Genomic DNA, 115,343 nt, shown 5'->3' with positions numbered 1-115,343 from the left:
CAGAGTATCCGTTCGTTGCTGTTATGGCGTACTGTTTAGGCATGATGCTATTTACAGTCGTAATGGGAAATGCATTCGCAGCGTTTGCTGTTATTACTGGCGGAATTGGCTTACCTTTAATAGTTCAAATGCACGGCGGAAACCCAGCAATTATGGCAGCACTCGGTATGTTTGCTGGATATTGCGGAACGCTGCTTACACCAATGGCAGCAAACTTTAATATCGTACCTGCGATGCTTTTAGAGCTAAAGGATAAAAATGCGGTTATTAAAGCGCAAGTACCAATTGCTCTTTCCATTTTCATTATTAATATGTTTATTATGTACGGCCTTGTATATCGTTTCTAATTAGGAGGATAAAACTATGAAAACAGTATTATTAACAGGATTCGATCCGTTCGGCGGAGAAAGCATCAATCCAGCTTGGGAAGTCGCAAAAAGTTTGCATGAAAAAACAATTGGAGAATACAAGATAATAAGCAAACAAATACCAACTGTATTTCATAAATCAATAAGCGTATTAAAAGAGTATATAGAACAACTAGGGCCGGAAATTATTATATGTATCGGACAAGCTGGGGGCAGACCAGATATTACGATAGAACGTGTCGCAATTAATATTGATGATGCAAGAATTGCTGATAATGATGGGAATCAGCCAGTAGATGTACCGGTTGTAGAAGAAGGAGCGATTGCGTATTGGTCTACACTTCCGATGAAAGCAATCGTAAAAAAACTTCGCGAAGAGGGCATACCGTCATCTGTTTCACAGACGGCAGGCACATTCGTTTGTAATCACTTATTCTATGGACTTATGCATGAACTAGAGAAACATGATAAGAAAATAAAAGGCGGATTCATTCATATTCCGTTTTTACCAGAACAAGCGAGTAACTATCCAGGGCAACCGAGTATGTCACTTTCTACTATTCGTAAGGGGATAGAATTGGCAATCGAAGTAACGATGACAGTTGAAGGAGATATTGTAGAGGTTGGCGGCGCAACGCATTAAGTAAAATGAATTGTACAACACCTCCTGTAAACAACTGGTATAATAAGAATAGGAAAATACATAGAGGTGATTTTTGTGCAACAATTTGAAGAAGTTCGTTCAATTTTAGAAAAAGCGAAGAAAATTACAGTATTAACAGGCGCTGGTGCAAGTACGGAAAGTGGTATCCCAGATTTTCGTTCAGCAAATGGATTGTATGCTGATGCGAATGTGGAGATGTACTTATCAAGAGGGTACTATAACCGAAGTCCGAAAGAATTTTGGAAGCATTATAAAGAAATCTTTCAAATTAATACGTTCCATCAATATAAACCAAATCGTGGACATCGTTTTTTAGCTGAGCTAGAAGAACAAGGGAAAGATATTACGATTTTAACGCAAAATATTGACGGTTTACATCAATTAGGTGGCAGTAAACATGTCATTGATTTACATGGAACACTTCAAACAGCACATTGTCCGAAGTGTAAAGCGGGATATGATTTACAGTATATGATTGATCATGAAGTGCCGCGTTGTCAGAAGTGTAATTTCATTTTAAATCCAGACGTTGTTTTATACGGAGATACACTGCCTCAATATCAAAATGCGATGAAACGTTTATATGAAACAGATGTACTTATCGTTTTAGGAACGTCGTTAAAAGTACAACCTGTCGCTTCATTCCCACAAATCGCAAAGAGGGAAATCGGGGCAACGACAATTTTAGTAAATGAAGAGTTAACAGGACAAGAATATAACTTTGATTTTGTTTTTCAAAATAAGATTGGTGAGTTTGTTGAAGGGTTATCTTCAATAAAATAAATTATCGAAAAAACTGAGGTATCCACCTCAGTTTTTTATTTGGGTAATCGCTGTATTAAGCAACATGAAAACAGGTCGATAATGTAGTAACCACATCTCTATAATTTATAAAAAAGGTTTTAGTCGGCAAAATAGCAGAATAGGAAGAAATGTTGTCTTTAACCAATAAACAATCGTCATAAAGTAAGCTAATATGTAGCTGTTGTAAAGGCTCTATTTCGTTTTGCTTTAAGTATAAAACTAAGTCATTATAAAGTTGTTCACTATAATTACTTACGGAACATTCTATTGAAAGCTGACCTACTATGCTAGTCCACCATACTTTAAAGCTACATATTAATTCTTTAAATGATTCCTCATCACATAAATTAGCGTCAAAAAGTTTCTTATAAAATATATGATTCTCCTCGTGGAAAATTTGTAAATCATATCTGTCGTTAGCAGTTTGCTTACGAAGAGTCAGCCATAATTCTTTGAAATTTGTTTTAAAGTCAGTGGAGAAATGTAATGTTTTTGCTATGTAAGGAAAACGTAAATTTCCTTTTTTCTCTTTTTGGTTGAGATACATATTTTGAATGTAGATCATAAAGTTTAAACAATGTGGCGTTTTAGTATGTATGATAAACGAATCTGTCATTTTCGTTCTCTCCTTAAGTAATGTCTTTTATAAATTTATTTCTTTAGTATACAAAGAAATGTAAACTAATGGTATAAAAATAAATTTGCCCCATTTTTCTTTTAGAATAATATTCATGTTATTTTGCATTCAGGGAATGGTAATAAATAGGATATAAAAATAAAAAACTGAAAATTAAATCTTTTATTTCTTTTATAATTAATATAAAATTCTATATATATCATATAAATAAATTTGATACATAATGACTTTGCGTAGAAATGTTAATAGAATGAAGCGAGGGAGCGAAATGAGACAGAAAAAGGAGCAGAAAAAACTATCGAAAAAGAAAAAGACTCATATTCCATTTCGGTTAAATGTACTATTTTTTATTGTCTTTCTTTTATTTTCAGCTATTATAATTCAATTAGGTAAAGTACAAATCATTGATGGAGAAACGTATAGAAATGAAGTAAATAAAAAGGAAGATGTAACGGTAAGCACTCCCGTTCCTAGAGGGAAAATGTTTGATCGGCAAGGTCACGTTATTGTAAATAATAAACCATTGCGAACCGTTACATATACGAAAATGAGAGGAGTAGACTCGAAAGAAGTTTTACAAGTAGCAAGAGATTTAGCTAAGCTAATTGAAATGTCGCAAGAGGACATAGACAAGTTAACAGAAACAGATAAAAAGGATTTTTGGATGCAGTTAAATGAAAAGCGGGCAGCAGCGAAAGTAACGAAAGAAGATGAGAGTAAATTTAGAAAGCAGGAGATAGAAGGGAAAGAATTAGATAAAAAAGTTGAAGAGTTACGTAGGGAAAGAATTACACAAGAAGAATTAAGTGAACTTTCAAAAGAAGACCTAGAAGTACTAGCCATTAAAAGCAAAATGAATGCGGGATATAAAATGACGCCGCAAATCGTTAAAAAAGATGTAAGTCAAAATGAATATGCTGTCGTTAGTGAAAGGTTGGCAAGTTTACCGGGGGTAGATACAACAGTAGATTGGGAACGTGAATACCCAAATGATAAAATACTGCGCTCTATACTAGGTAGCGTTTCTAATGAAAATGAAGGGTTGCCAAGAGAACAATTAGATTATTATTTAGTTCGTGATTATAATCGAAACGACCGTATTGGTAAAAGTTACATCGAAAAACAATACGAAGATGCACTACACGGAACGAAAGAACAGTCTAAAAATATTACGGATAAAGCAGGGAAGATTGTTCGAACAGAAAAAGTGACTGAAGGAAAAAGTGGAAATAACTTGATGTTAACAGTCGATATGGATTTACAGAAAAGAGTAGAGGGAAGCCTTGAAAAGAATTTACGAGCCTTTCATGCTGCAGAGCCGATGATGGATCGTGCGTTCGTAGTAATGATGAATCCGAAAAACGGTCAAATTTTATCAATGGCAGGAAAGAAAATTGTAAATAAAGATGGCGGTATGCAAATAGAAGATTATGCATTAGGAACGATGACAAGTTCTTATGAGTTAGGGTCAACTGTAAAAGGTGCTACTTTATTAACTGGATATCAAACAGAAGCGATTAAGCCGTATACACATTTCTTTGATGCACCAATGTATTTTAAAGGAAGTTCTAAGCCGAAGAAATCGTGGAAAGAATTTGGGGATATTGATGATTTAAGAGCTTTGCAAGTGTCATCGAACGTTTATATGTTTAATACGGCTTTAAAAATGGCAGGCATTAATTATGTCCCAAACAATCCATTAGACATTAAACAAGAAACATTTAATAAAATGCGCTACTATTTTAGACAATTTGGCCTAGGTGTGTCGACTGGTATTGACCTGCCAAATGAATCAATTGGTCAAGTAGGTAGAACTGATAACATACCCGGATTTTTACTTGATTACGCGATTGGACAGTATGATACATATACGCCGCTTCAGCTTGCACAATATATTTCAACCATTGCAAATGGCGGTTACCGAATGAAACCACAAATTGTACAAGAAGTTAGAGAGCAACCGAATAGACCAGAGGATGTAGGAAAAGTCGTTCGGTCGATTGAACCAGTTGTATTAAATCGAGTGGATATGGACACTTCGTACATTAATCATGTAAAAGAAGGATTTAGAAGAGTTTTTCAAGAAGCTGACGGAACAGGTACCGGAACGTTTAAAGGTCTACCATATAAACCAGCGGGAAAAACAGGAACAGCTGAGACAGTATATGGTGGAGAAAGTGATATTGGAAGAGATGAGAACAACAACCGAAAAAAATGTTATAATTTAACTCTTGCCGGTTATGCACCATATGATGCTGATCCGGAAGTAGCTTTTTCAGTTGTTGTACCATGGGTGAATGATGATAAATCAGGAATTAATTCTGCGATTGGTAAAGAAATTTTGGATGCGTATTTTGAGTTAAAAACAAATAGATCAAATGCAAATTCAATTCCAGTAGAACAACCGAACAAGGCACAGTAAAAATAGTATCACTGCATGGAAACATATTGTGCAGTGATATATTTTTTGAGTTAAAAAGCGCTTTATAAGGTGGGAATGGATATGAAAAAGGAGATTAAGAGAGGCTGGGGCAAGTACATACTATTTATATTGGTGATAGTCATAGGCTACCATTCTTTTACTTTATGTAAGGTGGAAGGGGAATCGATGCAGCCGACTTTATATGAAGAAGATTACGTATTTGTAAATAAAGCAGTAGTACGTCTTTCTAATTTACAACACGGAGAAATTGTCATTATAAAGGAAGCGGATGAATCGAAATATTATGTGAAACGTGTAATAGGGCTTCCTGGTGATGTAATTAACATAACGAACGGAAAGGTATATGTGAACGATAAAAAGCAAGAAGAACCATATACAAACAAAGATTTATTTAACAACACACAAGTGTTTTATAACTTTCAAAAGACAAAAATTCCGCCAAATAAGTTATTTGTAATGGGAGATAACCGCGAAGTAAGTAGAGATAGTCGAAATGGCTTAGGATATATTGAAGAAGATAACATAATTGGCAAGGTGGAATTTGTATATTATCCTTTTTCAAAAATGAAAATAATAGAATAAGTGGGAGAGGAGCAAAACCCCACTTATTAAAGTTTCACTTTATTTTCTTTAAAAAACCTTTTGGATTAAATGATATGAAAAATTTATGTTTAGACTCGTCGATTATGAAGTTATTATTTTTAGTTAAAAACTCATCCACAGCCTCCATCGGGCCAGGACCCCAATCGGGAAGAAGCGGATGTCCATTAATGGAGGTATCTTCTACAATCATATAACTGCCAGTAGTGACGATAGATTTATATAGTAATAGTTCTTTGGATACATGCTCTTTACTATGATCAGAATCTAAAATAACTAAAACCACATCATCAGGTTTGCGCATGCTTACTATTGTTTGGATGGCCTGCACAGAAACAGAAGATGCTGTTAAATACGTAATCCGATTATGTGATGGTCGATTTGGCTGCGGAGTTATATCGATAGTAAGTACGTGACCTTTTCCAATTAAATCTAACATAGAAGCTAAATACAGTGCACTACCACCGTGAAAAGTCCCGCATTCAATAATTAAATCGGGCTTTAATTCATAAATGATTTCTTGATACAAAAAGAGATCAGAGGGAAGTTTACAGATTGGAACCCCGAACCAGTGTGTATCGTTTAACCATACGAGGCTGTTGTAATATTGGTTTAGAAATTCATTGTTTATATTATCGATTTTAAATTCTCCTTTCTAAAAAGGATTCTCTCGTTTGACGTAAAGTGTTTACGCATGAAAGTTGTACTATATATTATGTAGTAAGGAATTGTAAGGCGAGTGTTTTTACTTGAAAATAAGCCAAATAACTCATGTGGAAAATGAAAGGAAATGATCGTATGTACAAATACACAATTTGCTTTATTAGAAAAAGCGATAAAATACTGCTATTAAATAGAAATAAAAAGCCGAATATGGGGATGTGGAATGGTGTTGGAGGAAAAATAGAAGATAATGAAACGCCATACGAAGGAATAATTAGAGAAACATTTGAGGAAACGGGCATAGAACTTTCAAGTGTAACGTATAAAGGGACTGTTGATTTTAAAGGTAAAGATGAGCCCAAGGCTAGTGAAGGAATGTATGTGTTCGTTGCTGATTTGCCAGATGGAATGCAAATGAATACACCATTACGTACGGCTGAAGGTCTATTAGAATGGAAAGAAATTGATTGGATATTAGATGGTGATAATAGAGGAGTAGTTAGCAATTTACCAAAATACTTACCGACAGTATTAACAGAAGAAAATAAGTTAGAACATATGTTTACGTATGATAACCGGAATATTATTCATTACACAACTGCATGTTTGACAGAAGATGATGCGAACAAGCGATATGAAAAACAACTCATTTCTCAATAGAAGAGGAAAGTGAAAAATCACGTTTTTGCTCTTATCATATATGCGAGGTGATTATATGTTTCAGAAATACAATTCATTGGTCATAATTGTAATATGCATGATATAACTTTTCTTATTATGAAAGAGTAGAGAACATATGTAAACGGAGCAAAAAGGAGGTGGCTTTGCCACCTCTTTTTGTTAGCTACAAATCGCCTTAATCATAAAACGATGTTGCTTCACATCAAAATAACCATTTTGCAAAATAATCTCATGTATACGATATAACTCCTCAAAGTACCTTTCGACAGTAAAATCAGGAACTTGCCACGGAATTGCTTTTAAATAATAGACGATAGCGCCAATATCATAAAAGCGTTGGAAAGGGAATTCCTCTTTTGCATCTAAGATAGTAAATCCATTTTGCTTTAACTCACTGCATGCGGTTTCGAGAGACCAACTTGCAAATTCGCTATTTAGTGGTGAGCCAAACTGCTCATTAAGTTCCGCGCAATCAAGACCGCCAACTTGTTGTGTAAGAAAAACGCCACTTGGAGAAAGAATTCTGTTTACCTCAGAAGCAGCATACGATTCATGTTGATTTATAATTAAATTAAATTGACCATCTTGAAATGGCAAAGCAGTATCATCGGTCACTTCTACAACGGTAACCCCTAAAGGCTCTAATTTCTTTCGAGCAATTGGCACATTTGGAGCGTAGCCCTCAGTAGCGAATATAGTTGACGGGAACGGTTGTAACATAGATAAAAACTCTCCGTCGCCAGTACCCATATCGAGCATTGATTCTGCACGTTGCATAAGCTGAAAAGCAGTACTGCCGTATGACCACGATAAAGGCTCGCTCTTCATTCGACCTGTTTCTGAAATGAAAGAAAAATCCCAGCCGCTAAAATGTGTATTTGCACTTTCTAATAAAGTTAAAAATAATGGATCACGTTTCATAATTATGTCCTCCTATTTTTTTAATGGATGATATGATGAGAAAAGAAAAAGGGAGGACCTCTTATTAAAGTGGAACGGTTTTATGTTTCGTGTTCAAATAGATTCATATAAAGTTACTCCTTGTGAGAATTGTTATTTATATATTCGGGTTAATTGAGTGAAAATCCTTTGAGGGTATAAAAGAAGGCAGTTGTTTAATGAAAAAATAAATTGAGTTATCTAATTTTATAGTGTAATTGTTCATCCATACGCATAAAAAAATTATTCTCTCCATAAAATAGTAAAATTATATTGGAGGTTGAATTATGAAAAAATTTAGTGTATTTTCAATAACATTGATGACTTTTGGAATGTTATTATTTGGATTAAATAGGATAATAGATAGCTATTCTGAGCCTATTATCCTATTAGGGTATATTTCTTTTTTAATTGGAGTGGTTCTGAGTATTATAGCGATTGCTACACGTGAAGATGGAAGATTAAAATTCATATCACTTATCTCTTTCTTTGTTCTCCTGTTTTTCATTACTTGGTTTGAGTCGTTTCAGGTACTACAAATTATTACTTGGCTAAAAAATATCTATTAAAATTTAAATTGTTGGTAAAAATGGGAAACCTTAAATTTAGGTTTCTTTTTATTATATTCGATTATCAATATTAAAACTTATTAGAGCCATTAATAAAAGAAATAGATATATAAACCGAGTGTAAAAATATTTTAATTCTTTGAAAACATTCAGCGATTTAGTATTCTTTATATATGGAATATTTTGTTTATGCGAAAAGAGGGCAAGGTGCTATATGAAAAGAATGAAAAATGTAATGTTAGTATTGTTATGTTTCTTATGTTTAAGTGGGTGTAATTATAAAGATGACGATCAGGTGAAAAAATATGTGAAAAAAAAGCACGGAATTGATGTGATTGTAACACATTGGGGTGCTATAAACGAAGGGAATATGGGGCATACATATCATACTGTTCAAGCAAAAAATAACAAAAATATTCAATTTAGAGTAGAGGTAGATGGCTTTTTATATTCAAGAATAAAAGGTGATGAATATCAATACGGAAAAAAAACATATGAGGAATATAAGAAATTTAAACCAATGCTAGAAGAAATTAAAAAATTAGGTTACGTGGAACCTGAAAATAAAAATGTTTTTCAATATATAGTGGATGATGATATAGAGGAGAAACCAACGGATAAGTTATTATTAACTTTAAAAACGAGTGACAAGATTGATTACAGTCAATTTGAATCAAAAGAATTAGAACGTTTATATGCTCTAATTCAATTCATTCAGAAGAGTAATAGAAAGATAACAACACTTGAAATTGAGGATTATAATGGTGAATCTATAGGTTTCCCTTTTCAAAATGTGCAAAAAGCTATAACGAAAGAAGAACTGCTTTTAACAATGAAAAACACAGTAAGCGGTTATTGGACATATTTGATTCAAACTGAAACAAAAGTAGGCGTAAGGTTAAATGAAATTCAAAATGATCGTTTTGTAATTGAGGATATTACTTGTCCACACCCGAAAGACGGCAATTGTCTAGAGTATGAATTGACTTTAGTTTTCAATGACAGTGAGATAAAATATAGAAATGATCCATATGTAATAGATGATTTGAGAAAGGTAGTCACTATTCTTAAAGAAGAACTATATAATAAGGAATTTAACATATATTTAAGGAACAAGGATGGAACAAGTTATTCACTCTGGCTATCATCCGAAAAAATTAAGGAAAGTAATAACATAGAAGAGTTAGTAAAATAATGATATAAAGAAGAAATTTAAAGTACTTTTTATGTTTGTTATTTCTGTATTCAAAAGGAAAACCGCTTATGCTTCATTTTTGAAGCATAAGCAGTTTTGTTTAAAATACTTAAAAAGAAAAATTTTTTGGTAAAGTACCACTTTTTATCACTGTTCTTAACCCATGTTTTATAATCCAAGGGTTAATAGGATGTTGTTTATCACGTAATTGCTGTAACCACTGAAAAACGAGTTCTTTATCTTCTTTCGTAATATCGTTAATATGATTGGCTACAGATTTTTGAACATATTTAGAAGGGTCATTCATTAATGGTTCAAGAAGCTGTAAATTGTACTTAAAATCATCTTTTAGAGCTCCTATTTTTTTAGCCCAAGGAAGCCTTGGTCTTGTACCTTCAGAAACTAATCTTCTAATGTGGCTGTTTTCGTCATGAATCCACTGTTGCAATATGTCTAGTGTGTCTTCATGGTATGTTTGAAGAAAAGGCCGAATGGCATATTCAGCAGTATTTCTTTTCGTTATTTCATACATGGCGTTGAATGAGGTTTCAAAGTCGTTAAGTCCATATTTTTCAACGTATTTTGCAAGAGGCATGTACATATATCCGTTTGTAAATGTGCCTACTTCTGTTGTATTTTCTGGGCCTAATGTTTTTAGTAATATATGTATTGCTTCATTAAAATCTTTTTGTAATGCATTATGTAATTCATCTGCTATTACTTCAATACGCTGCTTTAACTCTAAATTTTCAACTTTACATGTTACGGAAGATATAAAGTTTCTTTTAGAGAAAGTAGGATCGTGTTTACAAATAGAATCAGCCATTTTTTCTGCTAATTCTTCGTTAAATAAAAATTTTAACGGAACATATTTACTCATTTTTTCACCTCAGTGGTCAAATGAAAACAATTTTTATTTTTTAATCGACAATCCATAAACTAACGTCTCACTCGGAGTCGTAATACTAAAACCTGTCGTCTTATAATCAAGTTTCACCGTATCACCAGTGTAGTCTTTCGTGAATGAATCTATTTGTACGATAAGATCTGCATCTTCATATACAACATCATCTGCGTTATATGTATCCCAAATTAAATCGACATCAACGAAAATACTACAAGAGTTTGTCATTGTCCCTCTAATGCGAATGATCTTTTTGTCTTCACGTTCTAATCTATGTATAGCTGCTTTTGCTTCATCAGTAATGCGAATGTTCATTGTATCCCAACCTTTATTTATATTTCCTTTATTATTGCAAAAACAGGAGCAATAGGGAAGCAAAGAGGTTTGCAACAAAAAACGAGCAAACAAATTTGTTTGCTCGTTTCACTTTATTTTAGTTCACATTTATCGAGTGGAATCACTTTTGTTTTTTTCGTAAATTTATATCCTAACCATAGTACTAAGAAGAGTGGTAAACCGATGTAAGAAACAAGTACGCCGTTCCAATCGATTGATTCACCCATAAATGCGCCATAGTTTTGTCCTAAAATTACGATAATACAAAGAGTAAATGCGAAGAGTGGACCGAATGGGAACCATTTTGCTCTATATGGTAAGTCATTTAAATCTTTTCCTTGTGCGATATATGCTTTACGGAAACGGTAATGACTAATTGCAATGCCAACCCATGCGATAAAACCAGACATTCCGGATGCGTTTAATAACCAAATGTATACAACTCCGTCACCGAATAAAGAAGCAATGAAAGCAATACTACCAACAATTGACGTTACGATTAACGCGTTAACAGGTACACCGCGGCTATCTAATTTACCAAGAAACTTTGGTGCTTTTCCTTGGCGAGCTAAATCCCAAAGCATACGAGTTGATGCATACATACCAGAGTTACCAGCAGATAGTACAGCAGTTAAAATAACAGCGTTCATAACAGAAGCAGCAAAGGCAACGCCCGCTTTTTCAAAAATAAGTGTAAACGGACTTACTGTAACATCACTTGCAGCAAGGCTTTCAGTTGTATAAGGAATTAGTAAACCGATAACGAGAATCGCAAGGATATAGAATAAAAGAATACGCCAAAAGATTGAACGAATTGCTTTTGGGATATTACGTTCTGGATCAGACGTTTCACCAGCAGCTACCCCAAGTAATTCAGTTCCTTGGAAGGAGAAACCAGCTGCCATAAATACACCGATAATTGCCATGATACCACCGTTAAATGGTGCATCAGCAACAGTGAAGTTTTTGAAGCCAACAGTTTCGCCCCCCATAATTCCGAAAATCATCATAAAGCCGACAATTAAAAAGATAATAATTGTAACTACTTTAATAAGTGCGAACCAATATTCAGATTCACCAAACCCTTTAACAGATAAATAGTTTAAAAGGAAAATAATAGCTAAACATAATCCGCTCCAAATAAGAGAAGGGGTATCTGGGAACCAAAATTTCATAATTAATGTTACGGCCGCTAGTTCTGCCGCAATTGTAATCGCCCAGTTATACCAATAGTTCCATCCAAGTGCAAAACCAAGTGATGGATCAACAAATTTTGTTGCATACGTACTAAAAGATCCAGTAACAGGCATGTAAGCTGCAAGTTCAGCTAAGCTTGTCATTAAGAAATATACCATAATTCCAATTGCGGCGTATGCAATTAATGCGCCGCCAGGACCAGCTGAATGAATGACACCACCGCTGGCAAGAAATAGTCCGGTACCGATTGTACCGCCGAGAGAAATCATCGTAAGGTGCCGCGATTTTAATCCGCGTTTTAATTCACCTTGTCCTTGTGTAGTTTGCGTTTTAGAGGTAGATTGATTTGTTGCGCTATTCATGTTCAACACTCCTTTTCTTGTAGGTTAGGAAGGAGCGGGGGAGAAAAATACAAAAAACCGCCAAAGGAATTTGGCGGAACGTTTCACAAATAACCACCCCATCATACCCTTCCGTTAAGATAGCACCCCACGTTTACACGGTAATTTTGTAAACGTGACAGTTCTGTTCCTTTCGGAGACAGCCCCAGCTCATATTTCCAGAGAAGAAATATAAACTTCGGCAACTTTTCCTTTCAAACGGAGTCAGTGACATTCTCTGTGTCTCGTCCGTTTTACTATTAAAAGTCGCAACCTCTACCTCATCGGATTGATGAGGATTTATATATTGCTAAGATTTTTAATATATGGCAATTGTAATGACTTTCTGAATATATTGCAAGATATTTTGTTAGGAAAAGTCAAAAAATATCGGTTATTGTATAGGAAACGCTTGCAAAACTCCACCCGAACCTACTATTATGTAGCAATAAGCAAAGAAAAAATTGTTATACAAATGTTTCGCAAAAAATATTGAAAAACCCTCTAAATAAAAAGAAAATTCAGAAAAATATAATTCGACATTCATGATAAAGTCATATTATTTGTTATAATTAGAGTAACGTAACGTTTAAGCAAAAAGGGGAAATCAAAATGAAATTAGAAACAGAAAGGCTCTATATAGTGCCGTGTACAGAAGAGAGGATTCAAGTTGCTAACGAGCAAGGATATAATAGCGGTCCGCATATTGTAGGGCATGTAGAGAATGTAAAACAAGATGCGGCTTTATTACCATGGGGGGCGTGGTATGTTTTTCGGAAAGAAGATGATAGCGTTTTAGGAGATATTGGATTTAAAGGGAAACCAAACGAGGATCAAACAGTAGAAATTGGCTATGGATTTATTGAGAAATATTGGAATCAGGGCTATGCAACAGAAGCTGTAAAAGAACTAATCGATTGGGCTTTCAAAACAGGAGAGGTAGAAACAATAATTGCAGAGACACTCATAGATAACTATAGTTCAATGCGTGTTTTAGAAAAGTTACATATGAAGAGAGTAAATGCTACAGAAACGATGATTAATTGGAAAATAGAAAAATAAAAAATACCGCTCTAAATTGAGCGGTATTTTTTTATAGTTATGGTAGCATTTGCTTCTGATCATTTGGATACTCAGCCGTTGATGCGTGAGGGCGATTGGAATGATTTCGAACAGCAATGAAAATAGAAATAATAACGACAAGACCAACTGCAACGTAAGAAAGTGAAATAACAGTTGGATCCACTTTAAATGTAGTAAGCAGTGTACGAATATTTGTAAAGATAATAAGACCACCAACTAATACGCCAAGTAAATGGGGTGGAACGATGCGGACTAACCATGCAGCAATTGGAGCTGCGACAATACCGCCAAGCATTAACGCAAATACCCAAACCCAGCTTACTTGTTCCCAGCCAAGTGAGATGAAGAAGCCGATTGTTGCAGCGAGTGAAACAGGAAATTCACTCGTATCTACAGATCCAATAACTTTTCTAGCTTCATTTCCTCTTGCTAGAAGAACAGGTGTCGTAATGGGCCCCCAACCACCGCCACCAGTTGAATCAACGAATCCAGCGAATAAACCAAGTGGCACAAGTTGTTTTGCAGACATACGCTTATTTGAAGTGACAATTTGTTTTTGGATGATGAATCGTAATAAAATATAAACCCCTAAAGTAAATAAAAATATGGAAATGTATGGTTTGATTACATCTCCGGGCAAATTACTTAAAAAACATGCCCCAACAAATGCGCCGATTGCCCCAGGTAATGTAAGCCTGGAAACTGTATATTTATCAACGTTTCCAAATTTGATATGAGATGCGCCGGAAGCTGCAGTTGTAACGACTTCAGCTAAATGAACTGATGCAGATGCAACAGCTGGTGCAATACCAAACATTAATAATAAAGAGGAAGACGTTACTCCATACGCCATTCCAAGTGCTCCATCGATCAATTGAGCGAAAAATCCAATAATAGCAAAGACAATTAATTTCTGCATAAATAATCCCCCTGTAATAATAAATGAAAAAGACACTTTTCCCGTATGAGAAAAGTGCCTTTGGTTTTTCCAATCAGCAATAATTAAATTTGTTTCATTATAATACATATTAATCGTATAAATCAACTAGGTTTTAAAGTTTTTGAATTGAATGAAAGAAAAATAAAATATACAATAAAAGGATGGAGAGAAAGGGGAGAAAGACATGTTACGATTTGATCATCTCGTTCACGCAGTTCATGGTACACCGGAGGAAGCGGCAAAACAAATGCAGGAACTTGGATTTCATACTGTATTAGGCGGAGAGCATACGAATTGGGGTACTTGGAATAGTTTAAGTTATTTTGATTTATCATATATTGAATTTTTAGCAGTTCAACATGAAGAAAAAGCGAAAGAAGCAGAAAATCCATTAGTACAAGAAACAGTGGTGAAACTACAAAATGGAGAAGGAATGCTACAAATCGCGATCCGAACAGATGCAATTGAGGAGCTAGCAGTTAACTTTAATAAGTACGGCTTACATACGATAGGGCCATTTGAAGGGAAACGTATGAGAAAAGATGGCCGACTTTTAGAATGGAAAATGTTATTCGTTAAGCAAGAAGAGAACGGACCGAAATTACCTTTCTTTATACAGTGGAATGAAACGGACGAAGAAAGAAGAAACGATTTACGTAACAGTGGGACGATTACTGAACATAAAAACAAAGTGCAACAAATTGAAACGATTCATTACGCAGTAAAAAATGTTCGAGAAACAGTACGGAAATGGAAAGAAGTAATGGAGCTATCTACAAGCTTAGTTGTGAAAAATGAAAAATGGAATGCTGAGTGTCAAAGTGTAGTATTTGGAGATATTCATGTGCAGTTTTGTGAACCGATTGGAGAAGGGCTAGTACTAGAACATTTGAATAAGAATGGCGAAAATCCATTTGCAGTAGAGTTTAAAGGTGGAAATAAACGAGAACATGAAGTGCTAGGTAGTTTGTACATATATTAATAGAGGTGAACGTTGTGGAAGAAATACTTAGAGAGATAGAGAGAATACTAGAATGGCCTCGTATTGCAACGTGTACAGCTATTTCAAAAGGTTTTTCACATGAAGAGAAGTATAAAATTGAATTAAAGAATCAAGAAACCTATTTTGTAAAAGTATGTGATGCTGTTCATTTTGAACGTAAACAAGAAGAATATACGTATATGAAACAATTAGAGTCATTACATATTCCAACACCCAAGTTAATTCATTTCATAATAATTGAGAAATTAAATAAATGTGTTCAAGTATTTGAATGGACCCGAGGTATAAATGGTGAAGAAGGTTTAACGAAGTTATCGGTGGAAGAACAGTATATGGCAGGAAGAAAAGCAGGGGAAGTATTAAAGAGGATTCACTCAATTGAAAGAGAAAGTGCAAGTAATAAATGGGAAACATCTAGATGGAATAAATACGAAAGATACATAGAGGCACTAACAGATTACGAGGTGAATTTTCTGGATTTGAAGCCAGTATTAACCTTTGTAGAAAATCATAAAGATTTATTGGAAAATCGTCCAATAAGATTTTTACATGATGACTTCCATCCAGCAAATAGCATGATTCATAATAAGGAATTTATCGTTATCGATTTTGGTGGATATGATTTTGGTGATCCAATACACGATTTTTATAACGTAGCGATTTTTACTATAAGAATAAGTAAACCATTTGCGGTTGGACAAGTTCACGGTTATTTCGGAGGCGAACCATCGCTTCATTTTTGGAAACTGTATACATTGTACGTCGCGATGACATTCCCAGCGGATATCGTTTGGACGAATCGAAGTACACCGCATTTAGTAGATGATATGAAGGAAAGATTAAATGGAATTTTAGAAGATCATAATCATTTTTCATCTTATATTCCAAAATGGTATCAATCAAGCGAATTTAATAAATAAAGGAGTAATTTATATGGATAAAATAGCAGTAATTTCAGATATTCACGGTAATATTCAAGCATTAGAATCCGTGTTGAATGATATTAAATTAAGAGGGATCGAGCGCATTATTTGCCTTGGAGATTTAGTAGGAAAAGGACCTCATTCCAGTGAAGCAATTGAAATCATTCGTAAAGAATGTGAAGTAGTCGTAATGGGAAACTGGGATGATTTTATTACAAAGCCGACTGAATTTGAAGCATTGAAATGGCATCAAAAACAATTATCGGAAGAACAAAATGACTATTTAAGAAACTTACCATTTTCAATCGAGTTTTATATGAGTGGGAAATTCATTCGTATGTTTCACGCTTCACCGAGAAGTTTATATGAAAGAATTCAACCACACGCTTCAAGAGAAGAACGTATTAGTATGTTCGAAAATAGTGATCTGACGGAAAATATAGAAGGGGAAAGAAAACCAGATGTCGTTTGTTACGGTGACGTTCACCAAGCGTTCGTTCAAAATTTCAGAGGGAAAACGTTATGTAATGCCGGTAGCGTAGGAAACCCGCTTGAAATAACGCAAGCTTCCTATTTAATATTTGAAGGGACTTACAATGAAAAAGAAGCAGCGAGCTTTTCTATTCAACTTGTACGAGTACCGTATGATATTGAATTAGCTATCAGACTAGCAGAAGAACTCGAAATGCCAGAAATTGAAGAATACAAACAAGAATTACGGACTGCTTTATATCGAGGGTTTAAGGGAAAGTAAGCTAATAATATATCAACGATTTTTCAAATATATCTATCATAACTTAAAATATATCAATGATTTTTTCGAGATATCAGCGATTCGAGAAAGGATATCAATTTACTGACAAATAGTGACATGAATTATTATCTATAATTATATTATGTCAACTAATTATAAAGGGAGATATCATGAACCGAAAACAACGAATCAAAGAAATTGCAGATCATATTGTAAAGCTAAACTTAACCCATCCAATAAGAGTTGGAGTAAGCGGTATTACAGCCTCAGGAAAAACAACATTTGCAAACGAACTAGCGGAAGAAATAAAAAAACGAGGATTACCAGTAACACGCGCCAGCATTGATGATTTTCATAATCCAAGAGTGATTCGCTATGCAAAAGGAAAAGAATCTGCAAGAGGGTATTATGAAGATGCACACGATTATACAGCTTTCAAAGAAAGATTATTAATGCCTTTAGGACCTAACGGGAATTTACAATATGAAACGATTTCTCATAACTTAATAACGGATATGCCTGTACATAATGAGCCGCTATTGGCCACGAAAAATATGATATTAATAGTAGATGGAACGTTTCTATTGAAAAAAGACGTTGCGCATTTATTTGATTACAAAATCTTTGTAGATACAAATTTTGAAATTGCGAGAAAACGTGGTGCTAAGCGGGAAACTGAAGCTTTTGGAAGTTATGAAGAAGCAGAGAAGATGTTTTTAAACAGGTATCACGCGGCTTGTAAAATGTATATAGATGAGCATAATCCGAAAGAACTTGCAGATGTTTTATTTGAAAATAGTAAATTTGATGATCCAGTAGTTCTATTTAAAAGACATTAATACAGTTTATATAGGGGGAATGAACATTTGTTTAGATGGTTTCAAAAAAATAATAAAGTGAATGAAGAGAAGGATGAACAATATTTAGAAATCAAAAATGAACAGATAAATGAACAGTTAAAACAAAAAATAATGGAACTAGAGAGTATAAGTGAAGACATTTGCAGTAAGTATCAAAAAATATATGAAGAACGTTTTGCGCAAAAGGGTAAATTAAATTTGAAGCTGTCAATTAAAAGAGATATAGACGGTGATGAATTAGAAGAACTAACATCTAAGAATTGTTTAGAGTATGAATATAGATCAGAAATTAATTTTGAATATGATGCTTCAAAATCATGGGAAGTCTGTACTATTTCGCTTTGGTATTATTACCAAGGATATCGAAAAAGTAGTAGCATAGGAACACTTTATAGCGGAACGATTAATGAATTAGAAGAAGAAGTTAAAGCAACATTGGAAGAACTGTTACATAGTGAAGATAATTAATGATTCCATTTTATATTGCGTTAAGAATGGGTTTAATTTTATGATACTAATAGGGAATAATTTAGGAAGAGAAATTTAAAGGGGATAAAAAAATGACAGAAGTACTAGAACTAAAAGAAGAACTATTACAAATTAAAAATAATAATTATGCTGTACCAGAAGACGTAGATGCATATCCATATGCGCAGTGGATGCTAGATTATATCGGATCACCTGATGCTGAATTACGTGATGATTTAATTTATAGTACGCTTCACACATGGATTACAAATGATGTATTTAGACAAAAAGAGTTAAGAGGATTAATGTTACAAGCAATTAGTCCTGATTATTTATTTTATAAAATTGGTGAAAAGGGAACAGACTCTGTATTTAAACGTGCATTCTCCGTATTAATTCCACCACTTATTTTATCTGTTCATGAAAGAGAACCGTTGTTATCCGAAGAACAACTGTACAGTGTAGCAGAACAAGTGCTGGAATATGTATATTTAGAAGAAGATGTAAGGGGCTATGTAGAAGGGAAAGGCTGGGCGCACTCTACTGCACATGCAGCAGATGCACTCGATGCTTTAGCACGTACAATCCAAAATCGTGAGTTCTCATATGCAATACTAGCTGCCGTTCGTCAGAAGGTCCGCTTACATGACTACGTATACATTCACTTTGAGGATGAGAGATTAGTAGCACCAATTATGTCGTTACGTAACCAAAATCTTTTAACTGAAGAAGAGTGGAGCAATTGGTTACATAGTATAGCAATTGTTGAAGACATCCCGCATCCTCAATATGATATTTTAGTACAAAATATTAGAGCTTTCTTAAGAAGTTTATATTTCAGAGCTTTAGAGACAGAGGGTAGTACAGCCTTTACAGATGATATATTGGAGACTTTAAAGGGTTTGCGTAGGTATTAAAAATTCGTTTTTCTAACAGAAAAGTACATAAAACCAACACCTCCCAACCATACTAATAAAATGTTTTGGAGGTGAGTTTAATGGACAAAAAAGACTTTGAAAAAGTATATAATGATTATTTACATCAAGGGGAAGAGCAAGCTCAATTTGAAATAGCTCAGGAAGTTACTTCAGGAGCAGAACAAATTGTTGCTGTTCGTAAAAATGATGAAGGTGATTTGATTGCTTTTAAAACAAGTAGCGGGAGAGAGTTAGATTATATGACTGCTCTTAGTGAAGCAAAATCAGGGAAGTTAGCTCATGTGGACGTATTTCATAAGTATGGCAGAGATATTATACGTAGTGAACCGGATGGAATAAAAGAAAATAACTTTGATAATTTACCTTCATTTTAAACAGGTAAACCTCAAGAAGAGAATGTTCATTACGATATTCTCTTCTTTGTTTTGCGAAGTTTTCCTTGCAAATAGACGATTCATTTTTAAAGTGCGATCATACTTTTAAAGAGCTCTCTAAATTTCTCTTTATCTTCTGCTGTAAATGGTTTCGGTCCCTTTGTACGTTTACCACTTTTTCGAACCATTGCACTTAAATATCGTGTTTGTAACAATTGTTCAATGTTATCATTCGTATACTTATAGCCTTTATGGTGTAGAACGATACAGCCTTTTGCTAATGCAAGCGAAGCAAGACCGTAATCTTGCGTTACGATTAAATCTTCTTTTTTTGCTAATTGCATAATTCGGTAATCGGCAGCATCTGCTCCGGAATCAACATAAATTGTTTCCACACCTTTAGGTTGCTGAGCATTAGAATAATGAGAAAAGCTAGTAACGAGGGTTACAGGGATTTCTGCATTCGTAGCTTCAAAAATAATTACATCTTTTACAGGACAAGCATCTGCATCAACGTAAATTTTCATTTTTACCACTCCTATAAAGTGAAACTTTAATCAGTGGGGGGTTCATCCTCCACTGATTATTAGTTGAACCAATCGGGCATTTACGGGCAGTTAATCTCCCACCTAACTTCTTTGTTACAGCTGAATTTTGAGCTGGGAGTTTTATTGCCCGTTAATGCGGGGTAACTAGGTTCGTGTTGATAATAATGGTAGATTTTTCTTTTGTCAAACGATAGGGCTTTATGTAAAGTTATTTTTCACAAACCAAAATAGCCTCCCGCAAACGAGAAATACCTTCCTCAATTTGATCAATATCCACTTTTCCATAAGATAAACGAATATAACCATCTTTCGCGCCGAAAATACTACCAGGCATAAAAGCAATTTCTTGTTTTAAGCTTTGCATAATGAGTTGTTTTTCGTTTATCGGTTCTTTTAATTTTCCCCATATGTAAATACCACCAGTAGGGTTTGAAAAAGAGATTTTATCATGAAGTTGCTCGTTTAGAGCACGAACAATAACGTCTCTTTTTTCTGCTAGTTGTTTTCGTAACGGTACGATATGCGACTGAAATGGTACAGTTTCGAAAAACTGCTGCATAAGCCACTGCGGGAATATGCTCATACCTAATTCCATTTGGTGCCGTGCGTCGGATAATCTTTCTACTACAGATTGCGGAGCAACGAGCCAGCCGACTCGTAATCCTGGCGCAATCATTTTTGATAAAGAATGTACATAAATAACTGTTCCATTTTCATCAATTGATTTTAAAGTAGGGCAAGGTTGTTTCTTTTCTAGCGTAAGTAAACTGGACGGATCATCTTCAACGATCGCAATTCGTAAGTCTGCACAAAGTGATAATAGTTTTTTTCTACGGTTTGGATGCAGCATCGTTCCCGTAGGATTTTGGAAATTTGGATTTAAAAAGATCATTTTAATACGGTGTTTTCTATATAATTCTTGCACATCATCCGGATTAATACCATGTTCATCGACAGGTAACGGGAAAATACGAATACCTGCTGATTGGAATAGCGGTAAGGAATAACAGTGCGATGGACTTTCGAAAGCGACGGCATCACCGGGATTTAATAAACATTGTACGATAAGGTGAAGTGCTTGCTGTGCGCCAGATGTAATCATAATGGATTGTTCAGTTGCCTCAACTTTTAAATATTCTTTCATATATTTTACGATCGCTTGTCTTAGCGGGAGATAGCCTTGCGGATGATCATAACTTAATGAATGCGTTAACGGTTGTTCTCGTAAAATCGTTTGTAGTTGATCATGAGGATAGAGATTACAACCGAGCTCTCCGTTTGCAAAATCAATAATGTTTTCATTTTGTTGTACTTCTGCCCGAATATGGCGAAGTAACGGTAAGTTTGGTAAAAACGTACCACCTTCTACGAAATTTCTCCAGTTCGGCGTTAATGTTGGAGAAACGCCCCACATATGTGTACTTACACGTGTACCTTTACCAGTCGTACTTTCTACAATTCCCATAGCACGTAACTCATTATAAGCAGTCGTTACTGTACTACGGTTTACATTTAACTGCGTAGCTAATTTCCGTTCGGAAGGTAGGAAGCTTCCTGGAGGAAGTTCTCCGTATGTAATACGTTTCTCAATAAAGTCAACAACTTGCTGATAAATAGGGATTTTACTGTCATTATCTAGCTTCCATTCCATAAAAAACGCCTCCGTATCTCTTATATAAATCCAGTATAGCAAATTGGCTGGGTAAAAAAACAGCCAATTGGACGGTGTTATATCCAGCCAATTTTACTATGCTAAATAGGGAAGGGGAGATTCGGATGAAACGATGGCAAATGGAATGGCTCCTAGTATCAGTTGCGTTAGTATGGGGAGCAAATTATACAATAGGAAAGTATGGCGTGGCATTTATGTCATCCATTCAATTTAATAGTTTACGATTTTTAGTAGCATCACCGGTATTATTACTTATTACTTTTATGATGGAACGCTCATTACGTATTGAAAGAAAAGATTGGTTACGATTAGTAGCAGTCGGCATCGTTGGTACGACAATGTATCAAACGATGTTTATGCTATCCGTGAAATATACTTCAGCAACGAACGCCTCATTATTAATTGCGATGTCCCCTATTTTTACAGGGATATTAGCAGTATTGCACAAACAAGAACGTTTTTCGATGAAAGTACAAATTGGTTCAATAGTAGCGTTTATTGGTGCAGCATTCGTTTTATTAACAGGGCATACAGGAGGAGCTACTTACGAGTATGCGTGGCTCGGAAATGTAATTGGATTAGTCGCAGCAATTGCGTGGGGATGGTATCCAATATTAGCGCAACCTCTTATTACAAAATACTCCGCAATGAGAGTCACATCATGGTCTACTTTAATTGGAATTGTACCGCTAGTTATATACTGTTTATTCAACGTAAATTCTTTAACGTGGCCAGTAGATACGCCAAGCTGGGGATCGCTTGCATATTCAATCATCTTTGCGACCATCTTTGGACTAGCAATGTGGTATGTCGGTATTAGTCAAATAGGCTCAACAAAAGTAATGGTTTATATGTATCTCGTACCATTATTTGCAGTTATCTTTGCGGCTGTAACAATAGGGGAGCAAATTAATATGATGCAACTAGTTGGCGGGCTTATTATCTTCATCGGTTTATATGTTGTAAAAAAAGGTGGAATCAAAAAGCCAGCTCTCAATTTGAAAAAAGTAAGTTAACAGTAAAAATGATCTCTTTCATATAGAAGGAGATCATTTTTGTATTTGTAATAAAAGCGCTTGTTCAACGGCCCATTTTTGATGATCGTGTATGAGAAGCTCTATAGCATGCAATGGAGACATCCACCTTAGAACATGATCCTCCTCACAGTTTTCAGTTTGTTTCTGCACCATATTCGCAATATAAAAAAATCCATCGTTTAAATAATATATATCTTCCTTTTCTGCATAAAAATATCGAGCCGCATTACCGATATACTGATCAATTTTAATTGCCCATCCTAATTCCTCTAGTAGTTCACGGTGCAAACATTCTTCTTTTGTTTCATTACCTTCCATACCGCCACCAGGTAAAAAGTAACGGTCACCTTTTTGGATAACAGCAATCTTTGAAGAAGTTGAGTTGAAAATAATTGCATAACAACTAGGTCGTAATACATATTGCTCAGTAGGCTTTTTATAGCCAAAAGTAAGTTTAGATATCATAAAACACATCACCTCTCTATAAAATACATAAAAGGAATAATAAGGTAAAAACAAAATTGTATAAGTATAATCTTACGAGATTGGAGTGATAACAAAATGATAAATCGAAAGTGTACGCGCTGTAAAGAAATTACAGGTACATTGCACGGTGGTAAAAAAATTAAGGGAGAATTTCTATGTGAGGACTGTTTGCAAAAAGGAATTAAAAGCGGGGAAATCGAATTATCACAAGTGGAGCAAGAACAAACTTCGTATCTTTCTATAAAAATATTAAAAATAATGAGTGTGATTTATTTAATAGTATCTATTATAACCGCTATTTCTGCTGGAGCATTTATACAGGATCCAGGGTTTGGTGGAATATCCTTTTCAATAACAGGTGCAGTTGGTGTTATGATAATTGGATCGATATTCCAGTCTGTTCTCGTATTTTGCGGGATATGGGTATTTATCCTTTTAGTAGAAACAGTCATTAAAATTTATGAAAAAATGAAGTGAGTGAGAGGGAGAAACATATGCGAGTAAGAAACATCCAAGGGGAAGATTATGTAAAGATTCATTCTGTTTTAAATGATTGGTGGGGCGGGAGAGACATGGCTGCCATGTTGCCAAAATTGTTTTTCGTTCACTTTCAAGAAACGAGTTTTATCATTGAAGAAGAAGGAGAAACGTTAGGTTTCTTATGTGGATTTTTTTCACAAACATATAAAGATGAAGCATACGTTCATTTTATCGGTGTAAATCCGAAGTATAGAAGAAGAGGAATCGCATCGACATTGTATTCTTATTTCTTTGATGTCGCTCGTGCAAATAATCGTAAAGTTGTAAAAGCAATTACGTCACCAACTAATAAAAAGTCGATACAGTTTCATCAAGAAATCGGTTTTCGAATTGAGGCTGGGGATGATGAGGTAGAGGGTGTATCGGTACATACAAATTATGATGGGAATGGCGGGAGTAGAGTTTTATTTTTGAAACATGTGTAGTGAAATAAGCTTTACCTAAACGCACTGAGTTAAATGTATATCAAAACGTTATCCGTTGCATAAAGAATGACTGATTTTGTTAGCTTGATAGAGGGTAGTATGATAGTCGAAATGAATTTCCGTAACAAAATTTCATCTAAAAAAGAGGGATCTATATGAAATTTGAAAGAGATAGATATTTTTTACAGATGGCATTGGAAGAAGCTGAAATGGCATTAAAAGAAAATACATATCCAGTAGGAGCAGTTATTGTTGATGGAAATAATAATGTCATTGCAAGAGGAAGAAATAGAGTGCATCCACAAAAAGACATAACAGCTCACGCAGAGATAGACGCTATTCGCAATGCAGGGGAAGCAATGTTTGATGCAAAAATAAAAAATGAGAAGTTTACTATTTATAGCACGTTGGAACCGTGTCCAATGTGTACAGGGGGTATTTTATTCGCAAAAATACAGAGAGTAGTCTGGTTACTAAATGATGACTTAGGTTTTGGTGGATATAAAAAGATAAAAAATGCTTTAGTTTTCGAAGGGAAATTTAATAAAATCGACATAGTGGAAGAACCATTTGAAGACTTAAAAACAAGACAAAAAGAACTTATGAGACAATGGGAGCTAAATCCCAATAATATTATTAATTTGCGTAGGGCTATAAAAAAATAGTTGTTTCTTTCAATTAAATCGGGATGCTGCCACATTACCATCAATTTAAAAAATATAGTGAAATTATATCGATTTAACAATAGAATATGGAAGAATCTATTACGAATAGAAAGCCGTCCTAAAAGTATTCTAGGATGGTTCTTTTTGTTGTGAGGAGATAAAGAGTATGGAGAATAAACAGAGTAGAAATGAGTATGTAAGACGCATACATAAGGTTCAAGATTATATAGAATCAAACATAGACAGTTCACTATCCATTGAAGAGCTAGCTGATATAGCAGGATTTTCGAAGTATCATTTTCATCGGATTTTTAAAGGAATAGTTGATGAGCCATTATCTCGGTATGTGAATCGCTTGAAACTAGAAAGGGCAACACATCTACTTACATATCGCGCAGACATGACGATTACAGATATTGCGTATCACTTCGGATTCACAGATTCAGCAGTTTTCTCCCGAACATTTAAAAATTATTACGGCGTAAGTCCGTCTCAATATCGAAACGATAATAGCAAGAATTGCAAAGACGTAAGGGGAATTCCTCAATACAATGAATGTAAGAAGGTTCGAGGAAATGTTGAAATTGTAACAGCGGATAATATAAACGTCGCATACATAAGACATACAGGTACATATGAAGAGTTAGCTATAGCTTTTCCAAAAATGATAGAGAAATTATTTCATTACGCAGCGGGGGAAAACTATCATGTATTTGAGGATACGAAAGTATTAACCATTTACCACGATCATCATGAATTTACGGAGGACAATCATTTAAGAACTAGTTTATGTATAACAATTCCGAATGAGCCTGCAGTAGAAACGAACGACATTGGAATAATGGTAATACCTTCTGGAAAGTATGCGGTAGGTCATTTTGAAATATTCCAAGATGAATATAAAGGAGCGTGGGATTTCTTATATGGTGAGTGGCTTCCAAATAGCGGATATAAACCGAGAGATTCCTATCCTTTTGAAATGTATAAAAATGACCCAAGGCAGCACCAGGAAAATAAACATATAGTTGATATATATGTACCTATCGAACCTTTTTAATCATAGGTTAAAGGGGAATGAATAATGAAAACTGCTGAAAAGTTAGATCTAATTATAAAAGAAGAATACAAAAATATTAATGGTATGTTAGTAGTACAGAGAGGTAATATTGTTTTTGAAAAATATTATAACGGCCAAGGTCCAGATAATGCATTTCATGTAGCATCTGTCACAAAAACGATTATTTCTGCGTTAATTGGGATATGTGTAGATAAAGGCTATATAAAAAGTGTAGATCAAAAAGTAATAGAGTTTTTCCCTGAATATAAACGTACGGCATCTGCAGTAACAGTGAGACACTTACTTACAATGACAGCTCCATACCCTTTTGTAGACTGGCAGGAACCGTTAGAAGAATTATGTACACAACCAGACTGGGTACAGTATACACTTCATAGAATGGGGAACGGTGGAGAGATTGGATCTTTTAAATATTCATCTGCAGGAGCGCATGTACTATCAGCAATGATTACGAATGCAACAGGGAAAAGTGCACGTGAATTTGCGAATGAGTACTTATTTCAACCACTCGGCATGAGCGAAATTCCAAACTACAATATGAAAGCATTTGGATTCGATGACTTATTCGGAAAAGATGTGAAAGGATGGGTTCACGATCCAAACGGTATTTCGACGGGCGGCTGGGGACTAACGTTAACGGTTAGGGATATAGCTAAGTTTGGACAGCTGTATTTGAATGAAGGTATTCATAATGGAAAACAAATACTATCAAAATCATGGATAAAAGAATCAACAGAAATGAACCAAAATCAATATGGTTACTTATGGTGGTTTCGAGAAGAAGATGGAATCTTTTCATACTGTGCTATGGGTGACGGTGGGAATATGATTTGTTGTATTCCAGAGAAGGATTTGGTTGTAGTAATTGCTTCTGAAGCTATGCCGAATGCACGGGATAGATGGGAATTGATTGTGAAATATATTCTTCCTGGCATACAGTCAAATCAATAATGGTAGTAAAAAGATGGGGTGAATTTTGGTTTTATACCATCTTTTTGTTTTGTGACGTAAAGTTCATGGGAATGTAAGGGTTTTGTTAAAAGTGTAAATATTAGGGTTTTTTAATATAAAAAGTCTTTCTTTATGTATAATGGGGACAAGGCCTAAAAATACTTAAATATTTAAGTGAATATTTTAAAAAGGGAGATTAAGGATATATGAAAAGCTTACTTCCAAAAACTTTAGCTGTTACAGGATTAATTGCTTCTTTATTAGGTATGGTTTCTTCCGTTTCATTTGCTTCGATTAGTTGGGATAATAATGCAACGTGGACAGGAAGCGGAGCAAAAGCTAAGGCAACTGCCTATACTGCAAAAAAGGACGAACCTCATTTTTACAAGATGACTGTAAGAGCTAGCTTTGATGATGGGACTTCTAAAGAGTTAGCATTGTATGATGCTAAAATTTCAGATCGTATAAACGTTAGCGTTGCATCCAAAGGGCCGGTGACCAGAGGTTATTCGGGTCATGAATGGATAATGGTAGGGGATAGTGCGTACACTTCTAAGGAAATGGTAATTAAATAAAAATCAACAAAAACCGTGAAAAAGGATACATACCTTTTTCACGGTTTTTAAAATGAGGAGGATATATGAATCTAGTATTAAAAGAAATAGTGGTGAAAAAAACAATATTCATTATGCTATTTATTGGATTTGTATTGACAATATGGCCAATCCTGATTGCAATGTCGACGCGAGATTATTATGATGAGAAATTTTATGATAGTAAAAATGGTTATTTTAATTATTACTATTCAGTTCAACTTACTAATATGGGGGAAATCAATTTCGAACAATTTCAGACGTTAATAGAATCTGATTTTAAAAACGCTAGTGTTATTACAAATGATATTCGTATTACTATTCCGGATATCGGCCACGTAATAATGAATGGTCTCCTTAATAAAAATTGGTCTCCACCTTTGCTAAAAGGTTCTCAGATGGGACAAGATGAAAAAAATAGTGTAATAGTGGGGAAGAAAATTTATAAGGATATGGCAACAATAAAATTATTTAATAAGGAATATACAGTTAAAGGCGTAGCTGGAGAAAATACTGGATATGAGTATAATATTAAAATTTTCGTCTCTCTAAATGACATGCCAGATGAGGTGAAACAGATGATACAAAAAGATAATACATTCCAAATGATTGTTCGTTCTAATGAAAACCCTATCAAGGAAATAGAAACTTTCATACAGCATATGAAACAGAACAATAAAGATATAAATGCCAAAGTGATTAGTGAAAAAGAGAACTATGAAAAGGAAAAAAACTCAAGTGAAGCCGTAGAAGAGTTACTCAGTTTTCCATATAGGCTTTTATGTATAGCTTTCATTACCAATATAATAGTAAGTTATTATTGGATTTATACGAAGAAAAAAAGTTTGTCGTTAAGGAAAGCTTTGGGAGCAAGTAATATAAATCTTTTTATTTTTATATTTAGTCAATTATTTTTATGTGCAATCACTGCATCAGCCTGTGCAATATGCATACAATGGATTTTTAGCATTTTGAGTGAAAATATTATAGAGTTTACAAGTTATAGTATTAGTTTACAGTCTACTCATATTGTAATGTGTGTATTTCTTTCACTTACTATAGCTTTCATCCTCTCTGTAATACCATTTGTATATGTGCTTAAAAGTGAACCTGCTAAAGCATTAAAGGAGTAAAAATGATGAGAATAAAAAGTGCGTTCATAGCATTAAAAAAGAGATTTCTATTTTCCGTACTTCTTCTAATACAGATTACATTTGGATTAGCAACTCTAACGAGTTCAATTAATGTATTTTATAATTTACACCATCTAAACGATAAATCCAGCTCGGTATTAAATGTGGATAAAACATATTTAGTTACTTTTGAAATGACGACAGATAGATTACAAAGCAATCAATTTAATAAAGAGAAAATTCAAGCGGTTTATAATACAATTCATCAAAATAAAGATGTGATTTCGTATGGTACATACGAGGAGCGAGTTATTGAAATAGAGTCAAGTAATAGACCATTTCAAAACAGTATGATTACTGATTTGAAACATAAAACGTTTCACGATGAAAGACCTACTATTAAAACAATTTTTGTAGATGAAAATTACTATAAAATGTTACGTTTACCTTTAAAACCTGAAGAAGGTTTCTCGCATGATGACTTTCAAAAAAATAGTGAAGAAAAAACAAAAGTTTTAATGGGTTCTTACTTTAAGAAATATTTTCAAGTTGGAGATACAATTAATGATCGATATACAATTATAGGGTTTTTGCCAGAAAATAAATTTATCGTAAATAATAATACGACGAACACATATTTGAAGTTGGATTACGCAATGATAATGCCTATGTCATTTGATAGATTTGAAAAATATGAAGCAATGTTTTTAAGACTACATCAAAGTACAGTTTTATATTTACAAAAAGGTGCAGATGTAAAGAAACTAGAAGAATCAATTCAACTTAAAGGAAACGGCGGTACGTTTCATTTAAAAAGTTTAGGTGATGAAATAAATGAAGATGTTACTCTTAACGGCTATTCGGAAATACCTCAACTTATAGTAGGAATCTTATTCGTTGTATTCTCGATCGTCGGAATTGTAGTAACGACCATTGTTTCTATCTTGATGAGAAAGCGGGAATTTGGTATAAAAATAGCTTTTGGCGAAAGTAAATTTGGTATGTTTATTCAAATTGTTTTAGAGAACATTATTGTAGCAATAACTGGCTTAGGAATGTCGATAACTTACTTTTCATGGAGGTATGGGGTTCTATTACAAATGTCGAAGGATTTAAAGGAAGCAACGGTATTAGACTTTAAATTGGATATGCCTATATTGTTTTTAGTATTTCTATTCTTATTATTAATCATCGTTGTCTCGAATGTAATTGTCTTCTTATTTATTAGAAAGCTTGAACCGAAAACATTAATAGGTGGATGGAATAATGGGGTTAATTGAACTAAAAGATATTAAGAAGGTGTATAGTAATAAGAATCATAATACGTTCGCGTTAAACGGTATAAATTTAACGATAAATAAGGGCGAAATTATAGCGGTAATGGGGCGATCAGGCTCAGGGAAGAGTACATTACTAAATGTTATAGGGTTAATTGATATGCCAAATGAGGGTGAATATATGTTAAATGGAAAATCATTAACTGAAATTAGAGCAAATAAAGTTCATAAAACAAGAAATGAAATGATTGGATTTATATTTCAATATTTTGCATTGTTAAAAGAACATACTGTACTAGATAATGTAGTGCTACCACTCACATATAGAAAGCTAAAGCAACGAGAAAGAGAAAATAAGGCGAAGTTCTATTTAGAAAAAGTAGGTTTAAAAGAACATATGCATCAAACACCGGACGAGCTATCAGGTGGACAACAGCAGCGCGTCGCAATTGCAAGAGCGTTAGTAGGTGAACCAGAATTAATATTGGCTGACGAACCGACAGGGAATTTAGATAGAAAAACAGGAGAAGAAATTATGAATTTGCTATTACAACTGAATGAAGAAGGACGAACGATTATTATTGTAACCCATGATATAGAAGTAGCGAATAAGTGTACTAGAATTATTGAGTTAGTTGATGGGGAAGTTGTGCGGAGTTAGTAATTCAACAATTATATCTAATTTAAGAATCCGTATTGATTAATTTTTCAAGATGGATTCTTTTTATTTGTAGGATTAAAGTAAAACAACAAATCCCCCGTAACTTTTTATGATAGAAATTCGTTTAACAAAAGAAACGATTTTTAATGAGGAATGGGGGAGAACAATGAAAATTTTAATACTAGGTGGTACACGATTTTTGGGAAGAGCTGTTGTAGAAGAGGCTTTGAACAGAGGGCATGAAGTTACATTATTTAACCGCGGAACAAACAAAGAAGTTTTTCCTGAAGTGGAGCAGCTGATCGGTGACAGAAATGGTGATGTATCAAGTTTAGAAAATCGAAAATGGGATGTTGTTGTGGATACATGTGGGTTTTCTCCGCATCACATTAGAAATGTTGGAGAAGTACTTAAAGATAATATTGAACACTATATATTCATCTCAAGCCTTTCCGTATATAAAGATTGGATTCCGCATGACATAAAAGAAGACTATATATTACAACCTGAACCGACGGAAGAGCAAATAAAGGCTGTAGAGAATGGTGAAATATCTCCTTATGAGCATTATGGTGCGCTGAAAGTATTATGCGAAAAAGAAGCAGAGAAGTATTGGCCGGGGCGTGTTTTACACGTAAGAGCAGGACTTCTTTCAGGAATGTTCGATTATACAGATCGACTTCCATACTGGATCGGGCGTGTAGCAAAAGGAGGTAACGTGTTAGTTCCAGGAAGAAAAAATCGTCCAGTGCAGATAGTTGATATAAAAGATGTCGCGAGATTTGGACTCAACATGGCAGAAAATAATAAAGCAGGTACATTCAATATAACAGGTCCGAATGATGAATTGACGATGGAAGAGCTGTTAAATACGTGTAAAAAAGTTACGAATAGCGATGCTGAATTTGTTTGGGTAGACGAATCGTTTATGAGTGAACACAATGTGCAGCCTTGGACAGAAATGCCTTTGTGGATTCCAGAAACTTTCCCATTAGATGGTGAGACGAAGCCGTGGAGAGGCGGGTTTTCTATTTGTATCGAAAGTGCGGTTAATGAAGGGCTTACTTTTAGAAGAATAGACGAGACAGTTACAGATGTGTATGAGTGGATGGAGAGTACGGAAGAATGGGAATTAAAAGCAGGTATTTCAGGCGAGAGGGAGAAGGAATTGTTAGAAAGATGGTATCAATAAATTTAGCGGAGTTCTTTGAATATGCTTGATTGCACATAAGGAGGAAAAGGTGATGTGGAAAGACACCATTCACAGTATCTCATCAAATTTAAGCTTGAAAAACCCAGCTACGAAGGATGAACTTACTGATATACAAAAATGTTTACATGTGGAGTTACCGAATGATTTATATCAATTATTACAGGAAACAAACGGTATAGAAGGTGAATATGGTGACTTTATATGGTCTGCTTCAAAAATTAAAACTGAAAATATGAGTATGAGAAATATAGTTGATTTTAAGGATTTATACATGCCTTTTGACTGTTTATTATTTTTTGCTGATGGGGGAAATGGTGATTTGTTTGGCTATTCCATTTTGAATGGAAAAGTACAAAGAGATGATATATATGTATGGAACCATGAAAATGATAGTAGAACGTGGGTTGCTCCTTCTTTAAAGACTTTTATGGAGTGGTGGGAGAGTGGAAAGATGATAATTTAAATATAGTATCAAAAAAAGTGCCTTGTTACTAAAGAAACAAGGCACTTTTTCACGAATAATTAATCTACCACTCAATCGGTTCTTCTCCGTACATCTCCCATAGCTTAGGAAACATCTTTTTTAAACCTTCTTCATCGTCTTCATTCCAGTCAAATTCAAAATCTACATCGTCGAATTTTTCATTAGATAAGACATGGTAAAGTGTAAAGTAAGTATCATCTTCGTCACCAGTTTTTTCTGCATATACAGTGAAACCGAAATATAAAGAAAGTTCTTCTATTTCTGGGACGTCATACTCACTCAAATTTTCTAATACAGGAATTAATCGTTCTGGATCTTCAATACAAGCTTCGTATGTCTCTTTTCCTTGATATAATAACCATCCGCGGAAGTAATCGAAAGTATCATCTGAACAACCACCCATAATAATATAGGCTGCTGCCCATAAACGGGAGGTATAGGAATCTTTCAAAAGACGATGCATATGCGTATCAAAAGCTACAATTTCATGTACTGTACGTTTAGCAAGGTGGGAAGTAAGCCATTCTATTTGTTCTTCTTGGTCTTCACCTTTCGTTTTTGCACGATTAAGTAGTTCCCAAAATTCTTCTTCTGTTATCGTTTTTTCTTTTATGTAATCTTCCCCAGGCAACGGGTCTGTATATCCCTTTTTACGTTTGGAAGCAATTAGTTTGTTAGCTTCTTTCATACATTCTTCTTCTGTTTCAAACTCTTTCGCTTTCACACTGCCAGCTGTGCCGATTTTTCCGTAAAACACAACATAGTCTTTTTCTTTCACAACGATTTTCCAAAACTTATTTGATTTCTCAGTTTGCTGGATTAATAACGTTTCCATCCGTACCCCCATAATGTTTTCTAGTGTGCAATATGATTGTAACATATGTATATACACTTGTAACGATGAAAAGTAATGGTTCAGAAAATTAGGAAATGATTGAATGAAGTGAATAAATTTAGTAACCTTATTTGTACAGCAATTACATAATTGTTTTGTAATAATTCAATATTTGTATAAGGGGGGCGTTAAGGTTGGATCTTACGTTTAAAGTAGAGGAAACATGTTTTAATTACCGCGTCGGAGCAATTTGTAAACTGGATAATAAAATACTTATTCTTCAAAACAAAGGGGAACATTATTGGTATGTACCAGGCGGAAGAGTGAAAATGCTAGAAAATAGTGAGGATGCGTTACAACGAGAACTTGCAGAAGAACTAGGTGTTCCTATTAAAGGGAAGAGATTAATATGGTCAGTAGAAAATTTCTTTACACTTTCTGAGCGAAAGTTTCATGAAATTAGTTTTTATTATGAAGTAGAGCTACATGAGTTACCTGCGAGTGGAGCGGATCAATATATTTTGGAAGAAGAGGGTAGAACGTATTTGTTTAGATGGGTGCCAGTAGAAGAACTGCATACATATAACTTACAGCCTGCATTTATAAAAGAGAAAGTAAAGGATGTATCAGTTCACACAGAACATATCGTATTACAAAAGTAAACGTATTCGGAGGAGAAAACGGTGAAGGGGACTAAAAAAGAGGTACATATAAATGACAAAGTAATTCGTTACACACATATCGAAAAAGGTTCTAGTACGGTTTGTTTTATGTTTTCAGGTTCAGGATACAATTATGATAAGCCGTTATTTTATTACGCAACGATGTTAATGCTTGAACATAAAATAGATGTTGTACATATTCATTATTCTTATGATGGACAATTAATGAATAAACCAATGGAAGAAGTAACGAAAGTAATGATGGATGATATTAATCCTGTAATAAATGAAGTATTAAAAGATGAGCAATACAACGAGACTATGTTTTTAGGGAAGTCACTCGGAACAATTCCGATTGCAAATGATTTAATGAAGAGAGAAGAATTCGCGCAGTCAAAAATGATACTACTTACACCTTTACTGACGTTTGATACAATTTTTGATTCTATCTTACATAGTCGACACGAAGGGTTTTTAGTTATTGGGGATAAAGATCACCAATACAATGCAGATCAAATTGATCAGTTATATAAAACGAATTTACAGATTGAAGTTGTCAAAAATGCAAATCATTCTGTAAATGTTGGGGGATATGAAACGGAAAATTCAATTGAGGCTATAGCGAAAATAATAGGAAAACTTAAAGAAGTTGTTAGGACAAACTAACCTATTAATACATGCAAAAGAGGTGCGAATTGCACCTCTTTTACTTTAATAAGCCTTCAAAACATGAAGTAAATAATCCTTACGATTCAGCGGATTATAATCAACACGTTTTCGAGTAGGGAAGGGAGCCATAAGTTTTGTGAAACCAGCTGGCTTCGTTGTAAATATGCCTTCTCCTTCTGTAAATGAATGTAGTATTCGTTTGAAACTCTCTGTTTTCGCAACAGGTAATGATCCTGTTAACTGATAAGAATTGTTATTGAATATAGGCTCTGCAAAAGTTGCTGGAACGGCAGCGAGCTTATACATTGCGGTACTAATTGCTTGCTCCGGTACAGTTAATTCAAACGCATTAACTGGTTCATATACATATGTTGCAGCTTGTTTTAAAGCATCCATTAAAACGAGCGGTGTTAAGTTTCTAAAGTCACTCGCTGTTGTAACAGGACTAGCATAACCAGTATGTGTTAACGTGACGATAATATCTGTAACTTCCCACCCATATAATCCTTGTTTTAACGTTTGAAATACCGTATCTTCAATCGCTTTATGAAATGCTAAAGGTAGTGAGCCGAGCTCAACACCTAATTTATATGTTATACCGCAATTAAGTTCACCACGTTCAACTTTGAATCCGATTGTTGCGTAAAATGGATTCTCTTTTTCACCCATTACTTCAACAGAATTGCCTACGCCAATTGGTTTCTCGATACATACAACTCGCGTATTTGAAAAAATAACCTGCAAATTATATTTCTCATAAAGTGTTGTTTCAATTACTTCTTTTTGTACCTCACCGAAAAGGCGAATATATAGTTCATTATGAACATCGTCTTTCCAAACTTTAATGAGCGGATCTTCTTCACAGAGTTCCATAAGAACAGCGTATAAATTATGAATTTGCTCTTTAGGTACCGCATCAATGGCAGCTTCCATTTGTGGTTCGGCAAAGTGAATATCTTTTATATAATCCGTACGTTCACCGATAATATCACCAATTTTAATATCATTCAGCCCCCACACTTTACCAAACTCACCGCTAGGAACGGTAGAAGTTTGAACGGTATCTCCATTATGAAATAGGCACATTTTTTTTATCTTTTCTTTATGGAATAGAGACTTACTGCGCTGTATATTAACATATTTTCTAACATGTAAGCTACCTGAAAAAACTCTTATATAAGCAACCTTTTCTCCAGAAGGTTCACGTTCAATTTTAAAAACAACACCGGATAATGGTTCCTCTTGTGCCGATGTAAGAGCTGGAATGAGAGCCGGAAGTTTTTCAAGAAGTTCTGTTACGCTCATACCAGTCATTGCTGAACCGAAAAAGATTGGATACACATTCGCTTGCTGTATTTGCTGTTCTAGTTTTTCTCTTAATAGTGCGTCCGGTATTATTTCGTTATTTACATATGATTCAAGTAACGATTCATTAAATGGTGCTAACAGTTCCATACAATCGTCATATGATTTGTATTCAATGATCCGGGCTTCTTTCGTTCCTTCGTTTAGAACAGAGTAGAAGGGGAATGCTTCATTTGAAAGAACCTCTTTTATTTGTTCCATAACTTTTTCAGTGTTTGCGCCACTACGATCAATTTTATTAACGAATAAAATAGTCGGTATGTTTAGTTTCTGTAATGTTCGCATTAAAATTTTTGTTTGTGCTTGCACACCTTCAACGGCAGAGATAACTAAAATCGCACCGTCTAGAACGCGGAATGATCGCTCCACTTCAGCGATAAAATCAGCGTGTCCAGGTGTATCAATGACATTTACTTTTACAGCATCAATAAAGAAAGAAACGACAGATGCTTTAATCGTAATTCCGCGTTGTCTTTCTAATTCCATTGAGTCAGTTTGTGTATTACCACTATCTACTCGGCCAATTTCTTTAATCACATTCGTTTCATAAAGAATACGCTCAGTCAAACTCGTCTTGCCAGCGTCTACGTGCGCGACAATCCCTATATTTATTGTTGTCATTTGTGAATATCCTCATTTCATTTTCCATTTTCAATTCCTCATTTCTATTTGTATATTGCCGCATTATCAATCACTCTCCAGTTCTTTAAATTAGTATTATTATAGTGCAATTAACATTATTTGTAACGCTACAAAGCGCCTTAATTTGGAAAAAATAAAATGAAAACAAAATGCTTGCATTCTAAATCGATATAGATTATATTAATTGACATATCAACTATTGATACATCAAATGTTTTTATTTTGATTGTAAAGGAGGGTTAATTTGACAAGTTCATGCTCAAAAGAAGCGATTATTTTATATAAATTACACTTTCTAAATAAAGAAGTAAGTTCGAAATTTGAAGGGTGTACGGGTATGAGCCAGTCTCGATTAGAGCTTATACTTCAGTTATATGAAGTAGGTGAAATTAGTCAAAAAGCACTTCAACAAGAAGTGAATATTGATAATGCTGCGATAACAAGGCATTTAAAGCAGCTTGAGGCCAATGAAATGATTGTAAGACGTAAAAATCCAGATGATAACAGAATTACGTTAGTTTCTCTTACTGAAGAGGGACGAAATAAAATTCAAGCATTTCAAGAGGAAAAAGAACGTTTTGCAGCATCTGCATTTAAAGGATTAAGTGAGGAAGAACGCGATAATCTTTTAAATATGTTAAATCACATTCAAGAAAATATAAAAGAATTATAAAAAAGGGAGAATACAACTATGACTAACTCAGTAAAAACAAATGATTTTAACGAAATTTTAACAGGACGTCGTTCAATTCGTAAGTACGACCCTTCAGTGAAAATTAGCAAAGAAGAAATGACAGAAATTCTTACAGAAGCAACACTTGCACCATCTTCAGTAAACATGCAACCATGGAGATTCGTAGTGATTGAAAGTGACGAAGCGAAAGCAACACTTGCGCCACTTGCGAAATTCAACCAATCACAAGTAGAAACATCTTCAGCGATGATCGCTTTATTTGGTGATTTAAATAACTTTGATAACGCAGAAGAAATTTACGGTACAGCAGTAGAGCGCGGTTTAATGCCAGCAGAAGTAAAAGAAGATCAAATGAAAAAACTTTCAGCTTACTTCTCAATGGTTACACCAGAAGTCATGAAAGATACAGTGCTAATTGACGGTGGTCTTGTAGCAATGCAATTTATGCTAGCAGCTCGTGCTCACGGTTACGATACTTGTCCAATTGGTGGATTTGAAAAAGACCAAATCGCAGAAGCATTTGGACTAGATAAAGAACGTTACGTACCAGTAATGTTAATTTCAATCGGAAAAGCTGCTGATAGTGGTTACCAATCAGTACGTCTTCCAATTGACAAAGTTGCTGAGTGGAAGTAATCTAATTAGGTCATAGAAATATATGGAATATGAAAGGGGAAACACCATGATTATTATTCACGCAATATTTCAAGTAGACCCAGCAAAACAACAATCATTTTTAGAAGAAATTCAGCCACTCATTCACGGTTCAAGAGAAGAAAGTGGAAATGTATCTTATGATTTATATAAAGATACAGAAAAAGAAAGTGTTTATACGATGGTAGAAGTATGGAAAGATGAAGCAGCAGTTGCGAGCCATAATACGAGTGAACACTTCACATCTTTCGTTAGTAAAGCAGCACAGTATTTAACTGCTCCATTAGATATAAAAGCTTATAATGGAGAGTTAGTGAAATAATAAGGTAGAAAAGATGACTTTAGCGTATAGCTGAGGTCATCTTTTTTTGTATAAGTAGAACCTACTTTCGACACAGTTATGTTGAAAGATAAGTATTGCTTTCATATTCAGTAATAGCAGTGAATTACGTGTTAAATTCGAACATTCGGTTTATTAGAATATTTTTCCATGTTATAATTTTCTTGTAAATAAAAGGTAGAGGGGAGTAAGTGATGGGAGAATTTCAAAGTAATTTGCATAGGGCAACGCAACTTGCAACGAAAATGAGAAATGCTTCAGATCGAATGCAAAGTGCTACTAGTCGCTCTATAAATAAGGCAACGCGTACGACACTATCTGTGAACTTTAAAGCGCAAGAAGCAAATCAACAAAATTTACAGATCACGACACAATTTTGCGCTGCTTTTCAACAAACGATTGATAATATCCATTCCGTAGCAAATGAATTTGAGAAAATGGATACCGGACTTCAAAAGACTTTTCAATAATGTAACAACCTACGTAAAGGGGAAAAGGTAGGGAGAAAAGATGAGTCAAGAAATTGAAACGAGAATCAGTCAATGTAATCAAAAATTACGAATTATATTTGAAGAACAAAATGAAAACCGAATCGCGCTGCAAAATCAAGAACGAGCTGAGGCTAGTTTTCATGAATGGAAAAATAGAAATAATCGTTTATTTAATCGAATACTAGAAACTTGGTATGGTGACAAAGAAGCATTTCACCTTTTTACGAATATGCGGCAAGAGATCGGGCAGTACGAAAGAAAACTTACATTCGAATTAGAAAACGAAAAAGAGACGTTGCTTAAAGAAAAACGGCATCTCAGCGAGAAAGAAAATGACCTTTCCTATGAACAGCAGCAACTACAAAGGGAGGCCAATACATGAGTTTAAACATGTATTTGGGAGAAGTACAAAGTCAAACGCAAAGTATGAACGCTATATGTAATGCTACGATTCAAAGTATGGAACAAGCCATTCAATCTATTGATGCCTTTGCGATAGACACAGTATTACAAGGACAAACATATAGTAGTGCAAAAGCCTACCTTGTCCAAACATTTCGGCCATTAGCGCAAGGAATCATATGCTTATGTGAAGAATTAATTCGCCAAAATGAAGCATTTCCAAATGAGTTCCAAGCGAAAGTTGCTTCGACAGATGTGATTGAACAAGAAATAAGAGAATAAATAAGGGGAATTAATCAATCGATTACAAGTATAGAAGCAATAGAAGTACTTACACCAATGCCCGGAGTAGGTGCAATTGTAACGGTATTAGGTGCAATGAGAAAAAAACTGGAAGAAAAACTAGAGCATTTATATGAATTCAATCATTCATCCAGCAACAACTACAGCACCGCTCTCCAATTAGCAGCTAGCATCACAGCCGGACTCGCTGAAGTGCAAAGTGGGAAAGGATTTAGTCCTGTGAGTGGTACGTTTAGTACACAAGGGTTGAATATGGATTGGGTGAGTTCGATTCAGGGGATTATAGAAGAAACAGCTCGAAAAAATGATCAGTCAATTAAAGATATAGAAACAAATAACATAATTGAGAAGAAATCTCCGGTTAGAAATGCTTGTGACGATGCGACAGACAGTATAGTTGGCACGTTTGAAACAGCGAAAAAGATGTGGGAAGCTATTCAAAGAGGATCGGGGAAAGCTATTGGTGATGAAATCGAGTCCGCAATAGCTTTAAGTAATATGGACATAGGAACTTTTATTAATGTAACCTATGCACTTTTCCATTTGGATGAAACTGCAAAAAATATGTGGCATGCATTTTCAAATAAAATAAAACGAGATATGATAGAGGGAGATGCAGAGAGTCGTACAGAATTGACTACCTATGGATTAACACAAATAGCTACCACAATATTAGGCGATAGGGCACTAAATAAAGTAGGCCATATCACAAAAGGAGCAAAAGCATCAAGTGGAGTAAGTACATTTGCTAATGCAGTAAAATTAGCAAAAGAATTGAAGCCTACGCTTGAAATGTTACAATCATTTAAGAGAAATGCTTCCTATGCATTCTCTAGTGTTGGTGGAACTATTATAACCAAAATACCACACGGTGAATTGATAGAAGCTTATTATAAGTTTGCGAAGTCTAAAGATGGTGGTAAGGGTACGGGTAAAACTGTAAGCAATTATCTTGATGATATAGTCGAGGCTGGTGGTACCAGAAGAGAAATAAATTCTAAACTTCGAAATCCATTAGATAATCCTAAGATAGCAAAGGAGATTGAGGGAAATACTGAAGCTGTATATGGATATTCACCTAAGAAGGAATCTGCCTTAAATAAGTTTGGGGTAGACTGGACAAATGGTGATGAAGTTGCTTATGCAAGAAGCGAAAGAATAAAGTATCATGAAAAAATACAACAAAAAAGAATACAACTAGAACAAGATATTAAAAATCTTCAAAATGATGGGCTATCTATGGAGGAAATTGCTAGATTGAAAGTCGAAGAGCGAAATCAAGGAAGAATGGAAACGTATATAAAATCTAATAATTTAGATGGATTGAATGCAATGAAAGAAAGAAATATTCTTGAATATGGCAGGGCAGAAGGACCTACACCTGAACAACTTTATAAAAAGTATGGTTCATGGGAAGATGTGATATATGGCAGTTTAAAAACAAATCCAGCAATGGATGTCTTGACAGGATTATTTCATAGTATGGGAGGAAAATAATTATGAAAGAAGAAAAAATACAAGGTAATATAAAGTGGATTGCATACAATAATTTAAGATTTAGAATAGAGAAGGTTAATGATGATTCATCCGTAATTTGGGTTTCTGATAATTTTGTAAATTTATGTTTTACCTTAGTAATGAATGACTTTTTAAGTAAATGTGAGGATGAGTTGAATATAAATATCGAAATTGATTTGACTTGGAATAATCATAGAGGTTTGATTATAAAAAATCATGATATAAATCTAATTTTAGGAGAAATAATTAATTTTATTAGCGAATGGGAGTTAGAAGGAAATTCAAATGCTGATAATTTTTCTACGGAAGAGTGGTATTCAGCATAAGCTTGCAGGGTATGCTAGCTTTCCATCATTTTTAGGAATTTAAAAATATGGAGGGAAATTTAAATTTAATGTATGTTTAGGGGACATTGAATGTGAATTGAAACTAAAGAGTTAGATAAATATTTTAAGCAACTAGTGAGGAATGAATTCTGTATAGTAAAGAATTCATTCCTTTTAAGTTTGTTTTAATTTACTTGTAATTATAGTAGTTAATATTTGAAGAGGCAATCACCCTAAGTCGTAAAGACACGAAAGCCTATACTCAAAGTAAGATTTCAAAGCTTTAGGAAGAAATTGGTTGAGTTAAAGGGGCTAAGGATGATACTTAGGATACGGCTAACGGTAAACCTAGCAGTAGCAAAAACACAAATGTAGATAATTTTGATGCAAAAACAGCTACAAATAAGCAAAAAGGTAATTATGGTGAAATAAAATCTAGTGACAATTTATTGAATAATCAAAGTTTAAAAGAAGCTGGATTTGATTTAAAGCCAGTCGGAAAAAGTGCACCATCAGGCATAAATGATAAAATAGTAAAAGGAATTGATGGATTATACGAAAATGCAAATGCAGAGTCAAAGATCAAATACGTTATAGATGAAGCTAAGTTTGGTAGTTCACAATTGGGGAAAACTAAAGATGGACGACAAATGTCAAATGATTGGTTGAATGGTGCGAAGACCAAAAAAAGTAGAATATTTAAAGCTGTTGATGGAGATAAGAAATTGGCAGATAAGATTAAAAGAGCGCTGGAAAGAAATCAAGTAGAAAGAGTACTATCACAAGTCGATAGTACCGGAAAAGTAAAAACATATAGATTAGATGCAAAGGGAAATATTATTGGAGAATGGCCATAATTTAGAAGCTAGGAGGAATCAAATAGAATGAGAGATTATTTAATTATAGAAGAAAAATGTAGAGAAGGAATTGAATATAATAAAGAGTTTATTCAAGAAAATAAAGAGGATATTAAAAGTTTAGAAGAAGATGAGAAAAAGGGAATTCAAAGATATTCTAAGGATAATAATAGTATTATAGAAGGAACCTACTTATCAAGCTTTAATTATGAGTTAGAGGATATTAACGCAAAATATTCCCTAGGAGAAGCTATCCATACAATAGAAGGAGATTTTGACAACGCTCTTATTGATTTGGGGCATATAGGGGAAAGAGAAGTTGGATATTTAAATCTAATTTGGATGATATCTCTAGGGATTTTATTAGAAACGGATAAAAAGAATCTTGTAAGTTTAGCCAAGCTAGTTGAGAAGGAAAATATGAACGACGCAGTAATCGATTTCCTCTTATGCGCTAGTGATATCGGATACACAAAAATGACGAACAGATATTATAAAGAAAATCCATATGCAAAAACGAAAGAGATTATAGAACTTGCACAAACAGATAAAAGAGAAGCATCTAAAAGATTACAAACGTACATGGAGAAAGAATGGTTTAAAGGTCATTATGATTATGAATGGAAAAATGCCCATAAAGAACCTGGATATGTGGGGTATTGGAGCTTTGAGACAGCTGCAATAGTAAAGATACTCGGACTTGATGATACAAGTTTAAAAGGTAATAACCATTATCCATATGATTTGGCACATTATAAAAATGAAATGAAATTTAAGCATATAGACCTAAGTGAATATCACTATGAAGATGAGACAGAAGAAATCGAGGATATAGTAGAAGGAATTGAACATAATCCTACATTGGAAAATATTATTCCGCCAAGATGGCATTCATTGGTCAATGAATTAATACATGATTATGAGAATATGGATGATAGTAGTTTTTATGAAAAATACAAAAAAACGATAGGAATAGGTCAAGTATGGTTTTTACCACAAGAGTATGAAGAAGAGAATGAGCAAAAAAATCTATTAGGAAGTTTAATTGTGTTTGCCCTGACGGTAAGAGATTATATATTACAATTGGATTATAAAGAGGATTTAGAGGACTACATTGATAATCTTAAAAATTTCTGGAATGGATCAGAAACAAAGTTAATTCAATTTATTTTAGAGAATGATCAAAATTATTATGCATGGGTACCAAAAGAAGCAAACATCCCAAATATGTATGAAGTGAAGATAGAGAGTGTCGATGTAGAGGAAGTTCTATAACGAGCAAATCGAAATGGTTTTTATTATATGTAATATTAGAATGCATTTTACTAGTTAATTGAAAACAATGCATGCGTGGCAGAAAAAAGGATGTATTGTTACTAAAAATTAGAGGGAAAGAAGGCTGTTGGATTGAGTTAAGCACCTCATTGTCAATATACGACAATAGGTGCTTTTTTGCGTGCAATGAAGAAAAAATAAAAGATTTATTTTCACTCTATTTCATCTTCGAATTACATGTTATAATTTGGAAAAAATATATTCTTAATTTTTAGATAATTAAAAGGTGGTAGATTACTATATGAGTACATTAAAGAAAATTACTAATAATATTTCGAAGGTTATTATAGGTAAGGATGAAGCGATTGAACTTGCAGCTATAGCTCTTATAGCAAGAGGACACATTTTATTAGAGGATGTACCTGGGACAGGAAAAACAACATTAGCGAAAAGTTTGGCTAAAAGTGTGGACGCTAAATTTCAAAGAATACAATTTACAGCGGATACTTTGCCTGGAGATGTTATTGGTCTTGAATATTTTCATGTAAAGGAATCGGATTTTAAAACAAGGTTAGGACCGATTTTTGCAAATATCGTATTAGTGGATGAAATTAATCGAGCTGTACCGAGAACACAATCTTCGTTACTTGAGGTTATGGAAGAGCGTACTGTTACAATTGCGAAACAGACACATTCATTACCAGAACCTTTTTTAGTTATAGCAACGCAAAATCCACTCGAATCAGCGGGCACATTTCCGTTACCAGATGCTCAGTTAGACCGGTTTTTACTCACAATACGCCAAGGTTATCCTACGAGAGAAGCTGAAAAGGAAATGATGAATCGGTTTCAAATGAATGATCCATTAGAAACGTTACATTCTATTATTTCAAGTGAAGAAATTATTACGATGCAAAAGCGTGCAAGAGAAGTGTTAGTAGGGAATGATGTGCAAGATTATCTCCTTGAAATTATTGAAGCAACTCGTAACCATGAGTTAATTGAAATTGGTGTAAGCCCTCGGGGAACGTTGGCATTTATGAGAGCAATTCAAGCACGGGCAATATTAAATGAAAGAGATTACTGTACGCCAGATGATATTAAGACGCTCGCTGCATCAGTTTGTGCTCATCGTTTAACGTTAACGATTGAGGGAGAGATGAAAACGACGAAAGAACAAATTATGAAAGAAATTCTTCATACGATTAGTGTGCCAGTGGAGAATGTACGATGAATCAACAGCTTGCGTATACATCTTTAGCGGAGCCTTTCGTAATGGGGGTTATGTCAGTTGTAGCCGTTATTTTAAGTGTATTTTCAAGTAATCTACTGTTTTTATCTCTCGTATTTTTATATGTAATTTTAATAGGTGCTATGCATGTATATATACGTAAAGTATCTCGTGTTGAATGGGAATACAGTCAAGGGAATTCGAATGTTTTTATAGGTGAAACGAATATGTGCAAAATGAAAATTTCAAACAAGTCGATATTTCCTATTCTTAATATCGTATTTCGATTTAAATGTGAAAATAAGCTAACTTGGAATCATGATGAAATAAACAAAAATCATAGTACAGGTTCAAATTATTATATGAATTTTAATTTAAAAGGAAGGGAGTCAGTTTCATTTGATTTGCAAGCTGTAGCGTTAAAAAGAGGCATCGCGAAATGGGAAGAAGTTGAAATTGTTATTACTGATCTCTTTGGATTTATAACGAACCATATAACATATAAACAAGTTGATACGCCCTCTTATTTAGTCTTACCAGCTGTTCCGAAAATACAAGTTCCTGAATTACAAGAATGGTCACGAGGATTTCGAAAAGCGATGTCTTCACCCTTATATGATGAAACGAAAGTAATGGGAGTAAAGTCTTATGAAAATGAAGATTTTCGTTCCATCCACTGGAGTGCAACAGCGAAAACAGGGACGCTAATTGCGAAAAAGTATGAGCGAACACAATGTGATAAATACGCGATTTATCTCAACTTGCAAAATAAAAGTGGTGTTTCTTTGCGAAATGATATAGAGGAACTAATTGAATTAACAGCAGGTATATGCAAACAACTTCTTATGCAAAACTGTTCGTTTGAAGTATGGATCAATAGTGTAAAAGATAACGGTTTGCTACATATAAAAAATGGGGATAATCGGAAACATTTGCAAAATGTATTAAAGGTACTTGCCTCGATATCAGACCAAGATACGCCTATATCTTCTTCTTACTTTTACACAGCAGGCTTTCGTCGAAAGGAACTGGATGCGGTTCCTTTAATTATCGGTACTTCACCAAAGAAATACAGTAGAACGAATAAATGGATTGTAATGAAAGAATAAGAAGGGGCTTATGTCATGGTGAATAAGAAGCGGCATATGAAAGTGAAGTTATGGAGTGTAAGAACTTTAATCATACTTTTCTTTGCGATTAGTGCGATAACGTTATCACAAGGTGTTGTGTATGTACAAGACATAGTAAAAGAGTGTTTTTTCAGTAAGACTAAGACAATATCGGAAAGAAATTATGATTTTACTAGTATAGGTGAAAATTTCGATGATTCCAAAATAGATGAAGATGAATATGAAGAAGTAGAAGATACAGGTATAAGAACGAAAACGGGTAAAAAATTTCAACCTTTCGAAAGAGAAAGTCTATGGAGTGACGTGCTTTCTGTTCTTTCAAATATATGGATTACTATAGCTTTTTATGTGATAATTGCAATATCAATTATATATGCCATCTACAAGTATATTAGGAAAAAATTGACGAAAACAGAAATAGTACAGGAGAAAGAATTGGTTACAAAGCACACTGCGGTAAGAAGCATAAAGAATGAAAAAGTCATTCATCAGTTAGAACAGCCGTTACCGACAGATAAGATAAGAAAAACGTTAGTTGAATGGGAAAGAACATTACCATTTCATGAACAGAGAAGATCTTATGAAACGATGCAACAATGGTTAAAAAGAATTTGTAGAACAAGGGATATTATCTCGTTATATGAGTCTGTTCGTTATGGTGAAAAGACGTATACGGATTTAGATGTGGAAGAAATAATGAAGTGGGTAGAGGGAGATGGGAAGGTGGATACATAAATATTCACCTTTTCTTTTTTATATGGAAATTTGATTAACATGAATTATTTTCTTATATGAAACCGTATTTAAATAGATAAACAAAATTAACTTTATTTACTTATACTTCATTACATGTTAACCTATACTTAATTTTTATAAATTATAATTAATTTTTGATTTTTTAAGGGTGTGAAAATGTAATGAAATCGGTATTAAAAAGCATACTTATTTCCTTTGTTTTTTCAGCAGTAGGTATGTGTTGGTTACTGTACGTATTATTCAAAGGGGACGGAGACTGGTTATTGTCTTGGATAGGTGTATTAATGGCATATTTATCTTTATATACTTTAATAGATTTATATTGTAAAAATACATACGATAAAAAAATAAATAAATGGCTTATAAAAACAGCGGTGACTAGTTTTAGTTTTTCTGTATTAGGAATCTCATTTTGTATCATACATGAGCTATTAACACCATGGAGTCTTAGTTTAATGGTGTGGTATTGGTTGCTAATGTTAGTATTATTTTTAACAACTATAATATCATTAATCAGTTTAGTATTTGTTAATCGTAAAAATCACAATTTCACCGTTGGATATAGAATGCTCATACTTCTAAATGTATTTCTTACACTAGGACCAGTATTATGGCCGCTATTACTTTCTATTATTGGAAATGGTATGAATGCTAGTGCGGGCTGGTAAAAAGGAATATAAATTAGTTGTGTAAAGAATAGGATGAAAAGTTGATATAGAATTTTAAATGTTTAAGAGAACATGTTTACATAAAAAATAAAAACATGTTCTCTTTTTATTTGCATGCATAACTCTTCCTCAGTTTACCGTATTTAAATTTAAACGTAAGTATTTCGTAAGGAATGGATAAGAAAAAAGAGAGATTTATCATATAGGATGAAAGTATAGCTTGAATCAATCCGATATTAATGGAGGAGAGAAAGCCTTATGAAAAAATGTAATTCAATTAAGTTAGCAAGTTTTGCAGTTTTATTAGCGGGTACTGCTCTATTCACACCTGGCTTTACTGTGACTGCAGAGTCAACTCAAAATATTTCTAGTTCGTCACAAGTACATGATCAAAAGAATCGTAATGGCTGGAAACAAGTAATGCAGGAAACAGTACAGCTTGGTGCTGTAGGAATATTAGCTAAGGCGTCTAATAATGGAAAAACTAGTAGTTTTACTGCTGGCGTGGCGGACTTAAGTACAAAGAAACCGGTGAATTCGGATTATCGCTTTCGGATTGGCAGTGTGACGAAGTCGTTTACTGCCACGACTATTCTTCAATTAGTAGGAGAAAAGCGCTTACAACTTGACGATCCAATTGAAAAGTGGCTACCGGGTCTCGTGCAAGGAAATGGGTATGATGGTAATCAAATTACGATACGACAACTTTTGAATCATACAAGTGGTATCGCTGAATATTTAAAGTCAAAAGACGCGGACATAATGAATTCGAAAAAAACGTATACAGCAGAAGAAATAGTGAAAATAGGCCTTTCGCTGCCTCCAGATTTCTCGCCGGGTAAAGACTGGTTGTATTCAAACACAGGATACGTAATACTAGGAATGCTTATTGAAAAAATAACTGGAAATAGTTATGCGGAAGAAATCGAAAAGCGAATTATTGAACCTTTGGACCTATCAAATACGTTTTTACCAGGAAATTCACCCGTCATCCCAGGAAAGAATCATGCTCGTGGATATGTGAAAATGGAAGGAACAGGCGAGTTGAAAGATATTACGTATTATAATCCAAGTTTAGCTAATGCAGCTGGAGATATGATTTCTAATGCGGATGATTTAAATAAGTTCTTTTCATCTTTACTCGGTGGTAAGTTACTGAAGGAACGCGAGCTAAAAGAAATGCTTACTACAGTTCCTATAGAAGGAAAAGGGGTTGGTGACGCATACGGTCTTGGAATCTATGAGACTAAACTTCCAAACGGTGTTTCAGTTTGGGGGCATGGAGGAGGAATTCCTGGATTTACAACTTTTGCTGGGGGAGTAATTGGAGGCAAACATACATTGGCTATCAGTCTCAACTCTATAGGTGGGGTCGATATTGTTCCGCAGTTTAATAAAATGATGCAAATTGAATTTAATAAATAGATGAAAAGAAAGTGAATGGAATTTTGTTATAGTTATATTTAAAAGAGGTGCTTTTTTAAGTTCGCAACTATGGACAGTAGTTGCATTTATGATATGGCATCAAGTGTATTTCAAAGTGAAAATCAATCTTAATGCTTACGATAAAAATAAAAAGGATGTCAGTTACATGACATTCTTTTTATTTTGGATAAAAAAGGTATATAGTTCTGAAAATTGTTGTTTTTTAAATTATTAAATATAATAAAGGATATAGGGGCGCCAATAGGGGAGTTATGAATGGAAAATACTTTAGTTAGTTAATTATTTCTCGTTTTAATCAAAATGATTATGAGTTGATTTGGAGTTGAATACAATGGGAGAAAATCATTATAAATGGAGTAATAAACAATTACGAGAGCATGTTGAAGTAATAGATGGTAAAAGAAGTCCGCACATTTTATGTAAGAACGCAACTTATTTAAATTCCTATATGCGCGAGTGGATGCAAGCAAATATTTGGATCTATGATGACCGGATTGTTTATGTAGGGGAAAAGCTGCCAGTGCAACTGCATGAATGTGAAGTCATTGATTGTGATGGAAAGTATGTAGTTCCAAGTTACATAGAACCTCATGCACATCCATATCAATTATATAATCCTGAAACTTTAGCGAATCATGCGATGCAGTTTGGGACAACAACTTTTATTAATGATAATTTAACTTTATTTTTCACATTACAACGTGAAGAAGCATTTCGTTTATTAGATGAATTTGAAAAGATTCCAGCAAGTATGTATTGGTGGTGCCGTTTTGATGGACAGACTGAATTGCAAAACGGGGAAACTTTATTTAATCGTGAAGAAATAATAGAATGGCTTAAGCATAAAGCAGTTCTTCAAGGCGGCGAGCTAACAGCATGGCCAAAACTATTACATGGCGATGATGAAATGTTAACTTGGATGCAGGAAACGAAGCGATTGCAGAAGAAAGTAGAAGGACATTTTCCAGGTGCATCTGAAACGACTTTAGCGAAGTTAAAACTGTTAGGTACAGATTGTGATCATGAAGCGATGACAGGGCAGGAAGCTTTCACTCGTCTTATGCAAGGTTACACTGTTTCCCTAAGAAATTCTTCAATCCGCCCAGATTTAGAAGTTTTACTGAAAGAATTGTTGGAACTAGGCGTAAAGCAGTTTGATAGATTTATTCTTACGACAGACGGCTCACATCCTTCGTTTTATGAGAATGGAATGACAAACGTTATGATTTCTACCGCGATAAAACAAGGAGTGCCAGTAATAGATGCATACGATATGGCAAGTTATAATATTGCTCGCTATTATAATATGGAACATGTACATGGTTCGATTGCGACAGGTAGAATTGCTAATATCAATATTTTAGAAAGTAAAGAAAACCCAGTACCAATTAGTGTCCTTGCAAAGGGGAAATGGGTGAAGCGTGACGGTGTAAATACACATGAGGCATTACATATAGACTGGAGTAAACATAAAGTAACTCCATTATCATTAGATTGGTCAATAGAAAAAGAGGATATGATTTTCTCTAATAAAACGGGGATACACTTATTAAATAACGTTATTACAAAACCATACACTAGTGAAATCAATATAGACTGTGATGAATTGTCCACAGATCATGATGAATGTTTCCTTATGATGATTGCTCGTGATGGCAGTTGGCAAGTGAATATAGCTGTCAAAGGTTTTGCAAAAGAACTAGGTGGGCTTGCTAGCTCTTATTCTGGTACAGGTGACATCATTCTTATCGGAAAAAGAAAAGAAGATATGCTTACAGCTTTTCGTAGAGTAAAAGAGCTCGGTGGTGGAATGGTCATAGTAGAAAACAATGAAGTGTTACACGAAATAGCATTACCATTGCTCGGGATTATGTCTAATTTAAAAATGAGAGAATTAATACAGGAAGAGAAACAGATGGTGAAATTACTACAAGAGCGTGGCTACGCGTATGATGATCCAGCATTTACAATTTTATTCTTTTCTGCGACGCACTTGCCTTTTATACGAGTAACACCTATAGGATTATATGATGTGAAAAGTAGTAAGGTAGTTGCCCCGCCCGTAAATTTGATAAAGCAATATTAAAAAGAAAGATCCTATAAAAATTTTATTTTATAGGATCTTTCTTATTATTAGCATAAGAATATTGTAAGCCTCAAATGATATAGTATCTAAATCATTTGAGGTGATATGTAAATATGAAAAAAATATTTTACATTTTAAGCGTATTTATTCTGTGTGTATCGATACAACACGTTGTACATTCCCAATCAGATGCACCAGAGTTACCTTCGGATTGTCTCGAAGAAAGAAAAGTTAGAGATGAAAAGTATGTGAAGAATATAATACAGGACATTAAATCCACATTTAATTTAAATATTGATGAACATAGTTTTTGGGAAGTAAGTAAAAGAGATCTGGAGGCTGCTCATTTGATGTATGGTGGAAAGGAAAATGATTCTTATTATACTTCGCTAACTAAAATTTATGACAGTGGTGGATTTAGCGAACAGCCCAGCCTATTTGTGAGGGCGCAAGAAGCATTTTTACTTTATAAAGAAAAAGATAATATCAATGTAATGAAACGCCTAAAACTAGACGTTGAAAAAGGGGAATGGCTCGTTATAAAAACGAAAAAGAAGAAAGGGAAAAAAGTGAAATTTAAGCCGTTGCAATGTGAAAAAGATTATATGAAAAAGAGAAATGAATAACAAAATACTTATTCATGCTGTTTTTATTCAACGATATTTTGCTGTTGATTTGAAATAGAAAAAGGTAAACAAACATATTAGCTTTATGGAATATGTTTATTTACCTTTTTTTGAGAGATTTAATAATTGGGGATTATTTACTGCCTAATGAATTTATAACATTCAATGAATTTGTTCTTCATAAACATTAGATTTTGTGTCAAATGATTTATACATTGCCGAAACACCTATGTATATTTTATTCTACAGTATTTATAAAAGAATGTTGGCTATTCATAAGAAATATGATTGGCACGGTTTTTGCTTGTATTACATGTAAGGAAGGGAGATTGTATGTAAGGAATCTGTACTCGTAATAGTATAAAACAAGCTACTATTGCATTATTAATCATAGTTGTATTTATAGGGGAACTGTAAATACATACAAATAAGTGGTTTTTTTAATTTTAAAATTCTGAATTTTCATTTAAATTATTAGGGGGCAATGGTATGGTTAAATATTCGAAAATTTCTAAGTGGATTCTTGGTGTTGGACTAGTGACAATAACATGTAATGGTTTGCAAATTCAAGCAGAGACAAAAGAGAAAAACGTGAAGAACGTATTACAAATGGAGCCGGTAGGAATACAGAAATCTGTTAATGAATTGGCGCACCCTTCAAAAGTACAAGAAAATGCATCTTTTACAAAACGGTTAAAATTAGCGGATTTATCGCAGCGTCCACTAGCACCAACCGATAATATTAAACCGTTAGCTGAAGAAAAAAAGTATTCAATGGCTGAGTTAAATCAATTAAATAACAAACAATTAACTGATCTTCTTGTGACAATTAAATGGTATCAAATTCCGGAATTATTTCAGTTTAATAGTGATAGTCTTAAATTCTATCAAGATGATAGTCGAATGCAAGCAATTATTAATAAACTAGAAGAACAAGGACAAACTTATACGAAAGATGATTCAAAAGGAATTGAAACATTAGTAGAAGCTCTACGTGCAGCATTTTATTTAGGTTTTTACCATGATGAATTAAGCAAACTAAATGAGCGTAGCTACCATGATAAATGTTTACCAGCTTTAAAAACAATTGCAAAAAATCCAAATTTCAAACTTGGTACATCAGAACAAAATAAAGTAATTGCATCATATGGAAAATTAATTGGAAATGCATCAGCAGATGTTGAAACGGTTTTATATGCAGGTGAAATTTTTAAACAATATAACGATAATCTTGCAACTTTCATTGAAGACCGAACAAAAGGAGACGCTATATATGAGTTGATGAAGGGAATTGACTTTGATATTCAGACGGATATGTACACGACTGGAAAAGAGCCAAAAGATACGATGTGGTTTCGAAATATTGATAACTTTATTAATGAAATAAATCGTTTTGCACTACTTGGTACAGTAACAAATAAAAACGGATGGTTAATTAATAATGGAATTTACTATGCTGGCCGATTGGGCAAGCTTCATAGCACGCCCACAAAAGGACAACAAGTTGTTACAGATGCAATGCGAATTTATCCATATTTAGGAGAGCAATACTTTGTTGCGGCAGAACAAATTACTACAAATTATGGAGGAATAGATGCGAACGGCAAAACTGTAAATTTAGATCAAATTCGAGAAGAGGGTAAAAAGAAATATTTACCGAAAACGTATACGTTTGATGATGGTGCAATTGTCTTTAAAGCTGGGGATAAAGTTAGCGAAGAGAAAATTAAACGTCTATACTGGGCGGCAAAAGAGGTGCGTTCTCAATTTTATCGTACAGTTGGTAGCGATAAACCACTTGAAAGTGGACATGCTGATGATGTGTTAACGATGGTTATTTATAATAGCCCAGATGAGTATCAATTTAATCGTCAACTGTACGGATATGAAACGAATAATGGTGGGATTTATATTGAAGGGACAGGGACTTTCTTTACATATGAACGTACACCAGAGCAAAGTATTTATAGTCTGGAAGAATTGTTCCGCCATGAATTTACGCACTACTTACAGGGAAGGTACGAAGTTCAGGGATTATGGGGCCAAGGGGAAATGTATCAAAATGAACGTTTAACATGGTTTGAAGAAGGGAATGCAGAGTTCTTTGCAGGTGCAACGCGATTAGATAGTGTAGTACCACGAAAAAGTATAATTGGTGGGTTATCTAATGATCCTGCAAAACGTTATACAGCATCACAAACATTAAATGCGAAATATGGAACGTGGGATTTTTATAATTATTCGTTTGCACTGCAATCATATATGTATAATAAGCGCCCAGAAATGTTCGATAAAGTACATGATTTAATTCGCGCAAATGATGTTTCAAGTTACGATGAATACCGTGCTACATTAAGCAAAGATAATAAGTTAAATGAAGAATATCAATCTTATATGCAAATGCTTATTGATAATCGTGATAAGTATACAATTCCACAAGTATCAGATGAGTATTTAACTCAGCATGATCCAAAATCGCTTTCGGACGTTACGTCAGATATTACGAATGAAGCGAAATTAAAAGATGTGAAAGTAACAAAGAATAAATCACAATTCTTTAATACATTTACACTACAGGGGACATATACAGGAAGTGCGGCTAAAGGAGAAGTTGAGGACTGGAAAGTGATGAATGAAGCAACGAATGATATGTTGAAACGTCTTTCAGGAAAAGAGTGGACTGGATATAAAACATTGACTGCTTATTTTGTAAATTACCGTGTAAATAATGCTGGGCAATTTGAATATGATGTTGTGTTTAGCGGAGTGAATACGGAAGAAGGTACGGCTGTAGAAAAAGAACCGAATAATTCATTTGAAACAGCAAACCCACTATCTTTGAATATTTTGTTAAGAGGAACCTTGAGCGATCAAGATCAGGGGGATAAATTTGTTATTGATGTAAAGGATCAAAAAGATTTACAAATTTCTGTTACGAACGAACAAAATCTTGGATTGAACTGGGTATTATATTCTGAATCAGATTTAAATAATTATGTAGCTTATGCAACAAAACGTGATGGGAACAAATTGCTTGGAAATTATAATGCAAAGCCAGGGAAATATTACTTAAGTGTATATAAGTATGGTGGTGGAACAGGGAATTATACGGTACAAGTAAAATAGTTTACTATAGTTTGTTTTGAAAGGCTACTTATTACATTTTTTAGCGAAATAAAGTATGTAATGTTAAACATTAAACTAATTCAACATATCCCTGTTCTAATTATAGAACAGGGATATGTTGGCTTTATATTTTTAAATTAAATAACCTCATTGGATTTTGATAAGAAAATAATTAATATAGATCTGAATTCTCATTCGTAAAGCATGTTTTAATCTTCTTAATGCTCTTTCATTTTTGTCTCAATGCTTGTTTTCAAATCAGTTGATACTTGATTGAAATACCCCAAAACGATCTCCCTAATATCATCGGATATAACTTTCAAATCACTAGCTAAGTTTTCGGCGAGATGTTCTTTTTCTATTGGCTGTAACTTCGTATAAAATTCACCAGCTTGTGTAAAGTCATCCTGTTTCGTTATAGAAGCTCTTTCAAGTTTACCTTCAACGTACCTTCCTTCACCGGTTGTAATTTGATTAGCAGGTGTCCAATCTTGCTGCTGGTTAATCGTTAATTTGCGAAATTCTGGACCAATTCTTCTTCTTTGTGAATCACTGTAAATGTTAGCGCGCCCTTGCAGCATTTTATCATCTGATAGTTCTGCACCATCCAGTAAATTAGAAGGAGAGAATGCGACTTTTTCTACTTGTTCCATAAAATTTTCAGGATTTTTATTTAATACCATTTTCCCGACTGGTATGAGAGGATACGTTTGTTCATCCCATACTTTTGTGTCATCTAAAGGATCATAAGAAAGGTGCGCTTCATCTTTCGGATCCATGAGCTGGACGTATAAACCATACTCCACTGGTTTACCATTTTCAATAGCATCATATAAATCTTTCCCGCTATAATCAGGATTTTCGGCAGCTAGTTTAATTGCTTCTTTACTAGTAATGTACTGTACACCTTCAAACGGGTACCAATGATACTTTACATACTTTCGATTACCTTCCGCATTTCTCCATACATATGTATTAACACTATGTCCTGGAATGTGGCGAAGACTTTTGGCCGTACCATTATTAGAGTATAAACGGACAACAAAATGAATAGATTCAGGTGCTTTAGCGACAAAACTCCAAAATCTATTAGGGTCTATTAAGTTATTTTTAGGTGAAGGCAATAATGCTTGAATCGTTTCAGGGAAACGCATCGGATCACGGACAGAAAAAACAGGAATGTGATTACATAAAAGGTCAAAAATGCCTTCTTTTGTATAAAATTTTGTAGAAAAACCGCGTACATTTCTAGCAGTATCCGGTGTTCCTTTCGTACTAACAGCTAACGAAAATCGCACCATAACAGGAACTTTCTCATTAGAATTTTGTAAAAAACTTAATTTAGTATGTTCAGACATCGAATATATCGTTTGAAAATAACCGAACGCACCAAATCCTTTTACATGAACAGGTCTTTCTAAAATTTTTTCATGAATAAATTCTTGTAACGTCTCGTGAAGTACACTATCTTGCTCTAGAACAGGTCCACGTGAACCAACTGTTTGTGAGTGAAGGGTAGCTTGTTCATTACGTTCGCCTTTTTCATTAAAGTGATTCCCTAGTAAAGATTGCCCCTGTTTATCATAGTTTTCATTCATCGATATAGCCTCCAAATTTATTTCGTCTATTGTTACTAAATATGATTTTATAATCTTGATTATGTATGATATGCAAAGTAGTAACAGACCGCTAGATGAAAAAAACGTGTATGTAGTGGACCTGTTGAAATAGAAGAAATTATGGAAAAATGAATATCGTGAAGAAAATTACTATTAAAATTTTAATCTGAAAAATGAATTTATACATGAGTTTATAGAGAATGAACAGAAATAAACAGGGAAAATAAATAGGAGGAATTTAACATGTCGGATTGGTTTCAATTAGATAAAGAATATATGATGTCTACATATTGTCGTACAGAGGTTGCAATGGAAAGAGGAGAAGGATGTAAACTATATGATGTAGATGGTAAAGAGTATTTAGATTTATTTTCTGGCGTAGGAGTAAATGTATTAGGATACAATCATCCTAAAATTGTACAAACGACAATGGAGCAAGTTACAAAATCGTTGCATCTGCCGTTTCATTTTTTAAACCCAGTTGCGATTGAGTATGCAAAGAAATTAGTGGATTGCTCATTAAAAAACGGAAAGGTCTTTTTTACAAACTCTGGTACGGAAGCGACAGAAACAACTTTGAAATTAATTGATAAATATAGAGCTAATACGAATGAAGAACGTGAAGGAATTGTAGTGCTGAAGAATAGTTTCCATGGGCGTACGTTAGGGGCACTTCATTTTACGAGACAAGAAAGTGTATATCAAAATTTCCCTAAAACATCGATTCCTGTATATGAAGTAGAGCGCGAAAATATAGAGCAATTAGAAGAAACAATTATTCATGAAAATCCAATTGCGATTATGCTAGAGCCGGTTTTAGGAAGCGGGGGGATTTATCCTTTATCGCGTGAATATTTACATGGCGTTCAAAACTTATGTGAGAAATACAATCTACTACTTATCGTTGATGAAATTCAAAGTGGTATGGGGAGAACCGGGAAACTGTTTGCGTATCAAAATTTTAATATCACACCGGACATTATTCAAATTGGTAAAGGAGCAGGAGGCGGGATACCGCTAGGAGGAATTATTGTAGGTGAAAAGCTATGTGATGTATTTGCACCTGGAGATCATGGAACAACATTTGCTCATTCATCAATGGGAACGGCTTTAGGGTTAACGGTATTAAACACATTGATTGAAGATGGTTTAATGCACGAAGCGTATGAAACGTCACTATATTTAAATGATAAATTACAAGAAATTCAGAAAGAAAATTCTTATTATATTCAGGAAGTACGTCATGCTGGTATGATGTTTGGAATTAGTTTAAATGATACAAATGAAAATGTGAAAAAATTACAGGTAGAGCTAATGGAGAAAGGGATATTAGTTGACGTAACACAAGGGAATATCATCCGTTTACTTCCTCCATATATAATTACAAAAGAAGAAATTGATACATTTATTACTCAATTTATTACTTGTATGGATAAGGTTGCTACTGTAGTAAGTGCTTAAAAATTAAAAGCTATATTTTATATAAAGTGCACTCTAATTGTTGGGGATAGTTTACAATTGGGGTGCATTTTTTATAGTTGAATTTTGTAAAATACAGTCGTTTGTATATGATAACGGAAAAATAGAAGGAATTTCGTTATATTTGAGTGGTGAAGAAAAGGGAAAGTAAGTATAAAGATAGTAGATAAAGCGGGTGGTTTAAATAACTAATGATAGAACGTTTTGAAAATAATAGCATACGAATATATAAATAATAAGAATGAGGTGATATATTGGAAAATAATGATATTCAATTTACTTCTTTACAAATGAGAACGGATAAATATGGTTGGGCTAGTATTCAATATACAAATAAAAAGCAGGCTATCTTATATACTCGAAACGGAGGAGTAGAATGGGATGTTGTCAATCCTCTTAATTCAATTGTATTATTTGGGTATCCAATAAACGCTCGAAGCTCTTGGGCATATGGTTTAACAAAAAAGAATGACGATTTATTGCCAGCTATATTTTATACAGTTAATAGAGGAGAAAGATGGAGTGAGTTTATTTTACCGGTTGAAGAAGATTGGGAGAAATCGACTGATGTTCAAGTTCAATTGCATGCTACGAATATGGATAGTATATGGATTGTATTATCTAGAAAGCTTGCATCAAATAAATTTGAACATAATTTATACTATTTGAAAACTAAAGGGAAATTATGGAAAATAATAAAAAATATAAGTATTAGTGATAGTATTTCAGGGATAACATTTATAAACGATCTAATTGGGTTTATTTCACTACAAAAACATTATGAAACATCAACGGTATTTAAAACAATAAATGGTGGGGAAAGTTGGCATCCTATAAAAGATATTCCAAGTCTTGAAGGAATTAATAATGGGACTGCTATGGCTTATAAAGCAATCTATAAAAATAAATTATTAGTAATACCAACTAAAATGAATGATGATGTATTTTTAATGAATTACTCATTTGATAAGGGGAATTCGTGGCATATTTCAAATAAAACAATAAATACTAGTAAAGTGGCTGTTTCGTTTTTTAGTTCCTATTATGGCTGGGTTATAAATAGTGAAAATGGAAGTGTATATCAAATAATAAAAAAAGGATCAAAATGGATCAAAGTATCAAGTAATCCATTATTAAAAAATGTATTTTGTTTGCATTTTTTTAATCGGCGTAAAGGTTGGGCGTGTAATAAAAAAGAAATATTTACTACAAAAGATCGCGGTATAACATGGAAAAAGGTAGTATATAAAATTAATAATATTGATAAGTTTATTTAAAAGAGTCCTAAAGAAATTAGGACTTTTTTTATTTTTAAATGGTGAGAGTTGTAACAAACAATGATAAGAGAAAAGAGGTAAGTGCAGAACTTATATTTTCAAAAATAGACGGTTGTTTTTACACAGTATAATTCATTTTTGAATATGTTAATAAAGTAGCGAATTCACAGGAAATGGTAATACTTAATATTTTATGTCACATGATGTGTAAAGGGGGCGTGTAATGAAATCGTTAACGGTTATTATTTTGTATAGTGAAAGAGAGCAAATATTAGAAGAGTCAATTCAATCTATATGGAAGCTAAATCCTCTTGAAATTATAATTTTCGTTCCTAACGATAGAAGTAATTTGTATGAAATAGCAAAGAAACATAAATGCCATATTGTTTTGATGGATAAATATAGTACGTATTATGATGGGTATGAAGCTTCTGTAAAGGCAGCAAAAGGAGATGTATTGTTATTTGTAGATAGTAATTTTTTATTATCTTCAAATGAAATGAAGAATTTTATTGAGCCAGTCGTTACAAATCAGGCTGATGTAGTATTAAACAAAATAGATAAATTTATAGAAGTTGATAAATGTCCAAATATGGATATTGTATGGAGAAAAATGTTAAATGAAATTTTAAGTCGACCAGATTTAAAAAGCAATTCAATACTTTCGTTACCATATGCGCTTACGAAGGAAGTAGTGGGAAACATCGGCTTTAATTATATGGAAGATATCGTTCTATCTTATATGAAGATTGTGAATCAGGGGTGGCGGATTAACGATCAATGTGCAATAAGAACGTTATCTAAAGATGAAATGTTCGAAGAAGAAGGGTATTTATTTAAAAAAGAATTATTAGAAAATGAAAAAGAGAAAGTGGAAAAATATTTAATTGGTATATCCAAATGGATAGAGAAAAAGGGAAGAAGAGTAGGTTTTACTGATGCAGGAAAAAGAAGAGATATTATTCAAAGATTAGGTGAAAGCAAGCAGTATCCTTCGTATCATCGAGGCTGGGGAATGCATTCTTCAATTTATAACGGGAAACAACTTTCTGTCATTATACCAGTACAAAATGAAGAAGAGACTATAGAACAAGTAATACTTGAGGCGAGAAAAATAGAACCACTAGAAATAATTGTCGTTGTAAATGGTTCGACAGATCAAACGGCTAATATTGCTAAAAGACTTGGTGTTACTATTATTGAATATAACGAACGACTTGGTCATAATGTTGGACGTGCTATTGGAGCGCTTGAAGCTACAGGAGATATTCTTTTATTTATTGATGGTGATTTTAGTGTTTCAGGAAGTAATTTGCATCATTTTACAAAAGCAGTTTCAGCTGGTGTAGACATAGCATTAAATGATTTGAATCCGATGTTACATCCTCCGTTTTATGTTGTAGACGTCGTAAAATATATGCTTAATTTAGCATATAATCGTCCAGAATTAAGCAATGGCTCATTAGTAGCAATTCCACATGCTATGAGTAGATCATGTTTAGATGCAATAGGCTGGGAAAGCTTACTATGCCCTAGTCTTGCACAAGTAAAAGCTATATTACAAGGGTATAGAGTAGAATGTGTACATTACGTTGATGTTGTAAAACCGAATAGAATTCGTTTAATGGAGAATGTAAGTCACAATGGACATCCTCCAGCAGTATTAAGAATAATTGGTGATCACGTTGAAGCTCTCTCTTACTTAATAGAACATCTTGAAATAGATGGAAAGGGTGATTAAACTGTTAGACCAGTACAAAAAAATTAACATTTCATATGAACAATTATGGCAAATGGATTTTCAAATTACAGAACCATTTATACTCAAGGTTGATTGGGATAAAGTAACGTATGAATTTTTAATTCGTATTAAGCCCGATGCTTCTAACACTATTGTTTTTGGATCCGGAGCAGGTGGGTTTCAAGAACAGCCAATTGGTCCACCTATTTTTCATCGACATTCTTGGATGGATGAATTTGAAGATACTGTTATATATTATAATGACCCTACGTTATATCTTGGAAAATTATCTTTAGGCTGGGGACAGGGAGAGTTAAATAGATTTTATTTACAAGATATAGCAAATATTTTAGAAATAGTATTTGTAAAGTTAAAAGTTGATTCGAAAAATGTGTTGTTTTATGGCAGTTCCGGGGGAGGATTTATGTCTTTAATTTTAGCTGGATTCGTTAAGGGCTCCACAGCTTTAATTAATAATCCTCAAACAAATTTATTAAAATGGATACCTGTACCAATAAATCTAGTTTTCGATTTGTCTTATCCAAATTTATCAAGAGAAGAAGTTGAGGAGAAATTTGGCGAAAGAATTAATGTTGTGAAATTTTTTAATCACATTAAATATGTACCGAATATTTATTTTTTGCAAAATTTCGCGTGTGAATTTGATGTGCAAAATCATTTGCTACCATTTATTTCCGAATTAGAGCAACTTGATAAAGACACGGAAGTAAATCAAATTATAATTGACTTATATTTTGATAAAAAAGCAGGACATGCAGCTGTAGGGAAGAGTGAAACAATTGAATATATAAAAAAAGTAAAACCTAATCAGACTGTAAAAGAAGAACAAAAAGAAGTGGACCTATCAGTCGTTATAGTTTTAGGAGAAGAAAAATCAAAATTGAATCAAATTTTAAATAAAGTGCAGCATATAAAACCAATAGAAATTATTATTGTAGCTGATGATAGAATGAGTGCGATACAATCTATACCAACATTTGTTGAAAGTAACGTTGTTGTGATTGAGGAGAAAAGTAAACGGAAAGCACCAGTTCATGGGGCAAAAATCGCCAATGGTGATGTAGTCTTATTTTTAGATGGGGAAGATGTTATTTTTTCGGTAGAATTAGAGCGATTTATAGAACCGATACTGAAAAAGGAACAGGATGTAATCTTAAATAACATAGACTCCGTATGTTTTGAAAAGATGAGAGTAGAATGGCCAAGTATTGCTATGGTGTATAGAAAAATAGTAAACGATGTATTGGGGCGTATGGATTTAAAATATGATTCGATGTTATCTATGCCATATGCTATTACTAAAAAAGCAATTGAAGACATTGGATATGATATCTTGCAGAACCCTATTCTGTCCCAAGTCACTCTTATTGAGAAAGGGTGGCGACTACAATCCTCGTCAGCCATCACTAACACCTCCTTGAATAATATGCCCGCAAACGAAACCTCTTTCTATAAAAATGAATTAACTAAATTAGAAGTATATGAGATTAAAGAAAATATAAAAGCTTTGGAGAGTTGGTTACAACGAAAAGATGATAGAGGTAACTATACAGATGGAGGAAGAAAAAGAGAAATTATAGAGCAGTTAAAAAAACAAAAGAATTATTCACGTTTCCATAAAGGATGGGGAATGAATTCATCAATTTATAATGGAAAACAGTTATCAATTATTATACCAGCACAAAATGAAGAAGCAACGATTAAAGAAGTTATTCTTGAGGCAAGAAAAATTGAACCGAAAGAAATAATTGTTGTCATTAATGGGTCAACAGATCAGACAGAAGTAATCGCTAAGCAATCAGGGGCAACAGTAATTGTTTATGAAGAAAGATTAGGGCATGATGTAGGACGGGCAATTGGTGCACAAGAAGCCACAGGGGATATACTTCTCTTTATTGATGCTGATTTTGCTATTCCAGCAAAAGATCTTCATCCGTTAACGCAAGCTGTTGCGGATGGTGTTGATATGGTTTTAAATGATTTAAATTTAAATCTTAGATTTCCTCTATATATTGTAAGTTTATATAAATATATTTTGAATATTGCTTGTAACCGTAAAGATTTAGGGGTAGGATCTACAATTGCTGTTCCCCATGCTATTAGTAGAAAATGTTTAGAGGGAATTGGCTGGGACACTCTTCACACAGCGTGTGTTGCACAAGTAAAGGCAATATTAGAAGGGTATAAAGTCGGATGTGTCCATTTTGTAGATGTAATGAAACCAAATCGTATTCGGCCACAAGAGCATTTTGCGACGATAGGACATCCACCAGCTGTATTGAGAATTACTGGGGATCATTTAGAAGGACTTTCATATTTATTGAAGAATAAGGATTTTAAAGATTTATTTTAAAAGGTAAATTTGTCTATTGAATGAGTAACTTAAACATTTCATTTATGCAACTTGACGATATTTAGTATTGCAATGAAACTAAAATCAAAAATTTTTATTATTTTTAGCTCAGGTACAAGTGAAGAGCATGTTTCACTGACTGATAGTAAATGAACAAGTAACTAAAAGGTAAAGGCTTCTTTATATATGAAGAAGCTTTTATCTTTTTTATTTTAAGTATGGAAGGTAAAGGGTAAATAAAGTTGTATTTTTATTTTTGGATAAATAGACATTAGATATAAGAAAAAAGGGAATATTTTGTCTTGCATCAATAAAAGTTGTTTTAATATTTCTTTAGAAACTAAAGTCAATCCAAATGGTGGGGCAGAAATATTCGTAAGGTGCAATGATGAATGTTTATCTAATTTTAATGTAATACCGTTTATTATATGTGTTTCTATTTCAGTAAAGGATGATTTGAGTTTTTTAGTTGATTTAGATAGTTTAATAAAACGTTAATTGCCTATAAAACGAATAGTAAAATAGCATCTAATTTACAAGACTTAGTAAGAGAGTCGTGTCCGAATTTGATTAACTGCATATATTGTTAAAAGAAAGGAGGGAGAGTTATGGCATGTACTACGAATAATGTTTGTTTAGATGTGTGTCTTAAAATTACAATTACCCCTGGTAGTGGAATTGATGCAGTAGTCGATTGTGGAGGCACATGTGGGACAAGTCCTACTATTGTAATTAGTCCTAGTGGATCAATTGTTATTACTTTACCATTAGTTGCATGTTTCTCAATTGCACTAAAAGATGATTTAAGTGTTGACTCTTCATTAACAAGCCTCTATTTTCAAACTTCTTAAGAAAGATACAGAAATGAAAAGCCTGCCTGCTACTTTTCTTTTGATCTAATGTGAAAATAAAAAAGATGGTTACAACCATCTTTTTTATTTTGCTATATATTTAAAATAAATTCATATATTATTTGGTGGTAAGAATATACAATTAAAAGCATTCAGTGTTTCTTTTTTGTTCGATGAGGTAAGAAATTGCTTCTATATGATCACCAATGATTTGTTGCGTTGCTAATGAAAGGTAGCCTTCCTGCGAGAAGTGTTTTTCTGGTCGAACTCGATTTATCTTGTCAACGTCGATAGAATGAACATTTTGTACATGCAATCCTGCTAAAATTGTTTTAACTTGACTTAAGGTTGGTGAAAGAAGAGAAGCAAACCCAATTGTATCAATGCATTTTCGACTAAAAGCATGAGGGACAGCAGTTGTGGAGCCCATACCTAAATCTTTTCGATTACATGCTAAATTAACAACATGCTTACATGCAGTTACGATAGTATAAGGAACACGATACATGTAGTAGTGCTCTAATTTATTTAAAGCTAAATCGGTTCCATTTTGAACAGATTGTACAAATGGTAATAAATCAGAACTAGGAATTAAGAAATCACCATCAATAAATAATAATATATCACCTTTTGCAAAATATGCACCAACGGCACGTCCGGTATCAATGCCGAGTGCTTCTTCGTAGCTTATAACTGTTGCACCGCAACCCTTCGCCAATTCCTCTGTTTTATCTGTTGATCCATTAACAATAACAATAATTTCAAAAGGTTTTAATTTTTGTACCTCAAAAATGACAGATTCTATCGTTTTTTCTTCATTTTGAACAGGGATGATAACTGATAATTGTTGATCTCCATAAGTATTTGAATAAAACTCTTTACCTGTAATTATTTTTGGAATGGATTTTTGTTCTCCGTTTTGAAGCCCTAAAATAATATCTCGCTTTCGATTATTATCGGTATAGTTTCCTCTTGGATCTTGCATTTTACTTATCCAATTTGCAATGGCTTCAAGATGATAATGAATGAGTTGAGTTGAAGGAAAAGGGAGAACTTGAGGGATAGGAATGTTTAATTGATCGCAAATCCGAAATTTATGTTCAATAATTTTCATTTGTGCCAATATGGGATTTGATAAATTATCTGGATTAATTACCTCAAGTACTTCTTTTGTCATTGCATAGGGAGGAAATAATAAGGAGTTAATATTTAAATCTGGGCGATAAAAAAAGTGATTTGTAACTTGCTGCCAAATCATTGCTAAATTGGGCTGTTGTTTTTGATAAAAAAAATCATCTAAATTATTTAATACGACGTCAGCACATCCATTTAGTAATGGTTGAAGAAATTGTATAAGTAAGGAGGGGGGGACCATGTAATTTTCATCTAAAAATAAGAGATACTGCCCCTTTGCTTTTTTTGCACCAATTACATAAAGATTAGGAGATTCTATCGGTTCTTCTAGTGTAATAATTTCACAATTGTAGGAATCTGCACTCCCAATTGAATCCTGGGTATATCCGTTAATAGTAAGGATAATTTCTAAAGGCTGTAGTTGTTCACATGCTTTCAAAATTCCAGTTAAATTTTTTATTTTATGTTGTATGGGGATAATAATAGAAATTGAATTTTTACACATAAGCAGTCTCCTTTTTAATCAGAGGTAGTTGTTAATAAGATTAGATAAAATAGGAGATATATTTTCCTTTTGTTATAAGCATAACAATCATTTGTTTTTATCAGACTCACAATTTTCATTACTTGAATTAGAGTTTTTATTTATTCCAGAAGCGAGCAAATTATTGAGAACACTAAGATCTAATTGCAACGGGACGGAGTTCTCAGATGAAGTTTTCTCATTTTCTTTTTTTGTAGTTAATATAGTCTTTATATTTTTTATTTCTTTATATTGTTTTAAGGTAATGAAAAATCCAGAAATAATGAAGAGAAAAGAAACAGTAGTAAGTAAAAGTATTATTTCCAACATAAAAGAGCCTCCTTTAAAACTATAATAATATTATAGTTAAATGTAATAAAACAGAATTCGAGTTAATGAGTTCACTTTTTAAATATATGCAAATCTTAAGTAAAAGTTACTGATTTCTAAGTTAGAGGAAGCAATTATAGAAACGTTATAAATATAAATAAATGAAAGTTTCATTTGTAGTGTAAAGGTATATATTATATAAGCTAAACGTCATTTTATAACAAGTTAAACAGGGTTTAATTTTATATAAAAAGAGCATTTAATTGGACAAATAATTAATTATGTGAAATAATAATAACAGATAAGGAGACGTTGTTTTTCCTTAAGTGCTTCGAATTAATTTTATTCAATAAGAGAAGGTGTGCTTAAAGAAGTTAAATTAAATAAGGAGCTGTTTTATTATATGCAACAAAATAATGATTTAAATTTTGAACCTCAAGACGTTAATATTGTCAATCCTAAACAAGCCAGGAAAGCAGTAATTGCTACTGGTATAGGGAACGCAATGGAGTGGTTTGACTTCGGATTATACGCGTATTTAGCGGTAATTTTAAGTCAATTATTCTTCTCAGGTGTTGATAATAGTGGATTGCAACTTGTACTTACATTCGGTACATTTGCAGCAGCCTTTCTCGTTCGACCAATCGGAGGTGTATTCTTTGGTAGAATAGGAGATAAGTACGGCCGAAAAATCGTGTTAAGTACTACTATTATTTTAATGGCACTTTCTACATTATTCATCGCATTACTACCAACCTATGAACAAATTGGTGTATGGGCACCAATACTACTTTTAGTTGCCCGAATGATTCAAGGCTTCTCTACAGGCGGCGAATATTCAGGAGCAATGGTTTATATCGCAGAATCTTCTCCAGATAAAAAGCGTGGTATACTCGGTAGTGGTCTTGAAATTGGAACACTCTCAGGTTACATTGCTGCATCGGTAATTGTTACCATTTTGACGTTATTGTTAACAGATGAGCAAATGCTCAGCTGGGGATGGCGTATTCCGTTCTTAATAGCTGCACCAATTGGTTTGGTCGGTTTATACTTACGCCGTCATCTAGATGAATCTCCAATCTTTGAAGAGATGGAAAAAGCACAAGAGGAATCTGAAGACAATGAACAATTTTCATTTATGGATATTATTAAATATCACAAAAAAGACTTCTTATTAAGCACAGTAATTGTCGCCTTCTTTAATATTACAAATTATATGATTCTTTCGTATATTCCTTCTTATCTAACTCAAGTACTTAAAGTCGAAGAAACAACAGGCTTATTAATTATTTCTATTACGATGGCACTTATGATTCCACTAGCACTATATTTCGGTAAATTAAGTGATAAAATTGGTAATAAACGCGTTGTGCAAATTGGTTTACTTGGTTTAACTGTATTTGCAATTCCAGCATTTTTACTAATAGGTAACGGACATATTGCAGCTATATTTGCAGGTATTTTCGTACTAGGTTTCTTCTTAAGTGTATATGAAGGAACATTACCTTCATTATTACCATCACTCTTTTTCACTGATGTACGTTATCGAGCACTTTCGATCTCATTTAATATTTCTGTATCGATATTCGGTGGAACAACACCGCTCGTATGTTCATACTTAGTTCATGCAACTGGTAACCCGCTCGCACCGGCATTTTATTTAGCAGGTGTAAGTATTATTGGATTAGTTGTATTTAGTGTACTATTCGTTACGACTTCAGGGCGTGCGCTAAAAGGTTCATATCCTACAGTAGAAACGAAAAAAGAAGCACACCAAATCGCTAAAGAAGATCCTGAAGAAACACTTTGGTGGCATGAAGAGTCATTAGAAATTGAAGCAGGGAAGAATGCTTCCATTTAAAAAGCAACGTAGAAGTATAAAAAGACTCCTATGAATATAGGAGTCTTTTTGTTACGTTATTTCTTTCGTTTCTTCAAACTTTTCTGATAGGCATAAAGCTTATGAACCTCTTCCTTAAATTCATGCAGAAGTACAATGCTTTTACCATTTGAATAACGCACCGTATTATAAGCATCTATAATAATATCACTTTGAATATTTACATCTTCTTTATCATTTATTCTTTCTAGCCAAGCCTCAACAGTTTCTCCCCGTTTTCTATTTAAAGGAGGGGTTAACTTACTCTCTAGCTTGAAAATTTCCTTCCGAATTTCGTTATGCGGCGGTTTATTTCGTTTAAAACGATTTTGGCTCATTCCTTCTTTATCAGTAATGATAGTAGATTCGAAGGCGGGCATATTTGGTAAACTTAAATGTTTTCGTTTTTTTACTATTTTCCAAACGACGTAAATAGCGATAGCTGTACAGACTATTATTGTAGCGCTATTTATGAGTATTGGATCAAAATCAGGAAATTTTTTTCCGTCTTCAATTTTGGGTTTTAAGAGATGTCCTTTATTTGCCCAAACATCTTCAGTATCTTTTAATTCCGCTGCTTTAATTAATGGCATTAAAGCATAGCCGACGCCTAATGCGACTACTTCCGTTATAAAACCAAAAATAAGTCGAATGAAAGGAAATACTTGAACAATTAATATACTCATTAAGCCAATCGTAATGATAGAAGCAAAACGTAATAGTTGTTGTTTGCGATTTGCCCCGGTTAACCAAAATGTAATCATAAGATGCAAGGCTAACATTAATAGTTTCCACAACGGTGGAAAGGGTGCATAAAATATAGCTGAAACGACAAACCATACAATACCACCTAAAGATTTTTGAACTGGATATCCAGATCCGACCACATGTACGATAAAGAAAAATAGTGGTAATATGATTGTGCCAAAAAGAGAAAAAGGTAAAAATAAAGAGAAAAGAACGATTTGAAGAACTAAAAGTATTACAAATCCTGTTGTTTTTTTCTGCATAAATTTATGAATAAGAAATACTCCAATATAGCCTGTTGTTAAAAATATTGCAATACTAATTAGTTCATCTCTTTCTGTTAATAATGAAAGCAGGAGGAGCAGAATGAAATCATGAATGTGATATAGCCAAGTTTTCAACTGGTTCCACCATCCCTTCACTAGTAATGAGAAACGTTGGCTGCGAGAGAAGAGGGAGTTCATTTCTTTGTAAACCAATGTATATCATTGTAGACGATCGTTCTCTCTTTCTCTTTACATAATGAAGGAATCCTTGTTTCGGAAGTAACGTACTATCATCTGAAATACGGGCTAATTCTTCTAAAGCTTTTGCATATTGTGTTTGTCCTTCATTTAACGGTACATGTAATGCACCGCCTTCTGCTAATACACTAATAAACAATTCAAACGGAATGTGGTGCTTCGTTGTGTACTGGAAAATGTATGTTGCATATGAAATAAGTTCTTCTACATTATCTTTCCAACCAAATCCACGATCGGCAGCTAAAGAAAGACAAATCGTCCAACTATAATTTTTTACAGGTTCATATTGCTTCGCTTGTAATTGTTGCATTTTAGCAGATGCCTTCCAATGAATAGAGCGGAAAGACTCACGCTCATATCGCTTTACACCGATAATAGATGTTTCATCATTGTAAAAAGAAAAATTCGTTCGATAAAATCCATTCAAAAGTTGCTGAAGTTCTTGCAAACCTGCTACTTCTTTAGGAGAAGGATACACAATAATTTCAGTCCTTAATTTATCAAAAACAGGTAAATGTACAGTTAATAGATGAAATGGATCTTTTAATACACATTCAAACTGTTCAATTTGAAACACACCACGCTTCGTTGCGGTTAATGTTAAACCCCATTTTTGTGCCGAATGTGCAGGTTGTGAAAATGGGAAAGAGAATAATGTTTTTGATATTTGTTCAATGCCTTGCTCTTTATGCGGTATAAGGGACGAATTTAAATGAAAGTAACAAACACCATTAACGATCGGTATGCTGGCTCCATTTTTTAAATGAATAAAAAACTGTCCAGATTCCTCAGGAAAAAGCCGTGTAGTTTGTTTCTCATTTATGATTTGAAACTTCTTCTCTATGAAAGCGACATATTTATAAATAAAAATCGCAAATATATAATAGAAGAAAAAGAGAAACATAAGCATTCGTTGCGGGAAAAAGAATGTGAAAAGTAACGCGATTGGAACGGTTAGTTGAATAATATGGAGTTGAAAAAATAAAGGCACAGTTACAACACGCTGTCCATTCATGCTTGCTCAATCTCCACAGGTACGTCAACTTCTTTTAAAATACTTTTCATAATATCATTTTTTGTCGTACGCAGGGCACCTTCCATTGATAAGACGATACGGTGATTCCAAACAGAAGGAACTAACAATTGTATATCTTCTGGTGTGCAATATTCTCTCCCATGTAAAAAGGCTAAAGCTTGAACAGCACGTACTAAAGCTAATGTGGCACGTGGGCTTACACCGTTAGCGATATAATCATGATTTCTTGTAGCATGAGCAAGTTTAATAATGTAATGTTCTAACGGTTCCGAAACAAATATTTCTTTTACTCGTTTTTGAGATTCTAAAATATCTTCTAATGAGATGACAGATGTGACACTTTCTAATGGTAAATCGTTCCGAAAACGTCGCATCATTTGTAGCTCATCTTCAGGAGTAGGATAACCGATTGAAATCGTCATTAAAAAGCGATCAAGCTGTGCATCTGGAAGAGGGAAAGTCCCTTGTGATTCAATTGGGTTTTGCGTCGCAATAACAAAGAACGGTTTCGGCAGAGGCGTAGATTGTTTTTCGAGCGTCACTTGTCGTTCTTCCATCGCTTCTAACAAACTCGACTGCGTTCTCGGCATTGCACGGTTAATTTCATCTGCCAGCAAAATGTTTGTCATAACTGGTCCAATTCTTAATTCGAATTCGCTTGTTTTTGGGTTGAAGTATTCAATACCTGTTATATCACTTGGAAGTACATCGGGGGTGAATTGAACGCGAGAAAAACTACCACCAATACTTTTGGAAATGGTTTTCGCCAGTAACGTTTTCCCAGTACCAGGCACGTCTTCGAGTAGTGCATGTCCATCAGCAAGAAGTGAAACGAGCAGTAGATCAATAACATTTTCTTTCCCAACAAACACAGATCCGATGTTTTCTTTCAATTTATTTATCATATGTACCATTCCTTTCATTATAAAAGAGCTAATATTTCTATATTTTAACAAATTATTCAGAAAATTTGTATGGTTTTTTAATTCAAAGAAATGGATATTTAATTATTAAATTACTCTTGCATATTTTGGAATATGACTATACAATATCGATATACGATGTATCGTAAGTCGATATATCATAAGGCGATGTATCGGAGGTAGTTATAATGAATGGGAAGGCGCAAAAATATATTCCGTTAACTGAGGCGACATATTACATATTGTTATCACTAGTGAAACCAATGCACGGATATGGAATTATGCAAATGGTAGAAGAGATGACAAATGGGGAAGTAAAGCTCGGTCCTGGTACTTTATACGGGAATACGACGAAATTACTTAAAGAAAAATTAATTGTTGAAGTTGCCTCTACAGATAGAAAGAAGTGCTATGAGTTAACGCCGTTTGGGAGAGAAGTGTTAGAGCTAGAATATAACAGATTGCAGAGATCTGTAAGGAATGGAAATAGTATATTAGGGGAGTGAATGGGAAATGGAGACAAAGAAGGTATTCAAACCTTTTGCGATATGGAGCTTGGAAAAAGAAGAAGCTTTTTTAAGAAAAATGCATCAAAAAGGATGGGCTTTACAAAAGTATAATGTAATGTATACGTTTAAGAAAACTGAACCAAAAGATGTAGTATATAAAGCGGATTTTAGACTGGATTATAAAGATTCAAAAGAAAAACAAAAAGAATATATTGAAATATATGAAATGTGTGGATGGAAACATGTAACGAGTTTTGCGAAGTGGAATTATTTTTGTAAAGAAGTAGACGAGGAAAATGAGTTACCTGATATTTATTCAGACAAAGAAACGAAGATACAAAAATTTGTTGAATTGATACAGTTCGTTGCAATTATGTTTGTAATGTTAATTCCAGTGCTTTACTTATGTTTTCTTGGAGTATCAGAATCAGGATTATATAAAGGTATGGTTGGGTTTTTAGTTTGTATATATTTATATGCGTTTATTAATTTATTTAGGAAGATTAAAAAGTTGAAAAAGGAAATATTTTAACAAAGAGTGATATTCTTAGAGAAGATTATTGATGGGAATCAACTTCTCTAATTTCTATATATATTTATTTTGTTCATTCTTTTTTATATAATAAAAGACCAACTTTTTAATTCATAGAACTAACAGTTACAAAGATAATACCAGTAACAACACCTAAAAAAATCATAAATGAAGAAGAAATAATCAATAATAACGAACTAGCAATTAATATTAATTTATTAGATTTTTAATTTTTAAAATGGTAGTAAAGTAAAAGACTATAAATAGTAGAAACAAACCATATTATTAGACCGTAAGGAGTCGTTATTTTCTCCCAATCGAAGATCCAAAAGTAAAAGATGACTATATGACAAGTTAATAGTAGAAATATTGATGGAAGCGTTATTTTTTTATTATTTGTTTTACCTCGCTTATGTAAACATTTCCAAAAGAGTGCGAAGTTTAACATGTAATAAGGAAGAAATACGTTTTTTTACCGTATTAAACGAAAAAATCCCTTATAGAAAAATCTATTTCTACAAGGGATAATCATGTTTTTATTAGAAAGACTGATTTTGCGCAGGTTTAATAAATTGTTCAGGGTTTTCAACAAGTCCGCATACAGCACATTGGACACGGTATGTAGGTCCTTGATAGGCCATATGAAAAGCATTCATCGTTTCATTTGTGTATTCTTCTTCTACTTGACCAGTTTGTGGATTTATTTTGACTGGTTTTACTTGTTGCTCAAGAATATTAAAGCGAGTACGGTTCGTTTTACAGCTTGGACATAGCATTGGTTCCATATGTATACACCTCCATTTGTATCATTTCTTAAAATCTTTAATTTTATGCAAGCAAAAAACTTTCTCAATATAAATAGGTGTTTAATGTATTTAAAATTCAGAAAAAATAAAATATAATAAAAGTACGAACTGGTTATGTCCAAACCAAATCTCCTGTTTTATGCCAATAAGCTGGGGGGCCGAGAAATCGGCCTCATTTTTTTTGCTCATTACTACAAGGAACAAGGTTTTTGTGAGACTTTTGTCGAAATTTTAGGGATAGATACAAAGGGGGATGTAAAATGGATTTGAAAATGAAGTACATTATTTTATATGTAGAAAAGTTTGAGGAATGTTTAAAATTCTATAAAGATATTTTACAGTTACCTATAAAAGCAGAGCACGGTACATATATTGAATTTAATACTGGAACTACCATTTTAGCGATGAATACGCGGCAAGATGTGAAAGAATTAACAGGACTACCGCTTACAGAAGGTAAATTACAGTCTTCTCATTTCGAATTAGGATTCGTTGTTGAGAATGTATTAGAAACGATTGAGCAATTTAGAGGACAAGGTATTAAGGTTTTAGTTGAACCAATTGTAAAACCGTGGGGGCAAACAATTGCCTACATTGCTGATCCAGATGGAAATTATATTGAAATTTGCAGTTCATTAGAATAGAGGGAGAAAGAGAGATGGGATTTCCGAAACTAGAAACAGAACGTTTACGATTAAGAGAACTTACACTATTAGATGCAGAAACGATGTTCCAATATTTTTCGAAAGAATCAGTTATACGTTATTTCGGAATGGATTCTTTTGAAAATATTGAGCAAGCGAAAACAACGATTCAAACGTTTAAAAATCGTTATGAAGAGGGCAGTGTATTTCGCTGGGGAATCGAGAAAAAAGGGACGGGCCAATTAATCGGAACGTGCGGATTTCATTTAATTAATAATAATCATAAACGAGCTGAAATTGGTTATGAATTAGACGATACATATTGGGGACAAGGGTATGCAACGGAAGCGTTACAGGCAATTTTAACTTACGGGTTTGAAACATTGCAACTTATTAGAGTTGCTGCTGTTGTATATGTAGAAAATAAAGCTTCTCAAAAATTATTAAGTAAAGCAGGATTTCAAGAAGAAGGATTACTTCGAAAACATATGATTCAAAATGGAGTTGCTCATGATACTATTTTATATTCTTTATTAAAAGAAGAGTGGAAGAAGTAATGAGTACAAACGAACTTATAACGATTATGAAGAAGCATAGGGAAAATAGATTCATTTTAGGTATAGATGGTTTAAGTCGATCTGGAAAAACAACATTCGTAACCAATTTAAAAGAAAATATGAAACAAGAAGGCATTCCGTTTCATATTTTCCATATTGATGATCACATAGTGGAGCGTAATAAACGATATCATACTGGATATGAAGAATGGTACGAGTATTATTATTTACAATGGGACATTGAATGGCTAAGGCAGAAATTTTTTCAAAAGCTACAACATGAAACAAAATTGAAATTACCTTTCTTTCATGAAGAAACAGATATATGTGAAATGGAAAAAGTACAGATTCCTATTGTAGGGGTAATTGTTATTGAAGGAGTTTTTCTGCAGCGAAAAGAATGGAGAGATTTCTTTCATTATATGGTCTATTTGGACTGTCCAAGAGAGACAAGGTTTCTACGTGAGAGTGAGGAGACACAGAAGAACCTTTCAAAGTTTGAAAATAGGTATTGGAAAGCAGAGGATTATTACTTAGAAACGGAATTGCCGAGGGATAGGGCGGATTTAGTCATCCAATGATTTGAAAATAGAAGGTGAATAGAATGAATATTTTATGGGATTTTGATGGGACGTTATTTGATACGTATCCTGCATATACAATAATGCTTTCTGAAATATTAGGTGACTCAGTAGAAAAACAAGAAATATACAAAAACTTAAAAATATCATACTCTCATGCAATTCAGTATTATAATATTTCATGCGAGCAGGAAGAAAAGATTAAAGTTTTGAAGGGAAAATTCACGCCAAAAGATATGAAACCTTTTGCAGGTGTCGAAGAGGTTTTGAAATTTGCAGATAAAAATGTGATTATGACCCATAAACATAGGACAGGGGTTATGGACATTTTAAAATATTACGGCTGGGAAAAATACTTTGTAGATATGATTACAATTGACGATGGCTTTCCCCGAAAGCCCAACTCTTTAGCTTATAATCATTTACATAAAAAACATAATATTGATTTAGCTATTGGAGATAGAGAATTAGATTTATTACCTGCAAAAGAATTAGGTATTTCAACATGTATGTTTCAAGGTGATTGTGATGTAGCGGATTATTCTTTATCACATTACTCGGAGTTTTTTAAGATAGTGAGTGATAGAGAGTTTTCTTTATAAAAAAAGTTATTAATAAAGACTGAATCTTTCATTTTAAAGGTACAGTCTTTATTTTTTAGAACTCTTTCATTTTATTCTGCAATAACGGGCAGCCTGATTGCTTCAACTAATAATCAGTGGAGGGTGAACAAAACCTCCACTGATTAAAGTTTCACTTTATTTTCTGTATATAATAATTACTAGAGATTAAAGGATAATCGTCCATCTTTAATAAGGAAGTGGTCAGTTTATTTTAACCAAATTATGGTTATTCATGTTAATATGAACTCATAGCTATATAGAAGGGGTGGGGTTAGTATGAAAACTGAAATAGTTCCTAAAAAGAAGTATAGTATAATAAGTTATGTATCTTTACTCATCGGCATTTTGTGTTTTCTATTCGTTTTTATAACGCCAACAAGGATAGCCAATGCAGGTAATATAGTTGGAGATTATATTACAATTGCCCTGACAGGTGTAGGTATCATGCTTTCAATAATCACAATGACGAAAAGAACAGAGAAGAAGGGAATTGCTATTCTTTCATTAATACTGTCCTCATCATTTTTTATATTTTGGATCATAGCAATTATCCTATTGTTTACTGGTCAAATTAGTTTTGCGCCGTAATGTGTAATAAAAAGAGTCCTTCTCGTATGATATCGGGTTCAGTTACGGGAGAGAAAATATAAAATAACACACAAATTAGGGATGTAAATCACATATGATTTAGCACCCTTTTTTTATTGTTATTATAGTGTTTAAGCACTTTTATATAGTTAAATAGTGTTCTAAATAAAAAGATAAATGGAAAATTTATGTTAAAATAGTTGTAGAGATTATGAAAAAATGTTCTTAAACTAACAGTCAGGTTACTTTAAGAAGGTTTTTCAAAGGAAATGGTAAATATCATATTTTGAAGGGGTGATTGCAGTGGAGTAAGTGATTTTTTTAATCTTAGTTAAATACTTTGAAGGAAGGCATTTATAACTATGAATACAAAACTAATAATAGTAGAAGGGTTACCTGGATTTGGAAAATCAACCACTGCAAAGCTAATAAATGAAATTCTAAGCCAAAATAAAATTGAGGTTGAACTATTTTTAGAAGGAAATTTGAACCACCCAGCCGACTATGATGGTGTATCTTGTTTTAATAAATTTGAGTTCGATAGATTATTATCTAACAGTGGGGATTTTAAAGAAGTGCTCCTTAAGAAAGTTCTAAAAAAAGGAAGCAATTATTTATTACCATACAGAAAGATAAAAAATGAGTTTGGTGACCAGTTTTCGGACGAATTATTTAACATTATTTTAAAAAATGATATATACGAATTACCATTCGATAAAAATGTTGAATTAATTGCTGACAAATGGAATGACTTTGCTGAAACCGCTCTAGAAGACAATAAGGTTTATATCTTTGAATGTTGTTTCATACAAAATCCATTAACTATTGGGATGATTAAATATGGTGAACAACAAGAAAAAATAATAAATTATGTAATGAAAGTTGCAAAAATCATAGAGAATTTAAATCCAATGTTATTGTATATAGAACAAGATAATCTTGAATTTTCATTTAGGAAGGCGTTAAAAGAAAGAACTCCAGAATGGTCCACAGGAATTATTGACTATTACACTAACCAAGGCTATGGGAAAGAACATAACCATTCAGGTGTAGAAGGAGCGATAAAAGTTCTTGAAGCTAGAAGGAATTTAGAATTAGAAATATTCGATATGTTAAAAATGAAAAAAGAAAAAATCAATAATACAAAATATGAAATTGACTCATATAGGTCAATGTTAAAAGATAAGTTAGCCATACAAATGGTGAAATAGCTTTTTACACTAACTGGTGCTTTAGTTGAAGAAGGAAATAAAAACGCTCTGAATATCTTCTGAGCGTTTTAGTTTGTTATTCCTAATGGTTATTAGCATTTTTCTCTTCCTACACTGAACCCATTACTCATATGAAGGACTCTTTTTACTCGGTATCTTCAGGTTGATATTCTAAAATATCCCCCGGTTGGCATTCTAATGCTTTACATATTGCTTCTAAAGTTGAAAAACGGACTGCTTTTGCTTTTCCATTTTTCAAGATAGAAAGGTTAGCCATTGTAATTCCAACCTTCTCCGAAAGTTCTGTTACACTCATTTTTCTTTTTGCTAACATTACATCAATATTAATAATAATTGCCATATTATTCACCTCAGACCGTTAAATCATTTTCTGATTTTATATCTATAGCATCTTTTAATAGTCTTTGGAGAACGGCAGCAAAGACCGCGATTACCATTGAAGAAAAAATCATAATCATTCCGATAATAATAATGCCAGGGGCATCATCTCTCTCTGCCACGAGATAAAAAAGTGGCATACCTAATACATATAATACACTAATTGCCAATGCGCTGTACTTAATATTTTTTAAAGCTTGAACAGATAGCTCTGAGAATGCGTTATTTTTATCAATATAGTTTAAAAGCTTAAATGTTTGGTACAGTGCGAAGTAATAAGGTAGTGCTGTTGCGTATAAATTGATAAATACAAGATATTTAATATATGCAATATCTGGATATAATTCTGCGGCAAAATTTCCTATTTTAGGGACTAAAAAAATGCACATAGCAAGAACGGGGATTCCGATTAGAATTACAACGGTCTTTAAAAAGAGTGTGGATCCTTGTTTCATAAAAAGCACCTCATTTATTTAATATCTTATTAATTTAACATGAAATTTATTGTTTAACAATAAATTTTTATTTCTTTTAATCGAGGATTTATTGTTAAACAAGTAATTAATGAAAAGGATGTTAAATCTTTTTTATAAGATAAATGATACATATCGATATTTAATTAAAGAAAGAGAAAGTAACTATTGTTAGCTTTATGAGAATTGGGAACTAATAAAACATATGTAGGTTTTGGTATGGAAAAGGAAATAAGGTGTATTGAAATGAATGCAAAGTTTATGGAGGAACAATCATGTTGAATTATGGTGTGAAGATGAAAAAGTTACTATTAGTGGGAGCTATAATAGTAAGCATATTAAGTACGGAAAGTATGATGAATTATCATGCGGCCAAAGCTAAGGTGAAAAAAGTAGAACACCAGCCTAAAAATATAATTATGATGGTTATGGACGGAACGAGTTCAACGGCGACAACATTGGCTCGCTGGTATAAAGGGGCACCGCTTACGTTAGATCAAATTGTAACAGGAGGTGTTCGTACGTTTTCGGCGGAATCAGCTATTACAGACTCAGCGCCAGCAGCAACAGCTTTAGCAACTGGAAATAAATCGAATTCAGGATATGTAGGTATATTACCTTCTATTGTAAGTTCGCCTAGCTTACAGCCAATAAAAGAAGAAGAAAAGTTACGGCCGGTCGCAAACGTATTAGAAGGCGCAAAATGTACTGGTCGTGCAACTGGCATTGTTGCTACATCTGAAATTCAGCATGCTACTCCGGCCGGATTCTCTGCTCACCATGTCAATCGCAAACATTTTGACGTAATTGCGAAGCAGCAAGTATATCAAAATATAGATGTCGTATTAGGCGGGGGAAAAGCGGCGCTGTTACCTATGAAAAGTAATGGAATCCGAAAAGATGGTGAAAATTTAGTAAAGGTGATTCAAGACAAAGGATACGATTTCGTTGAAACGAAAGATGCGTTATTGAACTCCAAATCTAATAAAATTTGGGGCTCTTTCTCACATCATGCTCTTGCGTTTGATATGGATCGTATAGCAACAAATCCAGAACAACCAACACTTTCTCAAATGACAGAAAAAGCAATTCAAACATTATCAAAAGATAAAGATGGCTTCTTTTTATTCGTAGAAGGTAGTAAGCCTGATTGGGCAGCTCATGCTAATGATCCAATTGGGATGATTAGTGATGTATTAGCATTTGATGAAGCGGTAGCAAAGGCGTTACAATTTGCGAAGAAAGATGGGGATACGATGCTCATCGCTTTAACTGATCATGGTAACAGCGGCATCTCTATAGGGAATAGGAATACGACAAAAGGATACAATACTACACCGGTTTCTGTATACATTGATCCATTGAAAAAGGCGAAAATGACACTTGAAGGAACTATAAATAAACTGAAATCTGATTTATCAAATGTAGAAGATGTAGCTAAACTATACGGTTTGGATAATCTAACTCATGATGAAAAAGAACAATTAAAAGTGGCAAAAAAGAAAATGGATGTAGGACGAATTTTTACTACATTATTGGCTAATCGTGCAAATATCGGCTTTACGACAGGAGGACATACAGGTGAGGATGTATTCTTACATTCTTATGGACCTCAAAAACCAGAAGGCTTAATCCAAAATACAGACATTGCGAAGACGATGGCGAAAGCGATGGGCTTTAACTTAGAAGAAGTAACGAATAAAATATTTTTAGAGAGTGAACAAGCCTTTAAGAAAATCGGTGCAACTGTAACAGCCGACAAAACCGAAGGAGCAAACCCGTTACTCGTAGTAAAACATAATAAAGTAGAAGCACAATTATTTGGTAACAAAAATATAATTCGTATCAATGGTAAAGGGTATGAATTAAGAAGTATTATTGTAGAGAGTAATGGAAAGTACTATGTACCAGAAGAAGCAATTCAACTATTTGTAAAGCATTCTCGTTAAAAAATTGCCAACCAGTTAAGCTAACTGGTGGCAATTTTTTGTGTTTATTCTAAATATAAGGGCTCGAATTGTTTTGTAATTTTTTTATATGAGACTTGTATAAATGTTAAAGGGAAATTATATTTTTTTCTTACATTAAAAAATTTCATTTTGTAGAATAAGAAGTTATACATATAGTAAAGTCTAATGTGTTATCAATTAATATTTACGAAAAATATATTAATACTTTAGAATTTCTTTAATGTTCATTATTTTTTATTTAAGGTTATCCGTTATATTTATAATATGTTTATTTCAATTTATTGTATTGAAGCTCAGTTTTATATAATTATAAAGCAATCATCAAAATAAAATCTCCACTAGAGTAAATTTATTATTTTTTTGTGGAAATTATTATGCAGCTAAGAAAACTGTAGTTTATTGAATTAGAAATATATTAGAATTTACTTGAAGAAAGAGAGAGGGAATAAAATGAATATAGTGCACTTACGTCCTAAACAGCGGTCTAAGTATCGCATTATGCTAGGGAAGTGGTATTACTCTACAAAGAGGTACATTCAGTGGTTGGCAGATGGAAAAACATATGCAAAAAGGTTCCAACAAGAAAAGCTACCTTGTACAGCAATTCAGCACCGAACGATATTACTTCGTAAGCTCAAAGATGTAGATATGTGGTATCAACAGAATAAGGTTGTTAATTTGAAAATTGCTGTTAAAAAACTAAATGGTATCGTCATTAGACCGGGAGAAACATTTTCTTACTGGCGTTTAATAGGTAAGCCAACGAGGAAAAAAGGGTATGTAGAAGGTATGGTATTACATTACGGATCTTTTCAAACAGGTATTGGAGGAGGTCTTTGTCAGCTTTCGAATTTAATATATTGGATGACTTTACATACACCACTGACAGTAACAGAACGATATCGTCATAGCTTTGATGTCTTTCCTGACTCTAGGCGCACTCAACCGTTTGGGAGTGGGGCGACTTGTTCCTATAACTATTTGGATTTACAAATTAAAAATGAAACGGACCAACTGTATCAACTTCACCTTTATATGACAGATGAACATTTAGTTGGTGAATGGAGAACAGTCTATCCGCAACTTTATCAATATGAAGTGTATGAGAAAGAACACTCAATTCAACCTGCATACTGGGGCGGTTATATACGACATAATGTGATTCAACGTAAAGTATATAATCAACAGAAACAGTTAATAGAAGATCAATATGTAACAGAGAATCACGCTATAATGATGTACGAACCACTATTAGCTTGTAATAATGAGAATAGTGAGTAATATGGTAATCCATAGATTAAATAGTATAGAAAATATTTAATTCTTATTTTTATTAAAAAAGTATGAATCCCAGATTTACTGGATTTTGATTGTAACTAAGAACATATAAAAGTTCACTGTTATTTATAGGAGAGTCTGTTTGTTTTTATATCTTATGTATTTCACCCTGCATAAAAAAATATTTCTCAACATTTTATTTGTTGAAAAAGATTGAATATTCGTATTATAACGAATATTATGTTGTTATCGGCAAAAAACGATAATTTGCAGACACTGGGGAGGAAATACATTGAAAAAGAAAAAGAAATTAAAACCATTAGCGGTATTAACAACAGCAGCAGTACTAAGTAGTACGTTTGCTTTTGGAGGTCACGCAGCGTATGCTGAGACACCAACATCATCTCTACCAATAGATGAGCACTTAATACCGGAGGAGCGTTTGGCTGAAGCGCTAAAACAACGGGGGGTAATTGATCAATCTGCATCACAAGCTGAGACTTCAAAGGCTGTCGAAAAATATGTTGAGAAAAAGAAAGGGGAAAACCCTGGGAAAGAAATCTTAACAGGAGATAGTCTTACGCAAGAAGCCTCTGACTTTATGAAAAAAGTAAAAGATGCAAAAATGAGGGAAAATGAACAGGCGCAGCAGCCTGAAGTAGGCCCAGTAGCTGGACAAGGTGCAGCATTGAACCCTGGGAAATTAAATGGAAAAGTACCTACTACATCAGCGAAGCAAGAAGAATACAATGGAGCTGTTCGAAAAGATAAAGTACTTGTTTTACTTGTAGAATTTAGCGATTTTAAGCATAACAATATTGATCAAGAGCCAGGATACATGTATTCTAAGGACTTTAATCGTGAACATTATCAAAAAATGTTATTTGGTGATGAACCATTTACTTTATTTGATGGATCGAAAATTAACACATTTAAGCAATATTATGAAGAACAATCTGGTGGTAGCTATACAGTTGATGGGACTGTAACAGAATGGCTTACTGTTCCAGGAAAAGCATCAGATTATGGTGCTGATGCGGGTACTGGGCATGATAACAAGGGGCCTTTAGGACCAAAAGATTTTGTGAAAGAAGCATTAAAAGCAGCGGTAGCAAAAGGAATCAATTTAGCAGACTATGACCAATTTGATCAATACGATCAAGATGGTGATGGAAATAAAAATGAGCCAGATGGCATTATTGATCATTTAATGGTTGTACATGCTGGCGTTGGTCAAGAAGCTGGCGGCGGTAAATTGAAAGATGATGCGATTTGGTCACATCGTTCAAAACTAGGTTCAAAACCATATGCAATTGATGGCACGAAATCTTCTGTTTCGAACTGGGGCGGAAAGATGGCTGCATATGATTATACAATCGAGCCTGAAGACGGAGCAGTTGGTGTGTTTGCACATGAGTATGGCCATGATTTAGGCTTACCAGATGAATATGATACAAAGTACTCAGGACAAGGTGAACCTGTTGAGTCATGGTCTATTATGAGTGGTGGTAGCTGGGCTGGAAAAATTGCAGGAACAGAGCCAACGAGTTTCTCGCCACAAAATAAAGAGTTTTTCCAAAAGAATATGAAGGGGAACTGGGCGAATATTCTTGAAGTAGATTATGACAAACTTAGCAAAGGAATCGGTGTTGCAACATATGTAGATCAAAGTACTACAAAATCTAAACGACCTGGAATTGTTCGTGTTAACTTGCCGGACAAAGATATAAAAAATATCGAATCAGCGTTTGGTAAGAAGTTCTATTACAGTACAAAAGGAAATGACATTCATACAACACTTGAGACACCAGTATTTGACTTAACAAATGCAAAGGATGCTAAGTTCGATTATAAGGCATTTTACGAACTTGAAGCGAAGTATGATTTCCTTGACGTATATGCGATTGCAGAAGATGGAACGAAGACACGCATTGATAGAATGGGCGAAAAAGATATAAAAGGCGGCGCGGATACAACTGATGGTAAGTGGGTTGATAAATCATACGATTTAAGCCAATTCAAAGGAAAAAAAGTAAAACTGCAATTTGAGTACTTAACAGATATTGCAGTAGCTTATAAAGGATTTGCGTTAGATAATGCAGCCTTAACTGTAGATGGAAAAGTTGTTTTCTCTGATGATGCAGAAGGTCAGCCTGCAATGACGTTAAAAGGCTTTACTGTGTCTAACGGATTTGAACAGAAAAAACATAATTACTATGTAGAGTGGAGAAATTACGCTGGTTCTGACACTGCGTTACAATATGCACGTGGCCCAGTATTTAATACAGGAATGGTTGTATGGTATGCGGATCAAAGCTTTACAGATAACTGGGTAGGCGTTCATCCAGGTGAAGGGTTCTTAGGAGTAGTAGATTCTCATCCAGAGGCAATTGTAGGGACATTAAACGGACAACCTACTGTGAAGAGCAGTACGCGTTATCAAATTGCCGATGCGGCATTCTCATTTGATCAAACACCAGCATGGAAAGTAAATTCACCAACACGCGGTATCTTTGATTATAAAGGATTACCAGGAGTGGCAAAATTTGATGATTCTAAGCAATACATCAACAGCGTTATTCCTGATGCAGGACGTAAGTTACCGAAGCTAGGACTGAAGTTTGAAGTGGTAGGCCAAGCTGAAGACAAGTCTGCAGGTGCAGTTTGGCTTCATCGATAAAATAAGGTGAAAAGAAGAGAAGCTGCGATAAGTCGGTGAAACTGACTGATTGCAGCTTTTTTCTTCTTGTGAAAAAACTCGCTGTTTTTTATGTACTTATTGGAAAAATATGAAGTTTCTTTGATACATAAAATGCTCCGTCTGTCCAATTATAGAAGCTATTTTGGACGTAAGAAATTTGTAAGTAATGAGTAAGAAAAAAGAGATTTTCATAGTATAAAATATTTATTATAGCTACTTTTAACACCTGATACTAATAGTGTGCTATAATATGAATTAGCAACAAAAAGGAAAGGAATTAGAACAATGACCTTAGAAAATACTAAAAATTTAAAAAAACAAGTTGCTCCTTTTGAAAAATCAACGATTAAAAAAAGTGTTTGGCAACTGATCAACACAATCGTGCCATTTATTATTTTATGGTACCTTGCTTATAAAAGTTTGTCAGTTTCTTATTGGTTAACATTAGTTCCAGCACTGTTAGCCGCTGGATTTATGACAAGGATTTTCATTATTTTTCATGATTGTACCCATTATTCATTCTTTAAAAGTCGACGTGCAAATAGAATAGTTGGAACGTGTATGGGCGTTTTAACATTATTCCCATTTGATCAGTGGGGGCATGAGCATTCTATTCACCACGCTACGAGTGGTAATTTGGATAAGAGGGGTACAGGGGATATTTGGACGCTTACAGTAGATGAATATGTAGCAGCACCATTTAGACTCCGTTTAGCATATCGTTTATATCGCAATCCATTCGTTATGTTTGGGTTAGGCCCGATTTATGTTTTCTTGCTTAAAAATAGATTTAACCGAAAAGGTGCTAGAAAAAAAGAACGTATGAACACTTATTTAACGAATATTTTAATCGTTGCTATTGTAGGAATGCTTTGCTGGGCAATTGGATGGCAATCGTTTCTTTTAGTACATGGTTCTATATTTTTAATAGCAGGTTCAATAGGGATTTGGCTGTTTTACGTACAGCACACATTCGAGGATTCTTATTTTGAAGAAGATAAAGAATGGGAATATGTGAAAGCGGCAGTGGAGGGAAGTTCTTTTTATAAACTTCCAAAAATTTTGCAATTTCTAACGGGTAATATTGGATTTCATCATGTTCACCATTTAAGTCCAAGAGTACCTAACTATAAACTAGAAGAGGCACACAACAATACCCTTCCTTTAAAAAATGTACCAACAATTACGCTTGCTACAAGCTTGCGTTCACTCCGTTTCCGTCTTTGGGATGAGAAAAGTAACAATTTTGTTAGCTTTAAAGATGTCAAAAATATAATTAAAAATAATGTTTCTGTTCGGGTGAAATCTGAACTATAATTGCATCGTATATAAAATTCCCCTTAATCATTTTCGATTTAAGGGGAGTTTTTGTTTAAAGATTAGATGCCAGATAAGAAGAAAAATTAAATGTTTCAAATTGTAATGGAAGCAGATTAGGAATTGCTAGTACGTAAGTACAAATACAAGATGACAATAAATGCATTATGTTAACAATTGGAGTTATCATGAATTTTCCATTACGATAACTGTTCATAAATCCGACGAAAATTAATAGCAAAAGGGGGATCGTACAACAGTATATCTAAAAAATTAGAAAAGACTTGGACGGAAATTTCATTCATTTTTCTTGGTGTTCCGCATTCCATACACTTAAATAGGATGCATATTCTAATTCATCTGGATTGTCATGTAACATAGAAATGAATTCTAATTTATTTCTATCACAATCTAGAAAGTATACACTTGCAGCGGGCATCCACCTTTGGACAATTGGCTCTTGATTTCCTTTTCCTTGACTTCCTATCACTTCTATTCCACGCTCCTCTAACCACGCTTTAGAAGTCATTAAAAACTCTAAATTTACACCAAAAGCAAAATGTCTCAGCTCAAAGTCTTCGATATTATTTACTTCCCATAGTCCAAGCATTTGTTTTTTATTTTCTCCGACCCAAAAGAAAGCCACTCTTCTTTTGGAGAGTTTTCTTGCTAACGTTAATCCTAGCTTGTTTTGATAGAAATTTATCGCTTTTTCTAAATTTCTTACATGTAAATGAGTTTCGTATATGTTCTGTATCATTATGATCATTCCTTTCTTTCTTGATAACTACCAGTTGAGTAATGAATGTAATTCTAATAATGTACAGCTATATCTGATATACCTATTTATTATTATATCGAAATTGAAATACGATAAATCCAACTGAGGTAGCAAGTTCAAATGAAAATTTTACTACTTTTGTAGGAGAAGAGAAAAATCCATTAAATTCAGGTGAACTCATATTTAAATAATAAAAAAAGACAACACATGAAGTGAAACGCCACGTGTTGTCTTTTTTGTATCGTACAATATTAAGAAGTTTCGCTAATTTTAGTTTCACTTTGAGTGTTAGTTGCAATTCTTTTCTTAACTTTAAAGTGATAGTAAGTATAGCAAAAGATGATAAATGGTACAGTACAATAAATGCCTAGTCTTTGATCTGGGATAAAGATAAGACTTACTAATATAATGCCATACAATCCAAAACCAAGAATTGGTACAAGGGGATAGAGTGGAGTTCTGAACTTCAAATCGTCTAATTTTCCACCTTCAGCTAAATAGTGTTTGCGGAAAAAGAATTGAGAAACACAAATTGACATCCAAACAATAATTGTTATGACTCCAGAAATGGAAATTAACCATAAGTAAACCGTTTCAGCAGCTACGACGCTTGTTAAAAGAGAAAAAGCAGAAATAGCTATTGTCATGATTAAAGCGTTGAGAGGAATCCCACGTGATGATAATTTCTTTAAAAATGCTGGAGCCATTTCGTTTTTTGATAAAGACCAAAGCATGCGAGTAGCAGCGTATAGTCCTGAGTTTGCAACAGAAAGAACAGCAGTAAGAATAACAAAGTTCATAATATCAGCTGCATATGGAATACCGATATTATCAAAAACAGCAACGAATGGGCTCTTTGTGAGTCCTGCTTCTTCCCAAGGAATTAAAGCAACAAGAACAAAGATTGCTAAGACGAAGAAAAACATTGTGCGCCATATAATATTTCTAATAGAACGAGGTAAAGTTTTTGCTGGATCTTCGCTTTCACCTGCTGCGATTCCGACAAGCTCTGTACCTTGGAAGGAATAATTGACTGTAACCATTGTTAATAGAATAGCTGCAAGTCCATTCGGAAATAAACCACCATGATTTACGAAATTTGAAAGAAGTGGAGCTGGTTCGTCGCCTTTTAAATCAATAAAGCCGAACATAGCGGCGCCACCAAGAATTATAAAAGCTATAATGGCAGATACTTTTATACTTGAAAACCAAAATTCTGTTTCTGCATAACTACGAGCAGATAATACGTTAATAGTAAAGATTGTAACGCCAAATATTAAACACCAAACCCAAACAGGAATATCAGGAAACCAGCGCTGCATTGTAATACCGGCAGTTGTAAATTCAAGACCGGTCGTATTCGCCCAGCTTAACCAATACAACCATCCGATTGTAAAGCCAGTTGCAGGATTGATGAATTTAGTGGCATATTCCTGGAAAGAACCCGAAACAGGCATGGCTACAGCGAGTTCACCAAGACATAGCATAACGAAATACATTAATAATCCACCGGCCATAAAGGCAAGTACGGATCCACCAGGTCCAGCTTGACTTATAATAAAGCCAGATCCGTTAAATAACCCCGTTCCAATCACACCACCGAGTGCAATCATGAATAAGTGTCTACTTTTCATCGTACGTTTTAATTCATTGTTTGTATTGTTTACTTGCGCCATTGTTTTCCTCACTTTCGTAGTTGATAGAATAAAGTTTGATGTTTTTCCGTATTATGGAATGTATTCCGTGATGTGAAATCTTGTTATAATTTTCAGATAATTAAAAAGAAAAGTCAATATTTTTTTGTTTGCGTTTTCAATTCGTTGTTAGTGATATGTTTTTATTGTTAGAAAATTAAATAAATAGATTGATTTCATTTCGAATGTTTGCTAAATTGATAGTTAATTAAGCGTACTAACATATTACGAGTAAAGTTGAGGCGAGTTATGGTACAGTCCATTGATCGAGCGATAAGTATTATTAAATTATTGAATTCTACAAATGAAAAAGAGTATTGGGCTATTTCTGATATAGCTGATGGAACACATCTCCCGGTTAGTACAGTACATAGATTACTTAACTCTCTAATGGAGCATGGGTTAGTTACACAAATTTCAGAGACAAAACAGTACAAAATTGGACCAATGTGGATGGAAATAGGGTTGCGTCAATTGGAGAAGGTAGACTATAGATCTGTTGCAAGAGAAGTGATGAAACGTTTGGCTGCTGAAGTGGAAGAAAGTGTCTATTTGAATATTCCAAACGGAACACATTCTATTATCATTGAAAGAATTGATAGTCCTTTAAAAATTCGAGTTATTGATAATCTAGGAGAACAAATTCCACTTTCAATTGGTGCTGCAAATAAAACGATGCTTGCCAATATGAAAACGAATGAAATGGAACATATTGTAGAGTATTTACTTCCTTCATTACCAGAACAAAAGCAAATTCTTCTTAATCAGATAAAGCAAATAAAAAATGAAGGATATGCTGTCAGTTATGGTGAAAAAACAGAAGGGACAGCTTCAGTAGCTGCACCTATTATCGGATTTAATCATAAAGTAGTAGGAGCATTAAGTGTTGGGTTAATTAGTCATCGTATTAATGATGATCGACTATCTTTTCTTATTAGCAAGGTAAAACAAGCAGCTCATGAAATATCAATAAAAATCGGCAGTACATCAGAACTATAATTTTGATAGCTGTCGTCATTTTTTATTCATATATTGGAATTCGTTTTCATAATGCGGAAAAATAGGGGGATTTATATGTCAAAGTGGCAATCAAAAGAACAATTGATTCAATTATTAAGCAGTCTTGTTGAAATTCCTAGTATTACAGGTACAGAGGCTGAAGTGATATTGCCAGACTTTGTTGTGGAGCAATTATCTGATTTACAGTACTTCAAAGAAAACCCGCACCATGTGCAAAAAAATCCGACGGGGGACGGACGATATTTTGTTACAGCACTAGTAAAGAAAAGCGATAGTACAAAAAATACTGTAATTCTAGTAAGTCACTTTGATGTTGTAGATGTACAAGATTACGGAGTGTGGAAAGAAGATGCATTTAATCCTAAAAAGTTAACATCTATGTTTTATTCTCATAAAGATGAACTTCCAGACCATGTACGTGAAGATATAGAACATGGAGATTGGCTGTTTGGTAGAGGAACAATGGACATGAAATGCGGCCTCGCATTACAAATGGCAATGATTGAACAAGCATGTGAAGGAAGATTCGATGGGAATGTTCTTTTATTGGCTGTACCAGATGAAGAAGTGAATTCTGTAGGGATGAGGGCCGCTGTTCCGAGACTATTAGATTTAGCAAGAGAGCATAATTTAGATTATAAAACGGTCTTAAACTCAGAGCCTATGTTTTCAAGACATCCTGGTGACCAAAATAAGTATATTTACACTGGCTCTATTGGTAAAGTGTTACCTGGTTTTCTTTGCTACGGAAAAGAGACACATGTAGGTGAACCTTTTGCAGGGTTAAATGGGAGTTATATGGCTTCATTAATAACAGCAGAACTAGAGTTAAACACAGACCTTTGTGATATTGTAGAAGGGGAAGCGAGTCCTCCACCAACTAACTTACTTCAAAGGGACTTAAAAGAGGATTATTCTGTACAAATTCCGCATCGTGCAGTCACATTATTTAATTTGTTTTTATTAGAAAAATCAATGACAGATGTAGTTTCATTGTTACGTCAAAAAGTAACGAAAGTAGCAGAGAAAATAGAAGAGTCGTATGAAAAACATGCATATCGTTTTTCTAAATATAATCCATTTATACCACCTAATCTCAAAGTAAATGTATTAACTTATGAAGAGCTTATCACATATGCAATTGAGCAACATGGACGAGAAAAAATAGATCATATTCAATCTAATATTATAAAAAATAGAGGAGATAAAGATGATCGTGCGGTAACGATTGATTTAGTAGATAAATTAGCGATTTTATGTAAAGAAAAGGCACCGATGATTGTACTTTTCTTCGCTCCGCCGTACTATCCAGCTGTGAGTTCACGCAACAATCCTTTAATAAAAGAGGTAGTTGTAGAAATGGAAAAGTATGCACATTACAATCATAAAATTACATTTGAAAACCAAAATTATTTTGGGGGGATTTCAGATTTAAGCTATGTAGGCTTGCAGTATCCACTGGATTCAATGAGTTCGCTTGTAGACAATATGCCATTATGGGATAAAGGCTATTCAATTCCGCTTCAGGAATTAGAAGAGTTTGATGTTCCAGTATTAAATATGGGACCGGTAGGAAAAGATGCACATCAATGGACAGAACGTCTAGATGTAAACTACGCATTTGAAACACTATTAGATATGTTACCGAAATGCATTGAAAAATTATTAGTTTCTAATAAAATTACACAATCATAGTAGGGAATAGGTAAGGGATAAAACAGAACCTTTAAAGAAGAGTCAAATAAAATTATTTTAATATAATTAAAAAGTAGAACGGCCAAGCTCAATTTTATATGAGTTTGGCCGTTTATCATGTAGTGAATTTTTAATTAAAAGTATGTGAATTCATAGCTAACGTAATCTCTTTTATAGTTTTATTTTTTAGTTTGACCAGATAGTTCAACAGACTTTTGCGTACAACGCTGCATAGCTGAAATAATCGCTGTTCGTAATCCTTTTTCCTCTAATGTCGCTACAGCTTCTATTGTCGTTCCGCCAGGAGAACAAACCATATCTTTCAATTCACCTGGATGTATTCCTGTTTCTAGTACCATTTTTGCAGAGCCTAACACAGCTTGAGCAGCGAATTTATATGCTTGATTTCTTGGCATACCATCTAGTACAGCAGCATCTGCCATCGCTTCTATAATCATATATACATAAGCTGGTGAAGAACCACTTACGGATGTGACAACATCCATTAATTTTTCACTTACGATCTCTGTTTGACCAAAACTATTGAAAATGTTTAGTACATCTTCTAAATCTTTTTCTGTAACCATTTCATTAGGGCATAATGCAGACATTCCTTCTCCAACAAGAGCAGGAGTATTAGGCATTACTCTTACAACCTTTACTTTTTTATTAAAGGCATTTTCAGTACTTTCAATGCTTTTTCCAGCAGCGATCGTAACGATGATAGCATCGTTTTTGATTACTTCTTTTATTTCATTAATTATTGATGAATATAGGTCTGGTTTGATTGATAAAATTAAAATATCAGCATTTTTAGCTACTTTATTGTTGTCGGTAGTTGTAGTTAGCCCATATTTTTCACTAGCATTTTTTAAATTAGCAGTGTTTAAATCTGAACAAATAATTTGATTTGAAGACACTATATTTTTGTTTATCATTCCGCCAATCATAGCCATTCCCATATTTCCGCAACCGATGAATCCAATTTGTTTATCCATAATAACTCAATCTTGCTCCTTTTATAATCAATTATATCGGTTTGATATTATTTTCTTAGAATAAGAATAACATCCCTGTGCAATATAAAGAAACATTCTAAGAGAATATATTCCTTTTTGCAACACTAAAAGACAAAAATTAATTATATTCGACATTATGTAAATATATACACTATAATGTAAGGTTTTATGTTTATGAATATGAGTTAAACTTATATCATTTTGTATTTTCATTCAGTAGGGCGATAATTTCATACAAATAACTTGTGGTTCTATTTATTTTTAAAAATACCTCTTGACACCGAATCGAACTATATCGCATAATATAAAAAAATTAGATTGAAAATCGTTGAAGGGAATTAGTACATATGTCTTCTTGCGAAAGAGAGTGGAATTCACCGGCTGAAAGATTCCTCGTATAGAATATATCGAACCTATCCCTGAGTCTTAAATGAAAGTTTAGGCGTTCGCCTGCGTTATAGGCACCAAGTGGATATCTATGTATATCAATTAAGGTGGTACCGCGGAACAATGACCGTTTCGTCCTTTTTATTTTATTAAGGGCGAAGCGGTCATTTTTATTTTGCTCTTAAATACTTCAGTGCAGCATTGATGAGAATAGATATAGTTACAAAGTGAATGAAGTGTAATTTATAAAAAAACTTTGATTTTAGACTTGGGGGATAAAAAAGTGAAAAAACAACGAATTGTTGTAAAGATTGGGAGTAGTTCCTTGGCAGATAGTCATGGAGGCATCTCTACAGAACAGCTTTCAGATCACGTTGCCGCATTGGCTCGGTTGAAAGAAGATGGGCACGAGGTTGTGTTAATTACATCTGGAGCCGTCGCTGCAGGTTTTTCAGCGCTAGGATATCCTAGCAGACCTGTAACGATTAAAGGGAAACAGGCTGCAGCAGCTGTCGGACAAAGTTTGTTAATGCAGGCGTACACGGAGGAATTCCGTAAATATGGCATCGTTACTGCGCAACTTTTGCTGACGAGAAGTGATTTTTCTAGAAAAGAACAATATAGTAATGCTTACGCTACGTTAGGAGAATTATTAAACCGTTCCGCTCTTCCAATTATTAATGAAAATGATTCCATCTCTTTAGAGGAGCTAACGTTCGGTGATAATGATATGCTGTCAGCTTTAGTAAGCGGGCTTGTTTCGGCGGATATGCTTATGATCTTTACGGATGTGAACGGGTTATATGACAAAAATCCTCAGAAAAATGCGGATGCAAAAAAATATTATTTTCTTCCTGAAGTTACGGAAGAAATTTCTTCTCTTGCAGGAGATGCAGGCTCAAAACTTGGGACTGGCGGTATGAAATCAAAAATCGATGCTGCAAAGACAGCACTCTCTCTTGGTGTGAGTGTATTTATCGGAACAGGACGTGGACAGGAAAAGTTTGTAGATGTTTTGAAGGGTAAGGGTGATGGAACGTATGTTGGTAATGCTCCTCAAAAAGAAATGAAGATGAACAAGCAATGGATTGCCTTGCATTCGCTTGTTAACGGACAAATTGAAGTAGATGCTGGGGCAGCTACTGCCATCATTCAGCATGGGAAGAGTTTACTTCCAGCTGGTGTTACGAATGTATCAGGATTTTTCCAAGTGGGTGAAGTTGTAGAGGTTGTAACGCAACAAGGGCGCGTAATAGGAAAAGGACAATGCACATATAGTGCAGAGGAACTAAGAGATGTAAAAGGTATGCAAAGCCAAGATATTCAAGTAAGAGGCGAGAGACATAGTTATGAAGTCATCCATAGGGATCATTGGGTTTCACTTTAAAAAGGAGGAAATAAAAATGAATGAAGTGTTGGCAAAGGGGATAAAAGCAAAAGAGGTTGCTAGAGAACTTGTGCTTAAAACTACAGATCAAAAAAATGAAGCACTTGCTGCAATTGCTAATCAGCTGATAGTAGAAACAGCTTATATTTTAGAAGAAAACAAACGGGATATTGAAGAAGGTAAGGAGAAAGGATTTTCTCATTCAATCCTTGATCGCCTTTTGCTGAATGAACAGCGAATTGTTGATATGACAGAGGGTATTAAGCAGTTAATTGAATTACGTGATCCTGTAGGAGAATGTGTAAGTGCATGGGAACGACCAAATGGACTATCTATTCAGGAGATGCGCGTACCACTTGGTGTTGTCGGAATGATTTATGAGGCAAGACCGAATGTAACTGTTGATGCTGCTACAATTTGTTTAAAAACAGGAAACGCAGTAATACTACGTGGTAGTTCTTCTGCTATTCATTCTAACAAAGCCATCGTTAGCGTTATTAACCGGGCGCTTAAGCAGACTAGCTTGCCTTCAGAAAGTGTACAGCTCATAGAAGATACAACGAGAGATAGTGCAAAACAGTTGTTTACATTGAACGAGTACTTGGATGTTCTTATACCAAGAGGCGGTAAACAATTAATTGATACAGTAGTGAGGGAAGCGTCTGTTCCAGTACTTGAAACAGGTGCGGGGAATTGTCATATTTTCATTGATGAAACAGCGGATAAACAAATGGCATTTGATATTATTATAAACGCAAAAACGCAGCGTCCATCTGTATGTAATGCAATTGAAACGATTGTACTTCATGAGAAGTGGGCAGAGCAATATGGTAGCGAGTTGTTTTCTTCCTTGAAGGAAAGAGGAGTGGAGCTACGTGGTGATAATAAAGCAGTGGAGATTGATCCTTCTATCTTACTTGCGACAGAAGAAGACTGGGAAACTGAGTTTTTATCTCTCACACTAGCAGTGAAAGTGGTTTCCACTGTTGAAGAAGCGATTCATCATATAAATACGTATGGATCTATGCATTCTGAAGCAATTATTACTGAAAACGAGGAAAACGTCAGCAAGTTTTTTACTTCTGTAGATGCCGCGGTACTTTATCATAATGCATCGACTCGTTTTACAGATGGATCCGAATTTGGATTCGGAGCGGAAATTGGTATCAGTACACAAAAGTTACACGTAAGAGGACCAATGGGGCTTCCAGCATTAACTTCTACAAAATATGTGATTCGTGGAAATGGGCAAATTCGAAAATAATAATAAAAGACACTCAATTGGCTTGGGTGTCTTTTATTATAAAAATTATTTACCATACAAATAGCCCAACGAGCATAGCACTTAATAAAGAAACAGCCATCCCGCTAACAAGAAGCTTCCAAACATTTTTACCGATGACTGATGATTTTTCTCCGCCAAATAATGAATTGTAAGTTCCGTAAATCATACCTACTGTACTAAAGTTAGCAAAAGAAGCTAGAAATGTCGTTGCAACCGCAACCGTATGCGGTTGTAGCGATTTTAAGTTTGATTTTAAATCCATCATTGCAACAAATTCATTCGTCGTTATTTTGATCCCCATTAATTCAGCTACATACATAGCATCACTGCCTGATAAACCGAGTAAAAATGCAAAAGGACTAAAGATAATGGAGAAGATTTTTTGAATTGTTAACCCCGTTACAAAAAATCCTAAAATCCCATTTAAACATGCTGTTAAAGCTACATAACCAATTACCATAGCTAAAATAACGATAACCATATTCATCCCAACTAACATACTGTTTGAAATAGTAGAAAAGAAATCCTTTTTTTCATGTTTTGAAGGTGTGTAAACAACGTCTTCTTCTTTCGAAACTTCCACAGGATTTAATACATTGGCTAAAATTAATGCGTTAATACAATTTAATGGAATGGCGCTGAAAATATATGTTGCTGGCACCATTGATAAATAAGCGCCAAGAATGGATCCGCTAACGCTACTCATACTCATAATTCCAAAAGTTAATAATCGATTTTCTTTTAACACAGATAATTGATCACGAACAACCGCAAGTGCTTCGGTGTTTCCTAAAAACATCATTTGAATCGAAAAGAAACTTTCTAACTTTGGTAAACGAGAAATCTTTGAAATAACTGCACCTACTTTATCAATAATCCAAGTTAAGATTCCGAAATAAGATAGAATATCGAAAAAAGTAATAACAAAAATGATAGGAAGTAACGCACTAAAGAAGAAATCAATGTGCTGGCTTTCCATAGCTGAAGGAAATGCAAATCGAATACCTTCATTCGCACATGCTAGTAGCCAACTGAAAAATGACGCAATTTTATTAATGATAATACTGCCGAGCTTTGTGCCTAACATAAACCATGTAATAAAAAGCTCCAATAGGATGAGAATTACAATTGGTCTCCATTTTATATGTTTTTTATTAGGCGAACATAAGAAAACGATTAATATGACAACGAAAATCCCTAACATATTCAATATGAAATACATGTCAACAACTCCTTGAGGCTTATTATTTGTATATAAAAAAGCCTCTATTCTTCCAAATTTGGATTATGATCAGAAGTTATGAAGAGGGTAAATGATGTTTGGGATTCACGTATTTTAATTTGCTTTATTTTGAGCAATCGCAGTATTTACAAAACAAGTAGCTATTTTCAATTATTTGGTTGCATGTTAAACGTCAGCAAATGTAAACATCGCTTATAAATAAGAACGGTGAGTTGGCCATGAACCTTGGAGTTTTCGAAGTTGTATAATTTGTCCTGTATGATAAGCATCGTGCAAAAGGATATTCAAATATTGTTGCCAAATTGGTAGAGAAGGCTTTGGCTGATCTAGTTCTGCTTCTTGAAAGGATGTTAATGAAGCTTGTAAGGCATCATGTACTTGAAGCGTTCGGTTCACTGTTTGCTGCCAAGCGGCATCATCATTAGGTCCACCTTGGATAAACGTCTCATCATTATTTTGTGGAGCCACAAATGTGTCGTCATCATGTAAGCGGGAATGTAGGCGTTCTTTAAAGATTAATAAATGGTTCACATTTTCCCAAATCGTATTACTGGCAGCACCTTCTGGTTTCCAACATGCTTGTTCAGCAGTAAGATTTTTTAACGCTTCAGATATCGGTGGGTACCATTCTTCCTCGTAAAAAACTTGTTGGACTCCATTTTGCAACATTTCTTTTCTTTCCATTCTTATAGCCTCCTGTTCATTTTTCTTAATAAAATCAATTCGCTTTTCTCTTCAATAAACCTTCTCTATAGTTGAACAAGAGAGTGAAATACAACGTATAATTGAGCCATTAAAAAATCTCATTTTTAATATGATATTTAATAATCAAGGCTTTCATTGAGTCAGAATGAAAAGAGTATGAACCTTTTTCTGTTTGCTCATTGATCAAAGTTTTTTTAAAATTGCAAAACGGTTCTAAAAATATAGAAGGTAAAATTCGATAAAAATAGAATATGTTATATAGCAAACAAGGAGTGGATAAAAATGGAGGTCTATCACATAACGAGCAGAAAAAGAGAAACATACAACGTTCAGGTGAAATATTCGATACTTTTCGAATGTGCACTTGGCATTGCTGCTATTACTCATAAAAGGTTAATTGATACACTTGAAAAGACTCAAAGTGAATGGGAAGAAATTAAGGAAGCATTAACAGAAGAAATGAGAGAACACTTACAGTTTGTAGAAGAACATAATACGTGGAAAGCATTACTCCAGTTATTGTATGAAGAGGATTTTCAAGATTTATCGCAGTTTAATTTTAAAATTGATTCACTTTCAGAAGAAGATTTGAAATTTATATGTTTACCGTTTTTAGGAGAGAAGTATGAAGAGAAAAGGCGTTTAGCTGCAACGGGAGTTGTATGTGCAATACATGAACTAAAGGAACTAACAGATAATCATCAGTTTTTTTCTACTTATATTAGCTTTATATGTAATGTAGATGTACAAGTGCTGAAATCGCATTTAATCGCTGTTATGACAGGTTGGTATGAGAGTGTTATTAAAAGAGAGGAAGAACAAATATTTTCTATATTAAAACGAGATTATGAAGCGAAAAATGAAATGAATAAAAAGATGAAGCCGGAAGAGTTTGTCGAGTGGGCGACTGGCGGAGTGAACTATATGCCAGAGCCAAGTGTTCATCACGTACTTCTTATTCCGCAAATGACGTACAGACCGTGGAATATTGAAGCGGATATTGATGATACGAAAGTATTTCATTATCCAGTTGCGAATGAAAGTATTCATCCTGAAGATCCGTATGAACCGAATTATTTTTTAGTTCAAAAACATAAGGCTCTTGGAGATGAAGCGAGATTGCGAATTGTAAAAATGTTGTTTGAAAAAGAACGTACATTACAGGAAATAACGGAAAGATTACAGCTTGGTAAATCGACTGTACACCATCATTTGAAATTGTTACGTGCAGCGAAGTTAGTTGATATACATGACGGAAAATATGTATTAAGAAAGAAAGCAGTACAGTCTTTAGCGAAAGAATTAGATATGTTTTTGAATAGATAATTAACAACGGGAATGTACATAAAGGGAGGAATATAAAAGAAAAGTTGGTGTGTGAAATTGAAAAATATATTGAAAAATCGTTCTTTCTTTTTCATGTGGATTGGTAGTGCAATCTCAGAATTAGGAGGGGCTTTCGGAACGTTATGTAATTCAATTCTAGTATATGAGTTAACAGGATCGGAAATGGCTTTAAGTAGTATGTGGCTATTATATTTCATCCCATCACTCATACTGCAATTAATAAGTGGCCCATTTATTGATAAATGGAGCCGGAAGTGGATTATGATTTTTTCACAATGGATACGGGCGTCCGTATTCTTATTACCTTTGGTGATGCTAGTTACAGGTAGTATAGAAGTTTGGCACATTTATGTTGTTCAAATTGTAGTGGGACTTATTACACCTCTTTATACACCTGCGAGTCAGGCAATTACACCGAGCATTGTAAGTCAAGGACAACTTCAAGACGCAAATGCGTATATTGATGGAATGACTCGTCTCATGATGTTTCTTGCGCCAGTATTGGGCGGAGTAGTCATTCATTTCATTGGAACAGAACTTACATTATCTTTCGTATGTATTTGTCTATTTGTTAGTGGTGCTTTCTTACTTTATATAAAAGAAAAGAGAACTACAACAGATATACGAAAAACGTGGCTAGAACAATTTCTTCAAGGTTTTACATATTTTTTTACAAAACCAATCATCGTTTGGCTCGGTATATTTCTTACTTTCGTGCAGTTTGGAGTAGGGGTAACGATGGTCACAAATCTTCCTTATATAAAAGACGAGCTGTTAGCGGGATATGCAGAGTACGGCTATTTTATGGCAGGTTTTCCACTTGGCTACGTAATTGGATCAGTAGTAGTCGGAAAAGTAACATATAAAAGCCGGCGTATACTTATGCTTGGAGGATTGTTTATAGGGGGGCTCACATACATTTCATTAGGGTTCAATCATAGTATTATCATTGCAATACTAATTGAAGTAATAGCAGGGATTTGTATTGCATTTTTCAATGTTCATAACACAACAATATGCCAACAAATCGTCCCAAATAATATGATAGGACAAGTATTTTCAGTGCGTTTATTTTTCATACGATCCGCTATGCCATTAGGTGTGTTAGTAGGGGGAATATTGAGTGAAATGTGGGGAGTAAGAGCGCTATATGTAATTATCGGTGCAGTTATATGTGTTACATCTTTAATAGGGATGTTACTTCCATATTTCAAATTTTTAGATGAGGCGATAGAAAAGAAATCAGCATAATTCAAAAAATTAAAACTTTACAATTGAAAATAATTATCATAATCAATTATAATAGAAGAATACTAGTATTCGTATAACAAAGAGGGAGTGGAATATATGTTTATCGAAACGAAAACATTTACAGTAAAAGAAGGTACATCAAATATAGTTGTAGAACGTTTCACTGGAGAAGGTATTATTGAAAAATTTGAAGGCTTCATCGATTTAAGTGTTCTCGTGAAAAAAGTAAGACGCGGCGACGAAGAAGTTGTCGTAATGATTCGCTGGGAATCGGAAGAAGCATGGAAAAACTGGGAAACAAGTGAAGAACACTTAGCTGGACATAGAGCGGGCCGTGGTAAACCAAAACCAGATCATATTATTAATGTGGATCATGCGGTTTATTATGTGAAATCATCGAAATCGGCTTATCAACAGTTGTAATATACAAGCAGAGGATACATGTTGTAGAAGCAAACATGTATCCTCTTTTTTATTACTGGGGGGATGGGAATGATAGGAAATCTTTCATTCATTTAAAAAACGTTCTAGGCTATAGAAAAAAATATTAGACTTATAAAGCATAGTCTTAGACGGAACGCTTGAATATTTTCCCTTACATATTTAAGTGTTATGAAAAAAATGAATCCATATACCCTCAGTTTAAAAGGAGATGAGTACATGAAGCTGAATCATTTAAATTTATGTGTTGATGATTTATCGGAAGCGAGACATTTCTTTGAAACATTTTTTGATTTTCAATTTTTGGAGCAAAAAGGGAAAGCACTTGTAGTCATGAGTGATGAGAGTGGTTTTATACTTGTACTAAGTGATCCAAAAGCATTTAAAGGGAATAAGGAAGTTACGTATCCGGAAGCTTTTCATATTGGTTTTTTAGTGGATACATCAAGTGAAGTGGATCAAGCATATAATCGTTTAGTAGCCGGCGGCATTGAAATAGACAAGGAACCTTATTCGATGAGAGGTAGTAGTTATGGTTTTTATTTTACAGTATTTAATGGCTTATTAATTGAAGTGTCTTGTCTTGATTATAGAGAAGATAAGAAAGTTTCAAAGCTTAATAGTAATCATCAAGAGTAATCATTTGAAGGTGTATAAAATTTAAATATGTATCATATTAGAAGACGGATTAAGAAAGTTTCACTGTAAAGTAAAAAAGACAGACTAATAAATAGTCTGTCTTTTTTACTTTAATTCTTCACATCATCATAAAGTTCAAGTGCCTCTTTCACATTCAATCCATTTTTTACAATGCCATGTATTGCTTGGATCATCGCAGCTGGGTGCTCGGATTGCCATATGTTTCGGCCCATGTCTACTCCAATTGCGCCTTCTTGCAACGCATTGTACGTAATGTTTAATGCGTCTTCAATTGAATCTAGTTTGGGGCCGCCCGCGATGACTACTGGGGCAGGGCATGTGCTCGTTATTTTTTCGAACCCTTCGCAGTAATACGTTTTAATAATATCAGCACCCATTTCAACACATACGCGGGAAGCAAGTGCTAGAAAGCGAGCTTCACGTTTTTGTAATTCTTTTGCGACTGCGGTAATGCCGAGTACAGGTAGGCCGTAATCGTGAGCTTCAGAGACTACATTTGCGAGATTTGTAACAGTTTGTGTTTCATAGTCTGATCCGACAAAAACAGAAACGCCAACGCCAATTGCGTTTTGCTTCACTGCTTCTTTCACAGGTGTAACAATTGTTTCATTCGCTAAATCTTTACCGACGACAGTAGCGCCGCCAGATACACGCATAACCATCGGTGTGCTGCAGTTTTCAGGAATACAGGAGCTAAGTACACCACGCGTTAAAAAGAGGGAGTCTGTATAAGGAAGTAAGTTTTTTACTGTTTCAAGTGGTTGTTCTAGTCCGTGAATTGGTCCTAAGAAATAACCGTGATCTATTGCTAACATAACCGCTCTACCATCAGGTAAAATTGTATTTAATCGATTTTTAAATCCCCAAGTCATTCCAAATCACTCCTTCGTTAATGTTGGATTTTCCGTTTGTACCGTATCTTTATTTGGTAAATGTGGTGACTTAATAAAAACAGCTTTAAAAGGTTTGTCAGAATGGTTAATAAGATAGTGAGATTCATGAGGACGAACTTGCAGGACATCACCTTGTTTAATTGGAACTCTTTCATTATTCACATAGAAATCTATTTCACCTTCTAATGCATAAAAGACCTCTTCGCACGTCGTATGATAATGGTTTTGAAACTCCTGGCCCGGTTGAATGACAACAAGGCCAAGATCAATATTTGGACCTTGTATTAAATATTTCGGCCCGTTATCACCGAAGCGATAGGAGAAGTCATTTTCATTCGCTTTTAACATACAGTTCACTCCTTTATGTAATGTGTTACAGTGCACCAGGCGCAATCCACATATGTGAGGTGAGCCCTTTATCAGCTAAAGCGAGCTGACTGTCATATACAGTTTTCCATGTTTCATAGAACTCTTTATATAGTTCGTGATTTTCAGTAACTGGTTCGAATGTTTGCTCCCACTGTACAAACTCTTCGGCAGTTTCTTCCATAGATGAATATATGCCAGCACCAACTCCAGCAGCAATCGCAGTTCCTAAAGCAGCTGCTTCTTTCACAACGGGTACTTTTACAGGAATGCCGAGTACGTCTGATAGAATTTGTGGCCATAGTTTCCCTTTAGCGGCACCGCCAGCAAAAACGACTTCAGAAGGGAATGTACCAGTAAGATTTTCAATTAGTTTTAAGTTTCCAAGTGTAACGAAGGCTGCATTTTCTTCAATAGCACGAAACAGTTCTTTTTTTCCGCATTTGTCAGCGTCTAAACTTAAATTTAAAAAAGAAGGTGCGGCATGACGCCAAGAAATGTAGTTCATAACGTTTGAAAAAGTAGGGATAATGCCATGTGAACCGACAGGTACGTCTTTCGCTTGTTCTTCTAGTAATTCATAAGCATCTACACCGAGTTTATCAGCAAGTTTCTTTTCTTCTTGGCAAAAAGCGTCTCGAAACCAGCGCATAACGAGACCTGGGAAAAAGGCGATTGTTTCATATTGCCATAGGTTCGGAACGACGTGACAATTTACTCGAATCGCAGCATGTGGATCTGTTATTGGCTCAGTAACATTCACTTCTTGTTGCCAAAAGCTACCCCCGCATATTAATGTTTGATTCGGTTTCACGATTCCTGTTCCGAGCGATGACATTTGAGCATCCCCCCCCCCGGCGACGACAGGAATCCCTTCACGTAATCCAGTTAATGCTGCACACTCTTTTGTAACGTTGCCAATTACTGTACCAGCTTCATTTACTGTTGGTGAAAATGGCAAAGATAGACCGCACTCCTTAGCGACATCGTTATCCCACACTCTATTTTGTAAGTCAAAAATACCTGACGTGCATCCGTTTGAGGGATCAATTTGCAGTACGCCGCTTAGTTTATATAAAATCCAATCGTTTAACATTGTAAAAGAGTAAATATTATTATGGACGTCGGGTTCATGTTTTTTTATCCAGAGTAGGCGTGGTAAAGCACCTAATGAAAAAGTTTGACCAGACTTTGTATATAAATCTTTTTCAAGATGTGACCGAATTTCTTTTAATTCACTAACTTCGACGGATGCACGGCCATCAACATTTGCACATGCCCATATTTCTTGCCCATGTTTATCATATAAAACAAAACCTTCTCGCATACTTGTAGCGCTAATAGCAAGAATAGAAGAGGCAGGGGTATTGCTTTTTTGAAGAACCTCTTTCGTACATTCTTGTACTAGCTTCCAATTTTCTATTACATCAAAGTTCATAGAGCCTGGATAACGAGGGTCAGATTTGTGAATCCATTCTTTTTGACTTACTGCAATTTGATTACCATGTAAATCAAAAAGAACTGCTCGAATGCTCCCTGTACCAGCATCGAAAGCTAATAAATGGGACATTAACAATCACCATCCTTTCGTAATAAGGAGAGGGCAGTTTCCTCATCGGTAATTAATGAATGAATAAACTTTCCTTTTAAGGCACCATAAATTGCATCTATCTTTTCAGTACCTCCAGCCACACCAATGACATGCTTCATGTTGCGAAGAATCGTAAGTGGTGTGCCAATTAGACGATTATGATGCGAGAGCTCTAATAACTCACCATTCGTATTATAAAACTGTCCTAAAATATCGCCCGCCCCGTTTTGACTTCGAATATATGTCATTTCACGTAGCGTTAATTTTTCTTCTTTTACAATTGTAGCGTCTTGAGATAACCCGCCAATACCGACAACTGCTGTATGTGCAAGTGAAGCGACATGAAGCATATCTTTCACACTTGGTTCTGATAAAATACTTCGTGCCATTTCAGTAGAAGATGCTAGAAAAGGAGTAGGAATAATATGAAGTTCGCCTTGCATGTAGTGTAAATAGTTTTGTTTTCTTGGGAGATAGTGGTTTACTCCGCCTGTTAGCGTTACGAATGAAAGATTAATAGAACTTTCAAAATGAATGTTTTCTAGCATTTTACTTATCGTTTCACCCCAGCCGATGCCGAGTAAATCACCTTGTTGGAGATGAGTCTCTAAATATTGTGCAGCGGCTTTTCCGAGAGAAGTAGCATAATTGTTTATTGGAGTAGGGATAATGAAAGCATCTCTTAAGTGGAACTTTTTCATTAAGTCACGTTCAATGCTCAAGCAATGCAAACCGGTTCCTTTTACGTGAAATGTAACGATACCTTCACTGCGTGCCTTATCTAATAACCGGACGACTTTATTTCTTGAAATATGAAGAAGTGAAGCAATCTCTTGTTGTGTTAATTGATCTTTATAATAGTACCAGGCTACTTTAGTTAATAAATTTTCTTCAAAGTTCAGCTGTGACATACTCTTCATCCCTTTCAACAATTGACCAATGCTTAAACATATGTGTCACATATTTTGTTTATTCCAGTTGAAACGATTAATAGTACATTGAAAAAAGTGTTCTAGATATGAAAAAAGGAATATACAATGCTACAAAACAAGTAGAACAAATAATCATTTTCTCAAAAAATGTTCTGGGTAAAGGCAGGTGACATCATGTGGAGAATGTGCCCTTATTACAAGTGAAGAAAATGAGTAAGGCGTTTTCGAATCAACTTGTGCTAAAGGAAGTGAACTTACAAGTAGAGCATGGTGATATATACGCTTTAGTTGGTGGAAATGGCGCCGGGAAATCGACATTAATGAAAATATTAACGGGGTTATATTCGTATGATGATGGAGAGATGTATGTAAAAGGAATGAAGCAACAGTTTTCAAATCCATCAGAAGCACACCGAAAAGGTATTTATTTAATACCGCAAGAACCACTCATTTTTCCGCATATGACTATTGAAGAAAATATATGTATCGGGTTAAAAGAAAAGAAAAAGAAACTAAAAGTACAGATTCAGCAATTGATTAGCAGCTTAGGATGGGATATTGACCTTAATAAACTAGGAGGAACATTATCGATTGCGCAACAACAGTTAGTAGAAATCGTTAGAGGATTAATAAGAGAAGCTGAGATTCTTATTCTAGATGAGCCAACATCGACATTAACAACACACGAAATTAAGAGTCTTTTTGTGTTGATGAAAAGTTTACAAGAAAAAGGAATTGGGATGATTTATATTACGCATCGTTTTCCAGAAATCTTTGAAATTGCCAACAAAGTAGCAATACTACGTGATGGAATGGTTGTAAGCCAAGGTGATGTATGTGACTATACATATGACATGCTGATGGAGGGACTATTGCCAAAAGGATATAAACAGAAAGAGAAAATAGAAGTAGTTCAAGAGACAGTAAAGACGAAAAAAATATTAGAAGTGGTTGATATAAATGGTCACGCATTCGAAAATATATCATTCACTGTACATGCGGGTGAGGTTGTAGGTGTTGCTGGCATTATAGGATCTGGCAGAACGGAATTAGCAGAAGCGATATTTGGATTGAAAACTATAAAATCAGGGTCTATCTTATTGGGTGGAAAATCAATTGATACGTGTTCTTTGCATAAAAGGCTAGACGAAGGCCTAGTTTATGTGCCAGAGGATAGAGTGAGGAATGGAATTTTCTCAATTGCTTCTGTTAAAGAAAATATTGCAGCAGCAAGTTTATATCAAAATAATCGCTTTTTTATAAATCAAGAAAAAGAAAGCGCTTTAGTTAATTCGTTTATAGAACAGTTCCGAATTGTTGTACAGAATATGAATAAAGAATTGGCATCTTTATCAGGAGGTAATCAGCAGAAGGTCGTGCTTGCGAAGTATCTTGCATGTAATCCGAAAATTATTATTCTTGATGAGCCGACTCGCGGAATTGATGCGAAAGCAAGGCTTGAAGTGTATGAGACGATAAAAAAAATGAAAAGGGAAGGACTCGCAATTTTATTAATCTCTTCAGATGTTGAAGAAATTATCCAATTAGTAAACCGTGTATATGTAATGAGAAATGGGCGCTTTGTTTCTTATATGGAAAAAGAACAACTGAGTGTGAATGAAGTTACACGCCTTGCATACGGAGGTGTAACGGAATGAAACGTATGTATAAAATGCACGAAACGTCTATCATAATGTTACTACTAATTTATATAGCTATTGTAGGGATGATAAACCCTAGTTTTATTCAATTTACCTCGTTATCTTTACTGATGAAATCAAGCGTTATTTTAGTCGTGCTAGCAATCGGTCAATCGTTCGTCTTATTTACGAAAAATATAGATGTATCAGTTGGTTCAAGCATGGGATTAAGTGCAGCAGTTTGCGGAATGATGTTAACGAATGGGTATAGTGCATTCTTGTCGATATTTGTAGCTATTATACTTGGGGCCATTATCGGTTTCGTAAATGGTATTGGAGTTGCGAAGTTTCGGGTACCAGCCATTATTATGACATTAGGCATGTTAGGAATTATTAGAGGTACAATGTTAATTTTCACAGGCGGGAAGTGGATTGAAGATATTCCAAATAATTTTAAGAAACTTTCATCTATCGTCATACTTGGTCTGCCGATAACTGTATGGGGTATTCTAATTGTTTTATTACTACTATATTTCTTTTTAAGGAAGGTACCTTACGGAAGATACTTCTATGCGGTAGGTGACAATGAAGATGGTGCGAGACTCATTGGTATACCTGTTAATCAAGTGAAGATAAATGCGTTTATTGTATCGGGCATAAGTGCGGCAATCGCTGGTTGCATATTTGTTATGAATATCGGGTTCGTTCCAAATCAAACAGGTACAGGAATGGAACTACAGGTGATTGCAGCTGCTGTGCTAGGAGGAATTCATCTAAAAGGAGGAACAGGTTCTATATTTGGAGCTGCACTAGGAGCATTGTTTTTAGAAGTGATAAGCAGTTCACTTATCTTTTTAAAAATACCAGCATTTTGGAATAATGCTATTTCAGGTTTTTTACTATTACTTATTATCATATTAGATAGCGTCATGAAGAAGTGGAAAGCAGAAAGGAGAATGAATCTATGAAGTATTTTTACAAATGGGAAGGTGTGTTAATCATATTACTTCTTATAGAATTCATTTTCTTTAGTTTTATAAACAGCAATTTCTTAAATATTAGTAATCTCCTTTTTAGTACAAATGATTTTCTATTCATAGCAATCGCGGCAATTCCAATGACTTTCGTTATTGTAACAGGAGGAATTGACGTATCTGTAGGATCAATTATGGGGCTAACCTCGATTTTAATTGGTGTGTTTTGGATGAATGGAATTCATATTTTACTAGCAGTAATAATGGCACTTATAGTCAGTTGCTTAGCAGGAGCTTTAAATGGGCTTATTATAAAATTGACAGATGTAGAACCACTAGTCGTTACACTCGGAACGATGTTTTTATACGGAGGAATTGCACTCGTCATTTCAGGAGGGGCAGGTACTTCTGGATATGAAGGGATAAGCGGTTTACCTGATACTTATGTACAACTAGCAAATGGTAGTTTTATAGGAATACCCAATTTATTATGGCTACTTATTTTATTAACAATTGTATGCACGATTTTGTTTCACCGAACGATATATGGGCGCCACGTAAAATTAACAGGCGCGAATGAAAATGCAGCAAAATACACCGGGATTAAGACGAAGAAAGTAGTAATCATTGCTTACATACTTTCTGGGTTAGGAGGTGGATTAGGAGGAGCTTTCTTAACTGCATATTTCGGTTCTGCACGTGCTGATATAGGAAGCGAAACAATATTACCAATCATTACAGCAGTTGTATTAGGCGGGACACTTATTACAGGTGGAAAAGGAAGTATTTTCGGTACTGTACTGGCGAGTATTTTCATTGGGCTCATGCAGTATGGCTTGCAAATGACGGGTTTAACAAATGAACAATCCAATGTAGTAATAGGTATTATCCTTATTCTTTCAGTTATTATGAGACATTTCAAATTACATCAATTTTTAGCGGGGAAAAGACAGAGTTTGCATAAGGGGGAAATGTCATGAAGAGAAAACTAGGGATTGTATTGATTGTATGTATTTGTTTAATCGGTTTAATTGCGTGTTCTAGCCAAACGGCAGATAAGAAAAAGGCTGATGATGTGAAATTTGCATTTATTCCGAAATTAACAGGAGTTGGTTTCTTCACATCGGGAGGTGAAGGAGCAAAGGAGATGGGAGAGAAGCTAGGCGTACAAGTGAAATATGATGGGCCGTCTGAAGCGAGTGTATCAGGGCAAGTAAAGTATATAAATAATTTTATTAACCAAAACTATGATGCACTTATGGTTTCCTCTACATCAGTTGATGGTTTATCGCAATCACTACAACGTGCTAAGAAAAAAGGAATGACCGTCTTAACATGGGATTCTGATGTGAATCCGAAAGATCGTTCTTTTTATATAAGCCAAGGAACACCAGACCAACTTGCTAACTTATTAATAGAAATGACTTCTAAGCAAATTGGAGATAAAGGAAAAGTAGCATTCTTTTATTCTAGCCCGACAGTAACGGATCAAAACCAATGGGTAACGAAAGCGAAAGAAATTATTAAAAAGAAATATCCGAACTGGGAAATTGTAACGACGCAGTACGGTGAAAATAATGCACAAAAATCTTTATCCGTAGGGGAGAACATATTAAAAACGTATCCAGATATTAACGCAGTTATTTGTCCAGATGCAACAGCACTCCCAGCAATGGCGCAGGCAGCTGAAAACTTAAAAATGGATAAAAAAGTAGTGGTAACTGGATTTTCTACACCGAACGTTATGCGTGATTATGTAAAACGAGGAACAGTACAACAATTTGGTTTATGGGATGTAAAACAACAAGGTGCTCTCGCAACGTATGTAGCAAATGAAATTGTTGTAAAAGGGAAGAAGTTAAAAGTAGGGGATAGCTTCGAAGTAAAAGGAATTGGAAAAGTGAAAGTAGAGCCAAACTCCATTCAAGGATATGATTATGAGGCAGAAGGGAACGGAATTATCGTATTACCAGAACGAGTTGTATTTACGAAAGATAATATTGATAAGTATAATTTTTAGTAGACAAAAAAACGTCCGAATATATCGGACGTTTTTTTATTTCTGCATTAATTATGAACAGTTTCTTTTTCGTTTAATCCAAGTGTACGACCAGTAGAAGTGTGAAGATCTTGGAACAATCTTGGATTTTCAGTTAGTGAAATGCCATATGAAGGAATCATTTCTTTTATTTTTTCTTCCCATTCTACCATGCGGCTTGGGAAACATTTTTCTAATACTTCAAGCATGACGTGAACAGCAGTAGAAGCACCTGGTGATGCGCCTAGTAATGCGGCGATTGAGCCGTCAGCTGCACTTACTACTTCTGTACCAAATTGAAGTGTTCCTTTACCGCCAGCATCAGTATCTTTAATTACTTGTACACGTTGTCCAGCAACTACAATATCCCAATCTTCACTTTTCGCGTTCGGAATGAATTCGCGTAATTCTTCCATACGTTTTTCATGTGATAACATAACTTGCTGAATTAAGTATTTTGTAAGTCCCATTTCTTTTACACCAGCGGCTAACATCGTTAAGACGTTATTCGGTTTTACAGAACCGATTAAGTCAAGATTTGAGCCAGTTTTTAAGAATTTAGGTGAGAAGCCTGCGAATGGTCCAAACAGTAAAGCTTTTTTATTGTCTATATATCTCGTATCTAGATGAGGTACAGACATTGGCGGAGCGCCAACTTTAGCTTTACCGTACACTTTCGCATGATGCTGCTCTACAACTTTTTGGTTTTTACATACCATAAATAGTCCACTTACTGGGAAGCCACCGATATGCTTTGATTCAGGGATACCAGTCTTTTGGAGTAGAGGTAGGCTACCGCCACCGCCGCCAATAAAGACGAATTTAGCAGTATGATGCTCAATTTTACCACTATTCATATCGTGTACTTTTACTTCCCACAAACCATTTTTCGTGCGCTTAATATTTTCGACACTATGCTTGTAGTTTAGCTCGACATTTTTTGTTTTTAAGTAATCAAACAACATACGTGTTAATGCACCGAAGTTAACATCTGTTCCAGAGTCAATCTTCGTTGCCGCCATCGGTTCATTAGATGTGCGACCTTCCATAATGAGTGGAAGCCATTTTTTTAATGTTTCAGGAGCATCAGAAAATTCCATTCCTTGAAACAGTGGATTTTTTGAAAGCGCTTCAAAACGGTTTTTTAGAAACTCAACATTTTTTTCCCCTTGTACTAAACTCATATGAGGTAGTGGCATAATAAAATCTTGTGGATTACGAATTAATTTGCTCTTTACAAGATATGCCCAAAATTGTCTTGAAAGCTGGAATTGCTCATTCACTTTTACAGCCTTACTAATATCTATAGATCCGTCAGCTTTTTCGGAAGTATAGTTCAGTTCGCATAGCGCAGAATGCCCAGTACCTGCATTATTCCATTCGTTAGAGCTTTCTTCCCCGGCACTTGCGAGTTTTTCAAAAACTTTAATTTCCCATTCTGGTGCTAATTCTTTTAGTAATGAGCCTAACGTTGCACTCATAATTCCTGCACCAATTAAGATAACGTCTGTTTTTTGCTGCATGTTGCTCATGATAATCTCTCCATCCCCTATATTGGCAAAAAAGTGTAGGTGTTTTCTATGTCTAAGCCGTAAAAGAGAAACACCGCCTAGGCCCCACCTAGGTGTATACCTTTTTTGTCTCAATTATATAACCATCTCATACTCTATTATAATAATTAATAGACTAAAATATCTAGTGTTATCTGATAATTTTAAACTATTTAACGTTTTATTCGCTAAAAATCTTATTTAACAAGCTCTTTTAAGGTGATAAATAGAAAAAAATTACAGTTTGAAATTATCTCGAAAAAGCTTACGTATCCTTAAGTGACTAAATCGAGTACCTTTTTATGGGATTATTCTTTCTGTAATGGTAAGATTATTCTGAAAAATAAAAAGGAGGGACTCTAATGTGTACAAAAGAACAAATTTCAAGCTTATTTCGAAACTTTTCAATAAAGGAATGTAAAGGGTCAAGTGATTTATATGAATATTTATCAATGAAAATTGCTGAAGATGAGGAAGTACTTACACTATCGTCCTATGCTCAGGTAGGTCAACCAGTCCCAAACTTACTATTAGGTGCAGTACATTATTTATTGCTAGCAGGGAAAGAACATCATTTAAAAACGTATTATAGTAGTTTAGTTGAAAATGCTGATACAAATTTAGATAAAGCTTTTAATCATTTTAAAGATTTCTGTAAAGAGTACCGAGAAGAAATCATTACTTTGTTACAAACGAAACTCGTTCAAACAAATGAAGTAAGACGGTGCGCATACTTATACCCAAGTTTCTGCTACATATTTAACAAAGTGAAGAAGCCGTTAGCGTTAATTGAAATTGGGACAAGTTCTGGGTTGCAACTGTTCTGGGACCAATATTGTTATTCGTACGGGACGGATGAAATGTACGGAAATATAAATTCAAATGTGCATGTAACTTCTGAAATAAGAGGGGAGAATGTACCGCATTTTCTAAAAGAAAGCCCATCTGTCGTAGAAAGAATCGGACTGGACTTACATGTGAATGATTTACATGATGAGGAAGATTATTTATGGTTACGTGCTTTAATTTGGCCAGAACATAAAGAAAGGCTTGAGATGTTTGATCAAGCTGCATCTTTAGTGAAAAATGAATCTGTCCAATTAATAGAAGGAGACGGTGTAGAGCTATTATCATCTATTATTGAACAAATAAGTGAAGAAGCTGTTATTTGTATTTTCCATACACACGTCGCAAATCAAATACAAGAACAAGTAAAACATAAGTTAGAAAAACAAATACAAGAAATTGGCGCAAAACGTGATGTATTCCACCTGTATAACAACATGTGGGATCGTGACCTTCATATTGATTATTATATTAACGGAAACGAATATCGTGAAACGGTTGGAGAAACAGAAGGGCACGGGAGATGGTTTAGCTGGAAGATTGGAAATGAGACGCTTATTTAGATTAATATGGGCGCCCTCACTTGTAAAAGATGGGTCCATAGGCTCAAGCGTTGACTAAATGGTTAAGGAATAAATGTATTAGTAACATACAAAAAATGCTTCGTAGAAATCCTAAGCATTTTTTGAATTACATTTAAACCCCATAATGGATCATGTACTTCTGTTCTGCTGCAGCTTGTACAATTTTTGAAGCTAACTCATTCAGCTCATCAGATTTTCTGAAGAACTTTGAGGATGTAACTGTTTCATAGAAAATTGCTAAAGATTCAGGAGGGATAATTGTAATACCACAATAAGCTAAACCGTATTCCTGATTTTTGACTGTATGGAAGTAGGTTTTCATAATTGATAAATTTTGATTTAAACTACTGATAATATCATCATTAACAGAAATACAATGATATTTCTCTGGTGTATAATCATTGTAACTTTTTTGAGAATTAAATTCGTCAATTATTCCAAAATCATGGACACATGCCATCAGTATTATCCTTTCAAATTTAATAAAATGATTTCTATTAAAGTAAAATGTCTATTCGTTTAAGTGTAATAGAAATAGTTATGTAGTTCATAAAATATTTTCGATTTTTCTTCGTGAAAACAGTTTATTTATCGATAAACTCATCAGGAGTCCAAGTGGCGATTTCATTCCCAGGTGCAGCGACTACAAGCCATTGCTCACATAGGATACCAGCTTGCCAACATTCATAATAATCATGAAAACCATTTAAAAAAATAATTTGTCCACTATCTAATGTAATAATTAAATGAGGGATTTCTAAGCCAAGTTGTATATCGGTAACTTTTTGTCTTCTTATCTTACATATTCTTTCATATTCTTCTTTCTCAGAATAAACTTCAAATTCATCTTCATTTAATGGGTAGCTTTTTTGAGGTTTATTAAATAAACACCATTTGGATTCGATATTGATATATAATTGTCCGTCATAATCAACTGAGTCGTGAAAGTTTGTGAAATGAATCTTTATAGCGCCTGGAGAAATACCAAATTGTAATCCATCAACTTGTGATCCGATAAAGAGATTTTTCAACACTTTTTCAGCGTAAATTTTATCCTCTGTATTCATTCTTGAATTCCTCCTTTTCATAAAAATATACCTTATATTTTTATTGTAATAAATAAATTTTCATGTAAAATGAACCTTTTGTGAAAAACGAGCGAATATAGTGTGAAAGATCATGAGAGGGGAACGGAGCTTTGGATGAAGTACAATTAAAGGAATGGCTATATAAACGAAAGTATGTTATCTAAAAAAGACCTTGAGAAAGTGTTACTTTCGATTGCTGAATAGATATTTAGTAAAAAAAGCAACTAATAATTATATTATGTAAATTCTTTTTGTAAAACACCCATAAAAAATAGATGTTTTATATTTTGATATATTAGGTGGAATATATAGTTTAAAAAAGCGGAATACTTTGCGGAAAGTTAAAGACATTTTTCGCAAAGTATTCCGCTTTTACTTCCATTAATCGGTCAAAGTTGCAACTGAAGTATGCATCTGGCCAATTTTTAATGGATAGGTCAGGAGTATTAACATAGACACCTTTTGTAAAGGGGAGCATTGCCAAACGGAAGTCTTCACCCATCGAATACTTCCACCAGCACCTTCTGGTTGCTCCCAAGTAGCGAATATTGATATGTTTGATAGTGCTTTTCGGTAAAAGTAAGCAGTTGCTCATTTGGCACCTCAGCAACAGCACCGCCTAATCCGTGGAAAAATACGGAGGTGGTGGAAAAGGGTAAGTTAAATCGTAATTTCTATTTGATTGCCTTCTGGATCGCCTATTACACTTTCATAATAGCCATCTCCAGTAAAACGTGGTCCATTTAATAAAGGATAACCAGCATCTTTTATCACCTTTGTTAGTTCATTCACACGTTCTTCACTACCGACAGAAAAAGCCATATGAGCATAGCCGGTTATGTTTAAATTAGGCTTATTTTCAATCCCTTTTTTACGCATAAGTTCAAGTCTTGCTCCAGATTCGAACGTAATAAAATAAGATTCAAATTGTTTCGTTTTATTATGATATAAAGAGTTTGCTTTACCATTAAAGTATTTCATATAAAAATCACGCATACATTCTAAGTCATTTACCCAAATTGCAATATGTTCAATTTTCATAGGTTTCACCAATCCTATCTGTATCAATTAGGCTTCCACTGTATTAAATTTGCATTTGCATTGCAACAATTTTGCTTTGCTATTAAAGCTAGTTGTTAATTTTTGATTGTGTACGTACATACAATATGTAATTAAGTGAATGACCATCATAGTAATTACAGAAAAGGGTGAATACAGTATATGAATCAATTTGAACAAATGATGTACGTTGGTGTCATCATGTCTATTGTACTATCTGTAATGATTTTAGGGTCCTTATATTATAATCCTCGACTTTCGTTAACTGATTATCCGAAAGATATTCAAAAAGTAGTTTTTCCAAAATCGATTCATGAAAAAAAGCAAAGCATTTATTTTAATATTGTATATAATACTATTCTTTTCGGTAGTCCTTTCGTTTCTACATATATACTACATAAGCATGAAAAGTTAATGTATATGGATGCCTATTTACACACTTTTGGTATTTTAATGATTTTCAATTTAGTAGATTTACTTATAATTGATTGGCTAATTTTTTGCTGGATTACTCCAAGGTTTGTTGTGATTCCTAGTACGGAAGGTATGAAAGGATATAAAGATTATAAGTTTCATTTAAGAGGGGCTATTGTCGCTACTCAAATTTTAGCAATCGTAAGTTTATTTTTGGCGGGAATTGCTACAACTATTTAGTGTGAAGAAGAGCATGGAGCTTTTATAAAAGATAAGGAGATTTATAATATATAGAATTAGAAATGAGAATTTGATAGTATTGGAGTAAGGAGTTTTAATAACAGTATATTAAACAATATTAATATACTGTTGCAAATGTTTTGATATTATGTAAAATTATACAATTTTACGAAGGCATTTGGTAAAATTCAAAAAAATTTAATGGAGGCTAATATGAAAAAAGTAATTGGCGCAGCAACAGCAACTATTTTTGGATTGGGGGCGTTTACCACAACTGCTACCGCAGAAACAATTGTAACAGCAGATGTACTTAACGTACGTGAAAAACCGACTACAGAATCAAAAGTGGTCGAAAAAGTAAAGAATGGGCAAGAGTTAAAAGTCATAAATACCGAAGATGGCTGGTCAAAAATTGAGTTGAATGGTAAAGAAGTGTTTGTAAGTTCGGAGTTTACAAAAGATGTATATCATGTAACGGCGAATTTGTTAAATGTACGTACTGAAGCAAACACGGATTCAGAAATTCTTGGCAGACTAAAAAAAGATGATGTAATTGAATCAACGCATCAAGTAAAAGACGGATGGCTGCAATTTGAGTACAAAGGAAAAACGGCTTATGCAAACGTTTCTTTCCTATCAAGTACAGCACCAACTGAAAAGAAAACCGAAGAGAAAACGAAGCAAGTAGCGAAAGTACAAAAATCAGTTAAAGAAAAGAAAGAAGTAAAGACGCAGAAAGTAGCAAAAACGAAAGTACAAGAAATAGTAAAGCCTAAAGAAGAGGCAAAAATTAAAGAAGAAGTAAAAGTTAAAGAAGAACCGAAAGTGCAAGAAATAGTAAAGCCTAAAGAAGAAGCAAAAGTCAAAGAAGAAGTAAAAGAAGAAGAGAAAGCGCAAGAAATAGTAAAAGCTAAAGAAGAAGAGAAAGCGCAAGAAATAGTAAAAGCTAAAGAAGAAGAGAAAGCTAAAGAAGAAGAGAAAGCGCAAGAAATAGTAAAA

The 115,343-nt window shown here is 34.1% G+C and carries 113 protein-coding genes, 4 pseudogenes, 1 riboswitch and 1 other annotated feature (1 of these 119 running past the window's edge); of the genes and pseudogenes, 81 read left to right on the top strand and 36 right to left on the bottom strand.

Features of this window, described 5'->3' with window-relative positions; genetic code table 11:
- The 3 genes from ACTFR8_RS28085 to ACTFR8_RS28075 form a co-directional block, all read left to right on the top strand.
- Positions 1–347 carry the 3' portion of a DUF979 domain-containing protein gene (locus tag ACTFR8_RS28085; RefSeq protein ID WP_001021658.1) on the top strand. The gene continues 616 nt to the left of window position 1, outside the view, so only the last 347 of its 963 coding nucleotides appear in the window; its start codon lies beyond the left edge, outside the window; its stop codon occupies positions 345–347.
- A gap of 16 nt (positions 348–363) precedes the next feature.
- The gene (pcp, locus tag ACTFR8_RS28080) at positions 364–1,011 is read left to right on the top strand and encodes a pyroglutamyl-peptidase I (protein ID WP_044584600.1); all 648 of its coding nucleotides are present in this window, start codon (positions 364–366) and stop codon (positions 1,009–1,011) included.
- Between the two features lie 75 nt (positions 1,012–1,086).
- Positions 1,087–1,815, top strand: a complete 729-nt coding sequence (locus ACTFR8_RS28075; RefSeq protein ID WP_001183798.1) for an NAD-dependent protein deacylase — start codon at positions 1,087–1,089, stop codon at positions 1,813–1,815.
- A 55-nt stretch (positions 1,816–1,870) separates the two neighbouring features.
- On the opposite strand, the gene ACTFR8_RS28070 is transcribed toward ACTFR8_RS28075, so the two are convergent.
- Positions 1,871–2,452, bottom strand: coding sequence for a hypothetical protein (locus ACTFR8_RS28070; protein ID WP_100618836.1), 582 nt, complete (start codon positions 2,450–2,452; stop codon positions 1,871–1,873).
- 289 nt (positions 2,453–2,741) lie between these two features.
- Here ACTFR8_RS28070 and ACTFR8_RS28065 point away from each other — a divergent pair, with 289 nt between their 5' ends.
- Complete coding sequence (locus ACTFR8_RS28065) at positions 2,742–4,895, top strand: peptidoglycan D,D-transpeptidase FtsI family protein (RefSeq protein WP_001249182.1); 2,154 nt, start codon at positions 2,742–2,744, stop codon at positions 4,893–4,895.
- An 81-nt stretch (positions 4,896–4,976) separates the two neighbouring features.
- On the top strand, positions 4,977–5,498 hold the full coding sequence (gene lepB / locus ACTFR8_RS28060; protein WP_001986493.1) for a signal peptidase I: 522 nt from the start codon (positions 4,977–4,979) through the stop codon (positions 5,496–5,498).
- 34 nt (positions 5,499–5,532) lie between these two features.
- Here the strand turns inward: lepB and ACTFR8_RS28055 are convergent, their stop codons facing one another.
- A complete protein-coding gene (locus tag ACTFR8_RS28055; RefSeq protein WP_074595418.1) occupies positions 5,533–6,156 on the bottom strand; it encodes a cephalosporin hydroxylase family protein in 624 nt (207 codons plus the stop codon).
- 140 nt (positions 6,157–6,296) lie between these two features.
- Here ACTFR8_RS28055 and ACTFR8_RS28050 point away from each other — a divergent pair, with 140 nt between their 5' ends.
- The gene (locus tag ACTFR8_RS28050; RefSeq protein WP_228490604.1) at positions 6,297–6,839 is read left to right on the top strand and encodes an NUDIX hydrolase; all 543 of its coding nucleotides are present in this window, start codon (positions 6,297–6,299) and stop codon (positions 6,837–6,839) included.
- A 180-nt stretch (positions 6,840–7,019) separates the two neighbouring features.
- On the opposite strand, the gene ACTFR8_RS28045 is transcribed toward ACTFR8_RS28050, so the two are convergent.
- Positions 7,020–7,781, bottom strand: a complete 762-nt coding sequence (locus ACTFR8_RS28045) for a class I SAM-dependent methyltransferase (RefSeq protein WP_044584598.1) — start codon at positions 7,779–7,781, stop codon at positions 7,020–7,022.
- A gap of 305 nt (positions 7,782–8,086) precedes the next feature.
- Between ACTFR8_RS28045 and ACTFR8_RS28040 the strand changes: the two genes are divergently transcribed.
- Together ACTFR8_RS28040 and ACTFR8_RS28035 are read left to right on the top strand one after the other, a co-directional pair.
- Entirely contained in the window at positions 8,087–8,368 is a 282-nt protein-coding gene (locus tag ACTFR8_RS28040; protein WP_000714734.1) for a hypothetical protein, read from the top strand.
- A gap of 214 nt (positions 8,369–8,582) precedes the next feature.
- Positions 8,583–9,563: a hypothetical protein gene (locus tag ACTFR8_RS28035; RefSeq protein WP_050821943.1), complete on the top strand. Its 981-nt coding sequence runs from the start codon at positions 8,583–8,585 to the stop codon at positions 9,561–9,563.
- A gap of 109 nt (positions 9,564–9,672) precedes the next feature.
- Here the strand turns inward: ACTFR8_RS28035 and ACTFR8_RS28030 are convergent, their stop codons facing one another.
- The 3 genes from ACTFR8_RS28030 to ACTFR8_RS28020 all read right to left on the bottom strand — a co-directional run bounded on the left by ACTFR8_RS28030 (position 9,673) and on the right by ACTFR8_RS28020 (position 12,362).
- Entirely contained in the window at positions 9,673–10,443 is a 771-nt protein-coding gene (locus ACTFR8_RS28030) for a DNA alkylation repair protein (RefSeq protein ID WP_044584596.1), read from the bottom strand.
- 33 nt (positions 10,444–10,476) lie between these two features.
- Positions 10,477–10,782, bottom strand: coding sequence for an iron-sulfur cluster biosynthesis family protein (locus tag ACTFR8_RS28025; protein ID WP_001026178.1), 306 nt, complete (start codon positions 10,780–10,782; stop codon positions 10,477–10,479).
- 113 nt (positions 10,783–10,895) lie between these two features.
- On the bottom strand, positions 10,896–12,362 hold the full coding sequence (locus ACTFR8_RS28020) for an amino acid permease (RefSeq protein ID WP_001083387.1): 1,467 nt from the start codon (positions 12,360–12,362) through the stop codon (positions 10,896–10,898).
- A gap of 112 nt (positions 12,363–12,474) precedes the next feature.
- Positions 12,475–12,667, bottom strand: a riboswitch (Lysine riboswitch).
- 325 nt (positions 12,668–12,992) lie between these two features.
- On the opposite strand from ACTFR8_RS28020, the gene ACTFR8_RS28015 reads away from it, so the two are divergent.
- Positions 12,993–13,442 carry a GNAT family N-acetyltransferase gene (locus tag ACTFR8_RS28015; protein WP_000764598.1) on the top strand — a complete coding sequence of 150 codons (450 nt, stop codon included), beginning with the start codon at positions 12,993–12,995 and terminating at the stop codon, positions 13,440–13,442.
- A gap of 37 nt (positions 13,443–13,479) precedes the next feature.
- Here the strand turns inward: ACTFR8_RS28015 and ACTFR8_RS28010 are convergent, their stop codons facing one another.
- The gene (locus ACTFR8_RS28010; RefSeq protein WP_001170718.1) at positions 13,480–14,382 is read right to left on the bottom strand and encodes a sulfite exporter TauE/SafE family protein; all 903 of its coding nucleotides are present in this window, start codon (positions 14,380–14,382) and stop codon (positions 13,480–13,482) included.
- A gap of 205 nt (positions 14,383–14,587) precedes the next feature.
- Here ACTFR8_RS28010 and ACTFR8_RS28005 point away from each other — a divergent pair, with 205 nt between their 5' ends.
- The 7 genes from ACTFR8_RS28005 (at position 14,588) to ACTFR8_RS27975 (ending at position 19,723) form a co-directional block, all read left to right on the top strand.
- On the top strand, positions 14,588–15,385 hold the full coding sequence (locus ACTFR8_RS28005; protein WP_000943349.1) for a VOC family protein: 798 nt from the start codon (positions 14,588–14,590) through the stop codon (positions 15,383–15,385).
- Between the two features lie 14 nt (positions 15,386–15,399).
- The gene (locus tag ACTFR8_RS28000; protein WP_000391244.1) at positions 15,400–16,326 is read left to right on the top strand and encodes an aminoglycoside phosphotransferase family protein; all 927 of its coding nucleotides are present in this window, start codon (positions 15,400–15,402) and stop codon (positions 16,324–16,326) included.
- A 13-nt stretch (positions 16,327–16,339) separates the two neighbouring features.
- The gene (locus tag ACTFR8_RS27995) at positions 16,340–17,083 is read left to right on the top strand and encodes a metallophosphoesterase family protein (protein ID WP_000357653.1); all 744 of its coding nucleotides are present in this window, start codon (positions 16,340–16,342) and stop codon (positions 17,081–17,083) included.
- A gap of 170 nt (positions 17,084–17,253) precedes the next feature.
- Positions 17,254–17,922 carry a uridine kinase gene (locus ACTFR8_RS27990; RefSeq protein ID WP_001080551.1) on the top strand — a complete coding sequence of 223 codons (669 nt, stop codon included), beginning with the start codon at positions 17,254–17,256 and terminating at the stop codon, positions 17,920–17,922.
- Positions 17,923–17,949: 27 nt separating this feature from the next.
- On the top strand, positions 17,950–18,411 hold the full coding sequence (locus ACTFR8_RS27985) for a hypothetical protein (RefSeq protein WP_000490268.1): 462 nt from the start codon (positions 17,950–17,952) through the stop codon (positions 18,409–18,411).
- A gap of 92 nt (positions 18,412–18,503) precedes the next feature.
- The gene (locus ACTFR8_RS27980) at positions 18,504–19,328 is read left to right on the top strand and encodes a DUF2785 domain-containing protein (RefSeq protein ID WP_000141230.1); all 825 of its coding nucleotides are present in this window, start codon (positions 18,504–18,506) and stop codon (positions 19,326–19,328) included.
- A gap of 80 nt (positions 19,329–19,408) precedes the next feature.
- A complete protein-coding gene (locus ACTFR8_RS27975; protein WP_000358162.1) occupies positions 19,409–19,723 on the top strand; it encodes a DUF3892 domain-containing protein in 315 nt (104 codons plus the stop codon).
- A gap of 86 nt (positions 19,724–19,809) precedes the next feature.
- On the opposite strand, the gene ACTFR8_RS27970 is transcribed toward ACTFR8_RS27975, so the two are convergent.
- Together ACTFR8_RS27970 and pdxR are read right to left on the bottom strand one after the other, a co-directional pair.
- Positions 19,810–20,250, bottom strand: coding sequence for a YaiI/YqxD family protein (locus ACTFR8_RS27970; protein ID WP_000708769.1), 441 nt, complete (start codon positions 20,248–20,250; stop codon positions 19,810–19,812).
- Between the two features lie 229 nt (positions 20,251–20,479).
- The gene (gene pdxR, locus ACTFR8_RS27965; protein WP_044584595.1) at positions 20,480–21,922 is read right to left on the bottom strand and encodes a MocR-like pyridoxine biosynthesis transcription factor PdxR; all 1,443 of its coding nucleotides are present in this window, start codon (positions 21,920–21,922) and stop codon (positions 20,480–20,482) included.
- Between the two features lie 125 nt (positions 21,923–22,047).
- Between pdxR and ACTFR8_RS27960 the strand changes: the two genes are divergently transcribed.
- Positions 22,048–22,959 (top strand): DMT family transporter, encoded by a 912-nt coding sequence (locus ACTFR8_RS27960; protein ID WP_044584594.1) that lies wholly within the window; start codon positions 22,048–22,050, stop codon positions 22,957–22,959.
- Positions 22,960–22,992: 33 nt separating this feature from the next.
- Here the strand turns inward: ACTFR8_RS27960 and ACTFR8_RS27955 are convergent, their stop codons facing one another.
- A complete protein-coding gene (locus ACTFR8_RS27955) occupies positions 22,993–23,445 on the bottom strand; it encodes an NUDIX hydrolase (RefSeq protein ID WP_044584593.1) in 453 nt (150 codons plus the stop codon).
- Positions 23,446–23,541: 96 nt separating this feature from the next.
- On the opposite strand from ACTFR8_RS27955, the gene ACTFR8_RS27950 reads away from it, so the two are divergent.
- The 11 genes from ACTFR8_RS27950 (at position 23,542) to ACTFR8_RS27900 (ending at position 32,465) form a co-directional block, all read left to right on the top strand.
- Positions 23,542–23,943 carry a DUF3980 domain-containing protein gene (locus ACTFR8_RS27950; RefSeq protein ID WP_044584592.1) on the top strand — a complete coding sequence of 134 codons (402 nt, stop codon included), beginning with the start codon at positions 23,542–23,544 and terminating at the stop codon, positions 23,941–23,943.
- Between the two features lie 17 nt (positions 23,944–23,960).
- Positions 23,961–24,431: a GNAT family N-acetyltransferase gene (locus tag ACTFR8_RS27945; protein ID WP_044584591.1), complete on the top strand. Its 471-nt coding sequence runs from the start codon at positions 23,961–23,963 to the stop codon at positions 24,429–24,431.
- 155 nt (positions 24,432–24,586) lie between these two features.
- On the top strand, positions 24,587–25,096 hold the full coding sequence (locus ACTFR8_RS27940) for a nucleoside deaminase (protein ID WP_000667405.1): 510 nt from the start codon (positions 24,587–24,589) through the stop codon (positions 25,094–25,096).
- 166 nt (positions 25,097–25,262) lie between these two features.
- Positions 25,263–26,153 carry an AraC family transcriptional regulator gene (locus ACTFR8_RS27935; protein WP_000428665.1) on the top strand — a complete coding sequence of 297 codons (891 nt, stop codon included), beginning with the start codon at positions 25,263–25,265 and terminating at the stop codon, positions 26,151–26,153.
- Positions 26,154–26,177: 24 nt separating this feature from the next.
- Positions 26,178–27,125, top strand: coding sequence for a serine hydrolase domain-containing protein (locus ACTFR8_RS27930; RefSeq protein WP_100618840.1), 948 nt, complete (start codon positions 26,178–26,180; stop codon positions 27,123–27,125).
- Positions 27,126–27,331: 206 nt separating this feature from the next.
- Entirely contained in the window at positions 27,332–27,700 is a 369-nt protein-coding gene (locus ACTFR8_RS27925) for a hypothetical protein (RefSeq protein WP_044584588.1), read from the top strand.
- Positions 27,701–27,765: 65 nt separating this feature from the next.
- Positions 27,766–28,851, top strand: a complete 1,086-nt coding sequence (locus tag ACTFR8_RS27920; protein ID WP_001055044.1) for an FtsX-like permease family protein — start codon at positions 27,766–27,768, stop codon at positions 28,849–28,851.
- A gap of 2 nt (positions 28,852–28,853) precedes the next feature.
- Positions 28,854–30,131, top strand: a complete 1,278-nt coding sequence (locus tag ACTFR8_RS27915; protein WP_252209598.1) for an ABC transporter permease — start codon at positions 28,854–28,856, stop codon at positions 30,129–30,131.
- Positions 30,118–30,789 carry an ABC transporter ATP-binding protein gene (locus tag ACTFR8_RS27910; protein ID WP_252209597.1) on the top strand — a complete coding sequence of 224 codons (672 nt, stop codon included), beginning with the start codon at positions 30,118–30,120 and terminating at the stop codon, positions 30,787–30,789. Before ACTFR8_RS27915 ends, ACTFR8_RS27910 begins: the two co-directional genes overlap by 14 nt.
- Before the next feature lie 166 nt (positions 30,790–30,955).
- On the top strand, positions 30,956–31,981 hold the full coding sequence (locus ACTFR8_RS27905) for an SDR family oxidoreductase (RefSeq protein ID WP_000697753.1): 1,026 nt from the start codon (positions 30,956–30,958) through the stop codon (positions 31,979–31,981).
- A gap of 52 nt (positions 31,982–32,033) precedes the next feature.
- The gene (locus tag ACTFR8_RS27900) at positions 32,034–32,465 is read left to right on the top strand and encodes an SMI1/KNR4 family protein (RefSeq protein ID WP_000265342.1); all 432 of its coding nucleotides are present in this window, start codon (positions 32,034–32,036) and stop codon (positions 32,463–32,465) included.
- Positions 32,466–32,529: 64 nt separating this feature from the next.
- Here the strand turns inward: ACTFR8_RS27900 and ACTFR8_RS27895 are convergent, their stop codons facing one another.
- Positions 32,530–33,321: a DUF4240 domain-containing protein gene (locus ACTFR8_RS27895; protein WP_000449111.1), complete on the bottom strand. Its 792-nt coding sequence runs from the start codon at positions 33,319–33,321 to the stop codon at positions 32,530–32,532.
- Positions 33,322–33,515: 194 nt separating this feature from the next.
- On the opposite strand from ACTFR8_RS27895, the gene ACTFR8_RS27890 reads away from it, so the two are divergent.
- Both ACTFR8_RS27890 and ACTFR8_RS27885 read left to right on the top strand, forming a co-directional pair.
- Entirely contained in the window at positions 33,516–33,983 is a 468-nt protein-coding gene (locus ACTFR8_RS27890; protein WP_000366240.1) for an NUDIX hydrolase, read from the top strand.
- A 21-nt stretch (positions 33,984–34,004) separates the two neighbouring features.
- Positions 34,005–34,649, top strand: a complete 645-nt coding sequence (locus ACTFR8_RS27885; RefSeq protein ID WP_000679153.1) for a hypothetical protein — start codon at positions 34,005–34,007, stop codon at positions 34,647–34,649.
- A gap of 45 nt (positions 34,650–34,694) precedes the next feature.
- Here the strand turns inward: ACTFR8_RS27885 and ACTFR8_RS27880 are convergent, their stop codons facing one another.
- Positions 34,695–36,638 (bottom strand): elongation factor G, encoded by a 1,944-nt coding sequence (locus tag ACTFR8_RS27880; protein ID WP_100618842.1) that lies wholly within the window; start codon positions 36,636–36,638, stop codon positions 34,695–34,697.
- A gap of 265 nt (positions 36,639–36,903) precedes the next feature.
- On the opposite strand from ACTFR8_RS27880, the gene ACTFR8_RS27875 reads away from it, so the two are divergent.
- From ACTFR8_RS27875 to colA, 17 genes and pseudogenes are all read left to right on the top strand, one after another.
- Positions 36,904–37,332, top strand: a complete 429-nt coding sequence (locus tag ACTFR8_RS27875; protein WP_000204172.1) for a MarR family winged helix-turn-helix transcriptional regulator — start codon at positions 36,904–36,906, stop codon at positions 37,330–37,332.
- An 18-nt stretch (positions 37,333–37,350) separates the two neighbouring features.
- Positions 37,351–37,989, top strand: coding sequence for a nitroreductase family protein (locus tag ACTFR8_RS27870; protein ID WP_000185390.1), 639 nt, complete (start codon positions 37,351–37,353; stop codon positions 37,987–37,989).
- Between the two features lie 46 nt (positions 37,990–38,035).
- Positions 38,036–38,329, top strand: coding sequence for a putative quinol monooxygenase (locus ACTFR8_RS27865; RefSeq protein ID WP_044584585.1), 294 nt, complete (start codon positions 38,036–38,038; stop codon positions 38,327–38,329).
- 212 nt (positions 38,330–38,541) lie between these two features.
- The gene (locus ACTFR8_RS27860) at positions 38,542–38,817 is read left to right on the top strand and encodes a TIGR04197 family type VII secretion effector (protein ID WP_000503629.1); all 276 of its coding nucleotides are present in this window, start codon (positions 38,542–38,544) and stop codon (positions 38,815–38,817) included.
- A gap of 40 nt (positions 38,818–38,857) precedes the next feature.
- Entirely contained in the window at positions 38,858–39,220 is a 363-nt protein-coding gene (locus tag ACTFR8_RS27855) for a DUF3958 family protein (protein WP_044584584.1), read from the top strand.
- Positions 39,217–41,040: pseudogene (locus tag ACTFR8_RS27850) on the top strand (T7SS effector LXG polymorphic toxin). Before ACTFR8_RS27855 ends, ACTFR8_RS27850 begins: the two are co-directional and overlap by 4 nt.
- 2 nt (positions 41,041–41,042) lie before the next feature.
- Positions 41,043–41,387 (top strand): hypothetical protein, encoded by a 345-nt coding sequence (locus ACTFR8_RS27845; protein WP_000656836.1) that lies wholly within the window; start codon positions 41,043–41,045, stop codon positions 41,385–41,387.
- 329 nt (positions 41,388–41,716) lie between these two features.
- A pseudogene (locus ACTFR8_RS27840) lies at positions 41,717–42,244 on the top strand (hypothetical protein); the annotation flags it as partial.
- Between the two features lie 27 nt (positions 42,245–42,271).
- Positions 42,272–43,519 (top strand): PoNi-like cognate immunity protein, encoded by a 1,248-nt coding sequence (locus tag ACTFR8_RS27835; protein ID WP_001205868.1) that lies wholly within the window; start codon positions 42,272–42,274, stop codon positions 43,517–43,519.
- 301 nt (positions 43,520–43,820) lie between these two features.
- On the top strand, positions 43,821–44,753 hold the full coding sequence (locus ACTFR8_RS27830; protein WP_000105649.1) for an AAA family ATPase: 933 nt from the start codon (positions 43,821–43,823) through the stop codon (positions 44,751–44,753).
- The gene (locus ACTFR8_RS27825) at positions 44,750–45,859 is read left to right on the top strand and encodes a DUF58 domain-containing protein (RefSeq protein ID WP_252209596.1); all 1,110 of its coding nucleotides are present in this window, start codon (positions 44,750–44,752) and stop codon (positions 45,857–45,859) included. The genes ACTFR8_RS27830 and ACTFR8_RS27825 overlap by 4 nt, the downstream gene beginning before the upstream one ends.
- A 15-nt stretch (positions 45,860–45,874) precedes the next feature.
- The gene (locus ACTFR8_RS27820; protein WP_000247499.1) at positions 45,875–46,615 is read left to right on the top strand and encodes a hypothetical protein; all 741 of its coding nucleotides are present in this window, start codon (positions 45,875–45,877) and stop codon (positions 46,613–46,615) included.
- A 182-nt stretch (positions 46,616–46,797) separates the two neighbouring features.
- Positions 46,798–47,304: a DUF3902 family protein gene (locus ACTFR8_RS27815; protein ID WP_000843833.1), complete on the top strand. Its 507-nt coding sequence runs from the start codon at positions 46,798–46,800 to the stop codon at positions 47,302–47,304.
- Between the two features lie 258 nt (positions 47,305–47,562).
- The gene (locus tag ACTFR8_RS27810; protein ID WP_000710633.1) at positions 47,563–48,729 is read left to right on the top strand and encodes a serine hydrolase domain-containing protein; all 1,167 of its coding nucleotides are present in this window, start codon (positions 47,563–47,565) and stop codon (positions 48,727–48,729) included.
- Positions 48,730–49,081: 352 nt separating this feature from the next.
- Positions 49,082–50,836 (top strand): adenine deaminase C-terminal domain-containing protein, encoded by a 1,755-nt coding sequence (locus tag ACTFR8_RS27805; RefSeq protein ID WP_044584583.1) that lies wholly within the window; start codon positions 49,082–49,084, stop codon positions 50,834–50,836.
- Between the two features lie 113 nt (positions 50,837–50,949).
- Positions 50,950–51,462: a hypothetical protein gene (locus tag ACTFR8_RS27800; protein ID WP_100618843.1), complete on the top strand. Its 513-nt coding sequence runs from the start codon at positions 50,950–50,952 to the stop codon at positions 51,460–51,462.
- Between the two features lie 489 nt (positions 51,463–51,951).
- A complete protein-coding gene (gene colA, locus ACTFR8_RS27795; protein ID WP_044584582.1) occupies positions 51,952–54,588 on the top strand; it encodes a collagenase ColA in 2,637 nt (878 codons plus the stop codon).
- A gap of 218 nt (positions 54,589–54,806) precedes the next feature.
- On the opposite strand, the gene ACTFR8_RS27790 is transcribed toward colA, so the two are convergent.
- Positions 54,807–56,186 carry a catalase gene (locus ACTFR8_RS27790; RefSeq protein WP_044584581.1) on the bottom strand — a complete coding sequence of 460 codons (1,380 nt, stop codon included), beginning with the start codon at positions 56,184–56,186 and terminating at the stop codon, positions 54,807–54,809.
- Between the two features lie 264 nt (positions 56,187–56,450).
- Here ACTFR8_RS27790 and ACTFR8_RS27785 point away from each other — a divergent pair, with 264 nt between their 5' ends.
- From ACTFR8_RS27785 to ACTFR8_RS27760, 6 genes are all read left to right on the top strand, one after another.
- Positions 56,451–57,668 carry an aspartate aminotransferase family protein gene (locus ACTFR8_RS27785; RefSeq protein ID WP_001286470.1) on the top strand — a complete coding sequence of 406 codons (1,218 nt, stop codon included), beginning with the start codon at positions 56,451–56,453 and terminating at the stop codon, positions 57,666–57,668.
- A 272-nt stretch (positions 57,669–57,940) separates the two neighbouring features.
- Positions 57,941–58,963 carry a hypothetical protein gene (locus ACTFR8_RS27780; protein WP_098207505.1) on the top strand — a complete coding sequence of 341 codons (1,023 nt, stop codon included), beginning with the start codon at positions 57,941–57,943 and terminating at the stop codon, positions 58,961–58,963.
- 223 nt (positions 58,964–59,186) lie between these two features.
- Positions 59,187–60,704 carry a glycosyltransferase family 2 protein gene (locus ACTFR8_RS27775; protein WP_000839300.1) on the top strand — a complete coding sequence of 506 codons (1,518 nt, stop codon included), beginning with the start codon at positions 59,187–59,189 and terminating at the stop codon, positions 60,702–60,704.
- Between the two features lie 52 nt (positions 60,705–60,756).
- On the top strand, positions 60,757–63,078 hold the full coding sequence (locus ACTFR8_RS27770) for a glycosyltransferase family 2 protein (protein ID WP_128267222.1): 2,322 nt from the start codon (positions 60,757–60,759) through the stop codon (positions 63,076–63,078).
- 297 nt (positions 63,079–63,375) lie between these two features.
- Positions 63,376–63,576 (top strand): hypothetical protein, encoded by a 201-nt coding sequence (locus ACTFR8_RS27765; RefSeq protein WP_002103272.1) that lies wholly within the window; start codon positions 63,376–63,378, stop codon positions 63,574–63,576.
- A 110-nt stretch (positions 63,577–63,686) separates the two neighbouring features.
- Entirely contained in the window at positions 63,687–63,929 is a 243-nt protein-coding gene (locus ACTFR8_RS27760) for a hypothetical protein (protein ID WP_000752474.1), read from the top strand.
- Between the two features lie 142 nt (positions 63,930–64,071).
- Here ACTFR8_RS27760 and ACTFR8_RS27755 read toward each other — a convergent pair whose 3' ends face one another.
- Positions 64,072–65,568 (bottom strand): glycosyltransferase, encoded by a 1,497-nt coding sequence (locus tag ACTFR8_RS27755; RefSeq protein ID WP_070184045.1) that lies wholly within the window; start codon positions 65,566–65,568, stop codon positions 64,072–64,074.
- Between the two features lie 87 nt (positions 65,569–65,655).
- Positions 65,656–65,916 (bottom strand): hypothetical protein, encoded by a 261-nt coding sequence (locus tag ACTFR8_RS27750; protein ID WP_000889746.1) that lies wholly within the window; start codon positions 65,914–65,916, stop codon positions 65,656–65,658.
- 403 nt (positions 65,917–66,319) lie between these two features.
- On the opposite strand from ACTFR8_RS27750, the gene ACTFR8_RS27745 reads away from it, so the two are divergent.
- A complete protein-coding gene (locus tag ACTFR8_RS27745; RefSeq protein WP_001186926.1) occupies positions 66,320–67,777 on the top strand; it encodes an MFS transporter in 1,458 nt (485 codons plus the stop codon).
- Positions 67,778–67,833: 56 nt separating this feature from the next.
- On the opposite strand, the gene ACTFR8_RS27740 is transcribed toward ACTFR8_RS27745, so the two are convergent.
- From ACTFR8_RS27740 to ACTFR8_RS27730, 3 genes are read right to left on the bottom strand one after another with little or no spacing between them, the layout of a single operon-like run.
- On the bottom strand, positions 67,834–68,943 hold the full coding sequence (locus tag ACTFR8_RS27740; protein WP_069605299.1) for a DUF4018 domain-containing protein: 1,110 nt from the start codon (positions 68,941–68,943) through the stop codon (positions 67,834–67,836).
- Positions 68,915–70,081: a DUF58 domain-containing protein gene (locus tag ACTFR8_RS27735; RefSeq protein WP_252209595.1), complete on the bottom strand. Its 1,167-nt coding sequence runs from the start codon at positions 70,079–70,081 to the stop codon at positions 68,915–68,917. Before ACTFR8_RS27735 ends, ACTFR8_RS27740 begins: the two co-directional genes overlap by 29 nt.
- A complete protein-coding gene (locus tag ACTFR8_RS27730) occupies positions 70,078–71,007 on the bottom strand; it encodes an AAA family ATPase (RefSeq protein ID WP_000608776.1) in 930 nt (309 codons plus the stop codon). Before ACTFR8_RS27730 ends, ACTFR8_RS27735 begins: the two co-directional genes overlap by 4 nt.
- A gap of 206 nt (positions 71,008–71,213) precedes the next feature.
- Here ACTFR8_RS27730 and ACTFR8_RS27725 point away from each other — a divergent pair, with 206 nt between their 5' ends.
- The gene (locus ACTFR8_RS27725; RefSeq protein ID WP_001013435.1) at positions 71,214–71,531 is read left to right on the top strand and encodes a PadR family transcriptional regulator; all 318 of its coding nucleotides are present in this window, start codon (positions 71,214–71,216) and stop codon (positions 71,529–71,531) included.
- 7 nt (positions 71,532–71,538) lie between these two features.
- Complete coding sequence (locus ACTFR8_RS27720; RefSeq protein WP_000448424.1) at positions 71,539–72,066, top strand: DUF2812 domain-containing protein; 528 nt, start codon at positions 71,539–71,541, stop codon at positions 72,064–72,066.
- 106 nt (positions 72,067–72,172) lie between these two features.
- On the opposite strand, the pseudogene ACTFR8_RS27715 reads toward ACTFR8_RS27720, so the two are convergent.
- Positions 72,173–72,514: pseudogene (locus ACTFR8_RS27715) on the bottom strand (hypothetical protein).
- A 91-nt stretch (positions 72,515–72,605) separates the two neighbouring features.
- On the bottom strand, positions 72,606–72,851 hold the full coding sequence (locus ACTFR8_RS27710) for a hypothetical protein (protein WP_000433602.1): 246 nt from the start codon (positions 72,849–72,851) through the stop codon (positions 72,606–72,608).
- Between the two features lie 281 nt (positions 72,852–73,132).
- On the opposite strand from ACTFR8_RS27710, the gene ACTFR8_RS27705 reads away from it, so the two are divergent.
- The 6 genes from ACTFR8_RS27705 (at position 73,133) to ACTFR8_RS27680 (ending at position 77,076) form a co-directional block, all read left to right on the top strand.
- Positions 73,133–73,516, top strand: a complete 384-nt coding sequence (locus ACTFR8_RS27705) for a VOC family protein (RefSeq protein WP_000364503.1) — start codon at positions 73,133–73,135, stop codon at positions 73,514–73,516.
- Positions 73,517–73,530: 14 nt separating this feature from the next.
- Positions 73,531–74,073, top strand: a complete 543-nt coding sequence (locus ACTFR8_RS27700; RefSeq protein ID WP_100618845.1) for a GNAT family N-acetyltransferase — start codon at positions 73,531–73,533, stop codon at positions 74,071–74,073.
- Positions 74,073–74,654, top strand: coding sequence for a kinase (locus tag ACTFR8_RS27695; RefSeq protein WP_000106121.1), 582 nt, complete (start codon positions 74,073–74,075; stop codon positions 74,652–74,654). The genes ACTFR8_RS27700 and ACTFR8_RS27695 overlap by 1 nt, the downstream gene beginning before the upstream one ends.
- Before the next feature lie 23 nt (positions 74,655–74,677).
- On the top strand, positions 74,678–75,256 hold the full coding sequence (locus ACTFR8_RS27690; RefSeq protein ID WP_001024222.1) for an HAD-IA family hydrolase: 579 nt from the start codon (positions 74,678–74,680) through the stop codon (positions 75,254–75,256).
- 297 nt (positions 75,257–75,553) lie between these two features.
- Positions 75,554–75,865: a hypothetical protein gene (locus ACTFR8_RS27685; protein WP_000845560.1), complete on the top strand. Its 312-nt coding sequence runs from the start codon at positions 75,554–75,556 to the stop codon at positions 75,863–75,865.
- Positions 75,866–76,227: 362 nt separating this feature from the next.
- Positions 76,228–77,076 (top strand): hypothetical protein, encoded by an 849-nt coding sequence (locus ACTFR8_RS27680; protein ID WP_050821919.1) that lies wholly within the window; start codon positions 76,228–76,230, stop codon positions 77,074–77,076.
- A 145-nt stretch (positions 77,077–77,221) separates the two neighbouring features.
- Here ACTFR8_RS27680 and ACTFR8_RS27675 read toward each other — a convergent pair whose 3' ends face one another.
- Both ACTFR8_RS27675 and ACTFR8_RS27670 read right to left on the bottom strand, forming a co-directional pair.
- Positions 77,222–77,437 (bottom strand): helix-turn-helix domain-containing protein, encoded by a 216-nt coding sequence (locus tag ACTFR8_RS27675; RefSeq protein WP_000974619.1) that lies wholly within the window; start codon positions 77,435–77,437, stop codon positions 77,222–77,224.
- A gap of 10 nt (positions 77,438–77,447) precedes the next feature.
- Complete coding sequence (locus ACTFR8_RS27670) at positions 77,448–77,930, bottom strand: DUF2975 domain-containing protein (protein WP_000809124.1); 483 nt, start codon at positions 77,928–77,930, stop codon at positions 77,448–77,450.
- 293 nt (positions 77,931–78,223) lie between these two features.
- Here ACTFR8_RS27670 and ACTFR8_RS27665 point away from each other — a divergent pair, with 293 nt between their 5' ends.
- The 4 genes from ACTFR8_RS27665 (at position 78,224) to ACTFR8_RS27650 (ending at position 85,214) form a co-directional block, all read left to right on the top strand.
- Entirely contained in the window at positions 78,224–79,897 is a 1,674-nt protein-coding gene (locus ACTFR8_RS27665) for an alkaline phosphatase (RefSeq protein WP_050821918.1), read from the top strand.
- 471 nt (positions 79,898–80,368) lie between these two features.
- Positions 80,369–81,199 (top strand): VanW family protein, encoded by an 831-nt coding sequence (locus tag ACTFR8_RS27660; RefSeq protein WP_009327106.1) that lies wholly within the window; start codon positions 80,369–80,371, stop codon positions 81,197–81,199.
- 289 nt (positions 81,200–81,488) lie between these two features.
- Positions 81,489–83,876, top strand: a complete 2,388-nt coding sequence (locus ACTFR8_RS27655; RefSeq protein ID WP_000727449.1) for an immune inhibitor A domain-containing protein — start codon at positions 81,489–81,491, stop codon at positions 83,874–83,876.
- A gap of 306 nt (positions 83,877–84,182) precedes the next feature.
- Entirely contained in the window at positions 84,183–85,214 is a 1,032-nt protein-coding gene (locus ACTFR8_RS27650; protein ID WP_000171499.1) for a fatty acid desaturase, read from the top strand.
- Positions 85,215–85,515: 301 nt separating this feature from the next.
- Here the strand turns inward: ACTFR8_RS27650 and ACTFR8_RS27645 are convergent, their stop codons facing one another.
- Both ACTFR8_RS27645 and ACTFR8_RS27640 read right to left on the bottom strand, forming a co-directional pair.
- Positions 85,516–85,974: a VOC family protein gene (locus ACTFR8_RS27645; protein WP_000615639.1), complete on the bottom strand. Its 459-nt coding sequence runs from the start codon at positions 85,972–85,974 to the stop codon at positions 85,516–85,518.
- A gap of 272 nt (positions 85,975–86,246) precedes the next feature.
- Positions 86,247–87,671 carry an amino acid permease gene (locus ACTFR8_RS27640; protein ID WP_252209594.1) on the bottom strand — a complete coding sequence of 475 codons (1,425 nt, stop codon included), beginning with the start codon at positions 87,669–87,671 and terminating at the stop codon, positions 86,247–86,249.
- Between the two features lie 267 nt (positions 87,672–87,938).
- Between ACTFR8_RS27640 and ACTFR8_RS27635 the strand changes: the two genes are divergently transcribed.
- Both ACTFR8_RS27635 and ACTFR8_RS27630 read left to right on the top strand, forming a co-directional pair.
- Positions 87,939–88,688 (top strand): IclR family transcriptional regulator, encoded by a 750-nt coding sequence (locus tag ACTFR8_RS27635; RefSeq protein WP_000250752.1) that lies wholly within the window; start codon positions 87,939–87,941, stop codon positions 88,686–88,688.
- Between the two features lie 51 nt (positions 88,689–88,739).
- The gene (locus ACTFR8_RS27630; RefSeq protein WP_119781599.1) at positions 88,740–90,404 is read left to right on the top strand and encodes a M20/M25/M40 family metallo-hydrolase; all 1,665 of its coding nucleotides are present in this window, start codon (positions 88,740–88,742) and stop codon (positions 90,402–90,404) included.
- A 179-nt stretch (positions 90,405–90,583) separates the two neighbouring features.
- Here ACTFR8_RS27630 and proC read toward each other — a convergent pair whose 3' ends face one another.
- Positions 90,584–91,402, bottom strand: a complete 819-nt coding sequence (gene proC, locus ACTFR8_RS27625; RefSeq protein ID WP_000360729.1) for a pyrroline-5-carboxylate reductase — start codon at positions 91,400–91,402, stop codon at positions 90,584–90,586.
- 340 nt (positions 91,403–91,742) lie between these two features.
- Positions 91,743–91,953, top strand: a binding site (T-box leader).
- A gap of 140 nt (positions 91,954–92,093) precedes the next feature.
- Here proC and proB point away from each other — a divergent pair.
- Both proB and ACTFR8_RS27615 read left to right on the top strand, forming a co-directional pair.
- Positions 92,094–93,197, top strand: a complete 1,104-nt coding sequence (proB, locus tag ACTFR8_RS27620) for a glutamate 5-kinase (protein WP_252209593.1) — start codon at positions 92,094–92,096, stop codon at positions 93,195–93,197.
- 16 nt (positions 93,198–93,213) lie between these two features.
- Positions 93,214–94,461 carry a glutamate-5-semialdehyde dehydrogenase gene (locus ACTFR8_RS27615; protein WP_252209592.1) on the top strand — a complete coding sequence of 416 codons (1,248 nt, stop codon included), beginning with the start codon at positions 93,214–93,216 and terminating at the stop codon, positions 94,459–94,461.
- Positions 94,462–94,510: 49 nt separating this feature from the next.
- Here ACTFR8_RS27615 and ACTFR8_RS27610 read toward each other — a convergent pair whose 3' ends face one another.
- Positions 94,511–95,704: a NupC/NupG family nucleoside CNT transporter gene (locus ACTFR8_RS27610; protein WP_000273603.1), complete on the bottom strand. Its 1,194-nt coding sequence runs from the start codon at positions 95,702–95,704 to the stop codon at positions 94,511–94,513.
- Between the two features lie 213 nt (positions 95,705–95,917).
- Entirely contained in the window at positions 95,918–96,409 is a 492-nt protein-coding gene (locus ACTFR8_RS27605) for a DinB family protein (protein WP_088046316.1), read from the bottom strand.
- A 303-nt stretch (positions 96,410–96,712) separates the two neighbouring features.
- Here ACTFR8_RS27605 and ACTFR8_RS27600 point away from each other — a divergent pair, with 303 nt between their 5' ends.
- The 4 genes from ACTFR8_RS27600 to ACTFR8_RS27585 all read left to right on the top strand — a co-directional run bounded on the left by ACTFR8_RS27600 (position 96,713) and on the right by ACTFR8_RS27585 (position 100,108).
- Positions 96,713–97,756, top strand: coding sequence for an ArsR/SmtB family transcription factor (locus ACTFR8_RS27600; RefSeq protein WP_000454578.1), 1,044 nt, complete (start codon positions 96,713–96,715; stop codon positions 97,754–97,756).
- Positions 97,757–97,807: 51 nt separating this feature from the next.
- Positions 97,808–99,028: an MFS transporter gene (locus tag ACTFR8_RS27595; protein WP_088046315.1), complete on the top strand. Its 1,221-nt coding sequence runs from the start codon at positions 97,808–97,810 to the stop codon at positions 99,026–99,028.
- 96 nt (positions 99,029–99,124) lie between these two features.
- The gene (gene hmoA, locus ACTFR8_RS27590) at positions 99,125–99,451 is read left to right on the top strand and encodes a heme-degrading monooxygenase HmoA (RefSeq protein ID WP_000469497.1); all 327 of its coding nucleotides are present in this window, start codon (positions 99,125–99,127) and stop codon (positions 99,449–99,451) included.
- 237 nt (positions 99,452–99,688) lie between these two features.
- Positions 99,689–100,108, top strand: a complete 420-nt coding sequence (locus ACTFR8_RS27585) for a VOC family protein (protein ID WP_000773087.1) — start codon at positions 99,689–99,691, stop codon at positions 100,106–100,108.
- Positions 100,109–100,218: 110 nt separating this feature from the next.
- Here ACTFR8_RS27585 and lsrF read toward each other — a convergent pair whose 3' ends face one another.
- Genes lsrF through ACTFR8_RS27565 form a run of 4 tightly spaced genes read right to left on the bottom strand, consistent with a single transcriptional unit; the run spans position 100,219 to position 103,908 of the window.
- Entirely contained in the window at positions 100,219–101,001 is a 783-nt protein-coding gene (gene lsrF, locus ACTFR8_RS27580; RefSeq protein ID WP_000219782.1) for a 3-hydroxy-5-phosphonooxypentane-2,4-dione thiolase, read from the bottom strand.
- Between the two features lie 6 nt (positions 101,002–101,007).
- Positions 101,008–101,370: a cupin domain-containing protein gene (locus tag ACTFR8_RS27575; RefSeq protein ID WP_000909986.1), complete on the bottom strand. Its 363-nt coding sequence runs from the start codon at positions 101,368–101,370 to the stop codon at positions 101,008–101,010.
- A gap of 25 nt (positions 101,371–101,395) precedes the next feature.
- The gene (gene lsrK / locus ACTFR8_RS27570) at positions 101,396–102,958 is read right to left on the bottom strand and encodes an autoinducer-2 kinase (protein WP_252209591.1); all 1,563 of its coding nucleotides are present in this window, start codon (positions 102,956–102,958) and stop codon (positions 101,396–101,398) included.
- Positions 102,958–103,908, bottom strand: coding sequence for a sugar-binding transcriptional regulator (locus tag ACTFR8_RS27565; protein WP_119781595.1), 951 nt, complete (start codon positions 103,906–103,908; stop codon positions 102,958–102,960). Before ACTFR8_RS27565 ends, lsrK begins: the two co-directional genes overlap by 1 nt.
- A gap of 179 nt (positions 103,909–104,087) precedes the next feature.
- On the opposite strand from ACTFR8_RS27565, the gene ACTFR8_RS27560 reads away from it, so the two are divergent.
- Genes ACTFR8_RS27560 through lsrB form a run of 4 tightly spaced genes read left to right on the top strand, consistent with a single transcriptional unit; the run spans position 104,088 to position 108,545 of the window.
- Positions 104,088–105,569, top strand: coding sequence for a sugar ABC transporter ATP-binding protein (locus tag ACTFR8_RS27560; RefSeq protein WP_100617174.1), 1,482 nt, complete (start codon positions 104,088–104,090; stop codon positions 105,567–105,569).
- Positions 105,566–106,519 (top strand): ABC transporter permease subunit, encoded by a 954-nt coding sequence (locus tag ACTFR8_RS27555; protein WP_088046312.1) that lies wholly within the window; start codon positions 105,566–105,568, stop codon positions 106,517–106,519. Before ACTFR8_RS27560 ends, ACTFR8_RS27555 begins: the two co-directional genes overlap by 4 nt.
- The gene (locus ACTFR8_RS27550; protein WP_119781593.1) at positions 106,516–107,505 is read left to right on the top strand and encodes an ABC transporter permease; all 990 of its coding nucleotides are present in this window, start codon (positions 106,516–106,518) and stop codon (positions 107,503–107,505) included. The genes ACTFR8_RS27555 and ACTFR8_RS27550 overlap by 4 nt, the downstream gene beginning before the upstream one ends.
- Positions 107,502–108,545, top strand: a complete 1,044-nt coding sequence (gene lsrB / locus ACTFR8_RS27545) for an autoinducer 2 ABC transporter substrate-binding protein LsrB (protein WP_000823656.1) — start codon at positions 107,502–107,504, stop codon at positions 108,543–108,545. Before ACTFR8_RS27550 ends, lsrB begins: the two co-directional genes overlap by 4 nt.
- 47 nt (positions 108,546–108,592) lie before the next feature.
- Here lsrB and ACTFR8_RS27540 read toward each other — a convergent pair whose 3' ends face one another.
- Complete coding sequence (locus ACTFR8_RS27540) at positions 108,593–110,095, bottom strand: malate:quinone oxidoreductase (protein ID WP_000069138.1); 1,503 nt, start codon at positions 110,093–110,095, stop codon at positions 108,593–108,595.
- Between the two features lie 380 nt (positions 110,096–110,475).
- Here ACTFR8_RS27540 and ACTFR8_RS27535 point away from each other — a divergent pair, with 380 nt between their 5' ends.
- Complete coding sequence (locus ACTFR8_RS27535) at positions 110,476–111,522, top strand: DUF2332 domain-containing protein (RefSeq protein WP_070757959.1); 1,047 nt, start codon at positions 110,476–110,478, stop codon at positions 111,520–111,522.
- 133 nt (positions 111,523–111,655) lie between these two features.
- Here the strand turns inward: ACTFR8_RS27535 and ACTFR8_RS27530 are convergent, their stop codons facing one another.
- The 4 genes and pseudogenes from ACTFR8_RS27530 to ACTFR8_RS27515 all read right to left on the bottom strand — a co-directional run bounded on the left by ACTFR8_RS27530 (position 111,656) and on the right by ACTFR8_RS27515 (position 113,672).
- On the bottom strand, positions 111,656–112,003 hold the full coding sequence (locus tag ACTFR8_RS27530; protein ID WP_000752491.1) for a hypothetical protein: 348 nt from the start codon (positions 112,001–112,003) through the stop codon (positions 111,656–111,658).
- 124 nt (positions 112,004–112,127) lie between these two features.
- Positions 112,128–112,610, bottom strand: a complete 483-nt coding sequence (locus ACTFR8_RS27525; protein ID WP_001090917.1) for a hypothetical protein — start codon at positions 112,608–112,610, stop codon at positions 112,128–112,130.
- A 334-nt stretch (positions 112,611–112,944) separates the two neighbouring features.
- Positions 112,945–113,287: pseudogene (locus tag ACTFR8_RS27520) on the bottom strand (BBE domain-containing protein); the annotation flags it as partial.
- Positions 113,288–113,291: 4 nt separating this feature from the next.
- Positions 113,292–113,672, bottom strand: a complete 381-nt coding sequence (locus ACTFR8_RS27515; RefSeq protein ID WP_000687534.1) for a VOC family protein — start codon at positions 113,670–113,672, stop codon at positions 113,292–113,294.
- Positions 113,673–113,852: 180 nt separating this feature from the next.
- Between ACTFR8_RS27515 and ACTFR8_RS27510 the strand changes: the two genes are divergently transcribed.
- Both ACTFR8_RS27510 and ACTFR8_RS27505 read left to right on the top strand, forming a co-directional pair.
- The gene (locus ACTFR8_RS27510) at positions 113,853–114,344 is read left to right on the top strand and encodes a hypothetical protein (protein WP_001071233.1); all 492 of its coding nucleotides are present in this window, start codon (positions 113,853–113,855) and stop codon (positions 114,342–114,344) included.
- 213 nt (positions 114,345–114,557) lie between these two features.
- Positions 114,558–115,343, top strand: a 786-nt coding sequence (locus ACTFR8_RS27505) for an SH3 domain-containing protein (protein ID WP_440028756.1), incomplete at its 3' end; no start/stop codon positions are given.

The organism is Bacillus cereus group sp. MYBK15-3, assembly GCF_051916765.1.
In the GTDB taxonomy this organism is placed as follows: domain Bacteria; phylum Bacillota; class Bacilli; order Bacillales; family Bacillaceae_G; genus Bacillus_A; species Bacillus_A cereus.
This window is presented reverse-complemented; position numbering and strand designations above follow the sequence as displayed.

Excerpts from the sequence above, each read along its gene's own strand:
- pcp (WP_044584600.1), top strand. The coding sequence starts at position 364 with ATGAAAACAGTATTATTAACAGGATTCGATCCGTTCGGCGGAGAAAGC.
- ACTFR8_RS28070 (WP_100618836.1), bottom strand. The coding sequence starts at position 2,452 with ATGACAGATTCGTTTATCATACATACTAAAACGCCACATTGTTTAAAC.
- ACTFR8_RS28065 (WP_001249182.1), top strand. The coding sequence starts at position 2,742 with ATGAGACAGAAAAAGGAGCAGAAAAAACTATCGAAAAAGAAAAAGACT.
- lepB (WP_001986493.1), top strand. The coding sequence starts at position 4,977 with ATGAAAAAGGAGATTAAGAGAGGCTGGGGCAAGTACATACTATTTATA.
- ACTFR8_RS28050 (WP_228490604.1), top strand. The coding sequence starts at position 6,297 with ATGAAAGGAAATGATCGTATGTACAAATACACAATTTGCTTTATTAGA.
- ACTFR8_RS28045 (WP_044584598.1), bottom strand. The coding sequence starts at position 7,781 with ATGAAACGTGATCCATTATTTTTAACTTTATTAGAAAGTGCAAATACA.
- ACTFR8_RS28040 (WP_000714734.1), top strand. The coding sequence starts at position 8,087 with ATGAAAAAATTTAGTGTATTTTCAATAACATTGATGACTTTTGGAATG.
- ACTFR8_RS28035 (WP_050821943.1), top strand. The coding sequence starts at position 8,583 with ATGAAAAGAATGAAAAATGTAATGTTAGTATTGTTATGTTTCTTATGT.
- ACTFR8_RS28030 (WP_044584596.1), bottom strand. The coding sequence starts at position 10,443 with ATGAGTAAATATGTTCCGTTAAAATTTTTATTTAACGAAGAATTAGCA.
- ACTFR8_RS28025 (WP_001026178.1), bottom strand. The coding sequence starts at position 10,782 with ATGAACATTCGCATTACTGATGAAGCAAAAGCAGCTATACATAGATTA.
- ACTFR8_RS28020 (WP_001083387.1), bottom strand. The coding sequence starts at position 12,362 with ATGAATAGCGCAACAAATCAATCTACCTCTAAAACGCAAACTACACAA.
- ACTFR8_RS28015 (WP_000764598.1), top strand. The coding sequence starts at position 12,993 with ATGAAATTAGAAACAGAAAGGCTCTATATAGTGCCGTGTACAGAAGAG.
- ACTFR8_RS28010 (WP_001170718.1), bottom strand. The coding sequence starts at position 14,382 with ATGCAGAAATTAATTGTCTTTGCTATTATTGGATTTTTCGCTCAATTG.
- ACTFR8_RS28005 (WP_000943349.1), top strand. The coding sequence starts at position 14,588 with ATGTTACGATTTGATCATCTCGTTCACGCAGTTCATGGTACACCGGAG.
- ACTFR8_RS27995 (WP_000357653.1), top strand. The coding sequence starts at position 16,340 with ATGGATAAAATAGCAGTAATTTCAGATATTCACGGTAATATTCAAGCA.
- ACTFR8_RS27990 (WP_001080551.1), top strand. The coding sequence starts at position 17,254 with ATGAACCGAAAACAACGAATCAAAGAAATTGCAGATCATATTGTAAAG.
- ACTFR8_RS27980 (WP_000141230.1), top strand. The coding sequence starts at position 18,504 with ATGACAGAAGTACTAGAACTAAAAGAAGAACTATTACAAATTAAAAAT.
- ACTFR8_RS27975 (WP_000358162.1), top strand. The coding sequence starts at position 19,409 with ATGGACAAAAAAGACTTTGAAAAAGTATATAATGATTATTTACATCAA.
- ACTFR8_RS27970 (WP_000708769.1), bottom strand. The coding sequence starts at position 20,250 with ATGAAAATTTACGTTGATGCAGATGCTTGTCCTGTAAAAGATGTAATT.
- pdxR (WP_044584595.1), bottom strand. The coding sequence starts at position 21,922 with ATGGAATGGAAGCTAGATAATGACAGTAAAATCCCTATTTATCAGCAA.
- ACTFR8_RS27960 (WP_044584594.1), top strand. The coding sequence starts at position 22,048 with ATGAAACGATGGCAAATGGAATGGCTCCTAGTATCAGTTGCGTTAGTA.
- ACTFR8_RS27955 (WP_044584593.1), bottom strand. The coding sequence starts at position 23,445 with ATGATATCTAAACTTACTTTTGGCTATAAAAAGCCTACTGAGCAATAT.
- ACTFR8_RS27950 (WP_044584592.1), top strand. The coding sequence starts at position 23,542 with ATGATAAATCGAAAGTGTACGCGCTGTAAAGAAATTACAGGTACATTG.
- ACTFR8_RS27945 (WP_044584591.1), top strand. The coding sequence starts at position 23,961 with ATGCGAGTAAGAAACATCCAAGGGGAAGATTATGTAAAGATTCATTCT.
- ACTFR8_RS27940 (WP_000667405.1), top strand. The coding sequence starts at position 24,587 with ATGAAATTTGAAAGAGATAGATATTTTTTACAGATGGCATTGGAAGAA.
- ACTFR8_RS27935 (WP_000428665.1), top strand. The coding sequence starts at position 25,263 with ATGGAGAATAAACAGAGTAGAAATGAGTATGTAAGACGCATACATAAG.
- ACTFR8_RS27930 (WP_100618840.1), top strand. The coding sequence starts at position 26,178 with ATGAAAACTGCTGAAAAGTTAGATCTAATTATAAAAGAAGAATACAAA.
- ACTFR8_RS27925 (WP_044584588.1), top strand. The coding sequence starts at position 27,332 with ATGAAAAGCTTACTTCCAAAAACTTTAGCTGTTACAGGATTAATTGCT.
- ACTFR8_RS27920 (WP_001055044.1), top strand. The coding sequence starts at position 27,766 with ATGAATCTAGTATTAAAAGAAATAGTGGTGAAAAAAACAATATTCATT.
- ACTFR8_RS27915 (WP_252209598.1), top strand. The coding sequence starts at position 28,854 with ATGATGAGAATAAAAAGTGCGTTCATAGCATTAAAAAAGAGATTTCTA.
- ACTFR8_RS27910 (WP_252209597.1), top strand. The coding sequence starts at position 30,118 with ATGGGGTTAATTGAACTAAAAGATATTAAGAAGGTGTATAGTAATAAG.
- ACTFR8_RS27905 (WP_000697753.1), top strand. The coding sequence starts at position 30,956 with ATGAAAATTTTAATACTAGGTGGTACACGATTTTTGGGAAGAGCTGTT.
- ACTFR8_RS27900 (WP_000265342.1), top strand. The coding sequence starts at position 32,034 with ATGTGGAAAGACACCATTCACAGTATCTCATCAAATTTAAGCTTGAAA.
- ACTFR8_RS27895 (WP_000449111.1), bottom strand. The coding sequence starts at position 33,321 with ATGGAAACGTTATTAATCCAGCAAACTGAGAAATCAAATAAGTTTTGG.
- ACTFR8_RS27880 (WP_100618842.1), bottom strand. The coding sequence starts at position 36,638 with ATGACAACAATAAATATAGGGATTGTCGCGCACGTAGACGCTGGCAAG.
- ACTFR8_RS27870 (WP_000185390.1), top strand. The coding sequence starts at position 37,351 with ATGACTAACTCAGTAAAAACAAATGATTTTAACGAAATTTTAACAGGA.
- ACTFR8_RS27865 (WP_044584585.1), top strand. The coding sequence starts at position 38,036 with ATGATTATTATTCACGCAATATTTCAAGTAGACCCAGCAAAACAACAA.
- ACTFR8_RS27860 (WP_000503629.1), top strand. The coding sequence starts at position 38,542 with ATGGGAGAATTTCAAAGTAATTTGCATAGGGCAACGCAACTTGCAACG.
- ACTFR8_RS27855 (WP_044584584.1), top strand. The coding sequence starts at position 38,858 with ATGAGTCAAGAAATTGAAACGAGAATCAGTCAATGTAATCAAAAATTA.
- ACTFR8_RS27845 (WP_000656836.1), top strand. The coding sequence starts at position 41,043 with ATGAAAGAAGAAAAAATACAAGGTAATATAAAGTGGATTGCATACAAT.
- ACTFR8_RS27835 (WP_001205868.1), top strand. The coding sequence starts at position 42,272 with ATGAGAGATTATTTAATTATAGAAGAAAAATGTAGAGAAGGAATTGAA.
- ACTFR8_RS27830 (WP_000105649.1), top strand. The coding sequence starts at position 43,821 with ATGAGTACATTAAAGAAAATTACTAATAATATTTCGAAGGTTATTATA.
- ACTFR8_RS27825 (WP_252209596.1), top strand. The coding sequence starts at position 44,750 with ATGAATCAACAGCTTGCGTATACATCTTTAGCGGAGCCTTTCGTAATG.
- ACTFR8_RS27820 (WP_000247499.1), top strand. The coding sequence starts at position 45,875 with ATGGTGAATAAGAAGCGGCATATGAAAGTGAAGTTATGGAGTGTAAGA.
- ACTFR8_RS27815 (WP_000843833.1), top strand. The coding sequence starts at position 46,798 with ATGAAATCGGTATTAAAAAGCATACTTATTTCCTTTGTTTTTTCAGCA.
- ACTFR8_RS27810 (WP_000710633.1), top strand. The coding sequence starts at position 47,563 with ATGAAAAAATGTAATTCAATTAAGTTAGCAAGTTTTGCAGTTTTATTA.
- ACTFR8_RS27805 (WP_044584583.1), top strand. The coding sequence starts at position 49,082 with ATGGGAGAAAATCATTATAAATGGAGTAATAAACAATTACGAGAGCAT.
- ACTFR8_RS27800 (WP_100618843.1), top strand. The coding sequence starts at position 50,950 with ATGAAAAAAATATTTTACATTTTAAGCGTATTTATTCTGTGTGTATCG.
- colA (WP_044584582.1), top strand. The coding sequence starts at position 51,952 with ATGGTTAAATATTCGAAAATTTCTAAGTGGATTCTTGGTGTTGGACTA.
- ACTFR8_RS27790 (WP_044584581.1), bottom strand. The coding sequence starts at position 56,186 with ATGAATGAAAACTATGATAAACAGGGGCAATCTTTACTAGGGAATCAC.
- ACTFR8_RS27785 (WP_001286470.1), top strand. The coding sequence starts at position 56,451 with ATGTCGGATTGGTTTCAATTAGATAAAGAATATATGATGTCTACATAT.
- ACTFR8_RS27775 (WP_000839300.1), top strand. The coding sequence starts at position 59,187 with ATGAAATCGTTAACGGTTATTATTTTGTATAGTGAAAGAGAGCAAATA.
- ACTFR8_RS27770 (WP_128267222.1), top strand. The coding sequence starts at position 60,757 with ATGGATTTTCAAATTACAGAACCATTTATACTCAAGGTTGATTGGGAT.
- ACTFR8_RS27760 (WP_000752474.1), top strand. The coding sequence starts at position 63,687 with ATGGCATGTACTACGAATAATGTTTGTTTAGATGTGTGTCTTAAAATT.
- ACTFR8_RS27755 (WP_070184045.1), bottom strand. The coding sequence starts at position 65,568 with ATGTGTAAAAATTCAATTTCTATTATTATCCCCATACAACATAAAATA.
- ACTFR8_RS27750 (WP_000889746.1), bottom strand. The coding sequence starts at position 65,916 with ATGTTGGAAATAATACTTTTACTTACTACTGTTTCTTTTCTCTTCATT.
- ACTFR8_RS27745 (WP_001186926.1), top strand. The coding sequence starts at position 66,320 with ATGCAACAAAATAATGATTTAAATTTTGAACCTCAAGACGTTAATATT.
- ACTFR8_RS27735 (WP_252209595.1), bottom strand. The coding sequence starts at position 70,081 with ATGAATGGACAGCGTGTTGTAACTGTGCCTTTATTTTTTCAACTCCAT.
- ACTFR8_RS27730 (WP_000608776.1), bottom strand. The coding sequence starts at position 71,007 with ATGATAAATAAATTGAAAGAAAACATCGGATCTGTGTTTGTTGGGAAA.
- ACTFR8_RS27725 (WP_001013435.1), top strand. The coding sequence starts at position 71,214 with ATGAATGGGAAGGCGCAAAAATATATTCCGTTAACTGAGGCGACATAT.
- ACTFR8_RS27720 (WP_000448424.1), top strand. The coding sequence starts at position 71,539 with ATGGAGACAAAGAAGGTATTCAAACCTTTTGCGATATGGAGCTTGGAA.
- ACTFR8_RS27710 (WP_000433602.1), bottom strand. The coding sequence starts at position 72,851 with ATGGAACCAATGCTATGTCCAAGCTGTAAAACGAACCGTACTCGCTTT.
- ACTFR8_RS27705 (WP_000364503.1), top strand. The coding sequence starts at position 73,133 with ATGGATTTGAAAATGAAGTACATTATTTTATATGTAGAAAAGTTTGAG.
- ACTFR8_RS27700 (WP_100618845.1), top strand. The coding sequence starts at position 73,531 with ATGGGATTTCCGAAACTAGAAACAGAACGTTTACGATTAAGAGAACTT.
- ACTFR8_RS27695 (WP_000106121.1), top strand. The coding sequence starts at position 74,073 with ATGAGTACAAACGAACTTATAACGATTATGAAGAAGCATAGGGAAAAT.
- ACTFR8_RS27690 (WP_001024222.1), top strand. The coding sequence starts at position 74,678 with ATGAATATTTTATGGGATTTTGATGGGACGTTATTTGATACGTATCCT.
- ACTFR8_RS27685 (WP_000845560.1), top strand. The coding sequence starts at position 75,554 with ATGAAAACTGAAATAGTTCCTAAAAAGAAGTATAGTATAATAAGTTAT.
- ACTFR8_RS27680 (WP_050821919.1), top strand. The coding sequence starts at position 76,228 with ATGAATACAAAACTAATAATAGTAGAAGGGTTACCTGGATTTGGAAAA.
- ACTFR8_RS27675 (WP_000974619.1), bottom strand. The coding sequence starts at position 77,437 with ATGGCAATTATTATTAATATTGATGTAATGTTAGCAAAAAGAAAAATG.
- ACTFR8_RS27670 (WP_000809124.1), bottom strand. The coding sequence starts at position 77,930 with ATGAAACAAGGATCCACACTCTTTTTAAAGACCGTTGTAATTCTAATC.
- ACTFR8_RS27665 (WP_050821918.1), top strand. The coding sequence starts at position 78,224 with ATGTTGAATTATGGTGTGAAGATGAAAAAGTTACTATTAGTGGGAGCT.
- ACTFR8_RS27660 (WP_009327106.1), top strand. The coding sequence starts at position 80,369 with ATGAATATAGTGCACTTACGTCCTAAACAGCGGTCTAAGTATCGCATT.
- ACTFR8_RS27650 (WP_000171499.1), top strand. The coding sequence starts at position 84,183 with ATGACCTTAGAAAATACTAAAAATTTAAAAAAACAAGTTGCTCCTTTT.
- ACTFR8_RS27645 (WP_000615639.1), bottom strand. The coding sequence starts at position 85,974 with ATGATACAGAACATATACGAAACTCATTTACATGTAAGAAATTTAGAA.
- ACTFR8_RS27640 (WP_252209594.1), bottom strand. The coding sequence starts at position 87,671 with ATGGCGCAAGTAAACAATACAAACAATGAATTAAAACGTACGATGAAA.
- ACTFR8_RS27635 (WP_000250752.1), top strand. The coding sequence starts at position 87,939 with ATGGTACAGTCCATTGATCGAGCGATAAGTATTATTAAATTATTGAAT.
- ACTFR8_RS27630 (WP_119781599.1), top strand. The coding sequence starts at position 88,740 with ATGCGGAAAAATAGGGGGATTTATATGTCAAAGTGGCAATCAAAAGAA.
- proC (WP_000360729.1), bottom strand. The coding sequence starts at position 91,402 with ATGGATAAACAAATTGGATTCATCGGTTGCGGAAATATGGGAATGGCT.
- ACTFR8_RS27615 (WP_252209592.1), top strand. The coding sequence starts at position 93,214 with ATGAATGAAGTGTTGGCAAAGGGGATAAAAGCAAAAGAGGTTGCTAGA.
- ACTFR8_RS27610 (WP_000273603.1), bottom strand. The coding sequence starts at position 95,704 with ATGTATTTCATATTGAATATGTTAGGGATTTTCGTTGTCATATTAATC.
- ACTFR8_RS27605 (WP_088046316.1), bottom strand. The coding sequence starts at position 96,409 with ATGGAAAGAAAAGAAATGTTGCAAAATGGAGTCCAACAAGTTTTTTAC.
- ACTFR8_RS27600 (WP_000454578.1), top strand. The coding sequence starts at position 96,713 with ATGGAGGTCTATCACATAACGAGCAGAAAAAGAGAAACATACAACGTT.
- hmoA (WP_000469497.1), top strand. The coding sequence starts at position 99,125 with ATGTTTATCGAAACGAAAACATTTACAGTAAAAGAAGGTACATCAAAT.
- ACTFR8_RS27585 (WP_000773087.1), top strand. The coding sequence starts at position 99,689 with ATGAAGCTGAATCATTTAAATTTATGTGTTGATGATTTATCGGAAGCG.
- lsrF (WP_000219782.1), bottom strand. The coding sequence starts at position 101,001 with ATGACTTGGGGATTTAAAAATCGATTAAATACAATTTTACCTGATGGT.
- ACTFR8_RS27575 (WP_000909986.1), bottom strand. The coding sequence starts at position 101,370 with ATGTTAAAAGCGAATGAAAATGACTTCTCCTATCGCTTCGGTGATAAC.
- lsrK (WP_252209591.1), bottom strand. The coding sequence starts at position 102,958 with ATGTCCCATTTATTAGCTTTCGATGCTGGTACAGGGAGCATTCGAGCA.
- ACTFR8_RS27555 (WP_088046312.1), top strand. The coding sequence starts at position 105,566 with ATGAAACGTATGTATAAAATGCACGAAACGTCTATCATAATGTTACTA.
- ACTFR8_RS27550 (WP_119781593.1), top strand. The coding sequence starts at position 106,516 with ATGAAGTATTTTTACAAATGGGAAGGTGTGTTAATCATATTACTTCTT.
- lsrB (WP_000823656.1), top strand. The coding sequence starts at position 107,502 with ATGAAGAGAAAACTAGGGATTGTATTGATTGTATGTATTTGTTTAATC.
- ACTFR8_RS27540 (WP_000069138.1), bottom strand. The coding sequence starts at position 110,095 with ATGAGCAACATGCAGCAAAAAACAGACGTTATCTTAATTGGTGCAGGA.
- ACTFR8_RS27535 (WP_070757959.1), top strand. The coding sequence starts at position 110,476 with ATGTGTACAAAAGAACAAATTTCAAGCTTATTTCGAAACTTTTCAATA.
- ACTFR8_RS27530 (WP_000752491.1), bottom strand. The coding sequence starts at position 112,003 with ATGGCATGTGTCCATGATTTTGGAATAATTGACGAATTTAATTCTCAA.
- ACTFR8_RS27525 (WP_001090917.1), bottom strand. The coding sequence starts at position 112,610 with ATGAATACAGAGGATAAAATTTACGCTGAAAAAGTGTTGAAAAATCTC.
- ACTFR8_RS27515 (WP_000687534.1), bottom strand. The coding sequence starts at position 113,672 with ATGAAAATTGAACATATTGCAATTTGGGTAAATGACTTAGAATGTATG.
- ACTFR8_RS27510 (WP_001071233.1), top strand. The coding sequence starts at position 113,853 with ATGAATCAATTTGAACAAATGATGTACGTTGGTGTCATCATGTCTATT.